Source organism: Microvirga vignae (assembly GCF_001017175.1).
Taxonomy (GTDB): domain Bacteria; phylum Pseudomonadota; class Alphaproteobacteria; order Rhizobiales; family Beijerinckiaceae; genus Microvirga; species Microvirga vignae.
On record NZ_LCYG01000060.1, the window covers coordinates 1 to 115343 of the forward strand.

The window sequence follows — 115343 nt, forward strand, 5'->3', positions numbered from 1 at the left end:
GCTGCCGCCGCCATGGCCCCGCGTCAGGCCCGCACTCGTTGCAGGCATCCCCATCTTGGGAAGCGCTGCGTGTCCAAGACGGGGATCCCCGGCACAAGGCCGGGGATGACGCGGAGGGTTCATCGGCGATGCGAACAGACGGGGGATCCCCGCGACTGATCCCGGGATCAAGTCCGGGCACGGCCATGACGCGAGAGGAGCCCGATTTACGCCATTCAGAACGACATCGGAAGGACAATGCCTAATGCGCTGCCGCTTCCAGCAGGCGGGCAGCCGCAGCACGCGCTTCCTCGGTGATCGTCGCGCCGGCAAGCATACGGGCGATTTCCTCGCGGCGGGGCGCAGCCTCCAATGGAATGACCCGGGTTGCAACACGATCCTCCGCCCCGTTCACGCCTTCCTTGGCGATGAGGAAGTGGCTTTCGGCCCGGGCGGCTACCTGCGGAGCATGCGTCACGGCCATGACCTGGACACCCTTTGCCAGACGCGCAAGACGCTGGCCGATGGCATCCGCCACGGCACCACCGACGCCGGTATCGATTTCGTCGAAAACGAGGGTTGGAGCCGAGCCTTTGTCCGCCAGAATGACCTTGAGAGCCAGCATGAAGCGGGAAAGCTCACCGCCCGACGCCACCTTCATGAGCGGGCCCGGGCGGGTGCCGGGGTTGGTCTGAGCCCAGAACTCCACCCGCTCGAAGCCTGCGGGATCGCGGCTGTCTTCATCGGTCTGGATTTCCGTGATGAAACGGGCGCGTTCCAGCTTCAGGGGCGGCAGCTCGGCCTGCACGGCGGCATCGAGTGCCTGAGCAGCCTTCTTGCGGCCTGCCGACAGTTTCTTCGCGGCAGCAAGGTAAGCCAGGTCTGCTTCCTTCAAAGCGACCTCAAGGCCCGCGAGATGCTCCTCACCCGCATCAATGGCGGCCACATCGCTCTCGAACCGCTGGCGGAGGGCCGCGAGTTCGTCGGCGGGTACGTCATATTTGCGGGCTGCGGCGCGCAGCGCGAAGAGACGCTCCTCGGTCTGTTCCAACTCGCGGGGATCGTATTCGGTGGCGCGGATGGCCTCTTCGAGAGCCGCACGAGCCTCGTCGATGGCGACGAGCGCGGCATCGAGGGCTTTGACGCTGGGCTCCACGAGGGCCGGCGCCTGGGCGCTGCGGCGCTCCAGCTTGCGCACAGCAGCCGAGAGTTCGGGAACAGGCGATGCCTTACCCGCGACAGCCTCATAGGCCTCGTTGAGGTCTTGGGCCACCTTCTCGGATTGCATCATCACGACCCGGCGCTCGGCCAGTGTCTCCTCCTCGCCTCCTTGAGGATTGAGCGTGGTCAGCTCTTCCACGGCGTGGCGCAGGAAATCGACCTCCTTGCGGGCCTTCTCGATACGCCTGCGGTGCTCCTGGAGGGCCGCACGGGCCTCCCGCACCCGGCGCGCAGCCTCCGCCACGGCCTGGACCTCATCGGAGAGGCCGCCGAAGGCGTCGAGAATGGTGCGGTGGCTGACAGGATCGACGAGAGCGCGGTCGTCGTGCTGGCCGTGGATTTCGACCAGGGCCGACCCGATGGCCTTGAGCACCTGAACGCTCACGGGCTGATCGTTGACGAAGGCGCGGGTGCGCCCGTCCGCGACCTGGACGCGGCGCAGGATCAAATCGCCATCCACGTCGATATCCGCCTCGCGAGCGATGCAGCGAGCCGGATGGTCCATCGCGCAATCGAAGACAGCCGTGACCTGCCCTTGAGACTCGCCATGACGGACGAGGCTTCCGTCACCGCGCCCGCCGAGAGCCAGGGCAAAGGCGTCGAGCAGGATGGACTTGCCCGCGCCCGTTTCACCCGTGAGGACAGAGAGCCCCTCATGGAAATGAAGCTCAAGCCTGTCGATGAGGACGATGTCGCGTATCGCCAGCTGGATCAGCATGGAATGTGAGGCTTACCCCGCCCGCTGACCGACCTGGGGAACGCCACGGAACGCCTTGCTGATCCAGGACTGGGAGTCCTCGCGCGGCTCAACACCGCCCTTGGTCAGCAGGGCATAGGCGTCCTTGTACCAAGGACTGTCAGGGAAATTGTGGCCGAGAACAGCGGCAGCAGTCTGCGCCTCGCTGACGATGCCCATAGCCATATAGGCTTCGGTGAGACGCTCAAGCGCCTCTTCCGTGTGGCGAGTCGTCTGGTAACGCGAAACCACGGTACGGAAGCGGTTGATGGCGCCGGAGTAGTTGCGCTTCTGCAGGTAGAAGCGGCCGACCTCCATCTCCTTGCCGGCGAGCTGGTCGCCCGCAACCTGGAGCTTCTTCTTCGCGTCCGCTGCATATTCGGAGCGCGGATAACGCTGGATCAGGTCCTGCAGCGCGGCGATGGCGCGTTCGGAGGCAGCCTGATCACGGGTGATATCCGGAATTTGATCGTAATAGGACGACGCCAGCAGATACTGGGCATAGGCCGCATCCGCGGTGCTCGGATGCTGCTGCAGATAGCGCTTGGAAGCGGTGATCGCCTCCTCGTACAGGCCGCCCTCGTAATTGGCGTAGGCTTCCATGATCAGCCCTTTGCGCGCCCACTCGGAATAGGGATACTGGCGGTCGAGGCTGTTGAACTTCTTGGCCGCGCCTCCGAAATCCCGCTTCTGGATCCGGGCGAGACCGTCGTTGTAGATCTCTTCGGCCGGAACGTCGGCGACGATCTCCGGCTTATAGGTTTCGCTCTTGTCAAAGGGATTGAGCGACGACAGGGAATTGCAGCCGGCGAGCGCCAGACCGCAGGCGCCAACCAGCAGCGCGCGCCCGGCAGCGGTTCTCAAGCTCAAGTAAACCTTCGCGAAAGACATGGCTTCGCGGTCCTCCAAAATCCGTGCTCGGTGATTTTTTAACGATGCACCGAGGTTCTTTAACCTATACGGGGGGCAAGAGCCAACCCCATCCGGGAGGCTTTACCCAGTTGGATAGGGCAAAGCCGCCCGAAACCATGCGGCCAATAGGCGCTCGATGTATCTTTACAAGAAAAGTCTTAATGGATTTCGGGAGCGAAAGCCGTCATTGCCGCGCTGCCGACCTCCGCATAGCCCGTCTCGCGACGCGGAACGGCATCCACGATGGCGTAGTTCGAGCGGCTTGAGAACAGCGCTTCGAGCACGGAGAAGTTCAGGCGGTGGCCTCCGCAATAAGAGCGGTAGGTGCCGAGCAGCGGCAAACCGGCGAGCGACAGATCGCCAACCGCGTCGAGCAGCTTGTGGCGCACGAACTCGTCGCTGTAGCGCAGGCCTTCGGGGTTCATGATGCCGTCATCGCCAATGGCGACCGTGTTCTCGAGAGAGGCTCCGAGGGCAAAGCCAGCACTCCAGAGCTTCTCCACGTCGCGCATGAAGCCGAAGGTGCGGGCGCGGGAAATGTCGCGGCGGAACACGGAAGGCGAAAGGTCCACAGCCTTGCGCTGGCGGCCGATTACCGGAGTGGGGAAATCGATCTCGACGTCCAGGCGGAAGGCGCGCTCGTTCGGGAGAAGCTCGGCGAAAGCCTTGCCCTGGGTCACGCGAACGGGCCTGAGAACCTTGAGATAACGGCGGGTTGCGTTCTGAACGGCAATGCCGACCTGGTCGATCGCATCGATGAAGGGAGCAGAGCTGCCGTCGAGGATCGGCACTTCCGGCCCATCGATCTCGACGAGGACGTTGTCGATGCCGAGGCCCGTCAGAGCAGCCATCAGATGCTCGATGGTGGCCACTGCCCCGCTCTCGCGATCACCGATCACGGTGCAGAGCTCGGTCGCGGTCACCGCGAGGTGACGGGCATCGATGAGACGGTCGAGGCCGCCCGGCAGGCCGGTGCGCAGGAAAGCAATGCCATGGTTCACCTCCGCCGGGTGGAGGATCATCTTCACCTCATCCCCGGAATGGACGCCGATACCTACGAGCGTTACGGCGGCGCGGAGCGTGGTTTGATGGCTTTGCTTCATTATCTTTGAACCTCGAACATGATCGCCGCTTGAAAGAACCGCTGCGCGATGCGTTCGCTGTAAACTACTTCAACGGGCGGGATCGAAATGGAACCGGCCCTTTCGACATGGGCAACATAGTCTCCGGCTTAGGCTAGGCCAAATCACGCTTTTTTACGATCTGTTACAAACTCGGCAATTCTTAAACCTTTGTTAATAAACGGCTTTATGCAAGAAGGCCCCAGCCGCACATGCGGCTGGGGCCTCGCTCTGTAACAGTTCTGACAGGCTCAGTTGGCTTGGCGACGGAGAAAGGCCGGAATCTCCAGCTGATCGTCCTCCATGCCCCTCTGGGCGGGAGCCGGGCGCTGAGCCTGCGGAGCCGGACGACGGGCATACTCGGCATGCACCGGCGACATCTGCTGGCGTGGGGCCTCCTGGCGGGGTGCCTGCTCCACAGGAGCGTGCTGAGGCTCCTCGCGGCGGCCGAAGCCCATGGTGGCCAGACGCTGGATCAGAGACGGCTTATGCTCCTGGACCGGGTCGACCTCGCCACGGCTGGCGCGGATCTGATTCTGAGCCGGGATCGGCAGCTCATCGATTCGCGGCATCCGGGCCGGACGCATGGCGCGTTCGGCCTGCGGCGGAATGAAGGACTCCTGCATCGCCGGCTCTTCATAGACCGGCTGCTGGGGAGCCGGCTCATAAGTCATGGAAGGCTTGGGCTGGGCCGGTGTGAGAACCACGTCGTCCCGGATCACCGGCTGGGGAACCGTTTCCATGGCCTGGGGAGCCACAGCAGCCGGAACCGGGGTCAGGCCGGACGCGGATTCGGTCAGGATCGGAGCCGCCTTCACCGGTTCGGCCTGGGCGGTGGCGCGAAAGGTGGGTGTGGCCTGGGTCTGCGTGGCGCGGGCCCGGGCTTCGGCGCGCAGACGCTCGGCCACCTCGGAGATCCGCTGCTCGGTGGCAGAGAGATCGCCGCCATTCTCCATGACTGCCTGATCGATTCCGGTGGCCACCACGGAGACCCGGATGATGCCTTCCAGGCTCTCGTCGAAGGTGGCGCCCAGGATGATGTTGGCATCCTGATCCACTTCCTCGCGGATGCGGGTGGCTGCTTCGTCGAGTTCGTAGAGGGTGAGATCATTGCCGCCGGTGATCGAGATCAGCAGGCCGCGAGCGCCCTTCATCGACACATCGTCGAGGAGAGGGTTGGCAATGGCCGCCTCGGCGGCGCGGATCGCGCGCTTCTCGCCGGAAGCCTCGCCTGTGCCCATCATGGCCTTGCCCATGCCGCGCATGACGGAGCGCACGTCGGCGAAGTCGAGGTTGATGAGGCCTTCCTTCACCATCAGGTCGGTAATGCAGGCGACGCCCGAGTAGAGAACCTGATCAGCCATCGCGAAGGCGTCCGCGAAAGTGGTCTTCTCGGTGGCGACACGGAAGAGGTTCTGGTTCGGGATGACGATGAGGGTATCGACCGCCTGCTGCAGTTCGGCGATGCCGGCCTCAGCCAGACGCATGCGACGCACACCCTCGAACTGGAACGGCTTCGTGACGACACCGACCGTCAGTATACCGAGTTCGCGGGCAGCGCGAGCCACGACCGGAGCAGCGCCCGTGCCGGTGCCGCCGCCCATGCCGGCGGTGATGAACACCATGTGGGAACCGGCGAGCTGATCGCGGATCTCGTCGATCACCTCTTCAGCGGCAGCGCGGCCGACTTCCGGCTGCGAGCCTGCGCCGAGACCCTCGGTGACCTGAATGCCCATCTGGATCACGCGCGGAGCCTTGGAGGAGGCAAGCGCCTGTGCGTCGGTGTTCGACACCACGAACTCGACGCCCTCCAGACCCGACTCGATCATGTTGTTCACGGCGTTGCCGCCGGCGCCACCGACACCGAAGACAGTGATGTGCGGCTTGAGTTCCCGGATGTCCGGAGTGTGATTGATTGCCATGACCTGTGCCTCTTTGGCCTTTTAACTGACAGCGTTTGGCCGACGCTTACCCTGGTTGACTTGAACTCCCGCGATGACCCGCCGCGTCACCGCGTTACGCATTTAAAAACTATCGCGAATCCATCGGCCCACCCGCGAGAAGTAGCCGTCAGTTCCCGTACTCTGAAACAAGCCGCTCGAGCGCGGCTCGAAATACTCGATGTGCGCCACCTGGGGATAAACCAGGAGGCCGACCACCGCCGAAAAGGCAGGGCCCTTTGCCGCCTCAGGCAGACCCTTGATGCCGAGCGGACGCCCGACACGAACCTGGCCCTGCAGAATGCGGCGTGCCGTTTCCGGCAGCCCGACAAGTTGGCTTGCGCCACCCGTCAGCACGACGCGCCGTCCGGCCTGGGCGGCGAAGCCCGCGCTTTTCAGGCGATCGCGCACGAGTTCGAGGATCTCCTCGACCCGCGGCTTGATGATGCGAACGAGGTGCGACTTCGGCAGATGGTTCGGAACGTCACGTTCGTCCTCATCGACCTGCGGCACCGCGATCATGTCCCGGTCATCCGCGCTTGAGGTGATTGCGGAGCCGTAGAGTGTCTTGAGCCGCTCGGCAGCGGAGACGCGGGTCGTGAGACCGCGCGCGATGTCCATGGTCACGTGATGACCACCGACGGCGATGGCATCCGTGTGCACGAGATGCCCGTTGGAGAAGATGCCCACGCTCGTGGTGCCCGCTCCCATGTCGACGACGGCGCAGCCCATGTCGGCTTCATCATCGACCAGAGCCGAGAGGCCCGAAGCGTAGGGAGAGGCGATCACCGCCTCGACACCAAGGTGGCAGCGCTCGACCGCGAGCATGAGGTTGCGCGCGGCCGCTGCTTCCGTGGTGACCACGTGCAGATCGACACCGAGCTGCTCGCCGATCATGCCGGCGGGATCCACGATGTGATTTTGCGCATCGAGCGAGAAGCCTGTGGGCAGCGCATGCAGAACCGCCCTGCCCCGGCGCAGATCGTAAGAGGATGCCGCATCGAGCACACGGTGAACGTCTCCGTTGCTCACAGCGCCGCGCACGGGTACATGCGCCTCGAAATGCTCGGAGGCGAGACGGCCGCCGGTGAGGCTCACGATCACCGACTGGATCTCGACCTTCGCCATCCGCTCGGCTGCGTGAACAGCCTGGCGGATCGCGCTTTCCGCCGCTTCCAGATCGACAACGACACCACTCTTCAAGCCAGCGGAGCGCTGATGGCCGATGCCGAGGATGCGCGCCACATGGGTGCGGCTGCGCAGGGACTCCACTTCATCGGACGGCTTCAGCTCCGCCACGACGCAGACCACCTTGCTCGTTCCGATGTCGAGGACCGAGAGAATGGCGCTCTTGCGCGCAGACAAAGGCTTGAGACGCGGCGTTAGTCCGTGACCGGAGAGACTCATGTTTCGACCCCCTTGCCGCGCATCGGTTTCTTCTTGAGCGACTCGGCGCGGGCCAGAGCCGCCTCCTCCGTGAGACGAACCACGACGCGATCAGCCATACGCAGATCGATCGCGAGCACGTCTTTTTCCAAAATCTTCTGTTCGTTCTCGAGCTTCACGAGACGGGCCAGCGCATCGGCTGCGCCCTGCTCAGGCAGGCGCACGTCCATGCCGTTGTCCATCTTCAGCGTCCAACGGCGGCCCGACACGAGCGTGCCCGCGCGGATGCGGGCCTTCAGAGGACCAGCAGCTTCGAGAAGCGCCAGATATTCCTTGCTGCGGATATTGGCGTTCTCGCCCACCACGAAGGGCAGATCGACGAAGCGCTCGTCCTGCATCAGGTCGATGACGGTGCCATCGGCGGCAATAATGAACAGCTCGCCGTTGTTCTGCCAGATCGCATAGGGCTCGCGTTCGGTGAGCGTGATCACGAGCTCGTTCGGATAGAGCTTGCGCACAGTGGCGCTCTCGATCATAGGCACATGCTCGAGACGCTCACGCAGCGTGTTCACGTCGAGGAAGACCAGCGACAGCTTGGAATTAAGGCCCGCTGCAGTCAGCACCTCGGTTTCGCGCATCTGCGCGATGCCGGAAATCGTGACCTGCTCGAGACCGAGGCCAAGCGCGCGCGCCAGGGCGTGATGCGGCTGGCCGTTCTCGCGGATGAAAGTGTCGAGATGGCCACCCTGCCAGAGACCGAAGGTCACAACTCCGGAGAAGAAGCCGAGAGTGAGCCAGGTGCCGAGATAACGCGGGATACGCTTCTCGATAGGAACGCCCGCGGACCGCCGCCGGACGCTCTTCGAGGAGCCGAAAACCTTTTTGATTCGGGGAGGCTGCCTGTCAGAGGCAGCGCGCGTCGCAACAACGCCGGCCTGATAGGCCGTCATCGATTGCAGGTAGCGTCCTCCACCATCCATTGCACAAGCTCGCCAAACGAATAGCCCGCGTGGGCTGCCAGTTCTGGCACCAAGCTCGTCTCGGTCATGCCGGGTTGCGTGTTGACCTCCAGGACCACGAGTTCCCCGGTTCCTCCGGGTGTGTCGTCGTACCGTAAGTCGGCGCGGCTGATTCCCCTGCAGCCGAGCGCTTGATGCGCCGTTAACGCCAACTCTTGGACCTTTTGGTAAATATTCGGTTTAATTTCTGCCGGCAGGACGTGAATGGACCCGCCCTTCACATACTTTGCATCGTAGTCGTAGAAGACCCCAGTGGCGGGGCGGATATCGATGACTCCCAGGGCCTTGGCACCCATGACCGCGCAGGTGAGTTCACGACCCGCAACATATGATTCGACAAGGACTTGATCGCCGAACGCCCAGTCTTCCCGAAGCAGTTCCTGAGGCGGGTGAGTGCGGTCTTCACGGACGATGATGACGCCCACTGAGGAGCCCTCGTTCACCGGCTTGACCACATAGGGAGCGGGCAGGACGTGGCTTTTCGCCGCCTCCAATCTGTTAACGACCATACCCTTCGGCACTGGCACGCCGGCGGCGGCCATGATGACCTTGGCCTTGTCCTTCTGCATGGCGAGCGCCGAGGCCAGGACGCCGGAATGGGTATAGGGAATCCTCAACACCTCCAGGAGACCCTGGATGGTGCCGTCCTCGCCGACGCGGCCGTGAAGGGCATTAAACACCACATCCGGCGCAACGGCCTGAAGAACGGTGGCGATATCGGGCTGCACGTCGATGGGAGTGACCTTGTACCCCTGCTCTTCCAATGCCTTGCAGCAGGCCCGGCCAGAGGCCAGGCTCACTTCGCGCTCCGCGGACCAACCGCCGTAGAGAATGGCAACGTGCTTGGCCATGACATGCTCCTCGAGCTGCAACCGGCGTTCAGTGAAGCAGCCGGGCGTTAACAAAGTGATTCGGGGTTACGCGTTACGCGCGACCGACCCGCTTGATTTCCCATTCGAGCTCGATGCCCGACATCTCGCGAACCCGGCGGCGCACTTCCTCACCTAGGGCTTCGATGTCGGCTGCCGAGGCCGAGCCGTGGTTGATGAGGAAGTTGCAGTGCATCTCGGAGACCTGGGCATCCCCGATCCTTAAGCCCCGACATCCGGCGGCGTCGACCAGTTCCCAGGCCTTGCCGCCCGGAGGGTTCTTGAAGGTGGAGCCGCCCGTGCGGGTGTTGACCGGCTGCGTCGAAGAACGCGCCTCGGTGATGGCATTCATCTCCGCCAGAATCTCATCCGGATTGCCGGGACGGCCCTCGAAGAGAGCTTCCGTGAAGATCACATCGTCAGGCACGCTCGAATGGCGATAGGTGAAACCCATCTGCGCATTGGTGAACGTCACGATTTCCCCGGCGCGGGTCAGGCCTTTGGCCTCGACGAGAACATCCATCGTTTCGCCGCCATAGGCACCGCCGTTCATGCGAAGTGCGCCGCCGATGGCGCCTGGAATGCCCCGCAGAAATGAGAGACCGGCGATGCCGGCTTCGGCTGCCGCACGCGCTACCTTCACGTCAGGAGCACCTGCGCCTGCACGCACGCGAAGCCCTGCCTCGACGGAGACTTCCGAGAAGCCCTTTCCTAAACGGATTACGACACCTTCCCAGCCGCCATCGCGGATGAGCAGGTTGGAGCCGAGACCCACGACGAGTACCGGGATCTGCCGATCGAGATGCTGCAGGAAGTAAGCGAGATCGTCCGTATCGACCGGTGTGAACAGCACCTGCGCCGGACCGCCGGTGCGAAACCACGAGAGCGGCGCTGTCGGCGCATTCGCCTCCAGCTTGCCGCGCAGCTCCGGCATCGTGGCCTTCAGGTCGGGAGTGATGTCAGCGAACATCACGCCGCCTTCTCGCCCAGCACTTCGAGTTCACCCGGCAGCGCATAAGCCCACTGCGTGATGTTGCCGGCGCCAAGGCAGATCACGTAGTCGCCCGGCTTCGCCACACCCTTGATGAGACCCGCAAGGTCTTCCGCTTTTTCGAGTGCCATCACGCTACGATGGCCGCGCGCCTTGAGGCCGGAGACGAGGCTGTCGCGATCAGCTCCCGGGATCGGCTGCTCGCCCGCGGCATAAACTGGCGCGACGATCACCGCATCCGCATCGTTGAAGCAGGTGCAGAACTGATCGAACAGGGACGACAAGCGCGAATAGCGGTGCGGCTGCACCACGGCGATCACCTGGCCCTCCGTCGATGCGCGCGCGGCTTTGAGCACCGCGGCGATCTCGATGGGATGGTGGCCGTAATCGTCGAACACGGTGATCCCGTTCCACTCGCCCGTGCGCGTGAAGCGCCGCTTCACGCCGCCAAAGCCTGCGAGCGCCTTGCGGATCGCATCAGGCGAGACACCGAGCTCATGCGCAACGGCGATGGCTGCCGTGGCATTGAGCGCATTGTGCGCGCCGGGCATCGGCAGAACGAGATCTTCGAGTTCGAGACGGAAGCCTGGGCGACGGTCACGGATCATCACGCGGAAGCGGTTCTGACCGCCGCGCGAGTCCACGTCCATCAAGCGGACATCAGCCTGCGGGTTTTCGCCATAAGTGATAATGCGCCGATCCTCAATGCGACCGACGAGGTCCTGCACGGTCGGATGATCGATGCACATCACCGCGAAACCGTAGAACGGGATCGAGTCGATGAAGGAGCGGAAGGCGTCCTTGATCGCATCGTAGGTGCCGAAATGATCGAGGTGCTCGGCATCGATGTTCGTGACGATGGCAACGTCCGCCGGCAGCTTGAGGAAGGTGCCGTCGGATTCGTCCGCCTCCACCACCATCCACTGGCCATCGCCCATGCGGGCATTGGTGCCATAGGCGTTGATGATACCGCCGTTGATCACTGTCGGGTCAAGGCCGCCCGCATCGAGCAGAGTCGCGACGAGCGATGTCGTCGTGGTCTTGCCGTGCGTACCAGCGACTGCGACGCAGGACTTGAAGCGCATGAGCTCAGCGAGCATTTCCGCGCGGCGCACGACGGGCAGGCGTTTCTCGCGGGCGACGATCAGCTCCGGGTTGTCTCGCTTGATCGCGGTGGAAACCACGACGATCTCGGCATTCTCTACGTTCTCGGCCTTGTGACCGATGAAGGTCTTGATGCCTTTGTCGGCGAGGCGCTTGACGTTGTAGTTGTCGGCAGCGTCCGAGCCCTGAACCGTGTAGCCCAGATTATGCATGACTTCGGCGATGCCCGACATGCCGATGCCGCCGATACCGATGAAGTGAATGGGACCTAGCTTCGGCGGCAGTTTCATGAAGGCATTCCGTTCTTGTTAGAAGGTATCAGGTTGAGGACAGCGTGAGCCAGACGCTCGGCCGCATCCGTGATCCTGGCGCTATGTGCAGCGGCAGCGGCTTTGGTCAAGCGGTCAGGCTCTTGAAAATAGGAACGAATCTCGTTCGCCAAGCGCTCAGGGGTGAATTCCGTTTGTGGGCAAACGATGGCAGCGCGGAGATCGCCAAGGGTTTTGGCGTTGGCGGCCTGGTCCTGATCGAGCGAACCCGGCAGTGGCACGAGGATCGAGGGGCGACCGATCACCGCAAGCTCCGCGACTGTCGAGGCACCGGAGCGGGAGATGACGAGATGCGCGTCACCCAGTCGCTTCGGCAGGTCCTTGAAGAAGGGCTCGGCCTCGAACTCCACGCCCAGACGCTGGTAATGCGCGCGCACCCGCTCCAGGTCCTCTCCCCTCGCCTGCTGGGTGATGGTGACGCGAGCGCGCAGTTCCGGCGGCAGCAACTCGATGGCCGGCGGAACGACATCGCTCATCACGCGCGCGCCCTGGCTGCCCCCCACGACGAGGAGGCGCATCTTTCCGCTCGGCTCAAGCGTGGAGTAAGCCTGCTGAGAGGCTTTCAGCACCGCCGGACGGATAGGATTACCAGTCTGGATCACCTGGCCCGGTACATTCTCCGGGATGCCCTTGATATTGGCAAAGCCAGTCGCGATCACCGTGGCGCGACGCGCGAGCAGCCGGTTTGCGCGGCCCATCACGCCATTGGCCTCGTGGATCACCGTCGGCACTTTGAGGAGCGATGCGGCAACGACTGGCGGCACGGTAGGATAGCCGCCGAAGCCGACAACCGCATCCGGCTTCAGTTTGCGAATGGTGCCCATGGCTTTCAGCGTCCCTTGAGCAAGCAGCAGCGCGGCCTTCGCAATCTGCGGTACGGAACGGCCTGAGGGCGTGGCGGACGGGATCTCGATGATCTCGTCCGCCGGGAACGAGCCTGCATAGGCATTCGCGCGCTTGTCGGTGGCAAGCACCACGCGGCAGTCGGAAGCCTTCAGCACGTTGGCGAGGGCTTCCGCTGGGAAGAGATGGCCACCGGTGCCGCCGGCGGTGAGAAGGACGAGAGGCTTATTTTTCACCGCTGCCATTCCTGATTGAACTGCTCCATCATTTCGGCGCGTGGGCGGCGGCGGGTGAGCGCGATGAGGAAGCCCATCCCGAGCGCCAGCGACAGCAGCGAGGAGCCGCCATAGGAGATGAACGGGAGCGTCATGCCCTTGGCGGGCATGAGGTGCACATTCACCATCATGTTGATGGCGGCCTGCAATCCGAACATGAGGACGAGGCCCGTGGCGGCGAGACGGCAGAAGGTGTCCTCGTTTCTCTTGGCGAGCATCAGGCCGCGCAGCACGATGAAGGCGAAGAGCACAAGCAGACCGAGGCACACGATGATGCCGAACTCTTCCGCCGTCACGGCGAAGATGAAGTCGGTATGCGCATCGGGAAGGATGCGCTTCACCGTTCCCTCGCCGGGACCGCGCCCAAGCCAACCGCCGCGCGAGAAGGATTCCATCGCCGTATCCACCTGGAACGTGTCCCCCGAATCCTTGTCGAGGAAGCGCTCGAAACGGGCGCGCACGTGCGGCAGGAATTCGTAGGCCGCGACGATGCCGACAAGACCCGCACCACCAAGGCCCATCACCCAGAACCAGTGCAGGCCCGCGACGAAGAAAAGACCGCACCATACGATGGTGACGAGCATGGTCTGGCCAAAATCGGGCTGCAGGATGAGCGGGATGATCGTAGCCGGCAGGAGCATCAGCGCGAGGAGCGCGCCCGGCATATCCTTGCGCCGCGCACCCTCGGAGAAGGCCCAGGCGGCAAGAACGACGAAAGCCGGCTTCACGAATTCGGAGGGCTGGATACCGAGCGGGCCGATCAGGACCCAGCGATGCGCACCTTTGATCTCAGGCCCGAACTGGAAGGCGAGCCCGATCAACACCATGCCACCGAGATAGACCAGCAGCGCCAGGCGACGGATGTGGCGCAGGGACAGGAACGAGACCGGCAGCATGATGAGAAGCGCCGGAATCAGGAATAGCACCTGACGGTTCACGAAGTGGAAGGTCGAGAGCCCCAGGCGTTCCGCGACGGGCGGGCCGCCCGCCATGAGAAAGACGAGACCTGCGAGCATGAGAATTGCAAGCGCCGCCAGCAGCAGCCGGTCGACGGTCCACCACCAATCGCTGAAAGCCGAGCGTTCCGCGCGCGACACCATCTTCAAGCCCCCTTGGCTTCAACACCCGGCAATGCCCGGACTAGCTCGCGAAAATGATTTCCGCGCACTTCGTAATTCGGAAACTGATCGTAGGATGCGCAGGCAGGCGACAGGAGAACAACCGAGGGTCCATTCATCGCCGCCGCATCGGCTGCCGCCTGCTGAACGGCATTGTCGAGCGTGCCGGAGCGGACATAAGGGACACCGTTCCCAAGCGTCTTTGCGAACTCTTCCGTGGCCGCGCCGATCAGATAGGCCTTGCGGATCTTCGGGAAGTATTCTTTCAGAGGCTCGATGCCGCCTTCCTTCGGCTTGCCGCCGAGAATCCAGAGGATGTTGTCGAAGGACTTGAGTGCCTTCTCCGTGGAGTCGGCGTTGGTGGCCTTGGAGTCGTTGATGAAGAGCGTCGAACGAATACGCCCGACCTCTTCCATGCGGTGAGGAAGACCGGGGAACGTATAAAGACCAGACCTGATCTTCTCGCCGGAGACACCGAGCGCCACGGCGACAGCAACGGCCGCTGCTGCATTCTGGGCATTGTGAGAGCCACGCAGTGAACCGATGCCCGCCAGATCAGCCACAGCGACCGCATCAGACGGAGTGACTTGAACCAGGGTGGTACCGTCAGCAAAGAAACCTTCTGCACCCATTGGCTCGATGGAGATGCGTGTCACTTTCACGCCTTTTGCAGTGCAGGTGTCCGCAATCGCACGGCTCAAACCATCATCAATTCCGATGACCGCCTGCTGGGCCTTCGCCACCAGCCGCTCCTTGATCGCCGCGTAGCTCTCCATCGTCCCATGCCGGTCGATGTGATCCGGCGACAAGTTGAGGTGAACGCCGACCGTGGGCGCTAACGACGGCGCAAGGTCGATCTGGAACGAGGAGCACTCGATCACGTGGATGCGGCTGTCGGAGGGCGGCTCAAGCGAGAGGATCGCGGTTCCGATATTGCCGCCCATCTGCACGTCGCGGCCTGCCTCGCGCAGGATATGCGCAATGAGCGCGGTCGTCGTGGACTTGCCGTTGGTCCCGGTGATGGCGACGAAGGGTGCGTCCGGCGCAATCCTCGCACGCTCGCGGCAGAAGAGCTCGATATCACCGATGATCTCGACGCCCGCCTCGTTCGCTAGCTTTGCCGACCAGTGCGGTTCCGGATGCGTCAGGGGAACGCCGGGCGAGAGGATAAGCGCCGACACTTTCGACCAATCGAGCTGGCGCAGATCGCCCGTCCCGATACCCTTGGCGGCAGCTTCGGTCATCTTTGCGGGATTATCGTCGCAAGCCACGACGTGCGCCCCACCCTCTTTCAAGGCGAGCGCCGTCACGAGGCCCGATCCGCCAAGGCCGAAGAGGGCGACTGTTTTGCCGGAGAAGGTCGTGACGGGCGTCATCAGAATTTACCGCAACTTGAGGGTCGAGAGGCCGACGAGGGCGAGCACCACGGCGATGATCCAGAAGCGGATCACCACCTGAGGCTCGGTCCAGCCCAGCTGCTCGAAGTGATGGTGAATCGGCGCCATCTTGAAGACGCGCTTGCCCGTGAGCTTGAACGAGGCCACCTGGATGATCACGGACATGATCTCCAGCACGAAGAGACCGCCGACGATGGCGAGCACGACCTCGTGCTTCGTTGCCACCGCAATGGTGCCGAGAAGGCCACCGAGTGCGAGCGAACCCGTGTCGCCCATGAAGATCTGCGCCGGAGGCGCATTGAACCAGAGGAAGCCTATGCCGGCGCCAATTAACGCGCCGCAGATCACGGCAAGCTCGCCGGTGCCGGGCACGAAGTGGATCTGCAGGTAATTGGCGAAGACGGCATTACCGGCGAGGTACGCAATAAAGCCAAAGGTGCCTGCCGCGATCATGACCGGCACGATGGCAAGACCATCGAGACCATCCGTGATGTTCACCGCATTGCCTGCGCCGACGATCACGAAGCCCGCGAAGACGATGTAGAACCAACCCAGATTGAAGAGCAGTTCCTTCGAGAACGGCAGCGCCAGTTTGTTCGCAAGACCGGGCGTTGCCATGTAGGAAATGGCAACGCAGGCGACAGCCGCGATGATCGCCTCGATGGCAAGACGCGATTTGCCCGAGAAACCCTTATGCGACTGCTTCGTGACTTTCAGGTAATCGTCGTAAAAGCCGATGGCACCGAAGCCGACGGTCACGAACAGCACGATCCAGACATAATGGTTTTCGAGATTGGCCCAGAGCAGCGTCGAAACCAGCACGCCCGCCATGATCATCAGGCCGCCCATGGTCGGCGTGCCGCGCTTCGTGAGAAGGTGCGATTGCGGTCCATCCTCACGGATCGGCTGCCCCTTGCCCTGGCGTACGCGCAGCAACGAGATGATCGACGGCCCAAACAGGAACACGAAGAGCATGGCTGTCGCCGTCGCGCCCCCGGTGCGGAACGTGATGTAGCGGAAGATATTAAGAGGGCTGAAGTAGGGGCTGAGCTCAGCCAACCAGGTCAACATTCGTGTTTATCCTTTCAGCGCGTTCGCCGTTGGGCTCGCGCCGTAACGTTCTTTCAGAGCCTTGACGACCAAAGCCATCTTCATGCTGAGCGATCCCTTGACGGTCACCGCATCGCCGGGACGGATTGCAGCGCAGACCACATCGATGAGCTCGGCGGAGGTCCCAGCATGCGCCGCAACCTTCGCCTCCGGCAGGCGGTCGACGAGATTCTTCATCAAAGGCCCTGCCGCGAAAACAAGATCGATGTTGTTGGCTTCGATCGCCTCTGCGAGTCCCTCGTGAAGGGCGGGACCCTTCTCGCCCAGCTCCTTCATGTCGCCCAGCACAGCTAGACGCCGAGCTTGGCCGTTAAGTTCCATCGCGCCCAGATTGGCAAGCGCTGCCCGCATGGAGGCTGGATTCGCATTGTAGCTCTCGTCAATGAGCAGCGCCTCGTCTCCGTCGATGGAGAGCATCGTGCGCTCGCCGCGCCCCACGGGGGGCTTCAGATCGGCAAAGGAAACCGCAACCTGCGCCAGATCCACGCCGAGCGCATGGCATGCGGCAAGCACGCTCAAGGAATTGAGGGCGATATGCCGTCCCGCCGTGCCGATCCTGTAGCTCAGAAGCTGGCCGAAGACGCGGGCCTCGACGAGCGACTGGTCGGGTTTTACGACGATCCGCTCGGCGCGGATATCGGCAGCCTCCTGCTCCCCGAAGGAGATTACACGGCCTGCGGCGGACGCGAGCGCGTGCGCCTTCATGCGCTCGAAATATGGGCTGTCGCGGTTGATCACCGCCGTGCCGCCGGGCTCCAGGCCAGAGAAGATCTCGCCCTTGGCATCCGCGATGCCCCAGAGCGAAGGAAAGAATTCGATATGCACCGGCTCGATGGTGGTGATCACGGCCACATGCGGGCGAACCATCGCGGTGAGCGGCAGGATTTCGTGGGCATGGTTCATGCCGATCTCGAACACGCCGAATTCGGTCCCGCGCGGCATACGGGAGAGGGTGAGCGGAACGCCCCAATGGTTGTTGTAGGAGGCGACTGACGCGTGTGTCGCGCCCTGACGGGAGAGCGCAAGGCGCATGGCTTCCTTCGTGCCGGTTTTGCCGACAGATCCCGTGATCGCGACGATCTTCGCATCCGTGCGCTTGCGTGCCGCACGACCCAACTGGCGCATGGCTTCGAGAACGTCAGGCACGACGATGAGCCTGTCGGATGCGAAGGCAGGAGCTTTTTCCTCGGACACGACAGCGCCCGCAGCACCCTTCTCGAGAGCGCCCGGCACGAAATCATGACCGTCATGCACATCGCCCTTGATGGCGAAATAGAGATCGCCGGGCTCCAGCGTGCGCGTGTCGATGGAGGCGCCGGTCGCCTTGTCAAAGCCGCGGCCGATACGGGCGCCGGTGGCGGCTACGATCTCATCCAAGCTCCACAAAGGTGAACTCATCCCTGCCTCTCCGCAATAGCCGCCCGGACCTCGTCATGATCCGAGAACGGCAGGGTCCGGTCGCCGATGATTTGGCCCGTTTCATGGCCTTTGCCGGCCACGACCAGAATATCGCCCGGTTGGAGCTCTTTCACGGCGGTGCGGATGGCCAAAGCCCGGTCTCCGATCTCGCGGGCACCGGGAGCCCCTTTCAACACCTCGGCACGGATCGCGGCTGGGTCTTCGGAGCGAGGATTATCGTCCGTGACGATGACAATATCCGCCTTATCGGCGGCGATGCGGCCCATGAGTGGACGCTTGCCCTTGTCGCGATCTCCGCCGCAACCGACGATGCAGACGAGACGACCTTTGGTGAAGGGGCGCAGGGCATCGAGCACATGGGCCAGTGCATCGGGCTTGTGCGCGTAATCGACGATGCAGATCGCACCATCGACCTCGCCCACCTGCTCGAGCCGGCCCGAGACACCTTTCAGCGTCTTGAAGCCCTCGAAGACTTCGTCCGCCCTGCCCCCGCCTTCCACAGAGAGCACGAGACCGGCGGCGACGAGCGCATTCTCGACCTGGAAGGCACCGAGAAGCGGCAGGGTCGTTTCGAACTCTTTGCCGAACGCTTCAATGGTCAGAGTCTGTCTGAAGCCTTCCGGACGCGCTTCGACGAGACGCAACGTCTCGCCCATGCTTCCGGTGGTCAGCATCGTCAGACCGCGATTGCGCACACCATGCTGGAACACATCCGCGTAAGGCCCATCGGCATTGATGATGGCAGGAGCATCGGCAGGCAGAAGCGTGTCGAACAGGCGCAGCTTCGCGGCGGCATAAGCCTCGGTCGTGTTGTGATAATCGAGGTGGTCGCGACCGAGATTGGTGAAGCCCGCAGCGCTCAGGCGAACACCGTCGAGGCGGCGCTGATCGATTCCGTGGGAAGAGGCCTCCATTGCCAGACGAACCACGCCATCCTTCGCGAGCTTGTCGAGCGTCTGATGCAGAGAGATCGGATCAGGCGTCGTGAGCGAGCCATAGGCCGCGCCATCCGACGTGATCACGCCGAGCGTGCCGAGGCTTGCCGATTTGTAACCGAGCGACGCGAAGAGCTGGCGCGTGAAATCGGCCACGGAGCTCTTGCCGCTTGTGCCTGTGACAGCAACCACCTTCTCCGGCTGCTGCGGATAGAACCGGGATGCTGCGAGCGAGAGAGCCTCCCGCACATCGCGCACGCGAATATACGCTACGTTGGCAGCCAAGGCGGAAGGACGCTCCGCCTCTCCCACGATGGCAACCGCGCCAGCGGTCACTGCCTGCGTCACGAAGCTCATGCCGTCCACCTTCGTGCCTGGCACGGCGAAAAACACGCTGCCGGGCCCGACTCTGCGGCTGTCGGAGGCGATGCCCGTCACAGACAAGTGTGCTTCCGGAAAGCCCTTGGCCTCCGGAAGCAGATCGCTCAATTGAATGGAGTTCGTCATGATTACCGGATGCCCCATGCGTTGAGGCGCGACATGAGTGGGAAAGGCTGTACCGGCGGCTCGAACCGGGGAGGAACTCCCAAGAGCGGCGCGACGCGTTCGATGATGTTTCCTGTCACGGGACCCGCATTCCAGCCGGCGGTCGAGAAGCCGTAGGTGCCCTCGACCGCCTGCGGCTCGTCCATAATGGTCAGGAACACGTATTTCGGCTTGTCCGCAGGGACAACCGCCGTGAACGTAGTGAAGTTCTTGTTCTTGGCATAGCGGCCGTTGATCACCTTCTCCGCCGTGCCGGTCTTGCCGCCGACGAAGAAGCCCGCGATTGACGCCGACCCCGCCGAGCCTTCCGGGGTCGAGGCGTTGAGGCGCATCACATAGCGCATGGCCTCGCTTGTCTCAGGCTTGAGTACCTGCAACGCATTCTGCCGCGCCTCGGCCTCAGTGCGTTTCAAAAAGGTCGGCTTGATCATCACGCCGCCATTGACCAGTGCTCCGACGGCCATGAGTGCTTGGAGCGGCGCGACGGCAAGGCCGTGGCCGAAGGCGATGGTCATGGTGTTGAGCTCGCCCCAGCGGGGCGGAATGATCGGCAAGGCGTTTTCAGGCAGCTCCGTTTCGAGGCGGGACAGCTGGCCCATCTTGCGCAGGAAGGTTTTGTGGCCCTCGACGCCGATGCCGAGCGCCATGCGCGCCGTCCCGATATTGGACGAGTGAACGAACACTTCCGGTGTCGTCAGAATGCGGCGCGTGGGGTGATAGTCGCCGATGGTGAACTTTCCATAGCGCAGACCGGACCGGGCATCGAAGGTCGAGTTGATGTTGTATTTTCCGGAATCGAGCGCCATCGCCACGGTGAGCGCCTTGAAGGTCGAGCCCATCTCGAACACGCCGACATTGATGCGGTTGATCCGGTCCTTGTCGAGCGCGTCCACGGGGTTGTTGGGATCGTAGTCGGGCAGCGAGACAAGGGCGATTACCTCGCCGGTGTTCACGTCCAGGACAGCGCCGGCAGTGGCCTTCGCCTTGAACTTCGCCATGCCCTTCGCAAGCTCGTCACGCAGAGCATGCTGCACGCGCAGATCGAGCGAGAGCTGAACGGGCTTCAGATCGGCGGCGGAGATGTTGAAGCCTGCACCGTTGAGATCCTGCAGGCCCATGCTGTCGATGTATTTCTCGATGCCAGCGATGCCCACGTTGTCCACGTTGGCAAAGCCCAGCACGTGAGCAGCAGCCTCGGCATTCGGATAGACACGCTTGTTCTCAGGCAGGAACCCCACACCCGGAATGCCGAGTCGGTGCACCTCGGCCTGCTGGCGCGGCGTGATCTCGCGCTTGACCCAGACGAAGCCCTTCTTGGTGTTGAGCTTGTTGCGCAGCTCCGTGGCATCGAGATCGGGCAGAACGGCGGTGAGCAACTCCACCGCCTCATCCTTGTCGATGATGTTGCGTGGCTCCGCGAAGACGGAGACCATCTTCACATCGGTGGCGAGGATTTCTCCATTGCGGTCCACGATATCGGGACGAGCTGCGGAGATTTCCGAAGAAGCCGCGCGCCGCACCTCGCTCGTGTTCTCGCTGGTCACGGCGAGCTGAACGAGACGCCCCCCAATCACACTGAACAGACCGACGAAACAGAAGGCGGCCAAGCCCACACGGGACGTGCTCTTGTCGAGACGCAACCGGAACAGCTCTCGCGCATACGAGAGAATGCCTGTCTTGGGTGGAGGGCTCTTAGCCTTCAGTTCGAGTTGAGGCTCGTGCAACACGGGGCTTACCGGTTCGGGGTTCGGGTCGATGGGGTACGGGCTTCGTTGCTCTTGTCCTTCGGCGTTGCCGTCGGTTCGAGCAGGCCAAGCGCTTCGAGTTTGCGGCCGATCTCATCCTCGCGCGTCGGACGGTTCGGCAGATCGGACAGACGCGCCAGTTGCTGGATCTTCAGGGCATGAAGATCGAGATGCTGATCGGCAGCGGCCTGAAGGCGATCCGGGCGGTCGAGATATTGCCACTCAGCCTGCAGCACGGCGATGGCTTCGCGCTCGCGCTGCACCTTGGATTTCAGCTTCGCCACCTGCTCGGCATAGTAGAGCGTGTCGTACTTGATCGAATAGGCATAGCCCGCCGAAGCGATGAGGGCGGAGATCGCGACGAAATGGAGCAGCTTGGTCATCGCCGCCCTCCCCTTTTCTCCGCTGTCTGCGGCAGTTCGGCCAACATGGTGATGGCGCTGAGCGGTTCCTGCGGCGGCTCGCTCGTCCGTGAACCAGCTCGCAGCTTCGCCGAGCGCGCGCGCGGGTTCCGTGCCATTTCCTGCTCGCTCGGACCAACCGGGCCCTTCGTCACCGCCTCGAATGTCGGCTCAGGCGCAGCCATGGTCGGCATGTGGCGTGAGCCGCTCGGCATGCGTCCGGTGCGCGCCGCGAAGAACTGCTTCACGATGCGGTCTTCGAGCGAGTGGAAGGTGACGACCACGAGCCGCCCGCCAGGCTTCAGAATGCGCTCGGCGGCGTGCAGCGCGCGCACCAGTTCACCCAGCTCGTCATTGACCGCGATACGAAGCCCCTGGAACACGCGAGTTGCCGGATGAATGCCGCCCGGCTCCTGACGGATCAGCGAGGCGACAAGATCGGCAAGCTGACGCGTCGTCTGGAATGGCTCCCGACGACGAGCCTCGATAATGGCGCGAGCAACCGCCCGGGCACGGCGCTCCTCGCCGTAATGATAGAAGATGTCGGCGAGCTCGGTCTCGGAGGATTCATTGACGATGTCGGCAGCGCTCGGGCCCTCCTGCTCCATGCGCATGTCGAGCGGGCCATCATTGCGGAACGAGAAACCGCGCTCGGCCTGATCGAGCTGCATGGACGAGACGCCGATATCGAGAACGACACCATCGACGGCTTCGAATCCTTGAGCACGTGCAATCGCGTCGAGATCGCCGAAGCGCCCCGGCACGAGCATGAGGCGCTTCTTGAATTTCGCGGTCAGCGCAGCACCGCCCGCAATCGCATCGGGATCGCGGTCGATGGCAATCACTTTGTTTTGAGGATGAGCATCGAGAATTGCGCGCGTATATCCGCCCGCGCCGAACGTGCCGTCGATGTAGAGACCGCCGCGCTTCACATCGAGCGCATCGCACACCTCCGCCAGGAGCACAGGAACGTGACGGGTCGGTCCGCCAGCGGCTCCGGCTCCTGGGCCGTCGCCGCGTCCCATCATTGCTCCCGCACTCCTGGTGAGGTGTTCTGCACCATACGTGGCTCCACAACCCGGGTTCCCAGCGCCTTCTTCAGGTCTCTGACCTTCGTGCGCGCCTCCTCCAAGTGCGCACGGAAACGCTCGGGCTCCCAAATCTGGAACTTGTGACCGAGTCCGACGAACGTCACGGTATCGCCAATCCCGGCATGTACTTTCACTGAGTCCGTCAGGATGACACGCCCCTCCGGATCGACTTTTAGAATTTCGCTGGTCCCAAACAATGCGGTCGACAGCTGATCCCGTTCGTCCGAATAGGGCGACAGCGTCGACAAGAACGCATCGATCTCGTTCAGAAGCGTGTTGCCACCTGCGTCCAAGGCCTGCGCATCGAGCGCGGGATGAACGTAGAGACCCTCGAACCCATCCCTGGCCAGCACGGCCCGGAAGGATGCGGGGATCGAGACGCGACCCTTCGAATCCAACTTGTTGGTGAAATTGGACACGAAGCGGTTCATTGGCCGCAGCTCGCCAGCTCCCGATTGTCAGCCCCCCGGCAGACCTGGTCGGCCTGCCACCCGCAGCCGGCGAGAACGCCACTTTCAGAAGCAGGATGTTAGCGCTTGTGATGCGCTTAACGTCCCCTTCGGAAGACACCGTCGACGGGATGGTTTGGGATAACATGGGATAATATGGTCGTCAACGGAACGAGGGTGGGACGCATGCCTTGCAGCATGCAGCCCCCATGAGACGTATTTAGGGTTAATGAATCGTAAGCGGACCAAAGGTTTGGTCCGCTTTGTCGCAGTTTGGGGCCTGTGGAAAAGAAGGGGTCAGCCGGCCTGTAAGCCGGGTTCTGTATGGTCCAAGGTCTAACCCTTGAACGTGGCGGCCATTCCTCTGGGACGGCCATTGCTGACCGCCTCAAGCAACCAACCCGGACGACCAGCCTGGAAGCAGGCCTGGCGCGAACGCCTGTCGTCCCTATTCGGTTTTGCTCCTGGTGGGGTTTACCATGCCGTCCGCATTACTGCGTCCGCGGTGCGCTCTTACCGCACCCTTTCACCCTTACCCTGCCAAGCAGGGCGGTTTGCTTTCTGTGGCACTATCCCTGGGGTCGCCCCCGCCGGACGTTATCCGGCACCTTGCTTCCATGGAGCCCGGACTTTCCTCCTCGAGCAAGCTCGAAGCGGCCGCCCGGCCAGCTGACAGAGGGGATGTGGTGCGAAACACAGGCCTGCGTCAAGGCCTTGAGCCTCATTCGGCCGCGGCCGTAAGCATCTTGACCTTCGCACAATAGGCCCGCGAGGCACCGGTCATCGTCGTCGTGCGGAGGCCGAACTGATAACGCAGGATCGCACCGCAGGTGTCCCCGCCAGCCAGCTTGTGGGCGACGGCGAGATATTTCAGGCCGAAACGCAGATTGGTTTCCGGATCGAGCAGGCCAGCGGCATCGCCCTTGTATCCCAAGGAGTGAGCCGTGTGCACATTGATCTGGGTGAGACCCACATTAGGGCCATTGCGAGCACCGGGATTGTAGCGGCTCTCAAGCCGTACCACCGCATCGGCCAGATCGTAGGACAAGCCGTTCTCGGAGGCATAGCGAGCAATCAGAGGCTTCAGAGCATTGGCCTTGACGACATCCGCCCGCTCGGAGCGGGAGCGAACAGGGAGCTCTGCTGGAAGCGAGGCGGTTTCCTCGACATTGGCCTCATGTGCCGCTTCCTGGGCAGTCGCTGCAGGTGTCTCGGTCGCCGCCTTCGCAACAGCAGCGGCGGGAGCTGCAGCAACAGCTTCTCTAACTTTCTTCTTGTTGTCGGTGCTTTTTGCAGCCTTGCCAGACTTCGCAATCTTGGCGGCTCCTGCAGCCTCGGCCGCCTCCTGCTCTTCCTTGAGCGCAGCCTCAGCCGTCCTGTGCTCTTCGATCTGGGCACGCACGAGCTGCTCGGCTTCCTCTGGGGAAATCAGGCTGTTTTCAGCCCTCGCCTGTGACCCGAGGGCAAGTGCAATTGCGCCGAGAATCGCGACCACCAATGTTCTCAGATAATGCTGCCAAGTCATACATAAACTCCAAATGGCACAGGTCGCGGGGCCGCGGTGGGTGGAGCCCAAATAAGGCAAAGTTGTGACTTGGCAGATCGCAATTGTGTTCAATGAATGCTCAAGCTAGACGCTGATTCTTCGTGAAATCGAAGCGCAAAAAGGCGGGGAATAGCCTCCGCGCCTTAACAAAAAATTTTTCTACAGCTCATTGAGGAACAAGGAACTTCTTCCCCGCGTCGGGAGTTGGCGTCAGCGTAAGGTCAAGCTAAGGATGGGCTGGGCAGCCTACAGCCCGCTAGATACAGGGAAGCCTCCATGAAGAAGATCATTACAGCGATTGCCGCGGGTGCTCTCACCCTCTCGATGGCAGCCTGCAACACTCCTGGCGAGCGTGCAGTCGGTGGCGCCGCCGTCGGCGGTCTGGCTGGTGCGGCTATCGGTGGCGCAGCAACCGGTCGTGCAAGCGGCGCTCTCGCCGGCGGTGCCATTGGCGCAGCTGGCGGTGCAATCGTCGGTGCAGCAACGGCTCCTCGCGGCCCGGCCTGCCCATACGGCACGTATCAGGACATGTACGGCAACGTCTATTGCCGCTAGGATAGTCCTTGAATCTGAATTCAGGGGCCGAGATCTTCTCGGCCCCTTTTCTTTTGCCTGAAGTTGAGCGACCACTGTTTCCAAGATGATTCAGTCGATTTGGGGTAAGCTTGGTGGTGCCGGCATCGGCTTGGCGTTCGGAGGGCCGATTGGCGCTCTCCTGGGCGGCGTTGCCGGCCATGTGCTCATTGATCGCGAGGGCGCTCCGTTCGGAAAGCCGCCGCGCGATGTGCTGTTCACTATGGGTCTCGTGGCGCTCGCCGCGAAGATGGCCAAGGCCGATGGCGTGGTCGTCGACGTCGAAGTGAAGGCCTTCGAACAGGTCGTCGATGTGCCCGCCGACGAGCATGAACGCGTGAAGCGCCTGTTCGAGCTTGCGATGCAAACCACGGATGGGTTCGAGGCTTACGCCCGCCAGATTGGCATGGAGTTCAAGGAAGAGCCCGCTCTGTTGGAAGACGTGATCGACGGTCTCTTCCATATCGCCAAGGCCGACGAAGCCGTTCACGACGCCGAATATCTCTACCTTAAGAACGTGGCGGGGATCTTCGCCTTCTCGGAAGCCGAGTTCGAGCGCATCGCCGCCCGCCACGTGAAGCGAGCGGACGATCCTTACCTTATCCTCAAGGCTGACAGGGCCATGAGCGACGAGGAGCTGAAACGGCACTATCGCAAGATGGTCGCCGAGAACCATCCCGACCGGGAGATCGCCCGTGGCCTGCCGCCGGAGGCGGTGAAGATCGCAACCGAGCGCCTGGCCGCGATCAATGCCGCTTGGGAGCGCATCGCCACCGAACGGAACCTCAGGTGAGAGTATGAGCGTGTCCCTTTCCCCCGAAAGCCCTGTTGCCGCGAAGGTGTTTCCTTCACCCAATCACGGGGAGCGGAAAGACGGACAGCGCCCGAACATGCTGATCCTGCACTACACGGGCATGCCGGACGAGGGCGAGGCACTGCAATGGCTGTGCAATCCGGTCTCGCAGGTCTCGGCGCACTATTTCGTCTTCGGCGACGGACGCGTGCTGCAGCTCGTACCGGAGTCTCGCCGCGCCTGGCATGCGGGCATGTCCAATTGGGATGGAGAGACGGATATCAATTCCTGCTCCATCGGGATCGAGATCGCCAACCCCGGGCATCCGGGCGGCCTCCCCCCGTATCCCGATGTGCAGATCGAAAGCGTGATCGCGCTCGCGAAAGACATCGTAAGCCGCTGGCGCATTCCGGTGACCCGCGTGCTCGGCCATTCAGATGTCGCGCCCGGCCGCAAGGTCGATCCCGGCGAGATCTTTCCCTGGAGACGCCTGCACGAGGCCGGCATCGGCCATTGGGTGCCGCCAGCCACTCTCAGCGACGGACGCTTTTTCTCGCGTGGAGATCAGGGCATGCCCATCGAAGCGCTTCAGGCGATGCTCGCCATGTATGGTTATGGCCTGAAGATCAATGGCGTGTTCGACGAAGACACGGAAAAGGTGGTCGCCGCGTTCCAGCGCCATTTCCGTCCCGAGCGCGTGGACGGCGTGGCGGATGCCTCCACCATCACCACTCTGCGCAACCTGATCGCGAAGCGGCCTTCTGCGGCGGCCGCCTAGTGCATCTTGCCGTTCCCGGCCGGAGCGTAGCGGAAAGGGGAGCGAATCCACTCAAATGCGCATCGCCATGGATCTCCTCCCCTCGCCGTCGGCTTGGCCTGAGGATGACAGGGGGGAGTTCTACTCCGCTGCCATCGGCCTGTAGCTTGCCGGATCGTAGTTGAGGATCGGGCTGAGCCAGCGCTCAACCTCCTGCACGCTCATGCCCTTACGCATCGCGTAATCCTCTATCTGATCGCGCTCTACCTTCGCCACGCCGAAATAATAAGCCTCCGGGTGCGCGAGGTAGAGACCCGACACGGAGGAGCCCGGCCACATGGCGTAGGACTCCGTCAGGCTCACGCCGATGCGCCACTCGGCTTCGAGCAGGCTAAACAGCGTCGCCTTCTCGGTGTGATCGGGCTGCGCAGGATAGCCGGGAGCAGGACGGATGCCGCGATATTCCTCGCGAATGAGCTCTTCATTGTTAAGGTTCTCATCCGGCGCATAGGCCCAGAACTCCTTGCGCACGCGCTCATGCATGCGCTCGGCAAAGGCCTCGGCGAGACGATCAGCCAGAGCCTTCACGAGAATGGAGCGATAATCGTCATTCGCACGCTCGAATTTTTCAGCAATCCGCACCTCCTCGATGCCTGAGGTCACGACAAAAGCGCCGATCCAGTCAGGCTTACCGCTCTCGACGGGAGCAATGAAGTCGGAGAGGCACAGGTTCGGCTTGCCGTCGCGTTTCGAGAGCTGCTGTCGCAGGCCATGGAAGGTGGCGAGCGTCTCGCTGCGGCTTTCGCCCGTGTAGAGGCGAATGTCGTCGCCCACCGCATTGGCAGGCCAGAAGCCGATTACGGCCTTCGGATTGAACCAGCGCTCCTCGACAAGTTGCTTGAGCATCGCTTGGGCGTCGTCCCAGAGCTGGCGCGCAGCTGGGCCCTGCTGATCGTCTTCGAGGATGGCCGGGAAACGGCCTTTCAGCTCCCAGGTTTGGAAGAAGGGCGTCCAATCGATATACGGGACAAGCTCGCCGACATCGTAGCTGCGGAACACGCGCGCACCGATGAAGGAGGGCTTGGACGCAGAGTAGGATTCCCAATCAAGCTTCAGCTTGTTGGTGCGCGCCTTTTCGATCGGCAGGCGCTGCTTGTCGGCCTCGGAGCGCGCATGAGCATCGGCGACCCTGCGGTACTCGCTGCGCAGCGTCTCGATGTAAGCCTCACGCGTATCTGGCGAGAGCAGCGACGAGACAACGCCCACCGCGCGGCTTGCATCCGTCACATAGACGGCCTGCCCCTTGTGGTAGTTCGGATGAATTTTCACCGCCGTGTGCACGCGGCTGGTGGTGGCGCCGCCGATGAGGAGTGGAATATCAAAGCCCTCGCGCTCCATCTCGCTCGCCACGTTCACCATCTCGTCCAGTGAAGGTGTGATGAGGCCGGAAAGGCCAATCACATCCACCTTCTCCTTGCGCGCTGTCTCGAGGATCTTCTGCGCAGGGACCATCACGCCGAGATCGATGACTTCGTAATTGTTGCAGGCGAGAACCACGCCGACGATGTTCTTGCCGATATCGTGCACGTCGCCCTTCACGGTTGCCATCAGCACCTTGCCGGCAGCAGAGCGCTCGTCGAGGCCTGATGCCTGCTTGTCCGCCTCCATGAAGGGCATGAGATAGGCCACGGCCTGTTTCATCACGCGGGCGGACTTCACTACTTGCGGCAAGAACATCTTTCCGGCGCCGAAGAGATCGCCGACCACGTTCATGCCTGCCATCAGCGGCCCTTCGATGACGTGAAGCGGACGCTCGGCGGCCTGGCGCGCCTCTTCCGTATCCTGCTCGATGAACTCCGTGATGCCGTTGACGAGCGCATGCTCGATGCGTTTCTCGACGGGCCAGGAGCGCCATTCAAGATCAGCCGCCTTGGAGGCGCCAGCTCCGTCACCCTTGAAGCGGGGTGCCGCCTCCAGCAGACGCTCTGTCGCATCGGGGCGGCGGTTGAGCACCACATCCTCGCACAGCTCGCGCAGCTCGGGATCAATCTCGTCATAGACCGCAAGCTGACCCGCGTTCACGATGCCCATGTCCATGCCAACCTTGATGGCATGGAACAGGAACACCGAATGCATCGCCTCGCGCACCGGCTCGTTGCCGCGGAAGGAAAAGGAGAGATTTGACACGCCGCCCGAGATATGAGCATGCGGCAGCGTCTCACGTATGATGCGTGCCGCCTCGACGAAGGCAACGCCATAGCCGTTGTGCTCCTCAATGCCGGTAGCGACCGCGAACACATTCGGATCGAAGATGATGTCTTCTGGCGGGAAGCCCACCTTCTCGGTGAGGATATTGTAGGCCCGCGTACAGATCTCGACCTTGCGCTCCAGAGTATCAGCCTGCCCCTGCTTGTCGAAAGCCATGACAACCACAGCCGCACCGTAGGACCGACAGATCTTTGCGTGCTCGATGAAGGCCTCCTCGCCCTCCTTCATGGAAATCGAGTTCACGATGGCCTTGCCCTGAAGGCATTTGAGGCCGGCTTCGATCACATGGAACTTGGACGAGTCCACCATTACCGGTACGCGGGCGATATCGGGCTCGGCAGCGACGAGGTTGAGGAATTCCACCATCGCCTTCTCGGAATCGAGCAGGCCCTCGTCCATGTTGACGTCGATCACCTGCGCGCCATTCGCCACCTGATCGCGCGCAACGTCGAGTGCAGCAGCATAATCGCCATTGGTGATGAGCTTGCGGAACTTGGCCGAGCCCGTGACGTTGGTGCGCTCTCCGACGTTCACGAAAGGGATGTCGGAAGTGAGTGTGAACGGCTCGAGGCCCGAGAGGCGCATGAGTGGAGCCATCTTCGGCGCTTGGCGCGGCGCTTTGCCAGCAACGGCCTCGGCAATGGCACGGATATGCGCGGGCGTGGTGCCGCAACAGCCGCCGACCACGTTGACGAGGCCAGCATCCGCGAATTCCGCGATCATGCGAGCCGTGGCCTCGGGGCTCTCGTCATAGAGGCCGAACTCGTTAGGCAAGCCCGCATTGGGATAGGCACAGACGAAGGTGTCGGCGACCTTGCCGATCTCCTGGATATGCGCGCGCATCTCGCGCGCACCGAGTGCACAGTTGAGGCCGATGGAGAACGGCTCCGCATGGCGCACGGAATACCAAAAGGCCGTAGGCGTCTGACCCGAGAGCGTGCGGCCGGAAAGGTCCGTGATCGTTCCCGAAATCATGATCGGGAGTTTCACACCCTTCTCTTCGAAGACCTGATGCGTGGCGACGATGGCCGCTTTGGCGTTCAGCGTATCGAAGATCGTCTCGATGAGGATGATCTCCGCCCCGCCATCGACAAGGCCCCTCACCTGCTCGGCATAAGCATCGCGCACCTGGTCGAAGGTCACGGCACGATAGCCGGGATTGTTTACGTCCGGCGAGATGGAAAGCGTGCGGTTCGTAGGACCAATGGCGCCTGCCACGAAGCGGCGGCGACCATCCTCTCTCTCGACTATCAACGCGGCCTCACGCGCAATCCGTGCACCTTCATAGTTCAACTCATAGACGATCTCCTCCATACCGTAATCGGCCTGGGCGATGGAGGTCCCGGAGAAGGTGTTGGTCTCGACGATGTCGGCGCCCGCGCGGAAGTAATCGAGATGCACGCTGCGCACGGCATCCGGCTGCGTGAGGATCAGGAGATCGTTGTTGCCCTTGACGTCGTGCTTCCAGTCCTTGAACCGCTCACCCCGGAACTCCTCCTCCGAGAAGCGCGAGCGCTGAAGCTCAGTTCCCATGGCGCCGTCGAGCACAAGAATGCGCTTGGAGGCAGCCTCACGCAGCATCTTGAGGACTTCAGCACCGTTGGCGGGACGAGGTTCGGACACGATCATTACAGTCTCTTTCCTTCCGGCCGAATGATCATTCAGCCATCCATGCAGTGCATGGCAAATACAGATGCCCGGCTTAGCCGGGCCTGAAAACTCAAGCCGCCACCTTCACGCTCTGATCTCGCAGGCCAAGCAGATGGCAGATCGCATAGACGAGATCGGCGCGGTTCATGGTGTAGAAGTGGAACTCGTTCACGCCGCGGTCGACGAGGTCGATCACCTGCTCGGCGGCAACGGCAGCGGCGACGAGCTTGCGGGTCTCCACATCGTTGTCGAGTCCCTCGAAGCGGGCCGCGAGCCAATCGGGAATGCTGGCCCCGGTCTTGGCTGCGAAATTCGCTGTCTGCTTGAAGTTCTGCACGGGTACGATGCCAGGCACGATGGGGATATCGATACCGCGCGCGCGAACGCGGTCGAGATAGCGGAAGTAATGATCGTTATCGAAGAAGAACTGGGTAATGGCACGGTCCGCGCCGCAATCCACCTTTGCTTTCAGCACATCGATATCGGAGTCGAGCGAGGCGGCCTCGGGGTGCTTCTCGGGATACGCGGAGACGGACACCTCGAAGTCACCAATGGCCTTGATGCCCGCCACGAGATCGCAAGTCTGCCGATAGCCGCCGGGATGCGGCTCGTATGCGGTGCCGATGCCGGCGAATGGGTCCCCGCGCAGGGCCACGATGTGGCGCACGCCTGCATCCCAATAGGAGCGGATGACGCCATCCACCTCCTCTGTCGTCGCCGCCACGCAGGTCAGGTGCGCGGCAGGCTTGAGATGCGTTTCCGTCACGATGCGCGAGACCGTGGCATGCGTGCGTTCTCGCGTGGAGCCGCCAGCACCGTAGGTCACGGAGACGAATTGCGGATTGAGCGGCGCGAGACGCTGGATGGAGGCCCAGAGCGTCGTTTCCATCTCCGGCGTCTTTGGCGGGAAGAACTCGAAAGACACTTTGATGGGGGAAGAGGCCTGCCTGCTGGGGCGAAGGGTCATGGGCGACATCAGGCAACCTCTTTGCTGGGCTCGGAGAGAGGCCAATCCGTTGCGACACGGCGGTCTTGTCCAAGCCAAAGGGAAACGGTCAATTGGTCATCGCCCCTCTTGGGCGGCGCTATTTCTTTCGTGAGAGTGCAATCAAGACCTGCCTCATCGAGCCAGCCTGCGACCTGCGAAGGCGCGAATCCGAGACGGCGATGAGCCTGCGCTTCGCGCAGGAACTCCAGCTTATGCGGCGCGAAATCCACCACGAGGATGCGCCCGCCGGGAGCCACAAGACGCGCCGCCTCGCGGATCGCACGCGCGGGATCGTCGAGATAGTGCAGCACCTGATGGATGATCACGAGATCGAAGGTGTCGCGCGGGAACGGCGGCGCATAAATATCGCCCTGGCGCAGCTCGATGCCGCGCAGGCCCACCTTTTCGAGATTGGCGCGCGCGACGGAGAGCATCGCATGGCTCGCATCGAGACCGACCGTGCGGCTTGCGCGTGGAGCAAGGAGTTGCAGCATGCGGCCGGTGCCGGTGCCGAGATCAACGAGGTTGCGAATCGGCTTTTGTCCGAGAGCGTCGAGCACCGCAGCTTCAACCACGGCTTCCGGTGCGTGGAGCGAGCGCAGACGATCCCATTCGGGAGCAAGACGCGAGAAGTAAGCCTGGGCTGCCTGAGAGCGCTGGGCGCGCACGGCCTCAAGGCGCGTACGGTCCTCTAACAATTGCGGATCCGAGCGGTCCAGGCTCTCGAGCGTCGGGCGGATGATCTTCAGGGCCGTGCCGCGGTCGGTGAGCCGGAAGAAGGCCCAGGCTCCTTCCCTGTGCCGCTCCACGAGGCCCGCTTCCACGAGCAGTTTCAGGTGACGGGAAATGCGCGGCTGGGACTGGCCCAGAATGTCGGTGAGGTCGGAAACGGAGAGTTCGCCCTCCGCCAGCAGAGCCAGGATGCGCAGGCGCGTCTCTTCGGCGGCTGCCCGCAGGACATCCAGCGTCAAATCCAGAGATGGAGCTTCCTTGTCGGCCATGAGCCAGAACTCGCTCTTACATATAAAGATATATTTATATCTTTTTTGAAGCGAGAGCAAGCAAGAGCTTTAGGCAGCAGTGGAAGCGGCTCTTTTCTTTGGCTCAGCCGTTTTTTGACAAGAAACCCGATCACTCGCGGACAAGACTCTAGACTTTTGACTGCCCGACCTTGGCCTTGTTAGTGGCGACCACAAGGAGGAAGACGGCTCCGGCGACCAACCAAGCCGACAAGGCAATCGACTCCCGGTTGAGAACGGCCGCGATGAGGAGCGTCACAAATGTCTGGAGCAACTGGACTTGGCTGACATGGGCGATGCCGCCAAGCGCCAGCCCGGCATTCCAGGCGAAGAAGCCGAGATACTGGCTCATGAGAGCTACATAGACGAAACCGATCCAGCTCCAGGCCGGGACGGCTGAAGGATCCTTCGGCACGGTCCAGAGCGCCACGGGCACCGTCACCGGCAAGGCTACCACCAGCACCCAGGAAATGACCTCCCACCCAGCCATCCCTTTGCGCACGAGCTTGCCGGAAATCACATAGCCAATCGCAGAGGAGAGTGCCGCCGCGAGGAGGAACAGATCCCCCTGCCCCAGCGAGCCGCCGCCCTCATGCAGGGTGAAGCCGATCACAAGACCCGCACCGGCTGAAGCGGAGAGCCAGAATGCCGGGCTTGGACGCTCACCCGCGATCAGCACGCTGATGGCGGAAGTGGCGAGCGGCAGGATGCCGAGTACGACACCGCCATGGGAAGCCGGCACGGTCTTCATGGCAAGCGCCGTGAAGACCGGGAAACCTCCAACGAGACAGAGCGCCACGAGCGCCATGGTAAGAGCAAGCCGAGGCGTCGGCCACGGCTTGCGCAAGACGAGCAGCGTCACCAACGCGAATAGGCCCGCGAGCGCCGCCCGTCCCGTGGTGACGAAGAGCGGGCTCAAATCCTCGACGGCGATATGGGTGAAGGGCAGCGTGCCGGCGAAAATGCATACGCCAACGAAGCCCAGAAGAAGGCCTAACGTTTCGCGAGACATGGACGGCGCGGCTTAACGGAATGGAGGCTCGTCGAAGCTGCGGAGTTTCCGCGAATGCACGGAAGCTCGCTGACCACGCAGGATATCGACAGCGGCCAAGCCGATCATGAGATGCTCGCTGACTGCACGCTCATAAAAGGCATTGGCTGCCCCCGGCAGCTTGATTTCGCCATGCAGCGGCTTGTCGGATACGCAAAGCAGCGTGCCATAGGGCACGCGCAGGCGATAGCCTTGTGCGGCAATCGTGCCGCTTTCCATGTCCACCGCGATGGCGCGGGAGAGATTGATCTGCCGCCGCTCGTGGCTCCAACGGAGTTCCCAGTTGCGATCATCGTAAGTCACGACCGTGCCGGTGCGCAGGCGGCGCTTCAGCTCCTCGCCGCGCTCGCCCGTGACCTGCACGGCGGCCTCCTGCAAGGCGACCTGGATTTCGGCAAGAGCCGGCACCGGAATTTCCGGCGGCACGGCGCCGTCGAGAATGCGGTCGCGGCGGAGATAGCCGTGAGCAAGTACGTAATCGCCGATCGACTGCGACTGACGGAGTCCGCCGCAATGACCCACCATAAGCCAGCAATGCGGGCGCAGAACCGCAAGATGATCCGTGATGTTCTTGGCGTTCGAGGGGCCGACGCCGATATTGACGAGAGTGACGCCCTGCCCGTCCTTACGCATCAGGTGATAGGCCGGCATCTGGAAGCGGTGCCACGGCGACGAGGCTATCAGTTCCTCCACCACCGCAGCATCCAAGCCGCGCTCAATCGTGACGCCACCCGGCAGCACGAGTTTGCTGTAGGGCCCATTCTCATGCGCCAGCTCCTTGACGGCCCAGCGAATGAACTGGTCCACATAACGATGATAGTTGGTGAGCAGGATCCACGGCTGCACCGAGCGCCAATCACTGCCGGTGTAATGCACGAGACGGCGCAGCGAGTAATCAACGCGCGCGGCATCGAAGAGCGAGAGCGGACGCGGCTCGTTTTCATGGAAGATCCAGGTGCCGTCGGCAATCTCGTCGCCGACCTTGGCGAGGAGCGGCGTCGGAAAATGCTGCGCGAGCTCGGCGGCCGAATGCGCACCGCGCCCCAGTTCATCGCCGCGCTCGAAGATATAGGGATAGGGAATTTCCTGATCGCTGATGCCGACCTCAAGAGTGGCCCCATAATCGCGCACGAGGTAATTCAGCTGCTCCAGCAGGTAGTTCTTGAAGAAAGCCGGTTGCGTGATGGTCGTTGCGTAGACGCCGGGCCCCTGGAACTTCGCATAGGCGCGCTGCTTCACGGGCGGCAGAGAACTCGCCCGGTAATCGAGCCTCAGCTCGGGATAGCGAAAGCGGGAGCGTTCAAGCGGTGTGGGGGGCGTACCCGTCGCGAAGAAATGCTCCAGACAATGGCGCTGCGCTTCGACGGCGCTGTCATGGAGCCGGATCAGCCGCTCGACGGCTTCTTCAGGCGTTGCAACGGGTTGAAAAGCTGTAGTGTGATCGGCTAGCACGTGAACGTCTCTATCTTTTGTCTCGTGCCTCAAGGGTCATACACGCTTTAGGCGACGAACCCAAGCCTTGCGGAGCCCGAAACGAATACTAGACGCAAAAAACACCGAAAGGATCCCGCCCGCGCATCGGACGCTGGCCACCCCTTTCCCATCACGGATGCTGGGATAACTTAAATCCGGGGGCGAATGGGAGGAATACCATGCGTCGTGCAATTGCTCTTGCCCTGTCTCTCAGCTTCATCACTGCCGGCCCCGCTCTCGCCAATCGATGCCCAAGGGACATGGCTGCCATCGATAAGGCCGTGCAGACGGCCCAGCTCTCGTCAGCTGACAGGCGGAAGGTCATGAACCTGCGGCAGAGAGGCGAGGCCGCCCATAAGGCCGGCAATCACGAGGAATCGGAACGGCTTCTCGACGAGGCCAAGAGGATGCTGAAAATCTAGGATCCAGTGCCAGAATGGGAAAAGGGCTCCCGCATGGGAGCCCTGTTCGCCTTGTAATATCCGTTCAGGCTGCCTGGAACGGAGTGGTGCCTTCTTATCGCGTGAACTTCTTGTACTTGATCCGGTGCGGGATCGTGGAATCCGTGCCGAGGCGGCGCTTCTTGTCCTCCTCGTAATCCGCGAAATTGCCCTCGAACCATTCCACGTGGCTGTCGCCCTCGAAGGCCAGGATGTGGGTGGCGATGCGGTCGAGGAACCAGCGATCGTGCGAGATGATGACGGCGCAGCCGGCATAATCCTCCAGCGCCTCTTCGAGCGCGCGCAGGGTATCCACGTCGAGGTCGTTGGTCGGCTCGTCGAGCAGCAGCACGTTGGAACCCGACTTCAGGATCTTGGCGAGGTGCACGCGGTTGCGCTCGCCGCCCGAGAGCACGCCCACCTTCTTCTGCTGATCGCCGCCCTTGAAGTTGAAGGCCGAGCAATAGGCGCGGGCATTGATCTCGCGCTTGCCGAGATAGAGCACCTCGTTGCCGCCCGAGATTTCCTCGTAGAGCGTCTTGTTGGCGTCGAGCGAGTCACGGCTCTGGTCCACATAGCCGAGCTTCACGCTCTCCCCGATGGTGATAGCACCCTCGTCCGGCTGCTCCTGGCCCGTGATCATGCGGAACAGGGTCGTCTTACCGGCGCCGTTCGGGCCGATGATACCGACGATGCCCCCCGGCGGCAGCTTGAAGGACAGCCCGTCGATGAGGAGCTTGTCACCGAACGCCTTCTTGAGGTTGTCGAACTCGATGACGTTGTTGCCTAAGCGCTCGGCGATCGGAATGATGATCTGAGCCGTCGTCGGGCCCTTCTCGTTGGCCTTGGCCACGAGTTCCTCATAGCGCTGGATACGCGCCTTCGACTTGGCCTGCCGGGCCTTCGGCGAAGCGGACACCCACTCGCGCTCGCGCTCGATCGTGCGCTGGCGAGTCTCTTCCTCACGGCCCTCCTGCTCGAGGCGCTTCTGCTTCTGCTCGAGCCACGACGAGTAGTTGCCTTCATAGGGAATGCCGCGGCCACGGTCGAGCTCGAGAATCCAGCCCGTCACGTTGTCCAGGAAGTAGCGGTCGTGGGTGACGATGAGGATCGCGCCCGGATAATTGCGCAGATGGCCCTCGAGCCAGGCGGTCGTCTCGGCATCCAGGTGGTTGGTCGGCTCGTCGAGGAGCAGCAGTTCCGGCTGCTCCAGCAGCAGCTTGCAGAGCGCCACGCGACGGCGCTCACCGCCCGAGAGCTTGTCCACCGACCAGTCGTCCGGCGGGCAGCGAAGCGCGTCCATGGCCTGATCGACCTGGGAATCGAGATCCCAGAGGCCCTTGGCCTCGATCTCGTCCTGGAGACGGGTCATCTCGTCCGCCGTCTCCTCCGAATAGTTCATGGCGATCTCGTTGTAGCGGTCGAGCAGCGCCTTCTTGGCGGCCACGCCCTCCATCACGTTCTCGCGAACAGTCTTGCTCGGGTCGAGCTGAGGCTCCTGCGGCAGGTAGCCGACGCGGGCGCCCTCGGCCACCCAGGCCTCGCCGGTCCAATCCGTGTCGATGCCGGCCATGATGCGCAAAAGGGTCGACTTACCGGCGCCGTTGACGCCGAGCACACCGATCTTGGCGTCGGGGTAGAAGGACAGATGAATGTTGTCCAAGACCTTCTTGCCGCCCGAATAGGTCTTGGAGAGGCCACGCATATGGTAGATGAACTGACGGGACACGGGTAAAGCCCTGCTGATAAGTCGGTTGAAGGGGGTTGGCCGTCAGTTAGCAGGGGCAGCCTGCCGGGGCAAGGCGGGGGAGTGACGCTGCCTTACTTCCCTCTCCCCTGCGGGAAGAGTTGAGGGGGCGCACGGTCTGGGCGCTGGGCTCGGCCCATCGAATCTCCGTCCGTCCGAGTCTTTGCCTGTCATGCCCGGCCGGAGCGCAGCGGAGGGAAAGGGCATCCACGATCAGGCACAGCGCTATCGATCCTCTTCCCGGTCCTTTCGGACCGCCAGCGATGACATGGATGCAGGATGTCAAAGAGCAAGCGGGAGCATCCTCGGGGCTTGCGAGCCTTCCGAGGGTGAGGGATCGAGGGGGCGCGAGGAGCGGTCCGGCTCGATGGCTGAGGTGGGAGAGGAACCCGACGGCTCCTCGCACGGCTTGTTGAGGCGGACAGGCGGGCGCTGGCTCAGCGACCGCCGCAGGCGGACCCTGCCCGTCTGAGCAGCCGGCGTGCGACCAGCCGGGAGCCCGCGCCGCAGCCTGGGCCTCCCGTCGCGCAGATCTGCGGCGGATCTGCTCACGGGACCGACCCCGCAGTCACGACGCCTCGCGAGCGCGCCCCTCGGCAGGACAGCCTGACCATGGCCCAGCTTAGGAACATTGTCAAGAACAAAGTGGGAACTATCCTCCGCGATTAGGAGCACCCTCCGCCGTCATGCCCGGGCTTGTGCCGGGGATCCACGGCTTCGAACCACTGCGGTTCCGAAGACTCCGAAGACGTGGATGGCCGCAACAGGTGCGGCCATGACGGTAATTCCATGACAGGGGAAAACAGCAGGGTGGGATGTCAGGCTATGGCGCTGACCCTTCCCGACAAGCCTCGGGGTGTCGCTCCTCATCAGAGCCCGAATGGATAAGTCTCCGGCATGCCTTTCCCATGGGCATGGGTGAGCGGCGTGACGGCCCTGGTGTCCTCGAACCAGACGAAAGCATCGAACTGCTCGGCCATGACGGCTTCGAAATAATGGCTGTAGAGTTCCGTCTCCGGCCGGTAGACCACCCCGATCGCCCGTTCGAGGCGCGGGCGAGACAGAGCATCCTTCAGTTCGTCGAGGAGGTTTTCCCGCCAATCGGCGAGGAAGCACTTGATGCCTGTATCGCGGAAAATGCGCTCATGGCTGTCGGGCCGGGCCGGTAGCACCTTCTTCACCTGCATGGGCTCGTCCCAATCGTCGGCGGCGGCCACCGTGCCGCGATCCGTACCGAAGCCGATGAGCACGGCCTCCCCACGATAGGCCTTGCGGCAAAGCTCCCCAATGTTGAACTCGCCCTGCCAGCCCATGGCGGTGGCTGCGGCATTGCCGATATGGGAGTTGTGCGCCCAGATCACGGCCTTGGCATTGTTCCGGCGTGCGAGCAGGCTCTGGAGCGTGTCGAACATATGCCGGTCGCGCAGGTTCCAGGACTCCGTCGCGCCCTCGTACATGATGCGGTAATAGTGCTCAGCCGCGTGGACGATCTTGGCGTTCTGCACCGCGTCGAAGAACTGCTCGCCGCCATGGGACTCCAGATAGTCAATGCGCTTGTCGAGAATGTCCTGCAGTTGGCGTAGCAGTTTCTCATCACAGGGCTTCTTCTGGCCGGTGATAACCGCGCGACCGTAACGCGCCGGATCCGATTGCCAGGGGCTCAGGCAGCCATAGCGCCCCCTCGCCTCCTTGGCGGCTTCCGGATCGACCCTGTCCAGATAATCGAGCACCGAGCGGATCGATGAGTTGAGGCTGTAGACATCGAGCCCACGGAACTCCGCGCGGTCGTCCTCGGGGCGTTCCTTGTTGTAGTCACGCATCCAGTTGACGAAATCCGCCACCTCTTCGTTGCGCCACATCCACGTGGGAAAGCGCTCGAAAGCGACATCGTCCGTATCGGGAACATGCCGATGGCGCACGTAAGCATCGATGCGCGCCGCATCCGGCCAGTCGGCTTCCACGGCCACAATGTTGAAGCCATGATGCTCGATGAGCCGCCGCGTGATGGCCGCGCGGGCCCGGTAGAATTCGGAGGTGCCATGGGTCGCCTCGCCGAGCAGCACGATCTTGGCGTCCGCGAACCGATCGAACATGGCGCCAAAGACGTCCTGATCGCTCAACGGAGGCAGGGGCTCGCCATACTCTCGTACGACGCCGACGGCCTCCTTGACCGATGTTTCATTCTCATTTTGCTTCCAGGAAAATCGTGCCATCGTCGCACCTTAAGGAAGGGAGGAGATTTCTCCACTAACGACCGCTCCGGTCTCCTGTTCCGGCAGGCTCAGACGGCAGTTTCCATCATGATGGCAAAGGCTTGCTCAGCGGCGATCACTGTCGCCATCTGCACGGTGTGAGCGAAGCGGTAAGCCTCGCCGTAGATGGTCTCGTCGGGAAACTCGGTGATCAGCGTGAGCGGCGTGGGATGGCGCTCCTGCGCCGTCAGCAGGCAGGGCACATCGTTGATCATCTCATAGGGCGCTGCGCCGGAATGAACGGCGCAGAGCTCAAGCTGACGACGCGTGAAATCGGCCAGCCCTGGAACGGCCGACAAGCCTCGCGTAACCGCTTCGATCAAGGTTCGTGCCGTCACCTCCCAGGACGGGTGATAGCGCAGGATGAGGAGGAAGCCTTTCGGAAGCGCCCATCGTTCGAAGCCGCGCGGCAGATAGCCCGTGAAGGGCCGCGTCCATTCATGGGCCGGGTAGCCGTGAAGATTGATGTGGAGCTGGGCGCCCGACAACTCCAGCGCCCTTCGCCGCGCACCGATCTCATAGACCGGCTCTTCCGGTCCATGTTCCAGATCGTTCCCGAGAGAGGTGTAACGCGCTGCATGGTGCATGTGACGCGGGTTGTTCTCGCAGAGCCGCCCATGCAGGGCGTATCCATCCGGGTTCTCGACCGGGATGAAGGCGATGTTGGACCCTGGATTAGCGAGGAGCCGCCGCACCGCCCTGAAGGCGCCGACGGGACCGGAGGTCTCGTTGGCATGCTGCCCGCTCGTGATGAGAACGGCGGGACGCGTGCCAGGCCGATAGAGGCCACGCACAGGCCGCCCCTCACGTGAGGTCGATCCAAAGACCTCGCCCGGCAAAGCAGCGAGCTCCTGCCCGATTTGGACGAGCCCCGGAGCAGCATCTGCTGTTTCGAGCTCCTGCCTGGGCCTTGCGTCGTCCTGCGGAGGCATGAAAGCCCGTAAGGCCACGCGCACATGAGGATCGCCCCTGCCTGCTTGGACATCCGGCACGATCTGCCCCGGCATCAGACCGCGGTCGTCGAGCGGCCTGCCCGATTGATGGTGAAACCATTCGAGAACGGAGAAATAGAGTTCCTCGTGCAATGCCTCTCGCGTGCTCATCACCTCATCGCCACGGCCCAACGCTCGCTCAATGCCTGGGATCGTGACATCGATGGCAATCGTTTCCGCATAAGGCTCCTGCAGCGGCCAGTCATGCGTCATCAGAGTAAACATCACCGCATGAAAGACCTGCTCGATCTCCGTTTCCAACGGCCCATTCCTGCCTGGTGCTCCATCGAGCAACGCCGGTGCTTTGAGCCAGCCCGTGCATGCGAGGTCTGCTTGCCCCAGATGGTTCGAGCGGAGCCGGTTTGGCGCGAATACCGCATGCTCGATCACACGGCCGTCCCGATATTCGCATCGCACCTTGTAGGTGAGGTCCGCATCACCCTTCTCGAACGCGACCTCTACTCCATCCAGCAAAGCCGGCAGCGGATAGGCTTCCGATAGAAAGCGGATGGGATCGGCACTCTCATGCACCGGATAGCGAATGGTGACGTGCCCAAGATCGCTGGTGTCGATCTCCTCGAGGAAGGCATGAACGAGAGGCTTGTAGGCGCTGCGGATGCGCGCCTTGACCCCCGCTTCCAAAAGCCGCTCCTCGGCCCGGCGGCGAGGTTCTTCGTCCTCGAAGAGCCACACCTCGATCGTGTCACCGTGGTAATCGCCCTTGCTCCATTCTCGGACGAGGCGGCCGAGCGTGCGTTCGAAGCGCTGGTCGAGGAGAACCGTCATCCCATCAATCCGCTCACGCTGCTCCCCGCAGCGCTTCCGCCTCAAGCGCTACCCAATGACCGGGCTCCACTTCCCGCATGCGATGGATGAGCGGTTCCTGCCCCACGGGCCGCACCGGGCTCGGAATCTCGCCTTCGATACGCGGCGGAATGCGGGAACGGAGCGGGTCGGCGATCGGAACTGCGGAGAGGAGCTTGCGGGTATAGGAGTGCTGCGGGTTCTCGAAGATCGCCTGGCGAGTGCCCAGCTCGACGATCTGGCCGAGATACATCACGGCGACACGATGGCTGATCTTTTCGACCACGGCCATGTCATGCGTGATGAAGAGATAGGACAGCCTCCTCCTCTCCTGCAGCTCCATGAGCAGATTGACGATCTGCGCCTGGATCGACACGTCGAGCGCCGAGACGGATTCATCTGCGATGATGAGCCGTGGGTCACTCGCAAGCGCCCGCGCGATGCACACGCGCTGGCGCTGGCCGCCGGAAAACTCGTGCGGATAGCGCCTGGCGTGCTGCGGCTGGAGTCCGACCTGCCCCAGCAGTTCATGCACACGATGCTCGATCGCCTTGCGATCCTTGATGAGGCCGTGCACCACGATGGGTTCAGCGATGCTGTAGCCCACCGTATGGCGCGGATCGAGGGAGGCGAAGGGATCCTGGAAGATATATTGGATGTCCTGCCGCAAACGGCGGCGCTCCGCATGGCTCATGGAGGCCATGTCGCGCCCATCGAAGCGCACCGTGCCGCTCGTCGGCTCGACGAGCTGCTGGAGCGTGCGGCCGATGGTGGATTTGCCGGAACCGGATTCGCCCACCAGCGCCAGGGTCTCGCCGGGGTAGATTTCGAAGCTCACCTCCTCCACCGCATGGACGCGATGTGTCACGCGGCCGAAGAAGGACTTACCGACATCGAAACGCGTGGTGAGCTTTTCGACCTGAAGCAGAGGCTTCGTGTAATCGGCGGTCTTCTGCTCGTGCACTCCGCCAATTTCTTTTGGTGCGCCGCCATCCAGCACCATGACGGGCATGCGCCTCGGATAGGGCAGCCCCTTGAAGCTGCCGAGACGCGGCACGGCGGACAGAAGGGCGCGGGTATAGGGATGCTGCGGCGAAGCGAAGATCTCGCGCACGGGCGCCTGCTCCACCTTCTCACCCTTCCACATCACCACCACCTCGTCCGCCATCTCGGCCACCACGCCCATGTCATGGGTGATGAAGATGACAGCTGTGCCCATCTCCTGCTGCAGGTCGCGAATGATGTTGAGGATCTGCGCCTGGATCGTCACATCCAGCGCCGTGGTGGGCTCGTCCGCGATGAGGAGCTTCGGGTTGCAGGCCAGAGCCATCGCGATCATCACGCGCTGGCGCATGCCCCCCGAGAGCTGGTGCGGATAGCGCTCCAACAGCCTGTCCGCATCCGGCAGGCGCACCTTCTGGAGCAGCTCTTTGGCCCTTAAATGTGCCTCGCGCGCGGTCAGTCCCTCGTGCAGGAAGAGGGCCTCTTCGATCTGGTTGCCGATGGTGAAGACCGGGTTGAGCGAGGTCATCGGCTCCTGAAAGATCATGGCGATGTCGTTGCCGCGGATCGCCCGGAGCTGATCGTCGGAGGCCTTCACCAGATCGATGGCCTTCCCCTTATCATGACGCAGCAGAACCTCTCCGCTGACGATCCGCCCGCCGGAATAATCGGTGAGCCGCATGATCGCCAGCGACGTGACGGATTTTCCCGATCCGGATTCACCCACGACGGCCAGCGTCTTTCCCGGCTGAACATCGAAGCTCACGTTCCTGACCGCCCGAAAGGCTCCCGGCCCCTTTCCGAACTCCACGGAAAGATTGCGGACGGAGAGCAGCGGCTGCAACGAATGGGAAAAGGTGTGATCCGGCATCAATGAACCCATGAAAGAGGCACCGGCCCTGTCGGGCCGGCGCTGAATTTCGTCTTCTGTCAGGCGACCCACTCGCCGCCGCGCATCAGCGGTTCGGCCTTACCGTCGTGGGTGATGCCATCCACGTCCACCTGGTCGGAGCCGATCATCCAGTCGATATGGATGAGACTCTTGTTGGCGCCGCGCGAGGCCAGTTCCTCCTCGCTCATGCTGCCGCCCTCGCGGATGCACTTGCTGTAGGCCTGGCCCAGCGCGATGTGGCTCGAGGCGTTCTCGTCGAACAGCGTGTTGAAGAAGAGAAGCCCGCTCTGCGAGATCGGTGACGAGAACGGCACGAGCGCCACCTCGCCGAGACGGCGCGCGCCCTCATCCGTGTCCAGCACTTTGTTCAGCACGGCTTCGCCCGTGCGAGCCTTCGCTTCCACGATGCGACCGCTCTCGAATTTTACCTGGATGTCCTGGATCAGCGTGCCATTATAGGAAAGCGGCTTCGTGCTGGTGACATATCCGTCCACGCGGTCCTTGTGCGGCGTGGTGAAGACTTCTTCGGTCGGGATGTTGGCGTTGCAGACGATGCCGTTCTTCGCCTTGGTCGAACCGCCATTCCACTCGTGCCCGTCAGCCAGACCGACGCGCAGATCCGTGCCGGGACCCCTAAAATGCAGCGCGGCATAGTTCTTCCCGTTCAGCAGGCGCGTGCGCGCCTGGAGGCCAGCGTTGTGCCTCTCCCAGGCCGCAATCGGGTCCGGCGTATCGACGCGGGAGGCGGAGAAGATCGCGCTCCAGAGCTTGGCGACCGCCACATCCTCCGGATCGTTCGGGAACACGGTCTTCGCCCAGGACGGCGTTGCGGCGGACACGATGGTCCAGTTGGTGTCGAAGCCTGCGATCAGGTTGAGGGCTGGCATATAGGCCTTGGAGCGGGCGCGATTGGCGCGGGAGACCTTTTCCGGATCCTCCTTCGCAAGCAGCGACGGATCCTCGCCGACGATGGCAAGCCGTGCCGCGCCGTTCTTATAGGCAGCCGCCATGCCCTCGTAGAGCCAAGCGGAGGCCGCATCGAAGCTCTCGTCGCGGCCATGGCGGAAGCGCATGAGAGTCGCTTCCTCATCCGAGAAGATCGTGGTGACGAGCGTGGCACCCGCCCTGTAGGCATGCTCCGTGATGCGACGCACCAGGGGCACGGCATCGAGCGGGGCCGTCATGATGACCTCCTGACCGGGTTTCAGCCCAAGGCCCACCCGCACGGCGACCTCGGCGAGGCGGTCGAGGAGCCTGGCATGGGCTTCGGCGTCGGATGGCTTTCGGAATTGCTCGTTCATGATGTCATCTCTCGAAAGGCAAAGATTAAAGGAAGGCTACACGCCTGAAGGGCAGGCGCAACCTCCTTGGCTGCAACTCACATATTCCCGGGCATCGCCGAGCCAAGGGCTTCCCGGTCGAAAGCGATGCTCTTGATGAGGGCGTGGACCGGTAAACCCGGCTTAAGACCGAGTCGCTCCACGGACTTTCGGGTCACGCTCGCGACAAGGCTGTCGCCGCCGCAATCCAGGGTCACATCGACGCTGGCGCCAAACGACTCCTCAATCGCCGAAATGACGCCGGCCAGGACATTGAGAGCGCTGAGCCTCTCAGGTGGATCGAGGGAGAGAATAATGTCTCTGGCGCGAAGGCGTACGCGCACGGACGCACCGACGGGAAGGTCGAGGCGGGAGACTGTGAGCGTCCCCGCAGCAGCCTGCAGAACGGTCAGCCCATAAGCCTCCTCGTGTCGAAGCACGCGGGCTTCGACCAAGGCACCTGTTTCAGCCGGGCCGGTGCGAGGAAAGAGCCTCGCGTGTTTCAAGATATCGGAAGCGGACCCAAAGGCAGTCACCTGCCCATCGTTCAGAACCACGATGAAGGTGGCAAGCCGTGCGATTTCCGGAACGGAATGGCTCACGAGAACCATCGGCACATTTCCTTCGTCCCGCAGCCGCTCGATATAGGGATAGATCTCGGCCTTCCTGTCCTCGTCGAGGGAGGCCAATGGCTCGTCCAGCAATAGCAAATGCGGATCGGAGAGAAGCGCGCGCCCGATGGCGACGCGCTGCCTCTCGCCCCCTGACAAGGTCGAGGGCCAGCGGCTCAGCAAATGCCCGATCCCCAGAAGCCCCACGATTGCATCAAAATCGGCAATCTGCTCGCGCCTTGGCGTGAACCAGCGCCCGAACAGAAGATTTCGGCGCACGTTCAGATGCGGGAAAAGGCGCGCCTCCTGAAAGACGTACCCGATCCTCCGCCTGTGCCTCGGTACGAAGATACCTTGCTGCGTATCGACGAGAACACGCCCTTTCACACAAACGCGTCCCGCGCTTGGGCGAATGAGACCACCGATGATGTTGACGAGCGTCGTCTTGCCGGAACCGGAGGGGCCGAACAGAGCCGTCAGCCTCCCTTCCGACCTGAAGCGCGCATCGAGCCGGAAATCGCCCTGCTCATGATGAAGATCGACATCGATGATCATCAAGCGAGAAACCTCCGCCGGACACGGCGCGCCATCCATTCAGAGATCCAGAGCGCCGCTATGGAGATAGCGACGGACACGAGCGTCAAGCGCAATGCACCGCCCTCACCTCCGGGAACCTGCGTGAAGGTGTAGATGGCGGATGGAATGGTCTGCGTCTCGCCTGGAATGTTGGACACAAAAGTGATGGTAGCGCCGAACTCCCCCATCGCCTTCGCGAAGGACAGAACCATGCCGGCGATGATGCCGGGCAGGATCAGCGGCAGAGTGACGAAAAGAAACACCCAGGCAGGATGCGCGCCCAACGTGCCTGCCGCGTCTTCGAGCTTACGATCCACCGTCTCGAGCGACAGACGAATGGCGCGCACGAGCAGGGGAAAGCCCATGATGGCACAGGCGAGAGCCGCGCCCGTCCAGCGGAAGGACAGCACGATGCCGAATTGCTCAGCGAGAACAGAGCCGATAGGGCCACGCCGCCCGAATCCGAGGAGAAGGGCATAGCCGACGACAACAGGCGGAAGAACCAGCGGCAGATGAACAAGAACATCGAGCACCTGCCACCCCCAAAAGCGCCCGCGCTCCAACGCATAGGCGACAGCAATGCCAGGAAGAAGACTTGCCGTCATTGCGACGAGCGCGACCTTGAGGCTCAGGCGGACCGCTGTCCATTCCTCAGGAGAAAGCCAGTCCATCACGAGCCTGAACCCGGTGTTGCCATGAAATTGAAACCCTGCCTCTCGAAGAAGGGTTTGGCTTGTGAGGATTGTAGAAAGTTCAGGAAGGACGCTGCATCCGGATTGGCAGCATCCTTCGTCAGTGCTGCCGGATAAACGATGGGCGGATGGGTGCTCTCAGGAAAAGCCGCAACGATCTCTACGTTCGGATCGGACAGGGCGTCGGTCTTGTAGACAATGCCGAGAGGCGCCTCGCCGCGTGACACGAGAAGAAGCGCAGCGCGCACGTTCTCCGTCTGCGCAATCTTGTCCTTCACGGCGCCCCAAACACCGAGCTTTTCGAGGGCCGCCTTGCCATACTTGCCGGCCGGAACAGCTTCCACCTGTCCCATGGCGAGACGACCATCGCCGAGCGCAGACGCGAGATCGAAACCGGGCTGGAGAGAAACCTGCACGCTCGCGCCTTTTGGTGCAATGAGAACGAGGCTGTTGCCGAGCAGGTTCGTGCGCGTCTCGGGCCGGATCAGGTTCTTCGAGGCCGCATAATCCATCCAGTCGAAATCGGCGGAGAAAAAGATATCCGCAGGCGCTCCCGCTTCGATCTGCTTGGCGAGCGCGTTGCTTGCGGCATAGGAGATCACGAGCGCCTTGCCGGTCTCTCGCTTCCAGGCTGCAACTGCATCGTCGAGAGCGTTCTTGAGGCTCGCGGCGGCAAAGACTACAACGTCCTTGGCCTGTGCGGGGGTCATGAAGCATGCAAGAGCAAGCCCGAAGACCAGCGCCTTGAACGCGCCCCGCCCGGATCGTGCCGTCTGCATAGCCTGCTCCTCAAGCCCTCTTGATCCCGGCATCCTAGCGAACCGGGCTGCGGCTTCAAGCGGGGCGACGCCGGGGTTCGGCTCTCCTCCCCAGGGAGCGGACGAGGCGGTAGCCGAGCAGCACGATCACGATGGCCGCGTAGATCATGGGCTCCGGCGGCCAGGACTTGACCACGAGGATGAAGTGCAAAGCCGCACCAATGGCTGCGAGATAGACGAGGCGGTGTAGCCGTGCCCAGGCCTGCCCGCCCATGCGCCGGATCGCGGCATTGGTGGAGGTGAGCGCCAGCGGCACGAGAATGACGAAGGTCGCCATGCCGATGGTGATGTAGGGCCGCTTCACGATATCGGCCCAGATCGCTGCAAAATCCAATCCCTGGTCGAGTACCGTATAGGTTACGAGGTGCAGGAACGCGTAGTAGAAGACGAGAAGCCCGAGGGCACGGCGATAGCGCAGAAGGTTGATGGAAAAGAGCTGGCGCAAAGGCGTGACCGCAAGCGTTGCGATGAGAAAGCGAAACGCCCAGAGACCCAGCGCCTGCTCCAGATAGCGCATCGGGTCTGCGCCGAGCTGATCGGTGATGCCCGCATAGAAGAGCCACACCGCCGGAACGAAGCCGACGATGTAGACAAGAATCTTTGGCACCTGAGGCAGCGCAAAGCCCTTCTTCGCGCCTTGAACGGCAGCTCGATCCGCCATCAATAGTATTTCCGCAAATCCATGCCGTTATAAAGGCTCGCCACCTGCTCGGCATAGCCGTTGAACATGAGCGTGGGGCGCCTTTTCGTGAACAACCCGCCCTCCCCAATCCGCCGCTCGGTCGCCTGGCTCCAGCGCGGATGGTCCACGTTCGGGTTCACGTTGGCGTAGAAGCCGTACTCGTTGGGTGCCTGCTTGTTCCAGGCGGTCTGCGGCTGCCTCTCCACGAAGCTGATGCGTGTGATCGACTTGATGCCCTTGAAACCGTATTTCCACGGCACGACAAGGCGGATCGGCGCGCCGTTCTGGTTCGGCAGCGTCTCGCCGTAGAGGCCGACCGCCAGGATCGTGAGCGGGTGCATGGCCTCGTCCAGCCGCAGGCCCTCCCGATAGGGCCAGTCGAGCACGGGGAAGACGGAGCGAAGGCCGGACATCTCGTCGGGACGATTGGCCGTCTCGAACGCGACATACTTCGCGCTGCCGAGCGGCTCCACGCGCTTGATGAGATTGGCCAGAGGGAAACCGACCCAAGGGATCACCATGGACCATCCCTCGACGCAGCGCATGCGGTAGATGCGCTCCTCGAGGGTCGAGGACTTGATGAGATCCTCGATGCCGATCTCCTGAGGCCTTGACACCAGCCCGTCGACCTTCACCGTCCAGGGAGAGGTCTTGAGCTTTCCCGCATTCTTTGCCGGGTCGCTCTTGTCGACGCCGAACTCGTAAAAGTTGTTGTAGCTCGTCACGTCCTCACGGCTCGTGAGCTTCTCATCCGTGGAGAAAGGACTCTTGGCGGCCGACAACGGCGCAGCCTCCAATCCTTCCGGTAGGGCAGCCGCCAGGGCAAGCCCGGCGGCACCGGCCATCCATTGCCGCCGGTTGAGATAGACCTCCCGAGGCGTGATCTCGGAGGGAAGGATATCGGAAGAACGACGGATAAACACGGCGAAACCTCGTTTAAAGCCCATATGATAGGGGTACACCCGAGAACGCCAGCCGTGCTTTCACGTTTCCGTGTAGAGCCTCACGCCGTGGCGATACGCGTGCCATGCTCGTCAAAGAGGTGAGCATGATGAGGGACCGGCTTCAGGGCCACGGCCTCACCCGGTTTCAACGCACAGCGCTCCCGCAGCACGACCGTGAGACTGCCTCCCTCGGCCTTCACGAGCAGCGTGGTGTCGGACCCTGTCGGCTCCACCACGGAAACAGTGGCCGGAATGGAATCCGGGGTTCCAGCCGGTGCAATCTGAAGATGCTCGGGCCGGATGCCATAGGTGATTTCGGATCCCAGGCCGACAGGTGGCTTGACCTCCAACGGCAGGACTGCGCCGCTCGGGAGCACGAACCCGCCCGGACCGAAGCGCCCGTCGATGAAGTTCATGGCGGGAGAGCCGATGAAGCCTGCCACGAAGCGGTTGGCCGGACGGTCGTAGAGCTCCAGCGGCGCGCCGATCTGCTCCACCACGCCATCGTGCATCACCACGATCTTGTCGGCCATGGTCATGGCCTCGATCTGGTCGTGCGTGACATAGATCGTCGTGGTCTTCAGGCGCTGGTGCAGCTCCTTGATCTCGGCGCGCATCTGAACGCGCAGCTTGGCGTCGAGATTGGAGAGCGGCTCGTCGAACAGGAAGACCTGCGGATCGCGCACGATGGCGCGGCCCATGGCGACGCGCTGGCGCTGGCCGCCGGAAAGCTGGCGCGGATAACGATCGAGAAGCGGGGTGAGGCCGAGCGAGTTTGCGGCCTCCGTCACGCGCTTCTTCTGCTCAGCCTGCGGCACGCCCTTGAGCTTGAGCGAGAACGCCATGTTCTCCGCAACCGTCATATGCGGGTAGAGCGCATAGGACTGGAACACCATCGCGATGTCGCGGTCTTTCGGCGGCACGTCGTTGACGACGCGAGGACCGATACGGATGTCGCCGCTGGTGATGTCCTCCAATCCCGCGATCATGCGCAGCAGCGTCGACTTTCCGCAGCCCGATGGTCCGACGAGAATGACGAACTCGCCATCCTGGATGTCGATGTCGACACCTTTGATGATCGAGACGGTGCCGAAGGACTTTCGGACATCATGGATCGATACATTGGCCATTCTGTTCTCCCTCAGGCGGTTCAGGCTTGCGCGGCCCGGACGAATTTCTTGGTGATCTCGCGCGGATTGGTGATGGCCGTTCCCACCACCACCGCATGGGCGCCGCGCTTGAAAGCTTCCGCGACGAGCTCGGGCGTATCGAAACGGCCCTCGGCGACGATCGGCACCGGGAGAGCGGCGATCAGGGCCTCCAGCAGCTCCAGATCGGGCCCCTCCCCTCTGCGCATGGTCGTCTCTTCCGTGTAGCCGGAAAGCGTCGTCGCCACATAGGTGGCGCCGTAAGCGTACGCTGCCTTGGCCTCGTCCAGCGTGGCGATATCGGCAAAGACTTCCTTCGTCAGCTCATTGCGGATGCGAGCGATTAGGCGCTCAACCGGATCGCCGTCGCGAGGACGTGGGGTAGCATCGATGCCGATGATGTCTGCGCCCGCTTTCGCAATCTGCTCGGCATTCTCGAAGCCGGGCGTGATGTAGACCGAGAAGCGCTCGTCCCACACTTTCGAGATGCCGATGATCGGGAGAGCGGTCACAGCACGGATCGCCGCGACATCCTCCACCCCATTGGCGCGAATGCCCTGCGCGCCGCCCGCCTCCGCCGCGCGGGCCATGGCCGACATGTAGACGGATCCGTGCAGCGGGTTGTCCGCGCGGGCCTGGCATGAAACGACGAGGGCGCCTTTCGGGATCAGCATGCTACTTCACCGCTCCCGCCGTCATGCCCTGGATGAACTGGCGCGACAGGGCGATGTAGAGAAGCGTGATCGGCGCCGCCGCAATGGTGAGGCCCGCAAACAGCATGCCCCAATCGGTGGTATACTCCCCCATGAAGGTGGTGAGGCCCTGCGGCAGCGTCTTGTAGGAGTCGGTCTGGATGAACACGAGCGGGAAGAAGAAGTCGTTCCAGATCGGTACGGCGTTCTGAATGGCCGCAATTGCCATGGGCGGGCGCGCCAGCGGCAGCATGACGGACCACATGATGCGCGGCTCCGAAGCGCCATCGATGCGGGCCGCATCCTCCAGCTCAGCCGGAAGGGAGCGCAGGAAGCCCGCCATGATGAAGACGGCAGAGGGCAAGCCGATGGCCGTATAGGTGACGATGAGGCTCCAGCGGCTGTCGAGTAGGTTGAGATCCCGCAACAGGATGAAGAGCGGGATCACCGCGAGCTTCAACGGCAGCATCAACCCCGCCAGGAAGAAGAGCAGGATGAAGGTGTTGGTGCGCGATTCATACCGCGCCACCGCATAGCCCGCCATGGTGCCGAGCACGAGGATCAGCAGGATCGAGATGCCGGTCACGATAATCGAGTTGACGAAATAGGTCGGCATCGAGGTTTCGCCGAGCACCTTGGCGAAGTTATGCACCTGGGTGAAATCGGGCAGCGCGAAGGGGTGCTCGAAGATCTCGCCCGTCGTCTTGAAGGCGGAGAGCACCATCACCACGACCGGATAGAGCATGACGAACGAGTTCGCGATCAGGATCACCTGCGCCAGGAAGGCGAAGGAGACGGGCTGCCGCGAAGAGGAAGAAGCAGGGGAAGATTTGGCCATGGCGATCAAAACTGGATCTCCCGACGGCGCAGCCACAAGGTCAGCATGGACGCGAAGACGACGATGAAGAGAAAGATGAGGGTGGCGAGCGCCGAGCCCAGACCGAAATTCTGGATGCTGGCGCTCTGGTTGCCGAAGGCGGTGCGGTAGAAGACGAGACCCAGCACATCTGTCGAACCGAAGGGTGAACCGTCGAGGCCTACCATCACATAAGGAATCTCGAACCAGTTGAACGCGCCGATGAAGAGCAGCGTGAAGAGAATGGTGGTGCTGGGCGCCACCAGCGGCCACACGATATTCTTCAGCAACTGCCATTCGGTGGTGCCGTCAAGCCGCGCCGCCTCGATGATCTCGGAGGGAATGCGCTGCATGCCGGCGAGATAGACGAGCGTCGGGAAGCCAACGAAGTGCCAGGCATTGGCGAGGATGAGTGCACCAAGCGCGGTCGAGGAATCGCCGAGCCAGGGCTTCGCCCATGAATCGAGGCCGATCGAATAGATCGCCTGATTGATGATGCCGAAATTCGGATTGAGGAAGAGCTTCCAGAGGAAGCCTACGATGATCGTCGACAGAACCACCGGCACGAACACCGCCACCCGGTGGAAGCGGAAGCCGAAGGGCTCCTTGTAGAGCAGCCAGGCGAGGAAAAAGCCGCCGCCGTTCTGGATGATCATGAGCGCCACGAGTGCATAGACATTGTGCAGGAAGGCATTCCACACGGTCGGCGCCATGGTGGCACCGAGGAGCACCTCCTTGAAATTCGCCAATCCCACGAACTCGCCGCGCGCCAACCCGCGCCATTCATAGAAGGCGTAAGCGAAGGCTGAGAGGATCGGATAGACCACGAACAGCGACATGAACACGACCGGCGGGACGACGAGAAACGCCACCCAGCTGCGATGCTTCAACGTGCGGGCCTGTTTGGGCGAGACGGGCATGGGACGAGCTTTCGGAGAAGAGCGGCGGATGAACCCCATCCGCCGCCCTCATGTCAGAGACTTACTTCTGGAACGGCTTGTAGTAGGTCGCGATGCCCTTGTTGATCTCGGCAGCCGCCTGCTCAGGCGTCTGCTGGCCGGCGAGCATCTTCTGCACGTTCGACTGCAGCAGCACCGATCCGCTCGGCTCCTGATAGCGGAAGCGCACGAGCATCAGGTAGGACATGGAATTCTCGGCGAGCTTCGCCACTTCCTGCGTGATCGGGTCCTCGATCTTGATGCCCTTGATCGGCGACAGGTTCTTCAGGGTGTTGGTGAAGGCCGTGCCGTATTCCGGCGTCGCGAGGAAGCGCACGAACTTGAGCGCTGCGTCCTTCTTCTCGCTCTTCGCGTTCACCGCATAGCCGCCGTCATAATAGGTCGCGATCAGCGCCTGGTCGCCAGCCTTCAGCACAGGGGCCGGGAACACGCCGAGATCGAGCGTGGGGTTCTGGTTCTTGAAATTGGCGACCTCATAGGAACCACCCGCGAACATGGCCGCGCGGCCCGCCACGAAGAGCTGCTGCGAGGACGGATAATCGACGCCGGTGAAGTTCGGCGAGAAGTACTGGCTGATGTCCTTCAGCTTGGCGAGAGCGTTGACGAAGCGAGGATCGGTGAAGTTCGCCTTGCCGGAGATGATGTCTTCCTCGAACTGCTTGCCGAGCATGGAGGACAAAAGACCGCCGACGATGGTCTCGTTCTGCCAGGCGGTGGCAGTGCCGTTGGCAAACGGCGTGATGTTCTTGGACTTCAGGGTCTGAGCGAGCGTCATCAGCTCATCCCAGGTCTTCGGCGGGTTCACGCCGTTATCCTTGAAGATCTTCTTGTTGTAGACGACGAGCTGAGCCTGCATGGCGAAAGGCACGGCATAGATCTTGCCGTCGGCACGCAGCGTCTCGGCGGCGAGCGCCGGTTCCGGGAAGTTCACCAGCTCCGGCACGTTCTGCTTGTCGAGGGCGAGCAGGTAGCCGGGAGTCGCGATGGTCTCCAGGTTGCCGTAGGCGCGAACCTGGATCACGTCCGGCCCGCGGCCGGCGGCGAGCGCCGTGGAGAGAATGGTCTGGTAGTTCTCGGGCGCATAGGTCTCGAACTTGATCGAGATGTTCGGCTCCTTGGCCTGGAACTTCTTGATGGTGTCCTGGTAGAAGGCCTTGTCCTCCTGGCGCCAGCTCCAGAAGGTCAGCTCGGTCTGCTGAGCCATGGCGGCGGTGCCTGAGAACAGGAAGCTGCCGGCGGCAGCGCCCATCAGAATGCGTCGGGTCAGTTTCATTGTCGGCTCCCTCATTGTTGAAGTCCTGGAGCATCGGACCCAAAAGTGGGAACCACTTCTGGGGTTGATCCGATGCCCCTTTCTTGAAGAGCGCATCGTGCGGAAAACCGGATCCACTTTTCCGCACGATGCGCTAACCGCTTGTCTCGGCTGCGATCACGAGCACTGTCGCATCATCATGCGTTTTCACACGCGGATAATCCCCCGACCGGAGATCGCCGCGCTCCAACGCCCGCAATTCCTCGATCAACTCCTCTCCCCTGCCCTCGGCCAGAGCGGCGTGAAGGGAGCGATCCGTATAAGCTGAAAAGACATCCACGAGGCGCATGAAGCCGTCGGTCGCGAGCACGATCACCTCGCCCACCTGGATCTGAGCCTCGAACCGCAGCTCACGCCCGACCCAGGGCAAGGATGGGCTCACAACCCAATAGCCGTCCGGCTGATTGAGCTTGGTGCGGTTCTCCAGGATCTGACGCCTCACCGCCTCCGGCATCTGACCCAGCTCGTGGCCTCCGGCCTCCAGAGCGGCGAGCGTCTTCCGCTCGAAGGGCTTTGCCCGCTCGTCCGTCCAGCGCACGATGCCGTGCTCTCTCGGCACGAGAGCCACCACGTCCCCAAGGAAGAAGCCCTTGACCATCAGCTTTCCGGCTTCGGCCTCGCGAGCCTGAATCAAGCCCAGGCATGCCGAAGGGGTATGATGAACATGGTGGCCGGGAAGATGGGCAGTGACAGCCTCGAACCTGCGCTGAACCTCGGATTCGAGCCGCCTCAGGCCCTCTGCCCCAAGGCAATCCTCGCTCGCCAGCCTCTCAAGGGTTTCGCCGATGACGCCCGCGAGCCATGCGGCATCGCTGCCGCCCTTCGTCAGCTGCTCCGTCGAAAGACCCGTGGCACCATCGATGACCCAAGCCGAATGGCCGTGCAGGCCCAGCCCGTCCTCATTGATACGGGAGCCGCTTAAGGATTGCCGGTACAACGACCGGAAAAGGGGTTTAGGGCCAGTCAGGGTCACCCCTAACTGGTCTCATATTGGTCGTTCCGTGTCCATACTGGTCTTAAGGGCTGTTCACATCCCGTAGGGTTAGAGGGGCAACCCGGTGTAGTTCTCGGCCAGGGATTTGGACGCGGCCTCGGACGAGACGAGATAATCGAACTCCGTCCGCTGCATCCGGCGGCCGAAGGCATCGGTCTCAGGGAAAGTGTGGAGAATCGAGGTCATCCACCAGGAAAACCGCTCCGCCTTCCAGACCCGGGCCAGCACCCGGGCCGAATAGCCGTCGATTCCGGCGGAGGAACGCCCCTGATAGAACTCGGTCAGCGCCTCGGCCAGGGCTCCGACGTCGCTGGCGGCGAGGTTCAGCCCCTTGGCTCCGGTAGGCGGCACGATATGAGCGGCATCGCCCGCCAGGAACAGTCGACCGAAGCGGAGAGGCTCGACCACGAAGCTGCGCAACGGCGCGACGGACCTCTCGATGGAGGGACCGGTGACAAGCCTTTCCGCCGTTTCCTCGTCCACACGCCGACGCAGTTCATCCCAGAACCGGTCGTCGGACCAGTCTTCGACCTTCTCGCCGGACGGCACCTGGACATAGTAGCGGCTTCGGGTGGGAGAGCGCATGGAGCAGAGGGCGAAGCCCCGCGCGTGGTGGGCATAGATCAGTTCGTCCGCCACAGGCGGGCGATCGACCAGCACACCGAGCCAGCCGAAGGGATAGACGCGCTCATACGTCGTCAGCGCCCCCGCCGGAACGCTGGCGCGGCACACGCCGTGAAAGCCGTCGCATCCGGCAATGAACTCACAGGCGATTTCCTGCGAGACGCCGTCCTTGGCGAAACGGACTTTCGGCTTGTCCGTGTCGAAGTCGTGGATCGTGACGTCATCGGCCTCGTAGATGGAGACCGCCCCGGACGCATCGCGCGCATGCATGAGATCGCGCGTCACTTCCGTCTGGCCATAGACCGTGACTGTCCGCCCGATCAGTTCGCGGAAGTTGAAGCGGTGCTTGTCGCCATCGAAGCAGAACTCCACGCCGTCATGCACCAGGCCCTCGGCATGCATGCGGTCGCTGACGCCTGCCTTTTCCAGAAGCTCGACGGTGCCCTGCTCCAGCACGCCGGCCCGGATACGGCCGAGCACGTAGTCCCGACTGCGCCGCTCGACGATGATCGTCTCAATTCCCGTTTTATGCAGGAGTTGCCCGAGCAAGAGCCCTGCGGGGCCTGCGCCGATGACCGCGACCTTGGTGCGCATTGTCGTTCCCTCCTGCGGCGCCGTATGCAGCGCCTCTTGTTCGTTTTTGGTCATCCCCCGTCCCTCAGACCGTGCATCTCAGGAAGCGAACCGCAGCTTGGCTTACGGCGTTCACCTGCAAAGGAGATGGCACGATGGCTGAAGGAGAGCGGAAAAATCCCGGCGATGAAGATGCACCCGGCACCCCGCAAACGGGTGAAAACATCTGTCCTACCTGCAGCGGCTCCGGCCAGTTGAACCAGAGGCCTTGTCCTGATTGCGGCGGAAGCGGCAGAGTGACAGTCATCGTCGGCGATGCCTAATGCTGAGCGTTTGCTGACGACGAAAAGCTCATGCTGCTGGCGAGCGCCCGCGCCTTGTTCAAGCCCGCGGCTGTCGCCATCACCATCTGAGGCAGCACGAGCCATTCCAAGGTCCACGCGGCGCCCGACCGCTCGTTCTCATGCACGAGCGCCTGATGCAGCGTGCCGAGCAGGCCCGCATTGTAGCGCGCCAAGGTGACGAGCAGTTCGGCCTGCACCGGATTGGACTTGTGCGGCATGGCGGAAGACCCGCCGCCGGAGGCGAGGCGCACTTCGCCGACCTCGTTCTGGGCCATCAAGGCCACATCCTGCCCGGTCTTGCCGAGGGTTCCCGACAGAAGCGAGAGAAAGGCCGCGAACTCGCCGATCCGGTCGCGTTGCGAGTGCCAGGACGGTCCATAGCCAAGACCTAAAATCTCAGCCATGGCATCGGCAACTGCATCGCCATGATCCTTCATCTCGCCGCGCGTTCCGATGGGACCGCCGAGCTGAACCACGAGAAGGCGCGGCGCGAGATTATCGAGACTCTCGGCGTGTCGTTCCAGCGGTTGCAGCCAAGTGTCGATCTTGTCCCCAGCGGTGAAAGGCAGCGCCCGCTGCATGCGCGTATGAGCCATCAGCTTCACCGCACCATCACGCGCACGCAAGTTGCGGAGGGCCGAGACCAGTGCAGTGATACGGTTTCCGAAAATCTCGGTGATGCTTTTCAGTCGAACAACGAGCGCCGTGTCGATGATATCCTGGCTGGTCGCACCAAAATGGACGGCCTTGGCGTGGGGCTCTCCGACAGCCGCCCGGAGCTGCTTGACGAGTTCAGGAACGACAACCCCATCCTGAGCAAGTCCCTCCGCCAGTTTCGGCCAGTCAGGACGGAACGAATGGCAGACTTGCGTGATCCTCTGCGCGGCGTCCTCATCGATCAATCCGACTTGAGCCTGAGCCCTCGCGAGTGCGGCCTCGACTTCGAGCATCGCCGAGAGTTCGGCCCCATTGGAAAAGATAGCCTCCACGGCCTCATCGCCAACGAGAGCTTGCAGAAACGGATGGGAAAACGCCTGCATGGCGGGCTCCTCGTTGATCAGACAACCTCAAGGGCAATCGCGATGCCCTGCCCCACGCCGACGCACATGGTCGCGAGCGCATGCCTCTTAGCTCTGAGCTTCAGCTCCAGCGCTGCCGTGCCGGCAATGCGAGCGCCCGACATGCCGAGCGGATGGCCGAGCGCAATCGCACCGCCATTCGGATTGACGTGCTCTGCATTCTCCGGAATCCCGAGCTCGCGCAGCACCGCAATGCCTTGGCTGGCGAAGGCTTCGTTCAGTTCCACCACATCGAAGTCCGTGGGCTTCAGCCCAAGGCGGGCGCACAGCTTGCGCGTGGCCGGCACCGGGCCGATGCCCATGATCCGTGGCGGCACGCCTGCTGCGGCTCCGCCGACCACCCGGGCAATCGGCTCAAGGCCATATTTCCGCACGGCCTCCTCCGACGCGATGACGAGCGCCGCCGCGCCATCGTTCACGCCGGAGGCATTGCCAGCCGTGACCGTGCCGTCCTTGCGGAACGGAGTCGGCAGCTTGGCGAGCTGTTCCAGGGTGGTATCGCCGCGCGGATGCTCGTCCTTGTCCACCACCACCGGGTCGCCCTTGCGGCGCGGGATCGTCACCGGCGCGATCTCCTGCGCGAAGCGTCCCTTCTCCTGCGCGGCGGCCGCCTTCTGCTGCGACCGCAGGGCAAAGGAATCCTGATCCGCGCGCGAGACGCGATAATCCTCGGCCACGTTCTCGCCGGTCTCCGGCATCGAGTCGACACCGTATTGTTGCTTCATCAGCGGGTTGATGAAGCGCCAGCCGATAGTGGTGTCGTAGATCTCGGCGGCGCGGGAGAAAGCCGACTCCGCCTTTGGCATGACGAAGGGGGCGCGCGACATGGATTCGACCCCGCCCGCAATCATCAGATCCGCCTCGCCGGATTTGATGGCCCGTGCGGCGGTGATCACCGCATCCATCCCTGATCCACAGAGACGGTTGATCGTGGTTCCGGGAACGGAACCGGGCAGGCCTGCCAGCAGCAGCGCCATGCGGGCGACATTGCGGTTGTCCTCGCCCGCTTGGTTGGCGCAGCCAAAGATCACGTCATCGACGGCCTCGAAGTCGATCTTCGCGTAACGCTCCATCAGGTTCTTGAGCGGCACGGCGGCGAGATCGTCGGCACGGACGCTCGACAGAGCACCGCCGTAGCGGCCGATGGGGGTGCGCACATAAGCGCAGATATATGCTTCACGCATGACTAGCTTCCCTTCTTGCCGCCATGGGCTCGTTCGGTTCGTGCCTGGAGCTCGCGCAAGGTGGTGAGCTCGAGCTCAGTGGGCGGCGGCGTCTCTTCGAGCCGCTCGGAAAAGCGCACCTTCCAGCCGCAGGTTTCCTGCACCTGTTCCCGTGTCACGCCTGGATGCATCGACACCACGGTGAATTCCTTGGTCTCCGGATCGGGCTTCCAGAGCGCGAGATCGGTGATCAGGAGCGTCGGCCCCTTGGTGGTGATGCCGAGACGCTGGCGATGGTCGCCGCCCTCGCCGTGGCCGAAGGAGGTGTAGAAATCGATTGTCTCCACCATGCCGCGCGTGGCCTGCTTCATGGTGATGAACACTTGCCTGCAGGAGCTCGCGATCTCCGGCGCGCCGCCGCCGCCCGGCAGGCGTACCTTGGGCTTGTGATAGTCACCGATCACGGTGGTGTTGATATTGCCGAAGCGGTCGAGTTGGGCAGCACCGAGGAAGCCGATGGAGATGCGCCCACCCTGCAGCCAGTAGCGGAACATTTCGGGCACCGAGACGGTGGTGAGCGCCGTCTCGCACAGCTCGCCGTCACCAATGGACAACGGCAGCACATTCGGCGCGGTGCCGATGGTGCCGCTTTCATAGATCAGAGTGATGTCAGGCGCATGGGTGAGACGGGCCACGTTGCAGGCCGCCGACGGAGCGCCAATGCCGACGAAGCACACATCGTCGTTGGACAGAGCGCGTGCCGCCGCAATCGTCATCATCTCATTCGGCATGAAATCGGAGATCGTCGTCATGCTCACAGCCCTTTCACGCGCTCGGCAAAGGCTTCGGGGCCTGCCTCGAGAACATTCTTCCTCATCCATGTCGTGAAGAGATCGCGATCGGCGGACACCTTGTCCCATTCGAGATAGGCCGCATTGTCACGTTCGTAGTAACCATGGGTATAGGACGGGTGCGCTCCTCCCGGCACATGCACGACGGATGTGATCGTCCAATGAGGCAGCACGCAGAGATTCGGATGCAGATCGTCGAAGTCGTCCACGATCTCCTCCACTGTCACCACGGCGCGCTTGGAGGCCAGCACTACCTCCTTCTGCACGCCGATGATGCCCTCGACCAGCACATCGCCGCGCCTGCTCGCCTTCTGCGCATGGATGAAAGCGACATCGGGACGATGCGCGGGCACTGCGGCGAGCTCTTCGCCGGTAAACGGACAAGCGATGGTACGGATCTCAGGGTTCACGTCTTTGAGGCCTGCGCCGCGGTAACCGCGGAAAATCGCGCAAGGCAGCCCGGCGGCTCCCGCTTCATAGGCATTCGCCATGGCTGCGTGACTGTGTTCCACCGTCTCGATGGAACGCGGCCAGCCGTTCTCGATGGCGTCGCGCATGCGGCGCAGCAGACCGACGCCCGGGTTTCCGGCATAGGAGAAGACAACCTTCTTCACGAGGCCCATGCCGATCATCTGGTCATAGATGATGTCCGGCGTCATGCGAATCAGCGTGAGATCCTTGCGCCCCTGGCGGATCGCCTCATGGGCGGCCGCATGAGGAATGAGATGCGTGAACCCCTCGAAAGCGACGATATCCCCGTCCTTGAGGTTGTCCCTGACAGCGTCATGAAGGCTTTGAAACTTGGCCATGCTGCTCACAATCAGATATCGAAAAACACGGTTTCCTTCTCACCCTGCAAATGGATGTCGAAGGTATAGGCAGGCACATCGTTCTCCTCGCTGCGCGAGGCAATGAGAGTCGGCACCCTCACCTTATGTTCGATGCGCGCCAGCACGGGACATTCCGCATTGGCCTTCTCCTCATCACCGAAATACATGCGGGTATGGAGGCCGATATTGATGCCGCGCGCGACGATCCAGAATGTGATGTGCGGCGCCATGAGACGACCGTCCTTGTAGGGCACGCGGCCCGGCTTGATCGTCTCGAACTTGTATTCGCCCGTCGTGCCGTCCGTCGGCTGGCGCCCCCATCCGGTGAAATGCGGGTCGGCCTTGCCGCGCTTTTCCTGCGGGCTGTTATAGAGCCCTTCCGCATCCGCCTGCCAGATCTCGATGAGCGCATCCTTCAGCGGTGTCCCGCTGCCGTCGAAGACACGACCCTTGACGACAATGCGCTCTCCTTTCGTCTCAGGTTCCACGAGAACGAGACCGAGATCCTCGTTCCACACGCCGGTGATTTCGACCCAGTTCGGCGTGGCGCCGATATGGACGTAAGGCCCCGCCGTCTGAGAGGGAGACTCCTTCAACCTGTCGAGTTTCTGAACCATCAGTTCCCCTCCATGCGGTTTTCGAACATGGTCGAGCGACGGCCGCGCAGGACGATGTCGAACTTATAGGCCAGAGCATCCATGGGCAGCGTGCTCTCGCGGTCGAGCGCCGCGATCAGCTGTTCGACGGCCCGCCTGTCCGGAATCGTCGAGACGATGGGGCATTGCCAGATCATCGGATCGCCCTCGAAATACATCTGCGTGATGAGACGCTGCGCGAAGGCGTGGCCGAAGATCGAAAAATGGATGTGGGCTGGCCGCCAATCGTTGACGCCGTTCGGCCACGGATAGGCGCCGGGCTTGATGGTGCGAAACCAATAGCGCCCTTCCTCGTCCGTGATCGCGCGTCCGCAGCCGCCGAAATTGGGATCGAGGGGCGCAAGATAGGTTTCTTTCTTGTGGCGATAGCGCCCGCCTGCATTGGCTTGCCAGAACTCCACCAGAGCGCCGGGCACGGGACGGGCGTTTTCGTCCAATACGCGGCCATAGACGATGATGCGCTGGCCGATCGGGTCTCCGGTCTTGGCATAGTTGCGGATCAGATCGTTATCGAGCGGGCCGGGTTTATGGTGACCGAACACCGGTCCCGTCATCTCCGAGATCGTGTTGTCGAGCGAGAGCAGCGGATATTGTGGGGAGCGTAGGATGGAGGTCTTATATTGAGGCGTGAAAGCCGGCGGGTGCCAGCTCCTGTCCCGTTGGTAGAATGATCCGTCGTCCGACATGCCTGCTCTCCCTGCAGAAGCCGTTATTGTTGTGCTTTAGGCCTTTTCCATTTCCTCATAAGCTCTCTTGACGATCTTGAAGGCGTGATTGGCGGCAGGAACGCCTGCATAGACCGCCACATGCAAGAGAGCTTCGCGAATATCATCCTTGGTCGCGCCGGTGTTGCGCGTGGCGCGCACATGCATGGCGACCTCCTCGTCCTGCCCCAGCGCCGCCAGCAGCGCGATGGTGACGATGGAGCGCTCGCGCTTGGTGAAATGGGGCCGCGCCCACACCGAGCCCCAGGCGCCTTCCGTGATGAAGGTTTGAAAATCCGCGTCAAACTCGGTCATCTGAGCGCCGGCACGGTCTACATGCGCATCGCCGAGAACCTGGCGGCGGACTGCCATGCCCGCCTTGTAGCGTTCACTGTGAGAATCGTCAGACAAGACCTGCCTCCTGAAGATGCTGTTGGATCAACCGGGTCAGAACCTCCGGCTTCTCGATACAGGGAATGTGCCCACACCCGTCGACCAGCTCGAAGCGCGCGCCGGGAATGAGGCTTGCGGTGCCCTGCACCACATCGGCTGGCGTGGAGCCATCCTGATCGCCCGCGACACAGAGGGCTGGAGCCTCGATCCTGCCTGCATCGGGCGTCAGATCGGCATCGCGGATGGCCGCGCAGGTTCCGGCATAGCCGGGGGCGGGCATGCGAACCAGCATGTTGCGCCAGCCGGCGACGTCGTCCCTGCGCGTCTCACGAAAAGCGGGCGTGAACCAGCGTTGAAGAACATTCTCGACGACGGGCTCGATGCCACCCTTTTCGACGGCGGAGATCCGCTCGGCCCACAGCTCCGGCGTGCCGATCTTCGCCGCCGTGCAGCATAGTACCAACGCCTTCACCCTTTGAGGCGCTCGTACAGCCGCACGTTGCGCAATCATGCCGCCGACGGAGAGGCCGACCAGGGCTGCGCCATCGATCCCGAGGTGATCGAGTAGCGCGAAGAGATCGTCCGTGTGATCATCCATCGTATAGGGAGCAGGCGGCGCTTCCGAGAGGCCGTGTCCGCGCTTGTCATAAAGAACGACGCGGAAACGATCCGTGAAAGCAGGCGCGACTTCCTGCCAGATGCGAAAATCGCTGCCGAGCGAGTTGTTGAAAACGAGCGCTGGCCCGTCAGTCCGTCCGATGACCTGATGGTGAAGAACGATGCCGTTTGCGCGAATGAATGCCATGCCCCACCTCAATGCAGCGAGCCGACGCCGATGTAATGTTCGACCAAGCCATGATCGGCCCGCAGAGCCTCGCTCGTGCCTTGCCAGACGATGCGGCCGCGCTCCAGGATCAGCACGGACTCGGCGAAATCGAGCGCGCTCTCGAGGCGCTGCTCCACGAGCAGGATCGTCATCTCGCCGCTGGAGGCCAGGCGCGTGAAGGCTGCCATCAGCTCCTCGCAGATCACCGGCGCCAAACCTTCGAGCGGTTCGTCGAGGAGCAGCACGGAGGGACGCCCCAGGATCGTGCGGGCCGTGGAGAGCATCTGCTGCTCGCCGCCGGACAATTGCCAGCCGAGATTGTTCCGGCGCTCGAAGAGACGCGGGAACATGTCGTAGGCCTCCTGGATGACGCTGCGCGGGCGATCCTTGATGCCGACGATCAGGTTCTCCTCCACGGTCAGCGAGCGGAAGATGTCGCGCGTTTGCGGCACGAGACCGATACCCTGTCTGGCGCGTTCAGAGCTTTTCAAGAACGACAGATCCTTGCCACCGACCAGGATCTCCCCGCCATAGCGGCGGTTCATGCCCATGAGCGTCGAGAGCAAGGTCGTTTTGCCCATGCCATTGCGGCCGAGGATCGACAGGCGCGCACCGGGCGGCACGGAGAAAGACACGTCCTCCAGCACGATTGTCGGGCCATAGCCCGCGCTCAGGTTTTTGACGTCAAGCGACGCTGCGGGCATTGGCATAATTCCCTAGGTAAGCTTCGCGCACCTTCGGATCGGCAGCGACCTCCGACGGCAACCCTTCGAAAATGATCTCGCCAGCCGCCAGCACCACCACGCGCTTGGCGAAGCGGAACACCAGATCCATGTCGTGCTCGATCATGAGCACGGCGAGGCTCGGCGGAAGGCGCTCCAGCGCCTGCTCGATGCGCGGCGTGTCGATGGAGGGAACGCCGGCCGCAGGCTCGTCGAGCAGGAGCACTTTCGGCCTGAGGGCGAGCGCAATGGCGATTTCCAGAAGGCGCTGCTGGCCATAGGCGATTTCGCCCACTTTCCGGCGCCCGACCTCGAGCAAGCCGAGGGTGCCCAGAATATCATGCACCTCGTCCGCGACAGTGGAATTGCCGCGGAAGCGGCTCAGGATCCGCGAGGCCTTTCCCTCCCGTTGCAGCACGGTGAGAGTGACATGCTCCTCGGGCGTCAGTTCCGAGAAGAGCCGCGTGACCTGAAAGGTCCGCACCAGCCCCTTTCGCACACGCTGCACGGCTCCGATTTGCGTCACGTCCTCCCCGTTGAGGATGACGCGTCCGGCGCTGGGCATGAGCTGGCCTGTGACCAGGTTGACGAAAGTGGTCTTGCCGGCACCGTTCGGGCCGATGAGAGCCAGGCGCTCGCCCGCCAGCATCGAGAGGGAGATGTTACGGCTCACTGCCAGGCCGCCGAAGGATTTCGACAGGTCCTCGACGCGGAAGAGATCGCTCATGCCTTCCCTCCCCTCGATCCGGAGACCTTTTCGACCAGACTGCTCAAGCCTCCGGGAGCAGCCAGCACGACGGCGATCAGCAGCGCACCCACCATCGTCATCCAGTGGAACGGGTTGATGGCGGAGACCACATGCTCGAAACCCATGAAGATCACGGTGCCGATCAGCGCGCCATAGAGTGTGCCAAGGCCACCGAGAACCAGCATGACGAGCGCATTGGCCGAGAGCTCGAAGCTGACGCTGTCGAGGCCGACAACCTGCGTTGAGATGGCGGCAAGAGCCCCGCCCATGCCGGCCACCGCCCCTGAGATCGCGAACATCTTCAGGAGCACCGGGAACACGAAAGCTCCCATGGCGCGGATCCGCACCGGATCCTGCTTGATGCCGCGGCACAGCATGCCGAAGGGCGACGCCACGATGAACTTCAACGCGACGAAGACAATGAGCAGAAGGGCAAGGCCCATGATATAGGCCGTCTTGCCCCACAGATCGAATTCGAAGATTCCGAAGAGCGGACTCACCATCAGCCCCGCCAATCCATCGCTGCCGCCCGTAATTGCAGAGGCTTTGTTCGCGGCTTCATGGAAGAGCTGCACGATGGCGATGGAGAGGACGAGCTGCGCGAGCCCGTGGGCTCGGAGCATGATCGTACCCATGACGAGCCCGGCCGCCGCGCCTGCTGCCGCGCCGATGGCAAGCAGCGTCATCGGTTCCGTGACACCGTTCACGCAGGCAATGCCTGCCGCATAAGCGCCAGCGCCGAACAATGCCGCCTGTCCTAGGGTGGCCACGCCGCAATAGCCGACGATCAGATCGATCGACAGCACCAGAAGCGCAACCGCGATGATCCGGGTGAGAAGTGCGAGATTGTCGGGAAACAGCCAATAGCCTGCCGCCCCGAGAGCGATGATCGACACGATCCCGATCACGTCGCGCCACCACAGGCTCTTCGCTCTGGGAGCTGCCGATACCGTTCCAGCCTGAGCCGTGAGCTGCATGTTACTGAGCCCTTCCCAGGAAGCCGCGCGGGAACAGGCAGACGATGAGGATCACCGCGGCATAGAAGAAGAAATTGCCGAATTCAGGCATGAGATAACGCCCTGTCGTATCGACCAGTCCCAGCACGAGGCACGCAATGACGGCCCCAAGGATGGAGCCCGCCCCGCCGACCGAGACGACGACGAGGAACATCACCATGTAGCGCAGGGCGTAATAAGGCTCGATCGGCAGGAACTCCGCGCCGACCACGCCACCGAGCGCGGCAAGGCCGATGGCGATGGCAAAGCTGACGGCGTAAACGACTTGCGTGCGGACGCCGAGAGCGTCGCTCATGGCGGCATTATCCACCGTCGCCCGCAGCTTGATGCCGAAGCTCGTGCGCTCGATGAGATACCACAGGCCGCCGGCGACGACCGCGCCGCAGGCGATCACGAAGAGGCGATGCGCGGCAATGGTGCGAAAGCCTATGTCCACCGGCTGGCTCAGGGCCTGAGGCAGAGGAATGGTCTTCAGGGTCGGGCCGAAGAAATAATTGGTGATGCCGATCACACAGAAGGTGATGCCGATCGTCATCAGCACCTGGGTCAATTCAGGGCTGCCATAGATCCGCCGATAGAGAAAACGCTCCAGCGGAATGGAGATGATGATGGTGCCGACGATAGCGAGAAAGATCGCAACCGCATAGCCAAGTCCGAGATCCCGTGCGGCGTAGGATGCGATATAGCCCGCGATCATCGCGAACGCGCCATGGGCGAGATTGACGACCCGCATCAGGCCCATCGTGAGCGACAGGCCGATGCAGATGATGAACAACACCATGCCGAAGGCCAAGGCGTCGGTCGCAATGCTTAAGACAGTCTGCATCTATCGTGTTCCGCTCGCTCGCCGCGATGGCTTGAAGAGGGAGGCGATGGACGCAATCGGCTGGCGACTGCATCCATCTCAAACTTTCACCGCCTTACTGCGTGGCGAGACCGGGATCCTTCTGGTCGGGGAAGGTCTGGATTTCCTTGTTGAAGTATTTTCCGTCGGAGCCCTTCGCGACCTCGCGCAGATAGATGTTCTGCGTGATGTGGCGCGTCTCGGGCTCGATGCGCACCGGTCCGCGCGGGCTGGTCCAGGACAGGCCCTTCACGGCATCGACCGCCTTCTTGGCATCCTGCTTGCCATCGGTGGCTTCGATCATCTTGTAGATGACATGCATGCCGTCATAAGCACCGACCGACGGGAAGGAGAGCTGGTCCGCCGAGCCGATGGCCTTGGTGGCCGCCTCGACGAACTTCTTGTTCTCCGGGCTGTCATGGGCCACCGCATAATGGAAGCTGGTCTTCAGGCCCTCGGCCGCTTCGCCGAGCGCCGGCAGGTCGGATTCCTGGGTGAGGTCACCCGGCGCGTAGAATTTGATGCCCGCCTTCTTCAAGCCCGTCTCGTTGAACGCCTTCACGAAGCCCAGGGTGGGCGGACCGGATGGCAGGAAGGCGAACACACCGGCAGCTCCAGAATCGCGCACGCGCTGCATGATCGGGCTGAAATCGGCGGTGTTCATCGGCATGCGGATAGCTTCGACCACTTGGCCGCCGGCTGCCTCGAAAGCCTTCTTGAAGGCATTCTCCGCATCGATGCCCGGGCCGTAATCGCTGACCACGGTAATGACCTTCCTGACCCCTTCATCGACAGCCACCTTGCCGAGAGGAGTCGTCGTCTGCGCGGTCGTGAACGACGTGCGGACCACGAGCGGCGAGGTATTCATGATGGCAGAGGTCGCCGCATTGAAGATGACGAGCGGCGTGTTGGCCTGTGCGAGCAAGGGCGTGATCGCCATGGCGTCAGGCGTGAAGTAGACGCCGCCGAGATACTGCACCTTCTCCTTCACCACCAGTTCCTGCGCCAGGGCGCGGGATTGCGCAGGGTTTGCGGCCGGAAGGTCGCGATAGATGACTTCGACATCATGGCCCTTCACAGATTTTCCGTTCAGCGCCATGTAGGCTTCGACACCCGCCTGGAAGTTCTTGCCCTGCAGCGCGAACGGACCCGAGAACGGGCCGATGATGCCGACCTTGATGGTCTCGGCGTATGCGGAGACGGAGCTCATCAGCAATGCGCCGATAGCCGCACCCAGAATTTTCTTGCCTGCTGTCATCCTCGTTTCCTTCCCTCTGAGCCGCGGATCTCTTTGGGTGGATCGCGGTCCCTTGGCTATGGCGCTATCAACTTGTGCGCATCGCGAACATTGATTACCATATCGAACATCAAGGACGATTCAGGGGCACGGTGTCAAGTCCACATGAGTCGAACACCCTCTTTGGAGAGCAGCATGGCTCAGGAGATCGACAGCCAGGGCGGCGAGGACCGCGACTTTGTCGCGAGTCTTGAGAAAGGCCTTCTGGTCATCGAAGCCTTCGATGCCAGCAGGCCCCGCCTGACTCTGTCCGATGTGGCCAAGATCACGGGCATCACCCGCGCGGCTGCCCGCCGATATCTTCGCACCCTCACCCGGCTCAACTATGCGGATTTCGATGGGCGCTATTTCTCCTTGAGCCCGCGCATCCTCAGGCTTGGCTATGCCTATCTCTCCTCCACGGCGCTTGCCACACGTCTGCAGCCCTTCCTAGAGCGGATCTCGGAGGAGACTGGCGAGTCGAGCTCCGCGGCCGTTCTGGATGGCGATGATATCGTCTACATCGCCCGCTCGGCGACACGCCGCATCATGTCCATCGGCTTAGGCGTGGGCAGCCGCCTGCCCGCCTATTGCACGTCGCTGGGACGGGCGATCCTGGCCAGTCAGCCCCCTGAGATCATCGAGGCCTATCTCAAGCGGGTGCGTCTGGAGCCTCGAACCCCGAAAACCATCACGGATAAGGATGAATTCCGCGATATCCTGGAGGCGACACGACAGCAAGGCTATGCCTTCGTCGATGAGGAACTGGAATTCGGCCTTCGCTCCATCGCCGTGCCGCTGGTCCAGAAGAACGGCCAAGTCACCATCGCCCTCAACATCAGCGCACAGGCCGCGCGCGTGCCGGCCTCCGAGATGGAGGAGCGCTTCCTGCCATCCCTGCGATCCGCCAGCGAGGCCCTGCACTATACGCTGTAGGGCTCTTGAAGCGAAGCCGAATTGATCGAAATGCCCAGATGCGCGTTAGGCAAGGAGACCAAGCTTGCGCGACGAAGGACATGCCATGGTTACCCTGGAGATTGCCGGCAAGGCGGTTGCCGTGACCAATGCCGATCAGGAGCAGGCCCAGGAACTCTTTTTGAGCGAGAGCTTTAAAGATGACTTGAAGTCGTTTAAGAGCGAGGGCCGCTTCCTTTGGGACGGCTCAGCTGCCTTGACAACCAGACCCGCATCCGAGGACGAAATCGATGCGTTTTATGAGGTTCTGGACGAAGAGGATGAGGACGAGGTCGAAGACGACGAAGACTCTGACGGCATCAACATCGATGTCGTTTTCCTGGTGTCCATCGACGAAATAGACGACGGCGCCACCTCTGGCTGATCACATTTATCGGAGCCTTTGAGCTCCCTCGAACCGGTTCAGCCCCATTCCCATGCCTTTTCCCAAGACCAATCCCAGCCTCGAACGTGCCCTTGGCGACCGTGGTTATAACGACCCTACCCCTGTCCAGGCCGCCGTTCTTGAGCAGGATGCCCTCGACCGCGATCTTCTCGTGTCCGCCCAGACCGGCTCCGGCAAGACGGTAGCCTATGGCTTGGCCATGGCTTCCACCCTGCTTGGCGATGCGGAGCGCTTCGGTGCGCCGCGCGAGCCGCTGGCGCTCATCATTGCGCCGACCCGTGAGCTGGCCCTTCAGGTCCATCGCGAACTGATCTGGCTCTATGGCCCGGCCGGCGCACGTGTTGCGTCGTGCGTCGGCGGCATGGATGTGCGCCGCGAACAGCGGGCTCTGGAAGATGGCTGCCACATCGTTGTCGGTACGCCGGGCCGCCTGCGCGATCACCTGGAGCGCGGACGCCTCGATACATCGAAGATGAAAGTCGTGGTGCTCGACGAAGCGGACGAGATGCTCGATCTCGGCTTCCGCGAGGATCTCGAGTTCATCCTCGACGCCACGCCCGAGGAGCGCCGCACGCTGCTCTTCTCCGCCACCTTGCCGAAGAACATCGTGACGCTGGCGCGCCGCTATCAACGCGATGCGCACCGCATTGACACACTGGTCGAGAATGAGCCGCACGGTGACATCGAGTATCGCGCCATCCGCTGCGCGCCGAACGAGACGGAGCTCGCCACCGTGAACATGCTGCGCTTCTATGAAAGCCGCGGAGCGATGGTGTTCTGCCATACCCGTGAGGCAGTGCGCCACCTGCATGCGAGCCTCGTAGAGCGCGGCTTCGCAGCGGTTGCTCTCTCGGGTGAACTCAGCCAGAGTGAACGCAGCCATGCTCTTCAGGCCCTGCGCGATGGACGCGCCCGCGTGTGCGTTGCCACCGACGTTGCCGCTCGCGGTATCGACCTGCCCGACCTCGGACTGGTCATTCACGTAGACTTGCCGAACGATCACGAAACGCTCCTGCACCGCAGCGGCCGTACAGGCCGCGCCGGTCGCAAGGGCGTGTGCGTGATGCTCGTGCCCTATACGCGCCGCCGCAAGGCCGAGCGCCTCATCGACATGGCCGGCATCGACGTGGCTTGGGCCGGCCCTCCTTCAGCTGACGACATCCGCACGCTCGACCGCGAGCGCCTGATGCAGGATCCCATCTTCTCCGAAGAGACGACGGAAGAAGATCTTGCCATGGCTCGCGTCTTGCTCGCGCAGAAATCGGCCGAGGAGATCGCCAATGCCCTGGCGCGCTTCCATCGTTCACGCCTGCCCGCACCTGAAGAGGTTTTCGATCCCGGCGAAGATCGTGGACCGCGTCAGCGCAAGGACAAGCGCGAACGCCAGGAAGAGCGCGGACGCGGTGGAAGGGAATGGGGTCGCGGCGCTTCAGAAGATGGCGCTTACGGCGCGTCGGAAGACATGGTGTGGTTCCGCATGAGCGTGGGGCGCCGCAACAATGCCGACCCCCGTTGGCTTCTGCCCATCATCTGCCGTCTCGGCCATGTGACGAAGAAGGAGATCGGCTCGATCAAGATCTTCGACAGGGAGTCGAAATTCCAGATCGCCAAGTCCCACGCGCCGAAATTCGCCGCCGCTGTGCGCAAGGCCAATGACGAGGACATCCGGATCGAGCCCGCCGATGCGCCGCATGGAAAATCCTGGGATGCGCCCAAGCACAAGGGTCCGAAGGAGAGAAGCGAATTTTCCGAGCGTAAGGGACCGCGAGAAGGCAAGCGTGCGCATGAATCCAAACCGCCTCGCGAGCATAACGGCGCGAAGGAGCGAAAAGGCACAAAGGACCACAAGCACCCCAACGAGAAGAAGCGCGCTTCCGGTAAGCGCCGCTAGGAACGCAAACGGGCCGGAGAGCATAAGCACTCCGGCCTGACGTTTCGTCGATGCTGACGCATTCAGGACTCGTTCGCGGCAGGTTGTTTAAGGTCCTTAATCGCGGCCCCGCCAGCGGCACGGGCATCGACGGCAGGCCAGGGTCCTTCTACCCGGCTCCTCTTCTGCCTGCTTCCAGCACAAGCAGCCTTGATCCTCGCCAAATATGGCCAAGCTGTCCGATAATCCGGATCTCGGGGAGCAATTTTCCTTTCGTTTCAGCGATGTAACACAATCCACTCTCCAGGCGGAGAGCAGACAAGGCCTGAGGATTTCAGTAGGGTCTTCCCAACAACACCGTAGGGGCAAACACAATGAAACCTGACATGGACCTGATCGGCGCGCTCACCAGCTTCTCGGTGGGCACGCTCGATGGCCGCGACGCGATGATGGTGATCGAGATGGCCACCTCGCCGGAGGAGTACGAGCGCGGCGTGCGCCGGCAGCTGCCGGTGGCGATGACGCCCGAGCATGCGCGCGAGCTTGGCGAGGCGCTGCTCCTGGCCGCCAAGGCTGCGCTGATGGGCGACACTCCCTCTTACGCCGTCAACTGAAGCACCAGCCTCTTCTCCAAGCTCCACCGCGGGACGCCAGTTGACGTTCCGTCATGGCTTTGCGGCAACAATCCTATGCAGATTGGAATATTTTGCTGCAGCGCAAAATATCTTTTTTGCATCGCAACAAGAGCTTCTGTAAGGCGTTATCTGATAGGTAACCTGAAGGATAAACCTGATGCAGCGCCTGGGAAGCATGATCCACCAACTGGCTCGCTACCGGAGACAATGGGAAGGATCGATGAAGGCCGCGGCCGCGAGCGCAGCCTCGCTGGAGCCTTCCCCGACGGCTCCGAGCCGACTGACGGAAACGCAAGATTTCGGTCCGAACCCGGGCAATCTGCGCATGTTCACCTATGCGCCACCGGAGCTCGACGCCCTCCCTGCCCTCGTGGTGGTTCTTCACGGCTGCACACAGAGCGCTGCGGGCTATGATTACGGCTCCGGATGGTCGGTTCTGGCCGAGCGCTACGGCTTTGTCGTGCTCTTCCCCGAACAGCAGGATGCCAATAACCCGAAACGCTGCTTCAACTGGTTCCAACCTGGGGACATCGAACGCGACCGGGGGGAAGCCGCCTCGATCCGTCAGATGGTGGAGCGTGCCATTCGCGATCACGGCGTTGATCGTGACCGTATTTACGCGACCGGACTTTCGGCAGGCGGCGCCATGACGGCGACCATGCTGGCCACTTACCCGGAAGTCTTCGCTGGGGGGGCCATCATCGCAGGCCTTCCCTATCGATGCGCCACGAGTGTCTCGGAAGCCTTCGAGTGCATGTTCCAAGGGCAGACACGCCCTGCCCAGGAATGGGGCGATCTGGTACGCCGGGCCTCTCCGCATCGCGGGCCCTGGCCCAAGGTGTCCGTCTGGCATGGCAGCGCCGATGCCACCGTGAAGCCCCTCAATGCAGGCGAGATCATCAAGCAATGGACGAATGTCCATGGCCTTTCGAGGGCTCCCAGCAGGAACGAAACCGTGGATGGTTATCCGCGTCGCGTCTGGACGAACGATGCCGGAGAGGACGTGGTCGAGGAATACGTCATCACCGGCATGGCCCATGGTACGCCGCTCGCCACGGGCGATGGCGAGAACAATTACGGCGTTGCAGGCCCGTTCCTGCTAGAAGCCGGGATCTCGTCGAGCTATCACGTCGCGCAGTTTTGGGGCCTTACCGGGCGCGGCGTATCGAAGAAGCCTGCAAGCACCACGTCGAGAACCATTCCAACCGAAAAGACCTTGCCATCAACCCCTGCTTCGCAGGAGCGCAGGAAGCAAGCGCCTACCTCCATCCCGGACGTCGGTGCTGTCATTGCAAAGGCGCTGAAGGCTGCCGGCCTCATGCACTGAAGGCGCTCACGGATCTTTCCGGACGCTGAGATCGTCTTCGCTTTTCTTCTCGCCAGTCACGCAATTCATGCGAGACTGAGCCGGAAGGACCTGTGGAGACCGATCCTCACGTCTGGCAATCTCGCGCATGATCTTGGTGCGAATGACCATGGCGAATTGCTCCGGGTCGTGCAGAGGGATCATGAAGGCCCCGACGCCGCCGATCACGCATTCCCGATAGTACATGTCCAGCCCGACCATCTCGGGGCTGTTCGAGGCTCGCCCGAACATGATCGGCAGGCCATTGATCGTGATGCCTTCCGCGATCGCCTCATCCCGCGCGAGTTCAACCTTGCGCCCGTCATTGTTGGGACCATCCCCCGAGATGTCGATGACGCGGCGTGACGAGATTCTGCCGATATCCGTGAACAGATCGCGGCTGAAGTCGATCACCCCGGAGATCGATGTCATGCCTGCCTGGCGAATCGGCTTGCTGGCGAGATGATTGGAGAAGGCCTTCGCTTTTTCCGGACCATCGATGACTGTCCAGGGAACGAGCACCACCTGATCCTTGGCTCCAGACCACTCGACATAAGTTACCGCGATCCGCCCCGCTGCGCCGTTCTGGATGGCCTCATGGACAAGCGACGATCGAAAGGCTGCTACAAAACCAGCGCGTTGCAGGCTTTGTTCCTCCGCCTCCATCGAGGAGGACACGTCAACAGCGATGACAAGAGCCAAATCAAGCGGAGGCTCAGCGGAGGCAGGTGCTCCATCGAGAAAGCCGCCAGCGAGAATAAGGCACGCGAGAGTACACCAGAAACGACGAAGCATGATGACCTCCGCCTCTGCCCTCGGTCAGTTGACCAACGCCCAAGTTGCTCCTCTCTCAACGCACTAAGCTGGACTTTGATACGCTGGGCCGCGAATAAAAATTCCACCTCTCCACCCATCGAATCGAAGAAATCATCTGCCGAAAGGATGGTTTGGGAGAGCCTCAGGGACGAACTTGTCCTTTAAAGGGCAGTGGGGCTCATGGGGCATGGCAAGTTGCCGTCGAGATCTCGACGAAGAGGACACTGCTATCATGATGGCGTTCGCGCTGTGCCGTGACTTCACAATTGCGCAGGGTCGGAGCCTGACCGGCGATTTTCCTTTCGTTTCAGCGATGTAACACAATCCACTCTCCAGGCGGAGAGCAGACAAGGCCTGAGGATTTCAGTAGGGTCTTCCCAACAACACCGTAGGGGCAAACACAATGAAACCTGACATGGACCTGATCGGCGCGCTCACCAGCTTCTCGGTGGGCACGCTCGATGGCCGCGACGCGATGATGGTGATCGAGATGGCCACCTCGCCGGAGGAGTACGAGCGCGGCGTGCGCCGGCAGCTGCCGGTGGCGATGACGCCCGAGCATGCGCGCGAGCTTGGCGAGGCGCTGCTCCTGGCCGCCAAGGCTGCGCTGATGGGCGACACTCCCTCTTACGCCGTCAACTGAAGCGTCGGATTGGTCCCAAAGGCGGAGACCGGTTCGATGCGGATATCCTCAAGAAGCGCATCGTCTGATGCGAACCGAAGGTCCGCGCCAGCGAGAAACCAAGTTCACTTTCCGTACGATGCGGCAAGGCGTCGGAGCTCTTCTCACCGGCATGCACGATAAGCGCCCATGTCGAAATGGAAGTGATCGTGATGGGCCTCGTTGTAATCGGGGCTGAGTACGACGTCGAAGAACCCGCAGGCGCCATCTCGGACATCCCGCAGAAAAGCCGCGCGGCGGGGATCACTTCCCGTCCAGTCGGCTCTCACCGTGATCTGCTGTCCGTCCGCCAGCACGAAGCCGGCAAGATCAATAGCATTGGCGGTCGCATGTTCGCTGCGCCGACCTTCAGCGCGGTGGTTGATGTTGCGACAGGCGTAAGTGCCGAAGTGGACGACGCGCGCCACATCCTGCCTAAGATGTCTGCGAGCAGACGGCCCGACGACGTGGCGGTCAAAGAGCGCCCAGGCGACTGCCAGAGGACATGAAGCCGTAAAGTTCCCGCTTAAGGCGCGCGAAGCCTCCGTCACCTCGACCGCATTGGACAAGCCACAGCCATCCCTGTCCTCACGATCCGAAACGGGTCTGTAGGAAACATCCGACTCTGCCAGCACTCCAAGGCATTGCGGCCCGCTCCTCTCGAGACGCGAGAGCTTTATCCGCGTCAGCCAATTCACCTCGTCCGCCACCCGCAAGGGCGCGAACGGATTGAGATGTCTCGGAACGACGATTATTCCGCCCCAGACCAGTCCCGCCAGGATCGCAAGCCCGAGTGCAGCAGAGAGGGCGAGCCGGCCCAGAATGGTCGGGAGAAGTCTTGCACGCCGACGGGTTGGAAGAGGTTCGTCCTGCACACCACGGATTTAGGGCAGATTGTGCAGGGAGCGAGTCTTCTGACCTCTCTGTTGGTGCGGCCTAAGCAATCGAGGTCTGTCCTCAAAATGAAGTTCAGAACCTCAATTGAGGAGCTCCATGATGAGTTGAGCCGGCTGTGGGCGACCCAGACCGTAACCCTGGCCTTCCTGGCATCCGAGTTCCTGGAGCACGCGGATCTGATCCGGTGTCTCCAGCCCCTCGGCGATCAAGCGAATTCCAAGGCTTCGACCCAGGGCGACAATAGCCTGCACGATGGCCATCGCCTCCACATCGTCCGGAACGCCGAGGACGAAAGAACGATCGATCTTGATGGCATCGATAGGGAATTTCCGCAGATAGCTGAGCGCGGAGTAGCCGGTCCCAAAATCATCGAGAGCAAAGCCAATTCCGGAAGACTTCAACTCGTCGATGGCGCTGCGGACCGCACCGCACTCCTGAACGAAGAGCGACTCGGTAAGCTCAAGCATCAGCCGATCCGCTCGCAAGCCCGTATCAGCCAGAACCTTCGTGACAGACGCGACGAAATTGCCACGTGTGAATTGGACTGGCGACACATTGACTGAAAGCTTAATAGGCTGAGGCCAGCGAGCGGCCTCGCGGCATGCCTCGTACAATACCCACTCGCCAAGCGCTTCCATCATGCCGACTTCCTCGGCAATGGGGATAAACTCGTTGGGTGGCACCATTCCGCGCTCCGGATGAGGCCAGCGCAGAAGCGCCTCAACACCAATGAGCTTTCGACTGCCGAGGTCGAATTGCGGCTGGTAGACCACTTGGAATTCCTGTCGCGCCAGGGCGTCCCAAAGCTCCATCTCCAGCTTTTGTCTGGTCCGCAGTTCCGCTTCCATCGAAGATTCGTAGAAGCAATGAAGCCCGCGTCCAGCCTTCTTTGCCCGGTAGAGCGCCGCATCCGCCCGTTTCAGGATGACATCGGGACCGCTTGCCGTTTCATCAATCGCTGCAATGCCGACGCTGACGCCAATCGTCAGACGATTGCCATTGATTTCGTAAGGATCGCCGATTTGTTCGATCAGTCGCCGCGCGAGAGTTTGGAGATCCTCCTTCGCAATCGGCTCACGCCAGAGCACGGCAAACTCGTCTCCGCCGAAGCGTGCAAAAACATGCGGAGGCGGAACAAGTTCGAGCCCACGACGACCAGCGGCCTGCAGCAAGAGGTCCCCAGTTCCATGCCCGAAGGTATCGTTGACCGTCTTGAAGCGATCGAGATCGAAGTACAGAACAGCTCCGGAAGACGCTCCTGCAGTTTTTTCTTTCAATACTTCATGCAGGCTCTCCGTGAAGTGGTTGCGATTGGGTAGTCCGGTCAGCGTGTCATAGTGAGCGAGATATGCCAGACGCTGCTCGGCACGCCTGCGTTCGGTGATATCACGGAAGCTCAGACAAACGAAGAAGCGGCCCGCAGGTCTGCCACCGGTCGTGTCTACGTTCTCATGGAGACGCGAGGGAGTGACGACATATTCGAGCACCCGCTCGTCGGTGCCGCCATCCTGCAGGTGCAGCTGACGCGGCGCAGATCCGCGCCATTCTCCCTGGGCGCAGTCCGAGATGGCGTTTCTCATCGCCAGCAACATTTCAGCCGGTGCTAGTTCTTTGACAGGAAGTCCGATCCAGTTCCGGCGGTGTCCCGGTTTAAGAATCTGTGCGGCGGAGCGGCTGATCGACTGGATGGCTCCTTCGTCATCGACCACGATGATGCCGTCGAAATTGTCTGAAACGACTTGGTCGAGCACAATCTTCAGATTCTGACGCTCCGTGTTTGAAAGAACGAGGAGAATACGACGCAGGTCAATCTCCCGTCCGACCGTAACCGCCATGAAGCCTAGAACAGCGACATGCCAAGCTGAGGTATCGAGCGCAACCGTGTGCAAGACCTGCAGGGCGCCGGCGCAGATTTCCACCAGAGCGGCACAGCCGATCAGGGTCAGGAGAACGTGGTGCCATTTGGAGCCTCTTGCCGCCCAAACCAGAACCGCCAGCACGATCAAGCCGACGACTGCGATCCTTTGCTCCGTTTCATCAAGCGCCCGTCCCTGCGCGATCGTCTCCGCACTGATGGCCTGGAGAAGCGAACCGGAGATCAGACCATAATGTGGCACCTGGAAGACGTCGCGCAGCTCGATCGCACCAGCGCCGACGATCACTTTCTTTCCCCTCAAGCGCTGAGCCTCGATACGCCCTTGCAGAAGATCGATGACCGAGATGCGGTCAATCTCACTTGCCGAAATGCTGAAGTCGATGATGAATGAACCAGTGTTCGGGGAGACGCCTCCGTAGAGCGTGGCAAGCGACGGCAGAAGCTTCCCATCGATCATGGCACCATAGGGATAGCGCCGAACATGCCCGTCGGGATCCAGCTCTATATTGACGGTAGCAAGCCAGGCGTGGTCCCGAAAGCGGACGAGCGGCTGACTGGCGATGGTGCGGCCATCTTGGATGTCCGACGACCCAGGCTGGGTGAACGTGGCGAGGATAACCGAGCTTTTCGCACTTCGCAGAGCGGCTTCGAGAGCGCCGTCATCCGCCTCGTTCGACCGCGCGCTGAAATCGATGTCGAATGCAATTTCGGAAGACTCAAGACGATCGATGGACCGGATCAGGTCGGCATGAATGCGCCTGGGCCACGGCCATTCACCGATTTCGGCAATGCTCTTGGCATCGATCTCCACCAGCACGATCCCGCCGGTTGGATCCCGGTGAGCGGCAGCAAAGCGGAGTTCCGTCAGCCCATCCTTCAGCGGCTTGAGGACGCCTCCATTGTGAAGCAAGCCTGCAAAGAGAACGATGAAACTGATGACGATTGCGTGTCGGAACACGTGTCCCTCACAAGGGAAAGAGAATAAGCCCTGAGCGCCGGCAACCTGACGCGTTGTGGGATACCTTAATGTTTTCCTTTGCCCTCGGAGGAGCCGCCTCCCCCACCGTTGTCTGAGCCTGCGTCGCTCCTGCCGCCGCTATTGCCATTGTCGCTGCCCTTGCCGTTACCGCCTGCATTGCTGCCGCTGCTGCCGCTGCTGCCGCTTCCACCAGCGCCGTTGCCGTTGTTACCGCCATTGCCGGAACCGCCTGCGTTGCCGCCGCCATTATCTGCGCCTTTGCCGCCGCCGTTCCCGTTGCCGCCTGCATTGCCGCCTGAACCGCTGGATCCGGAACTGCCCTTGCCGCCACTGTTGCCGACGCCCGTGCCGTCAGAATTGTTCGAGGGATTGCCTGTGCCGGATTTGCTGCCGGATTTGCCCTTCGTTCCGGTGTCCTCATCATCAGAGTTCTGGGACCGTCCCCTCCTGACCTCTGGAGTATCGCTTGCCCCAGTCACTCGAAGACCGCGCCCTTCCGGCCCACCGACAATGGCTTTCTGACCGGGGCCGACATCTGCTGATGCACCAGTCTTCAGATCGGAAACCTCCACCAATCCACGCGCAACCTGCACGTCCGCGCCGCCCCTGGACACGGAGACCGTGAAGTGCGTTCCTTTCACGACAGCTGCCAGAAGCGGGGTTTTCACCGAGAAATGCCTGACGTTGCGTTTCTCAACCTCAAGTTCGATCCGCCCCACCTGCTGCCGGATCGTCGTGCTCGTGCCGAAGAACGTGTAGGATTGCGGCGTGATCACCGTATTGGGGCTCACCAGAATGCTCTCAGCTCCCCGCTCCAATTGAGCGCGGGCATTGTGGCTCGTCGAGAAAGTCGCCCCATCCGGAACCGTCATTCCGGTCGTCGCTCTGGCAACCGGTGCATTCGGGTTAGAGATCCACGCCTCGCCCGAGACCTTAACAATCACCCAATCCTCCGCCAGTGCGGGAGCCGCACTCAAGAGCAGAAGAAGGGGAAAGATGAACGGGCGGCGCAGCGGGATCAGCATCATGACAGGGGCGGCAATCGTTATGGATAGAATAAAGGCAATATCTTTGACCCGATAATCAACAATATAACATACAGCTCTTCCTGTCGATTCGGAATCCCGCCGATTGCGAGCGCCTCGGAATGCGTTCTCGCTCACGCATCTCGCGCCGCTACGATACCTACATGCCCAAAGGTAAGTAAGAGGATAAAACTAAATTACAGGAAGCCTACAAAATACGCCGTGCATGCCGCCGCATCACTGCTGGTTCTCGAGATTTCAGCGTCGGAGCGAAATAAAAGCCGGTCGGTTCGGTAACGTCGGTGAACGGAGCGGCGCTGGAATGGAGAGATACGACAGGAGGGAGGATTCGCAGAGTCAGCCGGCCTGAGCGATGCCGCGGCAGTGAAAGCCGATCACGCGCGGAGCTCCGCCCAGATAGTATTCCTCCATATCCTGGATGGAAAAACCGGCTTGCTGGAGCAGTTTTGCGACTGGGCGCGTGAGATTGCAGCCAACCGCCAGTGAGCGCCAGATCGGATTGAGTCGATACTGCCAGCGCGCCACGTCCTCCTCCGGCGACAGCCCATGCTCGAGGAAGAGCACCCTGCCCTCGGGCTTGAGAACGCGCCGGATCTCCTTGAGCGCCTGCTCGGGATCGTCGACCGAACACAGCGTATAGGTGATCACGGCCGTATCGATGGATACATCCCTCAGGGGCAGCGCCTCGGCTGGAGCACGGACGATCTCAAGAGGAACCGGGCTGTTGCGATGCCGCGTTTCACCGAGGTGAAGGAAGGCATCGTTCGGATCGACCCCGATGACCTTCGTCACGTTCAAGGGATTGTAGAACTGTAGGTTCAGACCCGGTCCCATGCCGATTTCGAGCACCACACCGCATGCGAGAGGGATGACCCGCTCCCGTTCCGCCGCGATGTCATCCATCGCGCAAAGGCAGCTGACGATTTTGGGTCCGATATAGCGAGAATACAGGCTCATCTTCGTTCTTTCGCGAGAAGGCGCGTCTGGAAAGGGTCGCGAGCATTAACGCCCTGCGCCGCGCCAGCCGTGATAGACGTCGAAGGGTTCGAGCCCGATGTCCTGCAGCATGCGCTCATCGAGCTGCCGGCGATCCCGCTCATGGGCAGCGGCCTCTTTCATCAGCGCAACGAAATAGCGGATGGATTCGGTGGTACTCGCAATGACGGCTCGCGCAATCCAACCTGACTGCGAGATCATCGAACCGTTCAGTGAAGCAGTGTTCTGCATCATGGCATGCCTCCCAGCACTTTTGATGCTAGACTGGACCAGATCGAGGTCCGACCCTTGACGCTAAGGGCAGGCATTCCCGGCCATTATCGTCACGATGGATGATGCGCGGCTCGGAGCCCCTCTTCTGTGACCTTGATCACATTGCACTCGATGCCCCGTCATCCTTGAAGAAGGGCCTCTCCATGGCTGGACCGCACAACCTGGCGCTTCTGCTCAAGGCCAATCCCTTCTTCGCAGGTCTTGGTGACGACGCCATCGAAGCCGTCGCGGTGCTGTGCGTGTCGCGGCACCTCGATCCAGGAGAGACGCTTTTTCTCAAAGGGGATCCGGGCGATGCGCTCTATGCCGTGCGTCGCGGGCAAATCCGCATCGCGACGGGGAGCTCTTCCGGCAGACGTCTGACGCTCAATCTCCTCGGTCCGGGCGATGTTTTCGGCGAGGTTGCCCTTCTTGACGGCCGCCCGCGAACCGCCGATGCGGTGGCGGTGGAGCCGACGGAGCTCTATACAGTCCTTCGGCGCGACTTCTTCGACCTTCTCGAAAGGCGCCCCTCCGTCGCGATCCGGATCATCGAACTCTTGTGCGAGCGCATTCGCTGGATGAGCGAGCAAATGGAGGAACGTGCGCTGCTGCCGCTGGAAACCCGGCTTGCCCATCGTCTCGTTGCGCTCAGCGAAGATTACGGCTGCGAGCTGCATGTCAGCCAGGAGGAGCTCGCCGTTTTCGTCGGTGCAAGCCGTGAAAGCGTGAACCGGCAGCTTCAGGATTGGCGCCGTCGCGGCTGGGTGGAGTTGAGCCGTAACCGCATTCGCGTGCTCCATCCGTCCTATCTGTATCGTTCGCATGAGAGCGACGGGGATCTTGCGGCGCGAGATCCCGTGTGATCCGCATCACAGAACGGAACGCCTTCTTCATTCAAAATCCTAGCATGGTTTTGAGGGGAGAAGAACCATGGCCTTGTATCGATCGAACCTGCCGCAACTCTCCGGCGGAGACTTCCTCACCGATGGCGGCCTGGAAACAACCCTGGTCTTTCATCACGGCATCGATCTGCCCTGCTTTGCGGCCTTTCCTCTCATCATGAACGAGGACGGACGCGAGACGCTGAGAGCCTACTTCAAACCCTATCTCGAAACCGCCCAGGAACGGAACATCGGCTTCATCCTCGACACGGTCACATGGCGCACCAATGCCGATTGGGGCGAGAAGCTCGGCTATTCGGCAGAAGCTCTCGCCGATGTTCAGCGCAGATCCGTGGCCTTCGCCTGCGAACTGCGCGAGGCCTACGCCACGGACCGTACGCCTGTCGTCATCAATGGTGTCCTGGGCCCCCGCGGCGACGGATACAAGGCCGAGAACCGCATGAGCCCGAGGGAAGCAGAGCGTTACCACGCGCCTCAGATCGAGGTCTTTCACGACACGCAGGCCGATATGGCGAGTGCGATAACGCTGGCCTATCCGGAAGAGGCCATCGGAATCGTGCGGACTGCACAGAGCCGTGACCTTCCTGTGGTCATCTCCTTTACGCTGGAAACAGATGGCCGCCTGCCGTCCGGAGACACGCTGCAGGAGGCGATCGAACGAGTGGACGCGGCCACCGGTTCGGGTCCGATCTACTACATGATCAACTGTGCGCACCCGACGCATTTCGAAAGCACCGTGGCGACAGGGGATACGTGGCTTAAGCGGATCAAAGGCATCAGGGCTAATGCCTCCGCCCTGAGCCATGCCGAACTCGATGCAGCCACCGAGTTGGATGCGGGCGATCCGCTTGTGCTCGGGCGTCACTATCAATCGCTGCGCCAGAGGATGACGCAGCTTTGTGTCTTGGGAGGATGCTGCGGAACGGACCACCGCCACATCGTTGCCATTTGCGAGGCCTGCAATCCGCGCTCCGGGCTCGCCTAAAGCCATGCACGAAAACTGCGAAAGGTTTCGTAAGTCCTGATGATCCGTTCAGCTCCGATACCGATCAAGAAGCGCTATATCAAAACTACCCCTTAAGGGGTGTGATCACGCAAAAGAGTTGGGAGCAGCGGTTTCGGGGCATAGTATGGTTCGAGAAGCGAAACTCACAAGCAAGGCATAAGCCCGCGGCACAATGTGAGAAGGACAAGTGTCCGCCAACGGCAGTCGAACGTTCACACGATCGGATTATGCCATGTCACGACGTTTCGAGCATGCAGGATTTCGGATGTGGAGAGCAGCGCTCGTCCGCATCCTTGTCTGCGCCTTGGCTGTTCTTCCTGCAACCGAAGGCGCTCAAGCGCAGGAAGCGTCGAAGAAGGTGCTGCACATCGATTCCTACCACGCAGGCAACGAGTGGAACGACCGGATCGTGGCGGCTCTCCGGGAGACGCTGACGGGCAAGGATATCGAGCTGCGCGTGTTTCACATGGACACGAAGCGACGCCCGTCCGACAGCGACATCCGGGCCTCTGCCCTGGAGGCCAAGCGTATCATCGACGAGTTCAAGCCCGATGTCATCACGACCAGTGACGACCCCGCCGCGCAGCACCTCGTCCAGCCCTATATGCGTGATTCCTCGATCCCGGTCGTCTTCTGCGGCTTGAACTGGGACGCCTCCACCTATGGCCTGCCCTTCCGCAATACCACGGGCATGGTCGAGGTCTCGCCGATCCCGCAGATCGTGCGGCTGCTGCGAAAGCACGCGCGGGGGCCGAAGCTCGGCTTTCTGTCCGAGGATACGCAGGTCAAGCGCAAGGAGCTTGCCTATCACGAGCGGCTTTTCGGGATCACCTACGACAAGACTTACTTCGTAAGAACGCATGCGGCCTGGAAGGAGGCCTTCCTGCAGGCCCAGAAGGAAGTCGACATGCTGATGATCCTCGGCGTCGGAGCCCTGCCCGATTGGAACCTCGCCGACGCCACCCGCCTTGCGGAGGAGAAGAGCGAAATCCCGAGCGGGACGGATTTCGAGTGGCTCACCGCCGTCAGCCTCATCGGAGTGGTGAAGAGCCCGCAGGAACAGGGACGCTGGGTGGGCCAGGCAACGCTTCGCATTCTCGAAGGCGTTCAGCCCAGCGACATTCCTCTTTCATATAATCGCGAAGGCGAGCTGTTTTTTAACGACAGGATTGCCCGAAAGCTTGGCATCAAGGATTTCCCTCCCCTCGCCAGAGCCGTCCGATGACAAGCCTTGAGCATGTTGAACCTCGAAAGATTACAAGCCCAAAGCGTTCCCTCACCCTGCTGACGCTCCGCAAGATCGCGATCCGCATCAGCCTCGTCGTCGCGGCCGCCACCATCATGAGCTACTGGCACGTGAAGACGGGCTTCGAGCACCAGGCCGTTGAGAACCTTGAGCGGTATGTCGAACAGAGGCGCGTCCGGGAAAGCGCGATCTTCGACCTCGCCAGCAGCAATATTCGGACATTCTCGGATGCCTATCTGCGCGAGATCAGCCAGATGGACCCGCAAGGAGCGGAGCAGCGCTTTGCAAGCCTGTTCGAGCAGCATCCCGACGGAACCACGCGGCTGACGGAGAATGTCTTCAAGACCTATGGCGTCACGGGCTTCATCGGCAAGCACGTGATGATCGAGCGCGATCTCAAGCGCCGGCTTGTCGTCGCCTTCGATCTGATCACGCAGTTCGGCCCAGCCTGGAAGAGCCAGTTCGCCAACCTCTATGTCATGACGCCGGAAGGCGCCGTCATCATGTACTGGCCCGATCAGCCCTGGGCTTTGCGGGCGGGAGATTGGGAGATTTCGGGCAAGCTGAATCTACTCTCTGCCAAGAAGGACGACGTGCTCATCGCAAGCACCGGCGCGATCGCCGACTCGGTCAAGGAGCGCTGGTCCGAACTCTATTTCGATTACGGTATCAACGACTGGCTCGTATCGGTCACCCGCCCGGCTCTCCTGGACGGACGTCCGGCCATCCAAATCGGCCAGGATATTCTCGTTCATGACCTGATCGGCCGCGCTGTCAGCACGGATCTGGGCGGCACCTATAACATCCTCTTCTCCGAGGAAGGACGGATCATCGCCCATCCCCGCTTCATGGATGCCATCCAGGCACGCAGCGGCTCTTTGCCGATTTCCGAAACCGGAGACGCCAAACTCGAGGAAATTCACCGATTGACACTGGAGCGTTCGCCACAGCAGACCGTCATTCGTGACCAAAACGACAATCAGGTGATTGCCGTCACGAAGCTCAGCGGTCCTGCATGGACCCTTGCGACGGTCTATCCTCTGGATCTTGCATCCGAGAGCGCGTGGCAGACGGCTCGCCTCATTCTCCTGATGGGTGCCCTGGCGCTGGTTCTCGAAATCGCCATTCTCAGTTCGACGCTCAGGAGCCAGATTGCCGTTCCTTTGCGCCTCCTGGTGCGCGCCACGAGCTCCGTCGCCAAGGGAGAGTTCAAGACGCATCTCAATCTTCGCCGCGATGATGAGATCGGCGAGCTGGCGGACGCCTTCACCACGATGGCCCGGCAGATCGATGCCCGCGAGACGGCGCTTAACGAGCGCAGCGCGAGCCTCGTCAAGCTCAATGATGAACTGGCCCACGAGCTTGCAGAGCGTGAAAGGGCCGAGCGGGAGCTGGCGCGCCACCGAGAGCTCAATGCCCTCCTCGATACCATCGATTACGGCATACTGTTCTTGAGCCCCGACCTGAAGATCCGCCTCGCCAACCGGGCCTACAAGGAAATGTGGGCCGTGCCCGAGGCGCAGATCGCCAAGGGCACGCCAATCCGCAACGTGATTGCCCATCACAGCCAGGCGCTGGGCATCGAACACGAGTACGAAGACGCCTTCATCGAGCGTAACATGGAGGACATCCGATGCTGCGACCAGGCTCCTATCGAGATCCACTCCCCGAACAACCGTGTGCTGCGCTATCATTGCGTCGCCCTGCCGGATGGCGGGCGCATGCTCACCTATGTGGACATCACCGAGCAGAAGCGGGCCCTCGATGCCATCGCGCTCGCTGAGCAGCGCCAGCGGCGCCTTCTGGAGCTGGCGCCCTTCCCGCTGGTGGTGACCCGGATGTCCGATGGGCGGATTCTGTACGCCAATGCTCGCACCGCAGAGGCCATCGGCCTCAAACCCGAGGAGTTGCGGGGAACGCCCGCGCCGAACTATTACGCAAACCCTGCCGATCGCGAGCGGATCCTCAAGATTCTATCGCAGGAAGGCCGCGTTCAGGACGTGGAAGTTCTCCTTCAGCGCCACGACGGAAAGCAATTCTGGGCCCTGGTGAACGCGAGCTTCGCCGACTATGAATCCGCCCCTGCCCTGCTGTTCGCCTTCAACGACATCACCGAGCTGAAACAGAGAGAAGCGCAGCTCAAGCAGGCCAAGAAGGAAACCGAAGCGGCGCTACGCGACCTCAACGCCGTTCTCGACACCATTCAATACGGCATCCTGTTTCTCGACCCCGATTTCCGCATTCGCCTCGCTAACCGGGCCTATCGCGAGATCTGGGAGATGCCCACGAGCTATTATGAAAAGCCTCGCTCCCTGGAAGAGGACATGGAAAAGAGCCGGACACTCGGCAGCTACGATGTCTCGGATGAGGAATGGGGGGCCTACAAGGCACGACGCATCGGCGAGATCAGAAGCGGTTCTCCCGTCACGACCGAGATGCGCCTGAAGAACGGACGCGTTCTTCAGTACCGCATCATTGCGTTGCCCGATGGCGGGCGCATGCTCACCTATTTCGACATCACCGATATGAAGCGGTTCGAGGATGTCCTGCGCCGCCATCTGGCCGCCATGGAAGCGGCCATGGACGGCATGGCGATCCTTGATGCGGACTATCACTACCAATACCTCAACGAAGCTCATGTGAAGATCTTCGGCTATGATCGCCCGGAGGAGCTTATCGGGAAGAGCTGGAAGCAGCTCTACACGGACGAGGAGCGCGCATATTTGGAGGCTGTGGCCTTCCCCAAGGTCTTCCAGGACGGTCACTGGAACGGCGAGGCCGTGGGCCTGAAGCGCGACGGCACGCTCTTCCCGCAGGACGTCTCGCTTACCATCATCCAGGATGGCGGGCTGATCTGCGTGGTGCGCGATATCACTGAGCGCCACGCTCGTGACGAAGCCTTGCGTCAGGCCAAGGAGCACGCGGAGGAAGCAAGCCAAGCCAAGTCCCGATTCCTGGCGAACGTGAGCCATGAGCTGCGCACGCCGCTCAATGCCGTTCTTGGCTATACCGAGCTTCTCATCGACGGGCTCTACGGTAATCTTCCCGACAAGGCGCACGGCGTGCTCACGCGCGTGCAGGTGAATGGCCGCCATCTTCTCGCTCTCATCAACGATATCCTCGATCTCTCGAAGATCGAGGCCGGAGAGCTTCTGATCGCCGCAGAGCCCTATTCGATTTCCGATCTCGTCCACGCCGCCGTCACCACGGCGGAGCCGCTCGCCAAGGCGAAGGGACTTTCCCTTCGCGTTTCGGTTCCGGAGGGACTTCCCTGTGGCAGCGGTGACGAGCGCCGTCTGACCCAGGTGCTCGTCAACCTCGTCGGCAACGCCATCAAGTTCACGGATCAAGGCTCCGTCGATGTCTCGGCCGAGGTGGTGAGCGGACGCCTGAAGATTGCCATCAAGGACACTGGCATCGGCATCGCGCCGAAGGATCAGAAACTCATCTTCGAGGCCTTCCAACAAGGTTCCAATGCTGTGAATGGCGGCACCGGAACAGGACTCGGCCTCGCCATCTCGAAGCGCATCGTGCAGATGCACGGCGGCACGATCCATGTTTACTCAGCCGTGGGACAAGGTTCCACCTTCACCATCGACCTCCCGCTGGAGACCCGCCCTGTGACGGAGGCTGCCTGATGAGCAAGCGGATCCTGATCGTCGAGGACACGGAGGACAATCGACGGATCCTGCGCGATCTTTTGACCAATGCGGGGTTTGAAATCTGCGAGGCGCATGATGGCCAGGCGGCGATCACGGCTGCGGCGGAATTCAGGCCCGATCTGATCCTGATGGATATCCAATTGCCGATTCTCGACGGATATGAGGCGATCCGGCATATCAAGGCCAATCCATCGATCCAGCCGCCTCCGATCATTGCCGTGACGTCCTATGCGCTTTCGGGAGACGAGGAGAAGGCCTGGGCTGCCGGATGCGACGGTTATATCGCGAAACCCTTCAGCCCGCGCCAAATCCTCGCGAAGGTGCGCGAGCTTCTGGAATGACGGGCCATGCGCGATCGCCCTCTCATCCTAGTCGTCGACGATATCGAGGAAAACATCGAGATCGTCCGTGTGCGCTTGGAGGCGCGGGGGTATGAAATCGAGACGGCCAGCAATGGACGCGAGGCGATCGAGAAAGCGGATCGACTGCGCCCCGACCTGATCCTGCTCGATATCATGATGCCGGATATGGACGGCATCGAAGTCACGCAACAGCTCAAGGGCAACGAAGCCCTTCGCGCCATCCCCATCATTCTGCTGACGGCGAAATCCAGCATCAAGGACGTGGTGGCAGGCCTCGACGCCGGAGGTGACGATTATCTCACCAAACCTTTCGAGCCTGCGACGCTCGTTGCGCGGGTGCGTTCGCTGCTGCGGATCAAAACCCTCTACGACACTGTCCAGGCACAGGCTTCAGAGCTTGCAGCCCTGAACCAGCATCTGGAAGAGCGTGTCGAACAGCAGGTGCACGAGCTCGAACGGTTACGCGATCTTAGGCGCTTCCTGCCGCCTCAGATCGCGGACATGATCGCCTCGAAGGGGGGCCAAGCCGAAATCCTTCAGCATCACCGCCGGGAGATTGTGGTGCTCTTCTGCGACCTGCGCGGCTTCACGAGCTTTGCCGAGATTGCTGCGCCCGAGGAGGTCATGGATCTTCTGAATGCGTATCACTCGACACTCGGACCGCTGATCCACGAGGCTGCGGGAACGCTCGAGCGATTTACAGGCGACGGCATGATGATCTTCTTCAACGATCCCATTCCCTGCCCCGATCCTGCCGCTCGCGCCGTGAAGCTTGCGATCGCCATGCGCGACCATATTCAGATGCTGTCGCGTGACTGGCAGCTGCGTGGATACACCATCGGTTTCGGCATCGGCATCGCGCAAGGCTATGCGACCATGGGCCGGATCGGCTTCGAAGGCCGGTTCGATTACGCCGCCATCGGTACCGTGACGAATGTGGCCGCGCGCCTGTGCTCGGAAGCGCGCGACGGCCAGATCCTGGTCACGCAGCGCGTCGCCACAGAGGCGGAGAACCTGGCGGCCTCAATCTCTCTTGGCGACTTCAATCTGAAGGGCCTGAGCCGCCCGATTCCGATTTACAATATCGAGGGGCTCAGACCTGAAAGCGCGGGCACCTAGCGTATCGTGCTTCAAAAGTGGACTCGGTTTTCACTGACGTGGCCCTTCGGGCCACCGGCGCGGACCTCCGGTTCCGCCCCGAACGATGCGCTCCCTGAGGAAGGAAGCATCGGACCCAAAAGGCAAGTCCACTTTTTTCGTCCGATGTTCTAGCCCGTCTTCACCATCACGTGGCGTACGGCGGTGTAATCCTCCAGCGCGTACATGCTCATATCCTTGCCGTAGCCGGATTGCTTCAGGCCGCCATGGGGCATCTCGTTGACCAGCATGAAATGGCAGTTCACCCATGTGCAGCCATATTGCAGGCGCGAGGCCGTGCTCATGGCCTTCGACACGTCCCTGGACCACACGGACGAGGCGAGGCCGTAATCGGAATCGTTCGCCCAAGCGACGGCCTGATCCACATCGTCGAAGCGCGTCACGGAGACAACAGGGCCAAACACCTCACGGCGAACGATCTCGTCTTCCTGGAGGGCTCCGGCAATGACCGTGGGCTCGTAGAAGAAGCCGCCACCGCTCCCCTCCTTGCCACCGGCTGTGATCTCGATGTGCTTGAGATCCGCAGCACGTTCCACGAACGAGGCTACGCGCGAGCGCTGGCGCGGCGAGATGAGCGGTCCGAGATCATTCTCATCATCATTCTCGAGGCCAAGCCGAAGCCCCGACACGGCGGAGGAGAGATCCGCGACGAAACGGTCGTAGATCTTCGAGCCCGCATAGATGCGGCAGGCTGCCGTGCAATCCTGACCCGCATTGTAGTAGCCGAAGACCCTGATGCCCTCGACGACCTCTGCAAGATCGGCATCGTCGAACACGATGACCGGCGCCTTGCCGCCGAGCTCCAGATGCGTGCGCTTCACCGAGTTCGCAGCGGCGGTGAGAACCTTCTTGCCCGTGGCGATGTCGCCGGTGAGCGAGATCATCGAGACCTTCGGATGGGAGATGAGCGCCTGGCCGACCGTTTCGCCACGTCCTACCACTACGTTGACGACGCCTTGAGGGAGGACATCGGCGATGACCTTAGCGAGCTTCAGCGTCGTCAGCGGCGTCTGCTCGGAGGGTTTGATCACCACCGTATTGCCGCCAGCCAGAGCCGGAGCGAGCTTCCACGCCGCCATCATCAGCGGATAATTCCACGGCGCGATGGAGGCCACGACACCAATCGGATCGCGCCGGATCATGGAGGTATGGCCCGGCAGATATTCCCCGGCGACTGCGCCCTGCATGGTGCGCACCGCGCCCGCGAAGAAGCGGAAGCAATCGACGACTGCCGGGATTTCATCACGCAGCACGAGATAACGCGGCTTGCCGCAATTGAGCGCTTCGAGGCTCGCGAAAGACTCCGCTTCCGCCTCGATGCGATCGGCGAGCTTCAGCAGAAATCCTGAGCGCTCGGCAGGCGTGGTGCGTGACCAGAAGACGAAGGCGGCTTCCGCCGCCGAAACCGCTTCGTGGATCTGCTCGGATGAGGCTTCTGGCAATTTCAGGATCGTTTCACCGGTGCGGGGATTGAGGATCGTCTCGGCGTCTTCAGATCCTGCCTCGAAGCGCCCGCTGATCAGCATTTCGATATCCGATGGTTTCAAAAGATTGCCTGTATCCATGATGTCCTCCTCACATTATTCGGATCGGTTTGTCCGTCACGCGCGGCTGGATGCGCCTGCCTCCTCACGGGTCAGGTAGTAGGCCGCGAGAATAGGCAGGAAGGTCAGGGCGATCACAATGACGGCAACGACGTTGGTGACGGGCCGCTGACGCGGCCTGACGAGTTCGTTGAGCATCCAGATCGGCAGCGTCGATTGCTGTCCTGCGGTGAAGGTGGTGACGATCACCTCGTCGAAGGACAGGGCGAAGGCGAGCATTGCGCCTGCGAGCAGCGCCGTGCTTAAGTTAGGCAAGATCACATAGCGGAAGGTCTGAAAGCTGTCGGCGCCGAGATCGTAGGACGCCTCTATGATGGAGGGCGACATGCGCCGCAGGCGCGCCACCGCATTGTTGTGCACCACCACCACGCAGAAGGTGGCATGCCCCACCACGATGGTCCAGAACGAGAAAGGCAGATCCATCAGGTTGAAGGCGGAGCGCAACGCAATTCCGGTGATGATGCCGGGCAGCGCGATGGGCAGGATGATGAGAAGCGAGATGACCTCGCGTCCGAAGAACTTGGTCCGCGCCAACGCACCGGCGGCAAGCGTGCCCAGTACCAGCGCGATAAGAGTGGCAACTGTCGCCACCTGAAACGAAAGCGTGAGCGCGTTCCAGACGTCAGGGCGCGACCAGGCAACGCCGAACCATTTCAGCGTCAGCCCCGGCGGCGGGAACTGATAGCTGCGCTCCTCCGTGGTGAAGGCATAGAGGATCACGAACGCGAGCGGCGCGTGCAGGAAGAGAAGCCCGACGGCGGCGCTGATCTTCAAGCCGAAGGAAGCCTTAGAACGCATCGAATGCCCCCAGTCGTTTCGCCGCGAGAAGATAGACCGCCATCACCATGATCGGCACGACTGCGAAAGCCGCTGCGAGCGGGATGTTGCCCGCCGTGCCCTGCAACACATAGACCGCTTGGCCCAACAACAGCGTCGAGGGGCCGATGATCTGCGGCAGGATGTAATCGCCGAGCGTCAATGAGAAGGTGAAGATGGAGCCCGCCGCCACGCCTGGCATGGCGAGAGGCAGAACCACCGTGCAAAATGTCTGGTTCGGCGATGCGCCGAGATCTGCCGACGCCTCGACGAGGCTGCCGGGCACGCGCTCCAGCGCTGCCTGGATCGGCAGGATCATGAAAGGCAGCCAGAGATAGATGAAGACGAGGAATTGGCCGATATAGCTGACGGATAAGGACGGGCCGCCAATCAGTGGGGCGCTCAACAAGCCGTCGATCATAGGCATCGCGCCGATCCGATCCGCCGCCCATGCCACCGCCCCTTCCTTCGCGAGAAGCAGCTTCCAGGCATAAACCTTCACGAGATAGCTCGACCAGAGCGGCATCATGATCGCGAGATAGAAGGCAGCCTTCATGCGCCCATAGGCATAGCGCGCTGCGTAATAGGCGACAGGAAAGGCAAGGATCGCGGAGGCCAGCGTCACTGCGGCGGCCATCACCACAGTACGAAGTATGACATCGAGATTGGCTGGCTGCAGCAACTCGGCATAGGTTTTCAGCGTGAACTCACGAACGATGGTTCCCGAAAACTCATCGATGGAGAAGAAACTCTGTAAAAGCAGCGCGATCAGGCTGCCCACATAAACGATGCCCAGCCACAGAAGCGGCGGCACGAGCAGCAAGGTGAGCAGAAGGCCTTGGCGCCTGAAGAGCGCATCGGAGAAGCGGCGCGACAGGCTCTCGCGCGGGATCGGCAGATCGAGGACGCCAGCCGTCACCGTTCATCCTCCATCGCGTGCATGGCGTAAGGCGACCAGAACAGGCGGCTCGGCTCACCGGGCCTCAAGTCGCGCACGTCCGACGCAGGCACAAGAGCGCAGAGGCGCACGCCTTCGCAATCCACGATCACGCGCCGCATCGCACCCTGGTATTGCACTTCGATGCATGTTCCGTCCGCATGAAGGCGGCCCGGCTCGACTGTATATCCGGCGGGACGAACGGCAATCGCTTCAGGCCGGAGGCTCACGAGTCTCGAGGGGCCACCGAAGCGCGCAGCCACGTCAGGCCCGAGCACGTTGGAGCCGCCGACGAACTCGGCGACGAAGCGCGCTTGAGGCCGCTCATAGATCTCTTCCGGCGTGCCCACCTGCACGATGCGTCCCGCATTGAACACGGCCACGCGGTCGCTCATGGAGAGCGCCTCTCCCTGATCATGCGTGACGAAGATGAAGGTGAGGCCGAGGCTGCGCTGCAACGCTTTCAGCTCCACCTGCATTTCCTCTCTCAACTTCAGATCGAGCGCGCCGAGCGGCTCGTCGAGCAGCAGCACCTTGGGACGGTTGACCAGGGCGCGCGCAAGCGCAACGCGCTGGCGCTGGCCGCCGGAAAGCTGCTGCGGACGACGCGCCTCGAAGCCGACGAGTTTTACGAGCGCGAGTGCCTCACGTCCGAGCCTCTCCCGTTCCGCGCGCCCCATGCCGCGGATGCGCAGGCCGTAAGTCACGTTGTCGAGGACATTCAGATGCGGAAACAGCGCATAATCCTGAAATACCGTGTTCACCGCGCGGCGATAAGGCGGAACACCGGCAACGGGCTCACCGAAGATGCTGATCGTACCCGCATCGGGTTGCTCGAAGCCGGCGATCAGGCGAAGGCACGTGGTCTTGCCCGAGCCGGAGGGACCCAGCATCGAGAAGAACTCGCCGGCACGGATATCGAAATCGAGCCCGTCGACGGCGCGCACGGCGCCGAAGTGGCGGGCGACATCTTGGAAGCGCACGGCACAGCCGTGAGCAGGCGCGAGGGACTGAGCCGCGACGGTGTCTTGCGGACGCGTGTGAACGGACATGAGAGGCGCTCCGGAGGTCAAGCGATCAGGCCTCCTGTTCTGTCGAAGGGAGGCGCTCTTAAAGCTCAAGCGCCTCCGCCTCAGGGCATCAACGTCCGCCGAGGATGGCGATGTAATCCGTCACCCAGCGATAATATGGGACGCAGCCTTCGGACTGGGTTGCACATTTTGCAACCGGCGTGCGCCAGAACTTGATCTTCTCGAAATTGCCCATGCCGTTGACCTCGCAGCCTTCGGCTCCGAGAAGCTCGTTGCCCTTGCAGGCGGCGGGAACGGAGGGCACGGAGCCGAACCAGGAGGCGAGATCGCCCTGCACCTTCGGGCTCAAGGAATGCTCGAGCCACATGTAGGCGCAGTTCGGATGCGGCGCGTCCACATGCATCATCGTGGTATCGGCCCAACCGGTCGCGCCCTCTTCCGGAACGGTGCTGGCGATGGGCTTGCTCTGGCTCTGCAGGAGGTTCACCTGGAACGGCCAGGAGGAGGAAGCAACCACGCCTTCATTGGTGAAGTCGTCCACCTGCACCATGGCATCGTGCCAATAGCGCTGCACGAGCGCACGCTGCTTGCGCAGCAGGTCGAGCGCCGCCTTGTACTGCTTCTCGGTGAGTTCATAAGGATCCTTGATGCCAAGATCCGGCTGATGCCTCATCAGGTAGAGCGCCGCATCGGCAATGTAGATCGGCCCGTCGAAAGCCTGAACGCGGCCCTTGTTGGACTTGCCGTCGGGGAGCGTCGTCTCCTCGAACACCACGTTCCAGCTCTTGGGTGCTTCCTTGAACACGTTGGTGTTGTACATCAAGACGTTCGAGCCCCATTGATAAGGCACGCCGTAATGCACATTGTCCACCGTGTGCCAGGGCGCGTTCTGCAGACGCTGGTCAACGGTGTTCCAACTTGGGACGAGGCTCGTGTCGATCGGCTGCACGCGCTTGCCGGAAATGAGCCTCAGACTCGCATCGCCCGATGCGGTGACGAGGTCGAAGCCGCCCTCGTTCATGAGAGCCACCATCTCGTCCGAGGTGCCGGCAGTCTTCACGTTCACCTTGCAGCCGGTCTTCTGCTCGAAACTCGTGACCCAATCGTACTTCTTGTCGGTTTCGCCCCGCTCGATATAGCCGGGCCACGCGATGATATCGACAGAACCCTCGGCCTTGCCGAGTTGTTTGACCTGCGCGGCGGCAGGCATGGCGCCAATCGACGCCGCCAAGCAGAGTCCAGCGGTCTTGAAGACGATGCGACGCATGATGCGCCTCCCCTTCCCTCTAACCCTATTTGAAAGCAGGCGGGCCCAATCGGCTTGAGCCTTCTTACCCTTGCAAAAAGAGTGTCCCAAGTCGCCAAGCTGCGCCACTTCAATCGAGAGAATTCGGTTATCGGAATTTCCGATAGGTCAGGCGCGCTGTCGGTGGGTCCTATAGGTCTGCACGACGGAGAGGAACTGGGAGGCTGCGGGCGACAGGCGTGAACCGCGCCGCCACACCACACCCACGGACACCGCCGGTAGATCCTCCTGGATGCGCCGCGCCTCAATCTTGTCGCCTTCGAGGGACCAGGGGCGATAGGTGAGATCGGGCAGGACAGCGAGGCCTGCGCCTGTTGCCACGAGGCTCCGCACCGCCTCCACCGAGCGCGTGCGGAAGGCCGTGGGCGGGCGGATGCCGAACTGCTGCCAGGCGTGCTTGGGCGCCTCGTCAATCTCATCGATGGCGAGCAGGATCTGCGGCTCTTCGGCGAGATTCCGCAGGCTGACCTCCGCCTCCTGAGCGAACCGGTGTCCGAGCGGAAGCCAGAGGCGATAGCGGGAGGCCTCCACGATCTCGGCTTCAAGCGAGAGCAACGTCGGTCGCGGCGGCAGCACCATGACGGCAATATCGAGCTCACCGCCGATCAGGAGATGTTCGAGATAATCGCGCCCATCCTCCACGACGCTGACTTCGAGAAGCGGAAAGGCGCGCCGGAACCGGGCGAGCAGATCGGCGAGAATGTAGCTCGCCACCAGCGGCGTGACACCCAGATTGAGACGCCCTTCGGAGGGCGCGGCACCTTCACTGAGGGCGCGCCGCGCATTGGACACCTCCGCGAGGATCTTCTCCGCGTGGCGCAGGAACTGATACCCCTTCAGAGTCAGGCTCATGCCGTGGGTGGAGCGCTCCACCAGCTTGAAGCCGAGATCCTGCTCGAGCTCCTGCACGGCTTCGGTAATCGTGGATTGCGAGATCGACAGATGGCGCGCCGCCCCGGAAATGGATCCCGTTTCCGCGATGGCGACGAAATAGCGAACCTGGCGGAGAGAGAAGGCCATCGGAGGCTCAAGGGCTATGGTTTTGACCGCGCTCCATTCTTGCTCGTCCCCGCCCTTTTGAAAAGCCACGCTCCAGAGGCCTGCGAGGTGCGTGAGGACATGACCGTTTTCGGATCAATTCCTTGGTTCTTTAAGGCGAACGATTCCATATTCAACCCGGCTCGCAACACAACGCGCATCCCAGTAATCCAGGATTTTTCTTAATCTGCCGAGACTGTCCACACGGGAGCATGCCCATTACACCATATTTTTGTTCGTTAAACAGAACTTTTCCGTTGACAAGGACGAACAGCAGCGCTTGTCTCCTGCGCATAAGACGCGATCCAAGGAGAGAACGATGCTTCATGGGCATCACATTGCGCTGGCCGCCGTGATTGGCGCCTTGTCCACGGGATCCCTGCTCGCCTCGGCACGGGCGGCAGAGGCAATTTCCGATGATGTGGTCAAGATCGGTGTGCTGAACGATCAATCTGGCATCTATGCGGACATGGCAGGCTCCGGCTCGACCATCGCCGCCCGCATGGCAATCGAGGATTTCGGCGGCAAGGTGCTTGGAAAGCCCATCGAGGTCGTCGCTGGCGACCACCAGAACAAGCCGGATGTCGGATCCGCCGTCACGAACCGCTGGATCGACGAGGAGAAGGTGGACACGATCGTCGATCTCCCGACATCCTCGGTCATGCTGGCCGTTCAGGAGATCGGGCGGCAGAAAAACCGGCTGGTCATCGCCTCGACCGGCGGCTCATCGGACTTCACGGGCAAATTCTGCTCCCCTGTCGGCATTCACTGGACCTATGACACCTATGGCCTCGCCGTCGGCACAGGGCAGCCTTTGGCAAGCCGCGGCCCCTGGTTCTTCCTGACGGCGGATTACGCCTTCGGCCATGCCCTGGAACGGGATACCGCCCAAGCCGTCACCAAGGCGGGCGGCAAGGTCGTCGGAAATGTGAGGCACCCGCAAGGCAATCACGACTTCTCCTCGTTCCTCCTCCAGGCGCAGAGCTCGGGAGCGAAGATCGTCGGCATCGCCAATTCCGGCGCCGACACGGTGAATGCGATCAAGCAGGCGCACGAGTTCGGTCTCACGGATTCCGGCGTGCAACTCGCAGGCCTCTACATGCACATCACCGACGTGCATGCGATCGGCCTGAAGCAGGCTCAAGGCCTGCTGATGACCCAGGCCTTCTACTGGGACCTGAATGACGAGACCCGCGCCTGGTCGAAGCGCTTCTACGAGCGCCACAAGGCCATGCCGACGATGGGACAGGCCGGTGTCTACTCGTCGATCATCCATTACCTGAAAGCCATCGAGGCTGCGGGCACGGACGAGGCGCAGGCGGTTGCGAAGAAGATGAAGGAGCTGCCGGTCAACGACTTCTTCGCCAAGAACGGCAAGGTGCGCGAGGATGGCCGCATGGTGCACGACCTCTACGTCTTCGAGGTGAAGAAGCCCGAAGAAGCCCGCGAGCCCTGGGACTACCTGAAGCTGGTTCGCACCATCCCCGGAGACCAGGCCTTCCGCCCCCTGTCAGAGAGCGAGTGCCCACTCGTCAAGGCCGGACATTAACGACACCGGACAGGGCCGCCGGACAGGCGGCCCTGCTGCTTTAGAGCATTTTCCGGCGAAGTGGATCCGGTTCGCCGTCAGAAAATGCGGCAGAGCAACGAAGAGAGCCGATTCCAGGCAAGTGGAAGCGGCTCTAGGCTACCGCCTTATTGCTAAGGGATGCTCGCCGCGAACAACCGAGACGGGTGCGCGCGCATTTGATAGGCTCCAGCCCAACAGAACCATCCGACCGGGCTCGCAGCTCTCAAGGATCTTCATAAGCAGACATCAGGGGAACGCCCGTGGCTTCGACTGTTTACGACACGGACCTCGATAAGAATCCCGCAAACTACCAGCCGCTGACGCCGCTGACGTTTCTGGAGCGCGCCGCAAGCGTTCACCCGGACCGGACGGCCATCATTCATGGCTCCTTGAGGCGTAATTATCGCGACTTCTATGCCCGCTCCCGTCGCCTCGCCTCGGCGCTCACCCGGCACGGTATCGGTCGCGGCGATACGGTATCAGCGGTGCTTCCCAATGTGCCCGCGATGCTCGAATGCCATTACGGCGTGCCGATGGCTGGCGCCGTGCTCAACACGCTCAATACCCGCCTCGACGCCAAGATCATCGCCTTCTCTCTCGAGCACAGTGGCGCGAAGGTTCTCATCACGGACCGTGAGTTCTCAGCAACCGTGAAGGCGGCCCTCGAACTCTCGTCCGTCAAGCCGCTCGTCATCGACTACGACGACCCGGAATTCGCCGGTTCAGGCGAGCGCTTGAGCGATCTTGAATACGAGGACTTCCTGGCCGAGGGAGATCCGGAATTCGCCTGGAGCCTGCCGGGCGATGAATGGGATGCGATCACCCTGAACTATACGTCCGGTACGACGGGAGATCCCAAGGGCGTCGTCTATCACCATCGCGGCGCGTATTTGCTGGCGATGGGGAACATCATCACCGGCGGAATGGGACAGCACCCGGTCTATCTGTGGACGCTTCCCATGTTCCACTGCAACGGCTGGTGCTTTCCCTGGTCGCTCTCGATCGTCGCCGGCACCCATGTGTGCCTGCGTGCCGTTCGCGCGAAGCCCATGTACGATGCCCTAGCGGATTATAAGGTTACCCATCTCTGCGGTGCGCCCATCGTCATGTCGACGCTGCTGAACGCACCTGCAGCCGAAAAGCGCAAGTTCCCGCAAACGGTCCGCTTCATGACGGCGGCCGCTCCCCCGCCGGAGGCCGTGCTGGCGGCCATGAAGGAAGCGGGCTTCGACGTCACGCATCTCTACGGACTGACGGAAGTCTATGGTCCCGCCGTCGTCAACGAGTGGCATGAGGATTGGGACAAGCTGTCGCCAGCGGAATATGCCGCGAAGAAAGCGCGCCAGGGTGTGCGTTATCCCGTTCTGGAAGCGCTCGACGTGCTCGACCCAGACACGATGCAGCCCGTGCCTGCCGACGGAAAGACGCTCGGCGAGGTCATGTTCCGCGGCAATGTCGTCATGAAAGGCTACCTGAAGAACCCGAGCGCGACCGAGGAGGCCTTCGCGGGCGGCTGGTTTCATTCGGGCGATCTCGGCGTGAAATATCCCGACGGCTATATCCAGCTGAAGGACCGCTCGAAGGACATCATCATCTCCGGCGGCGAGAACATCTCCTCCATCGAGGTGGAGGATGCAATCTACAAGCATCCTGCGGTTCAGACAGTTGCCGTCGTCGCGATGCCGGACGAGAAATGGGGCGAGACCCCTTGCGCCTTCGTGGAGCTGAAGCCCGATCAATCCGTGACGGCGGAGGAGATCATCGCCTGGTGCAAGCAGCACCTCGCCTCGTTCAAATGCCCGCGCACGGTGATCTTCACCGAGTTGCCGAAGACTTCAACCGGCAAGATCCAGAAATTCCAGCTGCGTGAGATGGCGCGCGCCCATGCAAGTTAGGCGTGAAGGGTGTGGCCTCAGAGGATGAGCATCGGAGTGATCCCCAAAGTGCAAGTCCACTTTTCTCGTCCGATGCTCTAGCGCCCCTTCCACACGGGCTTGCGTTTTTCGATGAAAGCATCGATGCCTTCCGCAGCATCCTCGGCCATCATGTTGCAGGCCATCACTTGGCCTGCATAGGCATAGGCGTCTTCGAGGCTCATGCTGCGCTGGCGGCCGAACATGGCCTTTCCGGTGCGGATCGCCACGGGGCTCTTGGAGCAGATCGCGGATGTCAGCTCGGCCACGGCCGCATCGAACTCGGAATCTGGCGCCACACGGTTGATCAAGCCGCAGGACAGCGCCTCGGCTGCCGAAATGAAGCGTCCCGTCACGAGCATCTCGAAAGCCTGCTTCGGCGCGACATTGCGCGACAGGGCCACCGCCGGCGTGGAGCAGAAAAGGCCGACATTGATGCCGGAGACGGCAAAGGTGGCACTCTCGGCCGCAACCGCGAGATCGCAGGACGCGACCAGCTGGCATCCCGCAGCCGTCGCCATGCCATGCACGCGGGCGATCACCGGAACCGGCAGGTTCACGATGCTCTGCATGACCCGGCCGCACCGCTGGAACAGATCCTCGTAGTATTCCTGGCGCGGATTGGAGCGCATCTGCTTGAGGTCGTGTCCCGCGCAGAAGGCCTTGCCTGCGGCAGCAATCACCACGCAGCGCACACTCTCATCGACGGCAAGCTCATCCAGGCTTTGCTGCAGCGCCTGAAGCATCTCCTCCGACAGCGCATTGTACTGGCCGGGCCGGTTCAGGGTCAGGGTCGCGACCCCTTCCCGATCCTCGCGGATCAGAATGGGCTCTTCAGGGATATTCTGCTGCGCACTCATGATTGTCTCTCCTGGCTCCGAATTTAAGCACGTTGTCCGCCTGAGCCAAGCCGAATAAGCTGAGGTCAAACAAGTCGCTCGGCCTATGCTACACCGCGGCGACATAGCAGGAAGGGAACCCCCATGAGCAAGGCGCCAATCAGCCGCTTCCCAACGCCGGAGATCGCCGATCTGCCGGAGGATATCCGGGCGCGCATCCTGGCCGTGCAGGAAAAGTCTGGCTTCGTCCCGAACGTCTTCCTGGTCCTTGCCCGGCGCCCCGACGAGTTTCGCGCCTTCTTCGCCTATCACGATGCTCTCATGGACAAACCGGGGAACCTCACCAAGGCCGAGCGTGAGATGATCGTGGTGGCGACGAGCAATGCCAACCAGTGCCAGTATTGCGTCGTCGCCCACGGGGCGATCCTGCGCATTCGGGCCAAAGATCCGCTGATTGCGGATCAGGTTGCGGTCAATTATCGGAAAGCCGACATCATGGATCGGCAGAAGGCCATGCTCGATTTCGCCATGAAGGTGGCTTTCGAGGCCTATGCGGTTGACGATGCCGACCTCGAAGCGTTGAGCGCTCAAGGATTCAGCGAGGACGACGCCTGGGACATCGCCGCCATCGCCGCCTTCTTCGGCATGTCGAACCGCCTCGCCAACGTCGCCAACATGCGCCCCAACGACGAGTTCTACATGATGGGCAGGACTTGAGCGGTCACGCCCCTCTCACATTCGTCCATTCTCTTGGCTCGTCGCATCCATGAGCACCTTGATGCTCTCCAGAGAGTTCGCGACAGCGATGGCCGTGTCCCATTCCTCGAGGCGGTAGCGGTGCGTGACGATGCCCTTTGAGGTCACCAGACCCCGCGACAGCAGATTGATGGCAATGGGATAGCAATAAGGCGCAAGGTGAGCGCCACGGATATCGAGCTCCTTGCGGTCGCCGATGATCGACCAGTCGACCGTCGTCGGCGCTCCGAAGACCGAGAACTCCACAAAACGACCGAGCTTGCGAATGAGATTGAGGCCTTGCTCGACACCGCTCGGTGAACCCGTCGCCTCGATATAGACATCGCACCCATATCCATCGGTCAGAGACCGCACGACAGTCAATGCATCCTGCTCGCGAGGATTGATGACGACATCCGCCCCGAAGGTCTTCGCGAGCTGCAGCCGCTCGTCGACCATGTCGATGGCGATGAGCAGTTTCGGTGTCTTGAGCTTCGTCACCTGAACCATCATGAGGCCGATCGGCCCGGCGCCGGCAATCACCACCACGTCGTCGAGCTGGATGTCGCCGCGATTGACCGTGTGAATGGCGCAGGCCAGAGGCTCGATGATCGCGGCATCGTTCGCGGAGATCCCCTCGTCGATCTTGTGCACGCGCGCCGTGCGTGGAATGCGCATGTACTCCGCCATCCCGCCATCGGCCACCACGCGCTGGAAGCCGAAGATGTTATGGACCTCGCACATCCAATACTGCCCCGACCGGCAGAACCGGCATTGATCGCAAGGGACGATCTGTTCTGCGATCACGCGCTCACCGATGCCGACGCCGAAATGCTCTGCTGCTCCCGGCCCCAGCTCATCGACCACACCATAGAATTCATGCCCTGGGATCACCGGCGGCTTCACGTAGGGATTGTCTCCACCCCAGAACATTTTCGCGCCCGACCAGCATTTGCAATCGCTCGCACAAATGCCGCAAGCCGCGATACGAAGGACCATCTCGCGCTCCTCCGGCACCGGCCGGTCCACCTGCTGGACGCGGTAATCCTCGGGGCCATGGCAGACGATCGCCGTCATCTTCCTGTTGGACTGCTCCCGCAGTCCGACTGGAGTATCCCCTTCATTCAATGCCATCTTTGGGTCTCCTGCCTTCCGTATGAATGCTGCTCACGACACTGAATCCGCAAAAGTCGATTTCAGGTCGGAATACAAGCGGCGATACAAGGCACGTCGGGGCTCGAGCGACTCCATCAACGCAGCTTCCGGTTCGATGACATGAGAAACCGGCGGCGGAGGACAGGCCTCGTCGAGGCTCGCTCCCGCGGCAGCGATCATCGCCAACCGGGCTGCGCCCAACGCCGGCCCCACCTCGCCTCCCCGATGATAGGTGAGAGGCCGCTGAAGTGCGGCTGCCAGAATCCGCCCCCACAGTTTCGAGCGTGCTCCACCGCCGATGACGGAAAGACCGCCGATCGTCCCGCCACGGGCTTGCAAAGCGTCCAGTCCATCCGCCAGCGCGAAAGCCACCCCTTCAAGCGCGGCCCGGCCCAGATCCGCCCGCGTCGTCGTACCATCGAGTCCGAAGATGACGCCCGCAGCAGTGGGGTCATTGTGAGGCGTCCGTTCGCCGCTTAGATACGGCAGAAAGACGAGGCGGCTTTGGGTCGGAAGACCTGCCGCTTCCGTCTCAGTGAGAAGCGACGCTTCGTCGGCGGCACCCGCAAGGCGGGCGGCAAACGACAGGGTGGCCGCCGCGGACAAGATCACCGCCATCCGGTGCCACATGCCTGGAATGCAGTGACAGAACGCATGAACCGCCCGCTCCGGGTCCTTCTTCAAGGTCGCGTCGGCAACGAAGATCACACCTGATGTGCCGAGCGACACGAAAGCCATTCCAGGATCGACGACACCGATGCCGGCGGCTCCCGCCGCGTTGTCGCCGCCGCCTCCCGCGACCGGAATACCGGGACGGAGTCCGAGTGCCGCAGCCGCTTCGACAGAGAGAACACCTGACACTTCGGTGCCCTCGACGAGACGCGGCATATGCCGCTCGCTGAGGCCCGTCGCTTCGAGCATCGCCGGCGACCATTGCCGCTTGCCGACATCGAGCCAGAGAGTGCCGGCCGCGTCGGACATGTCGCTGACTGCTTCCCCCGTCAGCTTCAGGCGGATCCAGTCTTTCGGAAGCAGCACCCGCGCCGTGCGCGCGAAGATGTCCGGTTCGTTCTTCACCACCCAGATGAGCTTCGGCGCGGTGAATCCGGGCATTGCCAGATTGCCGGTGATCTCCCGGCTTGCCGGCTCACGCTGTTCGAGTTCCCTGCACTCCGCTCCGGCACGCCCGTCGTTCCACAGAATCGCGGGACGAAGAACCTGATCGTTGGAATCGAGCAGAACAGCGCCGTGCATCTGTCCGGACAGGCCAATGCCTGCCACGGCATCGAGGGATCGGCGACTTTCCAGGTGTCTGACGGCGGCCTGCGTCGCATCCCACCATCGTTCAGGATCCTGTTCCGACCAGAGCGGCCGTGGCCGCGACAATGTGAGCGGCACCGCCGCTTCGTCGACAAGCGTGCCCGCCTCATCGATGAGGATGACCTTGACGCTGGAGGTGCCTAAATCAATTCCCATATACATCGGCGACTGTCTCCGTCAGATCACCCTTGACTTTAGGCGCTCGCACTAGGCGAAATTGCCACCCAGGTAGCGCTGCAGCGTGACGCGCGTGCCATCCCGCCAAAGAGAATTGAGCGCGGTTTCGAACCGTGAACGGAACTGGGGTGCCTCGGCGAGGTCGCCAAAGATATCGCGTAAGGCAAGGAAGGCCCCCGGATCATCCTTCGCCGCGAGAGCGGCAGGTGTCAGTCGTGCGGCGTTCGGGTCGTTGAGTGCAATCGGCTCACCCGCATCGGTGGTTCCCACGCAGTAGCGGCACCAGAGGGCCGATTCCAGGGCAAGCCCCGTCACGTCAGCTCCTGCCTTCAGCCGTTCATGGGTCGAGGGCAGGATGAATTTCGGTTGCCGGTTCGATCCGTCCTGCGCCAGACGGGGAATCGTGTCGCCGACATCGGGATTGGCGAAGCGGCTGGCGATGAGCTGGTAGTATTCGGCCAGATCGACGCCGGGGACCGACGGCACATGGGGAATGATCTCTTCCGTCTCCAGCTTGTCGAGGAATCCGCGCACGAGAGGATCCGCCATGGCATCATGGACGAAGTGGATTCCGAGCAAGCCCGCAGGATAGGCGATCGCCGCATGTCCGCCGTTGAGAATGCGCAGCTTCATCAGCTCGAACGCGGCGACATGAGGCGTGAAGGTTACGCCCACCTCCTCCAGCACCGGCCGACCCGTGGGGAAATGGTCTTCGAGCACCCACTGCCGGAAAGGCTCGCAGAAGACAGGCCAGTTGTCCTCGATGCCGAACCGCTCCTCGAGAATGGCGCGCTCCCGGTCGGTCGTGGCCGGGGTGATGCGGTCGACCATGCTGTTGGGGAACGCCACCTCCTCGCGCACGAAAGTCGCGAGCGAAGGATCGATCAGATCGGCAAGGCCTGCAACCGCATCCATGGTCACCCGACCGTTGTGAGGAATGTTGTCGCACGACATAATCGTGAAAGGAGCGATATTCCGCTCGCGGCGTCGCTTCAGAGCAGCCACCAGAACTCCGAACACACCCTTGGGCGCATCGACATGCGAGGCGTCGTAGCGGATTTCCGGATGTTCCGGATTGAAAGCGCCGGTCGCCGGATCGATGCAATAGCCGCCCTCGGTGACGGTCAGCGACACGATCCTGATGGATGGATGGTCAAGCGCATCGACGATGGCCCGGCTGTCCTCCCCGACGGGCACAAAACCGATCATGGAACCGGTGACGCGGGCACGGTTGGCTCCCGGTTCCAACTCGACCACTGTGGTGAGCCAATCCTGTGGCTCGAGAGCATGCCGCATCGCGGCATCGCCCGCGCGCACGCCCGCGCCGATGATCGCCCAGTCCAGATCCCTGCCGTTGTTGAACAGGTCATCCAGGTAGACCGCCTGATGGGCGCGATGAAAGTTCCCGACGCCGATGTGGAGAAGCCCCGCGCGCAACGCCTCCCGCGCATAGCGCGGCCGGGCAACCGCTTCGGGAAGAGAGGCAAGACGAGCGAGGGAGAGAGGTTGAGCCATCTGACCTGAACCTATCGTTTAACCTTCGGATATCAGCACGCGGGACCCAGATCAGTTGATCATGAAGCCACCATCGACCGGCATCGCAAGACCATTCAGCATCGCGGCGCGGTCACTCAACAGGTAGAGGATGACCTCCGCGACATCGTCAGGATCGGCGAATCGCCCGAGCGGAATGCGCGAGAGCATGCGCCCTGCCTTGTCGGGATCGCTCCAGGCCTTTGTCGCCATCGGCGTGAGGGTGACCGTCGGGTTGATGGCATTCACCCGTATCTTGTGACGTCCGAGCTCGTTCGCCATCACGCGCGTCAGAGCATCGAGCGCACCCTTCGAGGCGCAATAGGCGGCATGATCGGCAAAACCGATGAAGGATGAGATCGACGAGACATTCACGATCGACCCGGGCAGCCCGCGCGCGACCCGATCCCGTGCGTATTCCTGGGCCACGATCATGGGGGCACGGGTATTGACCGCATAGATCCAGTCGAACGTCTCCGTCGTCACTTCGAGAAAAGGATCGAGCGCCGTCGTTCCGGCGCAGTTCACCAGGTAGTCGACCGGCAGGGCGGCTCGTGCCGCCTCTCGCGTCGCCACTGCATCAGCGAGATCGACGACGATGGACCGGCAGCCGATCTCGCCCTCCAGGCTGTCCAGATCCTCCTTCGTGCGGGTCATCGCAACGACTTTGGCCCCGCGCTCGGTCAGGAGCCTGGCCGTTGCCCGGCCGATGCCCTTGCCAGCTCCCGTCACAAGAACGCTCTTGCCTTCGAATTCCATGGATCCGTTCCTCACCAGCACGTAAACCGCCATCGACGACCGCGACAGAAACGGCCCTGCCTCAAGCTAATCTCTGCCCGGTGTCCTTATCGAACAGATGCGCCTTCTCGGGATCAAGCCGGATATCGAGCCGCTCGCCCGGATGCACCGAAAAGCGTTCCCGGAAGACGCCCACCAGCGGGTTCGTGCCGAGCTTCATGAAGGCTTGCGTCTCCGACCCTGTCGGTTCGATCACCGAGACGTTTGCCGTGTGGCCGCCCCCGCCCAGGGTGATGTGCTCCGGGCGGATGCCGTAGACGATCCTTTGCTCGTCCCTGAGCTGTGCCGGAGCAATAGATACCGGAAGAGCAATGCCGTCATGCGTCTTCACAACCGGCTGGCCATTGACGACCGAAACCTGCCCGTCGATGAAGTTCATGGCGGGAGAGCCGATGAAGCCTGCCACGAAGCGGTTGGCCGGACGGTCGTAGAGCTCCAGCGGCGCGCCGATCTGCTCCACCACGCCATCGTGCATCACCACGATCTTGTCGGCCATGGTCATGGCCTCGATCTGGTCGTGCGTGACATAGATCGTCGTGGTCTTGAGGCGCTGGTGCAGCTCCTTGATCTCCACACGCATCTGAACGCGCAGCTTGGCGTCGAGATTCGAGAGCGGCTCGTCGAACAGGAAGACCTGCGGATCGCGCACGATGGCGCGGCCCATGGCGACGCGCTGGCGCTGGCCGCCCGAGAGCTGGCGCGGATAACGATTGAGCAGTTTCTCAAGGTCGAGAATAGCCGCCGCACGCTTGACCTTCGTATCGATCTCCGACGCAGGCCGTCCTTTCAGCCTGAGGGAGAAGCTCATGTTGTCGTAGACGGTCATATGCGGATAGAGCGCGTAGTTCTGAAAGACCATCGCAATATCCCGGTCCTTCGGCGGCTTATCGTTCACAACCCTTCCGCCGATCCGGACATCACCGGAAGAAATCTCTTCCAATCCCGCAACCATGCGCAGCAGGGTCGACTTTCCGCAGCCTGAAGGGCCGACGAGAATGACGAACTCGCCGTCATTGATATCCACGGAAACCCCATGGATCACCTCGGCAGATCCATAACGTTTCCTGACATTGCTGATGGAGACTGGCGCCATGTTTTTTCCTCGTCAGGCTTGATCTTGCATATCGATCTGGATTTTCACTTCCCCTCTCGGGGCCGAGGCTGCGTACTCGAACGCCTCGATGCTCCTGGAGAAGGGAAAGGTGCGGGTAATCAGAGGGCTCACGTCGATAGAGCCCGATGACAGCATGGCGATGCAGCGCGGAAAGACATGGGCGTAACGGAACACGTGCTCGACACGCGCTTCCTTCACCTGGGCCTTGGCCACGTCATAAGCGATGGGCTCCAGCGGAATGCCGACATAGACGACGCAGCCGCCCGGGCAGAGCGGATCGAAGACATCGGCTGCGGCCTTCTCGTTGCCGGAGCACTCGAAGACGATATCGGCCCCCCACCCATCCGTTTCCGCGCGTGCTGCCTCCGCGAGATCGCGGCTGCGCACGTTGACAGGGGTGACCGGCCCTAGTTTCGCCGCGATGGCCAGCTTGTCGTCATCGACATCGCTGACGATGGCACGGGCGCAGCCGGCGGCAAGCGCCGCGAGAACCGTGACCAGACCAATCGGCCCCGCGCCGATGACGACAGCGATGTCGCCGGGTTTGACCCGAGCCTTGATCGCGGCATGCACACCGACGGCCAAGGGCTCGACCATGGCCGCTGCCTCAAACGATACGTTATCGGGCAGCTTGAAGGTGAAATCAGCCGGATGGACGACGCTGGGCCTGAGAACGCCGTGGATCGGAGGCGTCGCCCAGAACCGGACCGCGGGATCGAGGTTGTACAAACCGAGCCTCGTTGCACGGCTCGTCGGGTCAGGAATTCCCGGCTCCATGCAGACACGATCGCCGACCTTGAACTCGTGGACGGCAGAGCCGACTTCGGTGACGACACCTGCTGCCTCATGTCCGAGGACCATCGGCTCCCGAACAACGAACGGCCCGATGGCGCCATGCGTGTAGTAATGAACGTCGCTGCCGCAGACACCCACGACCTTCAGCTGAATGCGGACATCACGCGGTCCCAACTCCTCTTCGACGATGTGATCACGAAGGGCGAGCTTTCCCTTTTCCTCAAGAACGAGCGCTTTCATCGAAGGTCCTCCTACCCGCGCATGACAATGATGACCCCAACGATCAGCGACAGAACCGTCGCCACCATGAGGGGAAGATCGGCCTCGAGGAAGCGCATCCAGAACAAGTGCAAGGCAACGAACAGGAGGACCGCAATGAAGACCCGATCAAAGGCATTTGTCTCAATCGGAAGAAAGCCACGGCGCTCCGCAACAGGTCTATCGGTGTCGTCACTCATGCATCACTCCTTGACAGCGCCGAAGGTAAGGCCGGCCACGATGTGACGCTGCGCGAGACCAAGCACGAGAAGAGCCGGCACGAGGGTCAACATCGCAGTCGCAGCCATTCTTCCCCAGTTCGTGCCGGTGACGGTCACGAACTCGGCAAGGCCCGTCGTGATGGTGCGCGCATGCACGCTGGTCAGCGTTGCCGCGAACAGGTACTCGTTCCATGCGAAAACCCAGGTGAGAATTCCGGTCACTGCCAGACCAGGTTTCGCCAGAGGCAGAATGACCTTTGTCAAGACCTGCCACGTATTGGCTCCGTCCACGAAGGCGGCCTCGTCGAGCTCTTTCGGAATTCCGTCGATCACCCCTCTCAGGGTCCAGATCGCGAAGGGGAGATTGAAGACGCAGTACAGAAGGATCAGGCCGATCTTCGTGTCGAACAGCTTCACGTCGGCCACGACGAAGACCTGCGTGTAGAGAAGAAACAGCGGAAGAAGGAACACCGCCGGAGGCGCCATGCGGTTCGTGATGGTCCAGAAAAAGAGATTCTCCTTTCCCGGCAACTTGTATCGGGACAGAGCATAGGTCGCGAGCAGCGCCAGGGTGGTAACGAGCAAAGCGTTCGCCGTGGCGACCACGACGGAATTGAACATATACCGCTGGAAGGCCGAATCGGCCAGCGTGCTCGTGTAGTTCTCCGTGAAGAAGCTCGAAATGACGAAGCTCGGGCTTCCGAACAGCTGAACGCGGCTCTTCGCGGAGACTGCGAACATCCAGTAGATCGGGAGCAGCGTGATAAGGCTCGACAGCGTCCAGAACAGAATGGACCCGAGCGATGCAGAAGCTCTCTTGCGAAACCGGCGCATCATTCCGCCCTCTTCAAATCGCGCCGTGCCACCAGACCTGCATAGAGCATCCAGCACATGACGATCGTGAGATAGAGTGTAATCAGCGACATCGCCGACCCGTAGCCGTAGTCGGTCTTCGGAAAGACGACACGCCAGATGTGAAGACCGATGTAACGCGTGGCCGCGCCCGGGCCGCCGCCGGTCAGCATCCAGACCTCATCCACGGTGCGCAGCGCATCCATCATGCGAATGAACACGGTGGCGAGAATGGCCGGCTTCAGCAGCGGCAGGGTGATATGCCAGAAGATCTGGAAGCGGTTCGCGCCGTCGATCTGGGCCTGCTCGAAAGGCTCCTTCGGCAGGGACGACAGTGCGGCAAGCAGCGTCAGCGTGACGAGCGGCGTCCAGTGCCACACATCCATGACGACCGTCGTGAAGAAGGCCTGATCGATATACCGGCTGATGTTGAACTCATACCCGAGCCACCGGTTCAGGTAATAGGGCAACGGTCCGAGGCCGGGCACCGTCAGAAGGCGCCATGTGGCACCGACGGCAATCGGGGCGATCACGAGCGGCAGCGTATGGATGGTGCGAAAGAAACCTTTGCCCGGGAAGTCCTTCATGAAGAGTTGAGCGAGGAAATAGCCGAGCACGATCTCGCTGAGGACCGCGAAGAAGGCAAACTTGAGCGTCAGCCAGAGCGAGTACAGAAACTGATCGTCAAAAACGAGGCGCCTGAAGTTCTCGGCCCAGGCAAATTGCATATCGGGGTTGGCTGCAAAGCTGTTCCAGTTCATGAACCCGATGACGAGAACATAGAGGAACGGAATGACCCCGAAGACGAACAAAATGGGGAGGGTCGGCGTGAGCAACAGCCATCCCACCGAATTCGCACGCATCCTGATGCTCCTGCCTTCCGGTCGTGCAAACTCGACCGGAGAATTTGGGATTTGACGGCCACCGCACAAAAAGCACGGTGGCCTTGATAGCCCAAAAGGGAGGGCGCATTACTTGCGGTAGCCGAGGTTCTTCAATTCGGCGTCGGCTGCCGCGGCGGCCTTGTCGAGCGCCTCGTCAGGCTTCAGCTCTCCTGTGATCGCCTGGTAGATGAAGGGAGCGATCGCCTCGCGGACCTGGTTGTGGAACGGGAAAGGAGGCGCGCCCCGGAAGAGCGGCCCCTTCTCGCGCATCAAGGTGTAGTAGCCGTCGACCTTCTTGTCCTGCGCCTGCACCTTCGGATCCTCGTAGGTCGCCTTGTGCGTGATGCGCGATCCGGCAAGCGCCCAATCCGTCTGGACGGAGTCTTGGCCGATGTATTGCAGCCAGAGAAGAGCGGCTTTCTTGTTCTTCGACGAATGCGGGATGCCGAAGGCGCCACCGTCATAGTAGCCGATATATCCTGCACCAGAGGTGGCCTGCTCAATGATGCCAGGCTCCACAGGCGGGAGCGCAACGCCGACCTTGCCGACCACGTTCGACTTCTTGTCGTCGGTCGCAATCCAGGCTGCATTCTCGCCATAAACCAGCCCTTGTGCTGCTCGGCCTGCTGCGAAGGTTGCAGCAACCTCGTCCCACGTGCTGGATGTCGATTCCGGCGGCGCGTAAGCAAGATTCCCGATCCACCAGGTCAGAGCGGCCTTGGCCTCAGGGCTGTTCATGCGCCCGCCATTCGCAACCGAAGCGCCATAGGCCTTGGTGTCGATACCCCAGTTATAGACGCCATAGGTGGGGAAGATGCTTTCGACCACCTCATAGACGGCTGCGGGATGGCCGGAGGCGGCCTGAACGGTGGTTCCAAAGATCTCCTGGCCGTTCGCCTTGCCCCATTCGGTGAAGAATTGGGCGATCTGACGATACTCTTTGTGATCCTTGGCCGGCGCGAGATCCGCGCCGTACTTGGCTTTGTAGGCTTCCTTGATCTTGGGGTCGTCGAACAGGTCTTTGCGGTATAGATAGACCTTGATGAAGGCCTCCATCGGGACACCGAACAGGTCGCCCTTGTCGTTCTTGAAGTTGTCGATGAAGCTCGTGAACTTCGTCGGGTCGAAGGTCGGCGACTTGAGGTTGGGATTCTCGTTCAGCGCTTGCGTGACATCGACCAGGAAGTTGCGGGCGAGATAGCTGTAGATGATGTCCTGCTCGATATAGACGAAGTCATAGATGCCGGTATTGGCCTCCATGTCCTTGATCGCCTTGTCATACATCTGATCCCAGGACGTCGCCTCGAACTCGACCTTGATGCCGGTTGCCTTCGTGAAGGCAGGACCCAGCACATCCTTGGCATAGTTGGACGGCGGCGTACTCTCGGAGATGCCTCGAATGGTCGTGCCCTCCAATCCCTTCGCCGCATCCGACCAGAAATCGGCGAATGCCGGCGTCGTGCTTGAGAGCAAAGCTGCCGTGAGTGTCGAGGCTATCAGGCTTTTGAAGTGGTACATCGCGTTTTCCCTCCCGAACTCCTTCTCAAGGAAGACCAGCGGTCGTTGCCCTCGAGATCAAAGATGCGACGCCCCTGCTTGGGGGCGAGCCGTATTGTTTTGTCAGGCAAGGCGAGCAAATCAGAACATGTTCTTCTGACTTTACCTCCCGGAAGTCGCACGCATATCCCGCGCGGCCTCTGGTGAAAATCTATTAAGCGCCAGTGAATGCTTCCACGCCTCTGCTCATCGGGATCTGTACTTTTTTGTCCGGAGAGGCGTTCGATCCGTATCTGGCGGGCATAAAAATGCTTTCCTGGATCGAGGCCGGAGCAGGCGTTGTGCATCGACGCGCCGTTCGCCGGTACGCGGATGGAGTTTGATCGCAGAACTTCACGAACTGACGGTTGAAGTTCGCGATATTGTTGAAGCCGACATCGAAGCAGATCTCGGTCACGGATCGATCCGTGTGGGCGAGCAGCGTGCAGGCCGAATAGATGCGCGTCTGGTTGACGTATTTCGCAAAGGTATGGCCCGTCTGTTTTTTGAAGAAGCGGGAGAAGGCGCTCGACTCCATGCCGCAGAGCTGAGCAATGGTCGTCAGGTGGATATCGGAGAAATAGTTATTGTGGATGTAGTTGATTGCGCGCTCCGCCTTCTCTGACGGGCGCGACGGTATGGTTGCGGCGGGGGCGCGGTGAGAGAGCGTTTTCCGCTCGGAAGGGATCCTGGCCAGTGTCGCCAGGAGCTCCAGGAACAGAATCATGCGCTGGGCGCCTTGAGCGCGGCCGATCTGCCGGAGCAGAGAAGCCCCCTTTCGTGCCGTATCCCCCGAAAACAACAGGCCGAATGCGGCCTCCGACAGAAATCGCTGCACCTCCTCGAACTCGGGAAAGTTCGTGCAGATGCGGTCGGCACATTCGGGGCTGAACTGAATCAGCATGTCCCGATCGGGAATGATCAGGTTGCCAGTGTCGCTCAACCAGTTGTGGGGCAGATTCGGGCCTGTCAGGACAAGACAGTCGGGCTCGAAGGGACCGACATAATCGCCGATCATCATCGTGCCCGAGGAATTCTGGATCAGGTGGAGCTCATACTCCACGTGGTAATGCCACTTCGCCAAGTGGTGAGGATAGTCGTGAACGTTCCATCGGAACGATGCGGATGGCGGAAAGACAATAACCTCATACACGGGGACTGATTTGCGTTCCATTCTCGCCGCCCTCCATAGGTACAGCAGGTCGTTTCCTCTTAAAATCCGCTCGTTGGCGGTTATCGTTCCGCGTCTCCTTTGACGGATCCACGGTTGTCAGCTTGAGCCGAATACGCAGGCTGGGTACAGGCTTTCGAATCTAGTGTTAGTTCTAGGATAAGGTTTCGTAGTGTCGATCCTCGGCAGGCTGACGACTGGGGTTTGCGACGAACTCAGCCGCACGATGCCCAAGCATCAATGCTGCCGCATTGGTGTTCGCGGACGGGATGAACGGTATAGCGGAGCAGTCGATCACGCGCAGGGCATCGACACCGCGAAGGCGCATTCGGTTGTCGAGCACGGCCATCGGGTCGTCATCGGGACCCATTCGGGCAGTACCAGAAGGGTGGTAATTGGTTTTGACGGTCTTCCCGCAATACTGAATGAGAGCCTCATCGCTTTCGACGTCGGCTCCCGGCAGCAGCTCCTGCGCAATCTTCGGGCCGATCGGTTTTGTCGCCAGCAGTTTCCGCGCATGTCGGAGTGAGGCCAGCGTCAGGCGCAGATCGTCAGGATGGCCGAAGAAATTAGCATCGACGACGGGCTTATCCGCGGGATTTGAAGAGCGTAGCCGGACGCTTCCTCGCGCTTTAGGTCGCAACAGGCACGAGGTCAGCGTCACGCCATAGGTCGGCTTGGCGCTCGATATATCGCGGTCGAGATAAACGATGGGGGCGCAATACAGTTGAATGGTCGGACGCTCGCCGCCATCCGGATCGTAGAACAGGCAGGATTCGATCCCGGTCGTCGTGACCGGCCCGGTGCCGAACAGAATATACTGAAGGCCGTTGCGCACCATGCGCCAGCCTTTGTCCTGACCGAAATATCCGCTCGGCCGCGTGGTGGACGCGATTAGCGGCACCTCATGATGATCCTGCAGATTGGCCCCTACTCCGGGCAGGTCGACAACCACTCGAACACCATGCTCTCTGAGATGGTCGGCCGGACCGAGGCCCGACAACATGAGCAGCTTCGCGGTGTTGTACGTTCCGGCCGCAACCAGCACTTCGCGCTCAGCATAGGCGCGCACCATATTGCCGTTGAGGCTGTATTCCACGCCGACGGCGCGACCTGCCTCGATCAGGATTGTCATCACGAGAGCATCGGTCACAATGGTCAGGCGCGGATCGGCCATGACCTGAGACAGGAACGCCGACACGGCATCGCAGCGCACCATCTTCCCGTTGGCCCCACGACCCATCGTATGCTGCATCACGCCGACGCCGGCCTGGCGTTCGCCGTTGAAGTCCGGGTTATAGGGATGGCCCAGCCCCTGTGCCGCAAGGATGTAATCCTCGGTCATGTCGCACAGGCTGCCTGGATCGGAGACCAGCAGGTCTCCGTCTATGCCATGATAGGCATTGTTGAATTTGGAATTCCGCTCCAGCGCTTTGAAGTGAGGCAGCACATCGGCGTATGACCAGCCGGAACCCTCTCCGAGATAGGCTTCCCACCCGTCGTAGTCCTCCCGCTGACCGCGCATGTAGACCATCGCGTTCACGGCGCTGCCACCGCCGAGAACCTTGGCCTGAGGCACGATGGGCGCCCGTCCACCGAGCCGGTTCTGGGGCAGGGTCTGATGCATCTCGAGGAAGTCGTCCCGGGCGAGATATTTCATGTAACCCGCCGGCATGCGCATGATGGAGGCCGCCCTTGCCGGTCCTCGCTCGATCAGAAGCACGCGACAGCCGAAGTCGCGAACGAGCCGCGTGGCCGCCACGCATCCGGAGGAGCCTCCGCCCGCGATGATGAAATCGTAGCCCGGTGTTGGACCTGAAGCCGCCATGAGGTGCCGACCCGCCTTCTTCGTCAACGAAGGATGTGATCAGAAGCCTACGATGCCGATCTATTGCCGACTACAGCCATAACTGCACCCGACCTGTACTTTTTTGATCGCAATGCGAAATTAAAGTATGGGTCAAAGGCAAGCTGGGTCAGCATCTCAGCATCATTGACGGGCCCCTCATGGAGTGCAGGCGTGTCCCACTACCTCGGCATCGATATCGGCACTTCGGCGGTCAAGGCAATCGTCGTCGATGAGCGTCAGCTCGCCATAGCCGAAACGGAAATCCCTCTTGCGATCTCCCGCCTGAGCGATTTCTGGTCCGAGCAGGACCCTGAAGGATGGTGGCAAGCGGTTCAAGCCGCCATCTCGCACCTGCGCAGCCGGGCTCCAGGAGCCTTCGCGGACATCAAGGGGGTCGGACTTTCAGGACAGATGCACGGCGCCGTACTGCTCGGTGAAAATGATCGCCCCCTGCGCCCGGCCATCCTCTGGAACGACGGCCGCTCGTTCCGGGAGGCGGAGGAGCTTGAAAGGAAGTACCCGGACCTTTCGCGAGCACTGGGTGTGCTCCCGATGCCCGGCCTCACGGCTCCGAAGCTCCTCTGGCTCCAGCGGCATGAGCCGGAGACCTTTCGGGCAGCCCGAAAGGTTCTTCTGCCGAAGGACTACATCCGGCTGAAACTGACGGGCCGCCTCGCAACCGACATGTCGGATGCAGCGGGCACCTGGTGGCTGGACGAGGCCGCGCGATCATGGTCTGACGAGGCACTCGCGGCGACAGGACTGGATCGCTCCCACATGCCCGCATTGCTCGAGGGATCGAACCCTTCCGGCAGCTTGCGCCCGGAACTGGCGAAGGAATGGGGCTTGAGGGGCGAGATCGTCGTTGCAGGTGGCGCGGGCGATGTGGCAGCGGGCGCAGTCGGGCTGGGAGCGATTGAGGACGGAGCGGCCTTCATCTCCCTTGGGACATCCGGGCAACTCTTCGTCACGACGAGGGCGTTCAGCCCCGCGCCAGAGGCCCTGGTGCATTCCTTCTGCCATGCACTTCCTGATCGCTGGTTCCAGATGGCGGCGATGCTCAATGGAGCGAGCTGCCTCGCCTGGGCGGCGGGGCTGCTCAAGGCGGATATCGCTGACCTTCTGCGGCGGACCGAAGACGTCTACCGCAAGCCATCCTCCCTGCTCTTCCTGCCCTATCTCGCAGGAGAGCGCACGCCCCACAACGACGCTTATGCGCGCGGCGTCTTCTTCGGACTTTCCCCCGAGACGCAACGGACGGATCTGGTGCAGGCCGTTCTGGAAGGTGTCGCTTTCAGTTTCGCCGATGCCAAGACATGCCTCGAGCACGCAGGCACGCAACTCTCTTACGCAGGCCTGATCGGCGGCGGATCCCGCAGTGTCT

The 115343-nt window shown here is 61.9% G+C and carries 100 protein-coding genes and 1 other RNA gene (1 of these 101 running past the window's edge); 20 read left to right on the forward strand and 81 right to left on the reverse strand.

Going from position 1 to position 115343, the window contains the following annotated elements:
* Positions 1 to 241: 241 nt before the first annotated feature.
* The 21 genes from recN to AA309_RS32370 all read right to left on the reverse strand — a co-directional run bounded on the left by recN (position 242) and on the right by AA309_RS32370 (position 24461).
* Complete coding sequence (recN, locus tag AA309_RS21650) at positions 242 to 1918, reverse strand: DNA repair protein RecN (protein WP_047191109.1); 1677 nt, start codon at positions 1916 to 1918, stop codon at positions 242 to 244.
* A 12-nt stretch (positions 1919 to 1930) separates the two neighbouring features.
* Entirely contained in the window at positions 1931 to 2827 is an 897-nt protein-coding gene (locus AA309_RS21655) for an outer membrane protein assembly factor BamD (RefSeq protein WP_047191110.1), read from the reverse strand.
* A 179-nt stretch (positions 2828 to 3006) separates the two neighbouring features.
* Positions 3007 to 3951: a UDP-3-O-acyl-N-acetylglucosamine deacetylase gene (lpxC, locus tag AA309_RS21660; protein ID WP_047191111.1), complete on the reverse strand. Its 945-nt coding sequence runs from the start codon at positions 3949 to 3951 to the stop codon at positions 3007 to 3009.
* Between the two features lie 269 nt (positions 3952 to 4220).
* Positions 4221 to 5891: a cell division protein FtsZ gene (gene ftsZ, locus AA309_RS21665; protein WP_047191112.1), complete on the reverse strand. Its 1671-nt coding sequence runs from the start codon at positions 5889 to 5891 to the stop codon at positions 4221 to 4223.
* Positions 5892 to 5993: 102 nt separating this feature from the next.
* Positions 5994 to 7316 carry a cell division protein FtsA gene (gene ftsA / locus AA309_RS21670; protein WP_047191113.1) on the reverse strand — a complete coding sequence of 441 codons (1323 nt, stop codon included), beginning with the start codon at positions 7314 to 7316 and terminating at the stop codon, positions 5994 to 5996.
* Complete coding sequence (locus tag AA309_RS21675) at positions 7313 to 8275, reverse strand: cell division protein FtsQ/DivIB (RefSeq protein ID WP_047191114.1); 963 nt, start codon at positions 8273 to 8275, stop codon at positions 7313 to 7315. Before AA309_RS21675 ends, ftsA begins: the two co-directional genes overlap by 4 nt.
* Positions 8242 to 9165, reverse strand: coding sequence for a D-alanine--D-alanine ligase (locus AA309_RS21680; protein ID WP_047191115.1), 924 nt, complete (start codon positions 9163 to 9165; stop codon positions 8242 to 8244). Before AA309_RS21680 ends, AA309_RS21675 begins: the two co-directional genes overlap by 34 nt.
* A gap of 73 nt (positions 9166 to 9238) precedes the next feature.
* Complete coding sequence (murB, locus tag AA309_RS21685) at positions 9239 to 10156, reverse strand: UDP-N-acetylmuramate dehydrogenase (protein ID WP_047191116.1); 918 nt, start codon at positions 10154 to 10156, stop codon at positions 9239 to 9241.
* Positions 10153 to 11568: a UDP-N-acetylmuramate--L-alanine ligase gene (murC, locus tag AA309_RS21690; RefSeq protein ID WP_047191117.1), complete on the reverse strand. Its 1416-nt coding sequence runs from the start codon at positions 11566 to 11568 to the stop codon at positions 10153 to 10155. Before murC ends, murB begins: the two co-directional genes overlap by 4 nt.
* Complete coding sequence (gene murG / locus AA309_RS21695) at positions 11565 to 12686, reverse strand: undecaprenyldiphospho-muramoylpentapeptide beta-N-acetylglucosaminyltransferase (protein ID WP_244470442.1); 1122 nt, start codon at positions 12684 to 12686, stop codon at positions 11565 to 11567. The genes murC and murG overlap by 4 nt, the downstream gene beginning before the upstream one ends.
* Positions 12683 to 13825, reverse strand: coding sequence for an FtsW/RodA/SpoVE family cell cycle protein (locus AA309_RS21700; protein WP_047191119.1), 1143 nt, complete (start codon positions 13823 to 13825; stop codon positions 12683 to 12685). Before AA309_RS21700 ends, murG begins: the two co-directional genes overlap by 4 nt.
* A 2-nt stretch (positions 13826 to 13827) precedes the next feature.
* Positions 13828 to 15219, reverse strand: a complete 1392-nt coding sequence (gene murD, locus AA309_RS21705) for a UDP-N-acetylmuramoyl-L-alanine--D-glutamate ligase (protein ID WP_047191120.1) — start codon at positions 15217 to 15219, stop codon at positions 13828 to 13830.
* Between the two features lie 6 nt (positions 15220 to 15225).
* The gene (mraY, locus tag AA309_RS21710) at positions 15226 to 16311 is read right to left on the reverse strand and encodes a phospho-N-acetylmuramoyl-pentapeptide-transferase (RefSeq protein WP_047191121.1); all 1086 of its coding nucleotides are present in this window, start codon (positions 16309 to 16311) and stop codon (positions 15226 to 15228) included.
* A gap of 6 nt (positions 16312 to 16317) precedes the next feature.
* The gene (locus tag AA309_RS21715; RefSeq protein ID WP_047191122.1) at positions 16318 to 17748 is read right to left on the reverse strand and encodes a UDP-N-acetylmuramoylalanyl-D-glutamyl-2,6-diaminopimelate--D-alanyl-D-alanine ligase; all 1431 of its coding nucleotides are present in this window, start codon (positions 17746 to 17748) and stop codon (positions 16318 to 16320) included.
* The gene (locus AA309_RS21720; RefSeq protein ID WP_047191123.1) at positions 17745 to 19211 is read right to left on the reverse strand and encodes a UDP-N-acetylmuramoyl-L-alanyl-D-glutamate--2,6-diaminopimelate ligase; all 1467 of its coding nucleotides are present in this window, start codon (positions 19209 to 19211) and stop codon (positions 17745 to 17747) included. Before AA309_RS21720 ends, AA309_RS21715 begins: the two co-directional genes overlap by 4 nt.
* A 2-nt stretch (positions 19212 to 19213) precedes the next feature.
* Entirely contained in the window at positions 19214 to 20977 is a 1764-nt protein-coding gene (locus AA309_RS21725; RefSeq protein WP_150117680.1) for a peptidoglycan D,D-transpeptidase FtsI family protein, read from the reverse strand.
* A 5-nt stretch (positions 20978 to 20982) separates the two neighbouring features.
* On the reverse strand, positions 20983 to 21378 hold the full coding sequence (ftsL, locus tag AA309_RS21730; RefSeq protein WP_047191124.1) for a cell division protein FtsL: 396 nt from the start codon (positions 21376 to 21378) through the stop codon (positions 20983 to 20985).
* Positions 21375 to 22424 carry a 16S rRNA (cytosine(1402)-N(4))-methyltransferase RsmH gene (gene rsmH / locus AA309_RS21735; protein ID WP_047191125.1) on the reverse strand — a complete coding sequence of 350 codons (1050 nt, stop codon included), beginning with the start codon at positions 22422 to 22424 and terminating at the stop codon, positions 21375 to 21377. Before rsmH ends, ftsL begins: the two co-directional genes overlap by 4 nt.
* Positions 22421 to 22918: a division/cell wall cluster transcriptional repressor MraZ gene (gene mraZ, locus AA309_RS21740; RefSeq protein WP_047191126.1), complete on the reverse strand. Its 498-nt coding sequence runs from the start codon at positions 22916 to 22918 to the stop codon at positions 22421 to 22423. Before mraZ ends, rsmH begins: the two co-directional genes overlap by 4 nt.
* Before the next feature lie 311 nt (positions 22919 to 23229).
* Positions 23230 to 23609: RNase P RNA component class A (gene rnpB, locus AA309_RS32380), an RNA gene on the reverse strand.
* A gap of 48 nt (positions 23610 to 23657) precedes the next feature.
* Positions 23658 to 24461: a lytic transglycosylase domain-containing protein gene (locus tag AA309_RS32370; protein WP_052954921.1), complete on the reverse strand. Its 804-nt coding sequence runs from the start codon at positions 24459 to 24461 to the stop codon at positions 23658 to 23660.
* A 297-nt stretch (positions 24462 to 24758) separates the two neighbouring features.
* On the opposite strand from AA309_RS32370, the gene AA309_RS21750 reads away from it, so the two are divergent.
* The 3 genes from AA309_RS21750 (at position 24759) to AA309_RS21760 (ending at position 26626) form a co-directional block, all read left to right on the forward strand.
* Entirely contained in the window at positions 24759 to 25037 is a 279-nt protein-coding gene (locus AA309_RS21750) for a glycine zipper domain-containing protein (RefSeq protein WP_047191127.1), read from the forward strand.
* An 85-nt stretch (positions 25038 to 25122) separates the two neighbouring features.
* Positions 25123 to 25848 (forward strand): TerB family tellurite resistance protein, encoded by a 726-nt coding sequence (locus tag AA309_RS21755; protein ID WP_047191128.1) that lies wholly within the window; start codon positions 25123 to 25125, stop codon positions 25846 to 25848.
* 4 nt (positions 25849 to 25852) lie between these two features.
* Complete coding sequence (locus AA309_RS21760; RefSeq protein WP_047191129.1) at positions 25853 to 26626, forward strand: N-acetylmuramoyl-L-alanine amidase; 774 nt, start codon at positions 25853 to 25855, stop codon at positions 26624 to 26626.
* A 120-nt stretch (positions 26627 to 26746) separates the two neighbouring features.
* Here AA309_RS21760 and metH read toward each other — a convergent pair whose 3' ends face one another.
* The 5 genes from metH to AA309_RS21785 all read right to left on the reverse strand — a co-directional run bounded on the left by metH (position 26747) and on the right by AA309_RS21785 (position 35033).
* Positions 26747 to 30502: a methionine synthase gene (gene metH / locus AA309_RS21765; RefSeq protein ID WP_425286898.1), complete on the reverse strand. Its 3756-nt coding sequence runs from the start codon at positions 30500 to 30502 to the stop codon at positions 26747 to 26749.
* 91 nt (positions 30503 to 30593) lie between these two features.
* Positions 30594 to 31499 (reverse strand): methylenetetrahydrofolate reductase [NAD(P)H], encoded by a 906-nt coding sequence (gene metF, locus AA309_RS21770; RefSeq protein WP_047191130.1) that lies wholly within the window; start codon positions 31497 to 31499, stop codon positions 30594 to 30596.
* The gene (locus AA309_RS21775; protein WP_047191131.1) at positions 31499 to 32512 is read right to left on the reverse strand and encodes an ArsR/SmtB family transcription factor; all 1014 of its coding nucleotides are present in this window, start codon (positions 32510 to 32512) and stop codon (positions 31499 to 31501) included. Before AA309_RS21775 ends, metF begins: the two co-directional genes overlap by 1 nt.
* A 148-nt stretch (positions 32513 to 32660) precedes the next feature.
* Entirely contained in the window at positions 32661 to 33542 is an 882-nt protein-coding gene (locus AA309_RS21780) for a DMT family transporter (RefSeq protein WP_047191132.1), read from the reverse strand.
* Positions 33543 to 33554: 12 nt separating this feature from the next.
* On the reverse strand, positions 33555 to 35033 hold the full coding sequence (locus AA309_RS21785; RefSeq protein ID WP_047191133.1) for an AMP nucleosidase: 1479 nt from the start codon (positions 35031 to 35033) through the stop codon (positions 33555 to 33557).
* Positions 35034 to 35233: 200 nt separating this feature from the next.
* Here AA309_RS21785 and AA309_RS21790 point away from each other — a divergent pair, with 200 nt between their 5' ends.
* Positions 35234 to 35476 (forward strand): hypothetical protein, encoded by a 243-nt coding sequence (locus tag AA309_RS21790; RefSeq protein ID WP_047191134.1) that lies wholly within the window; start codon positions 35234 to 35236, stop codon positions 35474 to 35476.
* Positions 35477 to 35570: 94 nt separating this feature from the next.
* Here AA309_RS21790 and ettA read toward each other — a convergent pair whose 3' ends face one another.
* The 30 genes from ettA to AA309_RS21940 all read right to left on the reverse strand — a co-directional run bounded on the left by ettA (position 35571) and on the right by AA309_RS21940 (position 67417).
* Entirely contained in the window at positions 35571 to 37223 is a 1653-nt protein-coding gene (gene ettA / locus AA309_RS21795) for an energy-dependent translational throttle protein EttA (RefSeq protein ID WP_047191135.1), read from the reverse strand.
* Positions 37224 to 38110: 887 nt separating this feature from the next.
* Positions 38111 to 39454: an erythromycin esterase family protein gene (locus AA309_RS21800; RefSeq protein ID WP_047191136.1), complete on the reverse strand. Its 1344-nt coding sequence runs from the start codon at positions 39452 to 39454 to the stop codon at positions 38111 to 38113.
* 68 nt (positions 39455 to 39522) lie between these two features.
* Positions 39523 to 41271: a M14 family zinc carboxypeptidase gene (locus AA309_RS21805; RefSeq protein WP_047191137.1), complete on the reverse strand. Its 1749-nt coding sequence runs from the start codon at positions 41269 to 41271 to the stop codon at positions 39523 to 39525.
* 13 nt (positions 41272 to 41284) lie between these two features.
* Positions 41285 to 43162, reverse strand: coding sequence for an ABC transporter ATP-binding protein (locus tag AA309_RS21810; protein ID WP_047191198.1), 1878 nt, complete (start codon positions 43160 to 43162; stop codon positions 41285 to 41287).
* 59 nt (positions 43163 to 43221) lie between these two features.
* A complete protein-coding gene (locus tag AA309_RS21815) occupies positions 43222 to 44484 on the reverse strand; it encodes an aminopeptidase (RefSeq protein ID WP_047191138.1) in 1263 nt (420 codons plus the stop codon).
* Positions 44485 to 44561: 77 nt separating this feature from the next.
* Complete coding sequence (gene modC / locus AA309_RS21820) at positions 44562 to 45668, reverse strand: molybdenum ABC transporter ATP-binding protein (protein WP_047191139.1); 1107 nt, start codon at positions 45666 to 45668, stop codon at positions 44562 to 44564.
* The gene (modB, locus tag AA309_RS21825; protein ID WP_047191140.1) at positions 45668 to 46360 is read right to left on the reverse strand and encodes a molybdate ABC transporter permease subunit; all 693 of its coding nucleotides are present in this window, start codon (positions 46358 to 46360) and stop codon (positions 45668 to 45670) included. Before modB ends, modC begins: the two co-directional genes overlap by 1 nt.
* Complete coding sequence (gene modA / locus AA309_RS21830; RefSeq protein WP_047191141.1) at positions 46360 to 47160, reverse strand: molybdate ABC transporter substrate-binding protein; 801 nt, start codon at positions 47158 to 47160, stop codon at positions 46360 to 46362. Before modA ends, modB begins: the two co-directional genes overlap by 1 nt.
* A 55-nt stretch (positions 47161 to 47215) precedes the next feature.
* Positions 47216 to 47860: a protein-methionine-sulfoxide reductase heme-binding subunit MsrQ gene (gene msrQ, locus AA309_RS21835; RefSeq protein WP_047191142.1), complete on the reverse strand. Its 645-nt coding sequence runs from the start codon at positions 47858 to 47860 to the stop codon at positions 47216 to 47218.
* Positions 47860 to 48804 carry a protein-methionine-sulfoxide reductase catalytic subunit MsrP gene (msrP, locus tag AA309_RS21840; protein WP_244470443.1) on the reverse strand — a complete coding sequence of 315 codons (945 nt, stop codon included), beginning with the start codon at positions 48802 to 48804 and terminating at the stop codon, positions 47860 to 47862. Before msrP ends, msrQ begins: the two co-directional genes overlap by 1 nt.
* Before the next feature lie 80 nt (positions 48805 to 48884).
* Positions 48885 to 49955 carry an ABC transporter ATP-binding protein gene (locus tag AA309_RS21845; RefSeq protein ID WP_047191144.1) on the reverse strand — a complete coding sequence of 357 codons (1071 nt, stop codon included), beginning with the start codon at positions 49953 to 49955 and terminating at the stop codon, positions 48885 to 48887.
* A 20-nt stretch (positions 49956 to 49975) separates the two neighbouring features.
* Positions 49976 to 50647, reverse strand: a complete 672-nt coding sequence (locus AA309_RS21850) for an N-acetylmannosamine-6-phosphate 2-epimerase (protein ID WP_047191145.1) — start codon at positions 50645 to 50647, stop codon at positions 49976 to 49978.
* 1 nt (position 50648) lies between these two features.
* The gene (locus tag AA309_RS21855; protein WP_047191199.1) at positions 50649 to 51503 is read right to left on the reverse strand and encodes a carbohydrate ABC transporter permease; all 855 of its coding nucleotides are present in this window, start codon (positions 51501 to 51503) and stop codon (positions 50649 to 50651) included.
* A 5-nt stretch (positions 51504 to 51508) separates the two neighbouring features.
* Positions 51509 to 52480, reverse strand: a complete 972-nt coding sequence (locus tag AA309_RS21860; RefSeq protein WP_244470444.1) for a carbohydrate ABC transporter permease — start codon at positions 52478 to 52480, stop codon at positions 51509 to 51511.
* Between the two features lie 22 nt (positions 52481 to 52502).
* On the reverse strand, positions 52503 to 53753 hold the full coding sequence (locus tag AA309_RS21865) for an extracellular solute-binding protein (protein ID WP_084731494.1): 1251 nt from the start codon (positions 53751 to 53753) through the stop codon (positions 52503 to 52505).
* Positions 53754 to 53886: 133 nt separating this feature from the next.
* Positions 53887 to 54765, reverse strand: a complete 879-nt coding sequence (locus tag AA309_RS21870) for a hypothetical protein (protein WP_047191146.1) — start codon at positions 54763 to 54765, stop codon at positions 53887 to 53889.
* A gap of 69 nt (positions 54766 to 54834) precedes the next feature.
* The gene (gene pobA / locus AA309_RS21875) at positions 54835 to 56004 is read right to left on the reverse strand and encodes a 4-hydroxybenzoate 3-monooxygenase (RefSeq protein WP_047191202.1); all 1170 of its coding nucleotides are present in this window, start codon (positions 56002 to 56004) and stop codon (positions 54835 to 54837) included.
* A gap of 298 nt (positions 56005 to 56302) precedes the next feature.
* Positions 56303 to 57367, reverse strand: coding sequence for a 3-carboxy-cis,cis-muconate cycloisomerase (locus tag AA309_RS21880; RefSeq protein WP_047191147.1), 1065 nt, complete (start codon positions 57365 to 57367; stop codon positions 56303 to 56305).
* A gap of 17 nt (positions 57368 to 57384) precedes the next feature.
* A complete protein-coding gene (gene pcaF, locus AA309_RS21885; protein ID WP_047191148.1) occupies positions 57385 to 58590 on the reverse strand; it encodes a 3-oxoadipyl-CoA thiolase in 1206 nt (401 codons plus the stop codon).
* A gap of 2 nt (positions 58591 to 58592) precedes the next feature.
* Positions 58593 to 59381 (reverse strand): CoA-transferase subunit beta, encoded by a 789-nt coding sequence (locus AA309_RS21890; protein WP_047191149.1) that lies wholly within the window; start codon positions 59379 to 59381, stop codon positions 58593 to 58595.
* Between the two features lie 2 nt (positions 59382 to 59383).
* Positions 59384 to 60229 carry a CoA transferase subunit A gene (locus AA309_RS21895; protein WP_047191150.1) on the reverse strand — a complete coding sequence of 282 codons (846 nt, stop codon included), beginning with the start codon at positions 60227 to 60229 and terminating at the stop codon, positions 59384 to 59386.
* Between the two features lie 11 nt (positions 60230 to 60240).
* A complete protein-coding gene (gene pcaG / locus AA309_RS21900) occupies positions 60241 to 60867 on the reverse strand; it encodes a protocatechuate 3,4-dioxygenase subunit alpha (protein WP_047191151.1) in 627 nt (208 codons plus the stop codon).
* A complete protein-coding gene (pcaH, locus tag AA309_RS21905; RefSeq protein WP_047191152.1) occupies positions 60867 to 61592 on the reverse strand; it encodes a protocatechuate 3,4-dioxygenase subunit beta in 726 nt (241 codons plus the stop codon). The genes pcaG and pcaH overlap by 1 nt, the downstream gene beginning before the upstream one ends.
* Before the next feature lie 36 nt (positions 61593 to 61628).
* A complete protein-coding gene (pcaC, locus tag AA309_RS21910; RefSeq protein WP_244470446.1) occupies positions 61629 to 61982 on the reverse strand; it encodes a 4-carboxymuconolactone decarboxylase in 354 nt (117 codons plus the stop codon).
* A gap of 31 nt (positions 61983 to 62013) precedes the next feature.
* On the reverse strand, positions 62014 to 62808 hold the full coding sequence (gene pcaD, locus AA309_RS21915; RefSeq protein WP_047191154.1) for a 3-oxoadipate enol-lactonase: 795 nt from the start codon (positions 62806 to 62808) through the stop codon (positions 62014 to 62016).
* Between the two features lie 8 nt (positions 62809 to 62816).
* Complete coding sequence (locus AA309_RS21920; protein WP_047191155.1) at positions 62817 to 63533, reverse strand: ABC transporter ATP-binding protein; 717 nt, start codon at positions 63531 to 63533, stop codon at positions 62817 to 62819.
* Positions 63514 to 64278 (reverse strand): ABC transporter ATP-binding protein, encoded by a 765-nt coding sequence (locus AA309_RS21925; RefSeq protein WP_047191156.1) that lies wholly within the window; start codon positions 64276 to 64278, stop codon positions 63514 to 63516. The genes AA309_RS21920 and AA309_RS21925 overlap by 20 nt, the downstream gene beginning before the upstream one ends.
* Entirely contained in the window at positions 64275 to 65276 is a 1002-nt protein-coding gene (locus AA309_RS21930; protein ID WP_047191157.1) for a branched-chain amino acid ABC transporter permease, read from the reverse strand. The genes AA309_RS21925 and AA309_RS21930 overlap by 4 nt, the downstream gene beginning before the upstream one ends.
* A 1-nt stretch (position 65277) precedes the next feature.
* The gene (locus tag AA309_RS21935) at positions 65278 to 66141 is read right to left on the reverse strand and encodes a branched-chain amino acid ABC transporter permease (protein ID WP_047191158.1); all 864 of its coding nucleotides are present in this window, start codon (positions 66139 to 66141) and stop codon (positions 65278 to 65280) included.
* Positions 66142 to 66235: 94 nt separating this feature from the next.
* Positions 66236 to 67417: an ABC transporter substrate-binding protein gene (locus tag AA309_RS21940; RefSeq protein ID WP_047191159.1), complete on the reverse strand. Its 1182-nt coding sequence runs from the start codon at positions 67415 to 67417 to the stop codon at positions 66236 to 66238.
* A gap of 174 nt (positions 67418 to 67591) precedes the next feature.
* Here AA309_RS21940 and AA309_RS21945 point away from each other — a divergent pair, with 174 nt between their 5' ends.
* From AA309_RS21945 to AA309_RS21965, 5 genes are all read left to right on the forward strand, one after another.
* Positions 67592 to 68371, forward strand: coding sequence for an IclR family transcriptional regulator (locus AA309_RS21945; protein ID WP_047191160.1), 780 nt, complete (start codon positions 67592 to 67594; stop codon positions 68369 to 68371).
* A gap of 64 nt (positions 68372 to 68435) precedes the next feature.
* On the forward strand, positions 68436 to 68774 hold the full coding sequence (locus tag AA309_RS21950; RefSeq protein WP_052954922.1) for a hypothetical protein: 339 nt from the start codon (positions 68436 to 68438) through the stop codon (positions 68772 to 68774).
* Between the two features lie 52 nt (positions 68775 to 68826).
* A complete protein-coding gene (locus AA309_RS21955; protein WP_047191161.1) occupies positions 68827 to 70686 on the forward strand; it encodes a DEAD/DEAH box helicase in 1860 nt (619 codons plus the stop codon).
* Positions 70687 to 71051: 365 nt separating this feature from the next.
* Positions 71052 to 71279 carry a hypothetical protein gene (locus tag AA309_RS21960; protein WP_047191162.1) on the forward strand — a complete coding sequence of 76 codons (228 nt, stop codon included), beginning with the start codon at positions 71052 to 71054 and terminating at the stop codon, positions 71277 to 71279.
* A 178-nt stretch (positions 71280 to 71457) separates the two neighbouring features.
* Complete coding sequence (locus tag AA309_RS21965; RefSeq protein WP_052954923.1) at positions 71458 to 72627, forward strand: extracellular catalytic domain type 1 short-chain-length polyhydroxyalkanoate depolymerase; 1170 nt, start codon at positions 71458 to 71460, stop codon at positions 72625 to 72627.
* A gap of 6 nt (positions 72628 to 72633) precedes the next feature.
* Here the strand turns inward: AA309_RS21965 and AA309_RS21970 are convergent, their stop codons facing one another.
* Positions 72634 to 73440: a DUF1194 domain-containing protein gene (locus AA309_RS21970; RefSeq protein ID WP_047191163.1), complete on the reverse strand. Its 807-nt coding sequence runs from the start codon at positions 73438 to 73440 to the stop codon at positions 72634 to 72636.
* A 436-nt stretch (positions 73441 to 73876) separates the two neighbouring features.
* Here AA309_RS21970 and AA309_RS21975 point away from each other — a divergent pair, with 436 nt between their 5' ends.
* On the forward strand, positions 73877 to 74104 hold the full coding sequence (locus tag AA309_RS21975) for a hypothetical protein (RefSeq protein WP_047191162.1): 228 nt from the start codon (positions 73877 to 73879) through the stop codon (positions 74102 to 74104).
* Between the two features lie 143 nt (positions 74105 to 74247).
* On the opposite strand, the gene AA309_RS33385 is transcribed toward AA309_RS21975, so the two are convergent.
* The 5 genes from AA309_RS33385 to AA309_RS22000 all read right to left on the reverse strand — a co-directional run bounded on the left by AA309_RS33385 (position 74248) and on the right by AA309_RS22000 (position 80150).
* Positions 74248 to 74997: an extensin-like domain-containing protein gene (locus AA309_RS33385; protein ID WP_200902027.1), complete on the reverse strand. Its 750-nt coding sequence runs from the start codon at positions 74995 to 74997 to the stop codon at positions 74248 to 74250.
* A gap of 102 nt (positions 74998 to 75099) precedes the next feature.
* Positions 75100 to 77853: an EAL domain-containing protein gene (locus AA309_RS21985; protein ID WP_047191165.1), complete on the reverse strand. Its 2754-nt coding sequence runs from the start codon at positions 77851 to 77853 to the stop codon at positions 75100 to 75102.
* Between the two features lie 65 nt (positions 77854 to 77918).
* Complete coding sequence (locus AA309_RS21990; RefSeq protein ID WP_052954924.1) at positions 77919 to 78902, reverse strand: FecR domain-containing protein; 984 nt, start codon at positions 78900 to 78902, stop codon at positions 77919 to 77921.
* A 354-nt stretch (positions 78903 to 79256) separates the two neighbouring features.
* Positions 79257 to 79877, reverse strand: a complete 621-nt coding sequence (locus AA309_RS21995; protein ID WP_047191166.1) for a class I SAM-dependent methyltransferase — start codon at positions 79875 to 79877, stop codon at positions 79257 to 79259.
* A 45-nt stretch (positions 79878 to 79922) separates the two neighbouring features.
* On the reverse strand, positions 79923 to 80150 hold the full coding sequence (locus tag AA309_RS22000; RefSeq protein ID WP_047191167.1) for a hypothetical protein: 228 nt from the start codon (positions 80148 to 80150) through the stop codon (positions 79923 to 79925).
* A 182-nt stretch (positions 80151 to 80332) separates the two neighbouring features.
* On the opposite strand from AA309_RS22000, the gene AA309_RS22005 reads away from it, so the two are divergent.
* From AA309_RS22005 to AA309_RS22030, 6 genes are all read left to right on the forward strand, one after another.
* Positions 80333 to 81034 carry a Crp/Fnr family transcriptional regulator gene (locus AA309_RS22005; protein ID WP_047191206.1) on the forward strand — a complete coding sequence of 234 codons (702 nt, stop codon included), beginning with the start codon at positions 80333 to 80335 and terminating at the stop codon, positions 81032 to 81034.
* 67 nt (positions 81035 to 81101) lie between these two features.
* The gene (locus AA309_RS22010; RefSeq protein ID WP_047191168.1) at positions 81102 to 82058 is read left to right on the forward strand and encodes a homocysteine S-methyltransferase family protein; all 957 of its coding nucleotides are present in this window, start codon (positions 81102 to 81104) and stop codon (positions 82056 to 82058) included.
* Between the two features lie 253 nt (positions 82059 to 82311).
* Complete coding sequence (locus tag AA309_RS22015) at positions 82312 to 83304, forward strand: ABC transporter substrate-binding protein (protein ID WP_150117681.1); 993 nt, start codon at positions 82312 to 82314, stop codon at positions 83302 to 83304.
* Positions 83301 to 86963 (forward strand): PAS-domain containing protein, encoded by a 3663-nt coding sequence (locus tag AA309_RS22020; RefSeq protein WP_047191170.1) that lies wholly within the window; start codon positions 83301 to 83303, stop codon positions 86961 to 86963. The genes AA309_RS22015 and AA309_RS22020 overlap by 4 nt, the downstream gene beginning before the upstream one ends.
* Positions 86963 to 87328 carry a response regulator gene (locus AA309_RS22025; RefSeq protein ID WP_047191171.1) on the forward strand — a complete coding sequence of 122 codons (366 nt, stop codon included), beginning with the start codon at positions 86963 to 86965 and terminating at the stop codon, positions 87326 to 87328. The genes AA309_RS22020 and AA309_RS22025 overlap by 1 nt, the downstream gene beginning before the upstream one ends.
* A 6-nt stretch (positions 87329 to 87334) precedes the next feature.
* Positions 87335 to 88468, forward strand: coding sequence for an adenylate/guanylate cyclase domain-containing protein (locus AA309_RS22030; protein WP_047191172.1), 1134 nt, complete (start codon positions 87335 to 87337; stop codon positions 88466 to 88468).
* Positions 88469 to 88617: 149 nt separating this feature from the next.
* Here the strand turns inward: AA309_RS22030 and AA309_RS22035 are convergent, their stop codons facing one another.
* From AA309_RS22035 to AA309_RS22060, 6 genes are all read right to left on the reverse strand, one after another.
* The gene (locus tag AA309_RS22035) at positions 88618 to 90072 is read right to left on the reverse strand and encodes a gamma-aminobutyraldehyde dehydrogenase (RefSeq protein ID WP_047191173.1); all 1455 of its coding nucleotides are present in this window, start codon (positions 90070 to 90072) and stop codon (positions 88618 to 88620) included.
* A gap of 36 nt (positions 90073 to 90108) precedes the next feature.
* On the reverse strand, positions 90109 to 90909 hold the full coding sequence (locus AA309_RS22040; protein WP_047191174.1) for an ABC transporter permease: 801 nt from the start codon (positions 90907 to 90909) through the stop codon (positions 90109 to 90111).
* Positions 90899 to 91846, reverse strand: coding sequence for an ABC transporter permease (locus AA309_RS22045; RefSeq protein ID WP_047191175.1), 948 nt, complete (start codon positions 91844 to 91846; stop codon positions 90899 to 90901). The genes AA309_RS22040 and AA309_RS22045 overlap by 11 nt, the downstream gene beginning before the upstream one ends.
* A complete protein-coding gene (locus tag AA309_RS22050) occupies positions 91843 to 92916 on the reverse strand; it encodes an ABC transporter ATP-binding protein (protein ID WP_084731498.1) in 1074 nt (357 codons plus the stop codon). The genes AA309_RS22045 and AA309_RS22050 overlap by 4 nt, the downstream gene beginning before the upstream one ends.
* 88 nt (positions 92917 to 93004) lie before the next feature.
* Positions 93005 to 94105: an ABC transporter substrate-binding protein gene (locus AA309_RS22055; RefSeq protein ID WP_047191208.1), complete on the reverse strand. Its 1101-nt coding sequence runs from the start codon at positions 94103 to 94105 to the stop codon at positions 93005 to 93007.
* Between the two features lie 204 nt (positions 94106 to 94309).
* A complete protein-coding gene (locus tag AA309_RS22060; RefSeq protein ID WP_047191176.1) occupies positions 94310 to 95221 on the reverse strand; it encodes a LysR family transcriptional regulator in 912 nt (303 codons plus the stop codon).
* A 337-nt stretch (positions 95222 to 95558) separates the two neighbouring features.
* Between AA309_RS22060 and AA309_RS22065 the strand changes: the two genes are divergently transcribed.
* Together AA309_RS22065 and AA309_RS22070 are read left to right on the forward strand one after the other, a co-directional pair.
* Complete coding sequence (locus AA309_RS22065; RefSeq protein WP_047191177.1) at positions 95559 to 96788, forward strand: ABC transporter substrate-binding protein; 1230 nt, start codon at positions 95559 to 95561, stop codon at positions 96786 to 96788.
* A gap of 281 nt (positions 96789 to 97069) precedes the next feature.
* Positions 97070 to 98704, forward strand: coding sequence for an acyl-CoA synthetase (locus AA309_RS22070; RefSeq protein WP_047191178.1), 1635 nt, complete (start codon positions 97070 to 97072; stop codon positions 98702 to 98704).
* Positions 98705 to 98781: 77 nt separating this feature from the next.
* On the opposite strand, the gene AA309_RS22075 is transcribed toward AA309_RS22070, so the two are convergent.
* The gene (locus AA309_RS22075; RefSeq protein ID WP_047191179.1) at positions 98782 to 99582 is read right to left on the reverse strand and encodes an enoyl-CoA hydratase; all 801 of its coding nucleotides are present in this window, start codon (positions 99580 to 99582) and stop codon (positions 98782 to 98784) included.
* Between the two features lie 123 nt (positions 99583 to 99705).
* Between AA309_RS22075 and AA309_RS22080 the strand changes: the two genes are divergently transcribed.
* Positions 99706 to 100278 carry a peroxidase-related enzyme gene (locus AA309_RS22080; protein WP_047191180.1) on the forward strand — a complete coding sequence of 191 codons (573 nt, stop codon included), beginning with the start codon at positions 99706 to 99708 and terminating at the stop codon, positions 100276 to 100278.
* A gap of 15 nt (positions 100279 to 100293) precedes the next feature.
* On the opposite strand, the gene AA309_RS22085 is transcribed toward AA309_RS22080, so the two are convergent.
* The 12 genes from AA309_RS22085 to AA309_RS22140 all read right to left on the reverse strand — a co-directional run bounded on the left by AA309_RS22085 (position 100294) and on the right by AA309_RS22140 (position 113938).
* Positions 100294 to 101430: an alcohol dehydrogenase catalytic domain-containing protein gene (locus AA309_RS22085; protein WP_047191181.1), complete on the reverse strand. Its 1137-nt coding sequence runs from the start codon at positions 101428 to 101430 to the stop codon at positions 100294 to 100296.
* 33 nt (positions 101431 to 101463) lie between these two features.
* Positions 101464 to 102933 (reverse strand): xylulokinase, encoded by a 1470-nt coding sequence (xylB, locus tag AA309_RS22090; RefSeq protein ID WP_047191182.1) that lies wholly within the window; start codon positions 102931 to 102933, stop codon positions 101464 to 101466.
* 45 nt (positions 102934 to 102978) lie between these two features.
* Complete coding sequence (locus AA309_RS22095) at positions 102979 to 104463, reverse strand: mannitol dehydrogenase family protein (RefSeq protein WP_047191183.1); 1485 nt, start codon at positions 104461 to 104463, stop codon at positions 102979 to 102981.
* Between the two features lie 51 nt (positions 104464 to 104514).
* Complete coding sequence (locus AA309_RS22100; protein WP_047191209.1) at positions 104515 to 105240, reverse strand: SDR family oxidoreductase; 726 nt, start codon at positions 105238 to 105240, stop codon at positions 104515 to 104517.
* A gap of 61 nt (positions 105241 to 105301) precedes the next feature.
* Complete coding sequence (locus AA309_RS22105; protein ID WP_047191184.1) at positions 105302 to 106372, reverse strand: ABC transporter ATP-binding protein; 1071 nt, start codon at positions 106370 to 106372, stop codon at positions 105302 to 105304.
* Between the two features lie 12 nt (positions 106373 to 106384).
* Complete coding sequence (locus AA309_RS22110; protein ID WP_047191185.1) at positions 106385 to 107428, reverse strand: NAD(P)-dependent alcohol dehydrogenase; 1044 nt, start codon at positions 107426 to 107428, stop codon at positions 106385 to 106387.
* An 11-nt stretch (positions 107429 to 107439) separates the two neighbouring features.
* On the reverse strand, positions 107440 to 107646 hold the full coding sequence (locus tag AA309_RS22115) for a DUF2160 family membrane protein (protein WP_047191186.1): 207 nt from the start codon (positions 107644 to 107646) through the stop codon (positions 107440 to 107442).
* 3 nt (positions 107647 to 107649) lie between these two features.
* On the reverse strand, positions 107650 to 108501 hold the full coding sequence (locus AA309_RS22120; protein ID WP_047191210.1) for a carbohydrate ABC transporter permease: 852 nt from the start codon (positions 108499 to 108501) through the stop codon (positions 107650 to 107652).
* On the reverse strand, positions 108501 to 109382 hold the full coding sequence (locus tag AA309_RS22125) for a carbohydrate ABC transporter permease (RefSeq protein ID WP_047191187.1): 882 nt from the start codon (positions 109380 to 109382) through the stop codon (positions 108501 to 108503). Before AA309_RS22125 ends, AA309_RS22120 begins: the two co-directional genes overlap by 1 nt.
* Before the next feature lie 108 nt (positions 109383 to 109490).
* Entirely contained in the window at positions 109491 to 110921 is a 1431-nt protein-coding gene (locus AA309_RS22130; protein ID WP_047191188.1) for an ABC transporter substrate-binding protein, read from the reverse strand.
* 193 nt (positions 110922 to 111114) lie between these two features.
* Positions 111115 to 112113 carry an AraC family transcriptional regulator gene (locus AA309_RS22135; RefSeq protein ID WP_084731502.1) on the reverse strand — a complete coding sequence of 333 codons (999 nt, stop codon included), beginning with the start codon at positions 112111 to 112113 and terminating at the stop codon, positions 111115 to 111117.
* Positions 112114 to 112264: 151 nt separating this feature from the next.
* Positions 112265 to 113938 (reverse strand): GMC family oxidoreductase, encoded by a 1674-nt coding sequence (locus AA309_RS22140; protein WP_047191189.1) that lies wholly within the window; start codon positions 113936 to 113938, stop codon positions 112265 to 112267.
* A gap of 192 nt (positions 113939 to 114130) precedes the next feature.
* On the opposite strand from AA309_RS22140, the gene xylB (AA309_RS22145) reads away from it, so the two are divergent.
* Positions 114131 to 115343 carry the 5' portion of a xylulokinase gene (gene xylB, locus AA309_RS22145; RefSeq protein WP_047191190.1) on the forward strand. 272 nt of this gene lie beyond the right edge of the window, so only the first 1213 of its 1485 coding nucleotides appear in the window; the start codon lies at positions 114131 to 114133; its stop codon lies off the right edge, out of view.

Bases quoted from the DNA above. Each gene is read 5' to 3' on its own strand.
- AA309_RS21960 (WP_047191162.1), top strand. From the start codon at position 71,052: ATGGACCTGATCGGCGCGCTCACCAGCTTCTCGGTGGGCACGCTCGAT.
- AA309_RS21845 (WP_047191144.1), bottom strand. From the start codon at position 49,955: ATGGCCAATGTATCGATCCATGATGTCCGAAAGTCCTTCGGCACCGTC.
- AA309_RS22115 (WP_047191186.1), bottom strand. From the start codon at position 107,646: ATGAGTGACGACACCGATAGACCTGTTGCGGAGCGCCGTGGCTTTCTT.
- AA309_RS21675 (WP_047191114.1), bottom strand. From the start codon at position 8,275: ATGGATGGTGGAGGACGCTACCTGCAATCGATGACGGCCTATCAGGCC.
- pcaH (WP_047191152.1), bottom strand. From the start codon at position 61,592: ATGTCGGACGACGGATCATTCTACCAACGGGACAGGAGCTGGCACCCG.
- AA309_RS22050 (WP_084731498.1), bottom strand. From the start codon at position 92,916: ATGTCCGTTCACACGCGTCCGCAAGACACCGTCGCGGCTCAGTCCCTC.
- AA309_RS21780 (WP_047191132.1), bottom strand. From the start codon at position 33,542: ATGTCTCGCGAAACGTTAGGCCTTCTTCTGGGCTTCGTTGGCGTATGC.
- AA309_RS22015 (WP_150117681.1), top strand. From the start codon at position 82,312: ATGTCACGACGTTTCGAGCATGCAGGATTTCGGATGTGGAGAGCAGCG.
- pcaC (WP_244470446.1), bottom strand. From the start codon at position 61,982: ATGGCAGTCCGCCGCCAGGTTCTCGGCGATGCGCATGTAGACCGTGCC.
- AA309_RS21720 (WP_047191123.1), bottom strand. From the start codon at position 19,211: ATGACGAACTCCATTCAATTGAGCGATCTGCTTCCGGAGGCCAAGGGC.
- AA309_RS22075 (WP_047191179.1), bottom strand. From the start codon at position 99,582: ATGAGTGCGCAGCAGAATATCCCTGAAGAGCCCATTCTGATCCGCGAG.
- ftsA (WP_047191113.1), bottom strand. From the start codon at position 7,316: ATGAGTCTCTCCGGTCACGGACTAACGCCGCGTCTCAAGCCTTTGTCT.
- modA (WP_047191141.1), bottom strand. From the start codon at position 47,160: ATGCAGACGGCACGATCCGGGCGGGGCGCGTTCAAGGCGCTGGTCTTC.
- AA309_RS22005 (WP_047191206.1), top strand. From the start codon at position 80,333: ATGGCTGGACCGCACAACCTGGCGCTTCTGCTCAAGGCCAATCCCTTC.
- AA309_RS22125 (WP_047191187.1), bottom strand. From the start codon at position 109,382: ATGCGTGCGAATTCGGTGGGATGGCTGTTGCTCACGCCGACCCTCCCC.
- AA309_RS21990 (WP_052954924.1), bottom strand. From the start codon at position 78,902: ATGATGCTGATCCCGCTGCGCCGCCCGTTCATCTTTCCCCTTCTTCTG.
- AA309_RS21790 (WP_047191134.1), top strand. From the start codon at position 35,234: ATGCGTCGTGCAATTGCTCTTGCCCTGTCTCTCAGCTTCATCACTGCC.
- AA309_RS21810 (WP_047191198.1), bottom strand. From the start codon at position 43,162: ATGCCGGATCACACCTTTTCCCATTCGTTGCAGCCGCTGCTCTCCGTC.
- AA309_RS22105 (WP_047191184.1), bottom strand. From the start codon at position 106,372: ATGGCGCCAGTCTCCATCAGCAATGTCAGGAAACGTTATGGATCTGCC.
- xylB (WP_047191182.1), bottom strand. From the start codon at position 102,933: ATGTATATGGGAATTGATTTAGGCACCTCCAGCGTCAAGGTCATCCTC.
- murC (WP_047191117.1), bottom strand. From the start codon at position 11,568: ATGAAACTGCCGCCGAAGCTAGGTCCCATTCACTTCATCGGTATCGGC.
- AA309_RS21895 (WP_047191150.1), bottom strand. From the start codon at position 60,229: ATGGCCAAGTTTCAAAGCCTTCATGACGCTGTCAGGGACAACCTCAAG.
- AA309_RS21715 (WP_047191122.1), bottom strand. From the start codon at position 17,748: ATGAGTTCACCTTTGTGGAGCTTGGATGAGATCGTAGCCGCCACCGGC.
- mraZ (WP_047191126.1), bottom strand. From the start codon at position 22,918: ATGAACCGCTTCGTGTCCAATTTCACCAACAAGTTGGATTCGAAGGGT.
- AA309_RS21860 (WP_244470444.1), bottom strand. From the start codon at position 52,480: ATGGGGTTCATCCGCCGCTCTTCTCCGAAAGCTCGTCCCATGCCCGTC.
- recN (WP_047191109.1), bottom strand. From the start codon at position 1,918: ATGCTGATCCAGCTGGCGATACGCGACATCGTCCTCATCGACAGGCTT.
- AA309_RS22040 (WP_047191174.1), bottom strand. From the start codon at position 90,909: ATGCGTTCTAAGGCTTCCTTCGGCTTGAAGATCAGCGCCGCCGTCGGG.
- AA309_RS22025 (WP_047191171.1), top strand. From the start codon at position 86,963: ATGAGCAAGCGGATCCTGATCGTCGAGGACACGGAGGACAATCGACGG.
- AA309_RS21680 (WP_047191115.1), bottom strand. From the start codon at position 9,165: ATGGCCAAGCACGTTGCCATTCTCTACGGCGGTTGGTCCGCGGAGCGC.
- rsmH (WP_047191125.1), bottom strand. From the start codon at position 22,424: ATGATGGGACGCGGCGACGGCCCAGGAGCCGGAGCCGCTGGCGGACCG.
- AA309_RS21805 (WP_047191137.1), bottom strand. From the start codon at position 41,271: ATGACGGTTCTCCTCGACCAGCGCTTCGAACGCACGCTCGGCCGCCTC.
- msrQ (WP_047191142.1), bottom strand. From the start codon at position 47,860: ATGGCGGATCGAGCTGCCGTTCAAGGCGCGAAGAAGGGCTTTGCGCTG.
- AA309_RS21855 (WP_047191199.1), bottom strand. From the start codon at position 51,503: ATGGCCAAATCTTCCCCTGCTTCTTCCTCTTCGCGGCAGCCCGTCTCC.
- metF (WP_047191130.1), bottom strand. From the start codon at position 31,499: ATGTCGCCCATGACCCTTCGCCCCAGCAGGCAGGCCTCTTCCCCCATC.
- AA309_RS22035 (WP_047191173.1), bottom strand. From the start codon at position 90,072: ATGGATACAGGCAATCTTTTGAAACCATCGGATATCGAAATGCTGATC.
- AA309_RS21975 (WP_047191162.1), top strand. From the start codon at position 73,877: ATGGACCTGATCGGCGCGCTCACCAGCTTCTCGGTGGGCACGCTCGAT.
- ftsL (WP_047191124.1), bottom strand. From the start codon at position 21,378: ATGACCAAGCTGCTCCATTTCGTCGCGATCTCCGCCCTCATCGCTTCG.
- pobA (WP_047191202.1), bottom strand. From the start codon at position 56,004: ATGCGCACCAAGGTCGCGGTCATCGGCGCAGGCCCCGCAGGGCTCTTG.
- AA309_RS21995 (WP_047191166.1), bottom strand. From the start codon at position 79,877: ATGAGCCTGTATTCTCGCTATATCGGACCCAAAATCGTCAGCTGCCTT.
- AA309_RS22110 (WP_047191185.1), bottom strand. From the start codon at position 107,428: ATGAAAGCGCTCGTTCTTGAGGAAAAGGGAAAGCTCGCCCTTCGTGAT.
- AA309_RS22010 (WP_047191168.1), top strand. From the start codon at position 81,102: ATGGCCTTGTATCGATCGAACCTGCCGCAACTCTCCGGCGGAGACTTC.
- AA309_RS21955 (WP_047191161.1), top strand. From the start codon at position 68,827: ATGCCTTTTCCCAAGACCAATCCCAGCCTCGAACGTGCCCTTGGCGAC.
- pcaF (WP_047191148.1), bottom strand. From the start codon at position 58,590: ATGCGTGAAGCATATATCTGCGCTTATGTGCGCACCCCCATCGGCCGC.
- AA309_RS21940 (WP_047191159.1), bottom strand. From the start codon at position 67,417: ATGACAGCAGGCAAGAAAATTCTGGGTGCGGCTATCGGCGCATTGCTG.
- AA309_RS22120 (WP_047191210.1), bottom strand. From the start codon at position 108,501: ATGCGCCGGTTTCGCAAGAGAGCTTCTGCATCGCTCGGGTCCATTCTG.
- AA309_RS21775 (WP_047191131.1), bottom strand. From the start codon at position 32,512: ATGGCCGACAAGGAAGCTCCATCTCTGGATTTGACGCTGGATGTCCTG.
- AA309_RS32370 (WP_052954921.1), bottom strand. From the start codon at position 24,461: ATGACTTGGCAGCATTATCTGAGAACATTGGTGGTCGCGATTCTCGGC.
- ftsZ (WP_047191112.1), bottom strand. From the start codon at position 5,891: ATGGCAATCAATCACACTCCGGACATCCGGGAACTCAAGCCGCACATC.
- AA309_RS22060 (WP_047191176.1), bottom strand. From the start codon at position 95,221: ATGGCCTTCTCTCTCCGCCAGGTTCGCTATTTCGTCGCCATCGCGGAA.
- AA309_RS21880 (WP_047191147.1), bottom strand. From the start codon at position 57,367: ATGCAGGCGTTTTCCCATCCGTTTCTGCAAGCTCTCGTTGGCGATGAG.
- AA309_RS21970 (WP_047191163.1), bottom strand. From the start codon at position 73,440: ATGCTTCGTCGTTTCTGGTGTACTCTCGCGTGCCTTATTCTCGCTGGC.
- AA309_RS22085 (WP_047191181.1), bottom strand. From the start codon at position 101,430: ATGGCATTGAATGAAGGGGATACTCCAGTCGGACTGCGGGAGCAGTCC.
- AA309_RS22095 (WP_047191183.1), bottom strand. From the start codon at position 104,463: ATGGCTCAACCTCTCTCCCTCGCTCGTCTTGCCTCTCTTCCCGAAGCG.
- AA309_RS21850 (WP_047191145.1), bottom strand. From the start codon at position 50,647: ATGCTGATCCCGAAAGGCGCCCTCGTCGTTTCATGCCAGGCCCGCGCG.
- AA309_RS22080 (WP_047191180.1), top strand. From the start codon at position 99,706: ATGAGCAAGGCGCCAATCAGCCGCTTCCCAACGCCGGAGATCGCCGAT.
- AA309_RS21930 (WP_047191157.1), bottom strand. From the start codon at position 65,276: ATGCAGCTCACGGCTCAGGCTGGAACGGTATCGGCAGCTCCCAGAGCG.
- mraY (WP_047191121.1), bottom strand. From the start codon at position 16,311: ATGTTGACCTGGTTGGCTGAGCTCAGCCCCTACTTCAGCCCTCTTAAT.
- AA309_RS21945 (WP_047191160.1), top strand. From the start codon at position 67,592: ATGGCTCAGGAGATCGACAGCCAGGGCGGCGAGGACCGCGACTTTGTC.
- AA309_RS21925 (WP_047191156.1), bottom strand. From the start codon at position 64,278: ATGAGCGATCTCTTCCGCGTCGAGGACCTGTCGAAATCCTTCGGCGGC.
- AA309_RS21890 (WP_047191149.1), bottom strand. From the start codon at position 59,381: ATGACGACGATCTCCGATTTCATGCCGAATGAGATGATGACGATTGCG.
- modB (WP_047191140.1), bottom strand. From the start codon at position 46,360: ATGGACTGGCTTTCTCCTGAGGAATGGACAGCGGTCCGCCTGAGCCTC.
- lpxC (WP_047191111.1), bottom strand. From the start codon at position 3,951: ATGAAGCAAAGCCATCAAACCACGCTCCGCGCCGCCGTAACGCTCGTA.
- AA309_RS21755 (WP_047191128.1), top strand. From the start codon at position 25,123: ATGATTCAGTCGATTTGGGGTAAGCTTGGTGGTGCCGGCATCGGCTTG.
- AA309_RS22100 (WP_047191209.1), bottom strand. From the start codon at position 105,240: ATGGAATTCGAAGGCAAGAGCGTTCTTGTGACGGGAGCTGGCAAGGGC.
- AA309_RS22020 (WP_047191170.1), top strand. From the start codon at position 83,301: ATGACAAGCCTTGAGCATGTTGAACCTCGAAAGATTACAAGCCCAAAG.
- murD (WP_047191120.1), bottom strand. From the start codon at position 15,219: ATGACGCCCGTCACGACCTTCTCCGGCAAAACAGTCGCCCTCTTCGGC.
- AA309_RS21760 (WP_047191129.1), top strand. From the start codon at position 25,853: ATGAGCGTGTCCCTTTCCCCCGAAAGCCCTGTTGCCGCGAAGGTGTTT.
- AA309_RS21655 (WP_047191110.1), bottom strand. From the start codon at position 2,827: ATGTCTTTCGCGAAGGTTTACTTGAGCTTGAGAACCGCTGCCGGGCGC.
- AA309_RS21965 (WP_052954923.1), top strand. From the start codon at position 71,458: ATGCAGCGCCTGGGAAGCATGATCCACCAACTGGCTCGCTACCGGAGA.
- AA309_RS22135 (WP_084731502.1), bottom strand. From the start codon at position 112,113: ATGGAACGCAAATCAGTCCCCGTGTATGAGGTTATTGTCTTTCCGCCA.
- AA309_RS22055 (WP_047191208.1), bottom strand. From the start codon at position 94,105: ATGCCTGCCGCCGCGCAGGTCAAACAACTCGGCAAGGCCGAGGGTTCT.
- AA309_RS22030 (WP_047191172.1), top strand. From the start codon at position 87,335: ATGCGCGATCGCCCTCTCATCCTAGTCGTCGACGATATCGAGGAAAAC.
- modC (WP_047191139.1), bottom strand. From the start codon at position 45,668: ATGATCATCGATGTCGATCTTCATCATGAGCAGGGCGATTTCCGGCTC.
- metH (WP_425286898.1), bottom strand. From the start codon at position 30,502: ATGATCGTGTCCGAACCTCGTCCCGCCAACGGTGCTGAAGTCCTCAAG.
- AA309_RS21750 (WP_047191127.1), top strand. From the start codon at position 24,759: ATGAAGAAGATCATTACAGCGATTGCCGCGGGTGCTCTCACCCTCTCG.
- AA309_RS21935 (WP_047191158.1), bottom strand. From the start codon at position 66,141: ATGCAGACTGTCTTAAGCATTGCGACCGACGCCTTGGCCTTCGGCATG.
- AA309_RS22000 (WP_047191167.1), bottom strand. From the start codon at position 80,150: ATGATGCAGAACACTGCTTCACTGAACGGTTCGATGATCTCGCAGTCA.
- AA309_RS21700 (WP_047191119.1), bottom strand. From the start codon at position 13,825: ATGGTGTCGCGCGCGGAACGCTCGGCTTTCAGCGATTGGTGGTGGACC.
- pcaD (WP_047191154.1), bottom strand. From the start codon at position 62,808: ATGGCATTCATTCGCGCAAACGGCATCGTTCTTCACCATCAGGTCATC.
- AA309_RS21815 (WP_047191138.1), bottom strand. From the start codon at position 44,484: ATGAACGAGCAATTCCGAAAGCCATCCGACGCCGAAGCCCATGCCAGG.
- AA309_RS22140 (WP_047191189.1), bottom strand. From the start codon at position 113,938: ATGGCGGCTTCAGGTCCAACACCGGGCTACGATTTCATCATCGCGGGC.
- AA309_RS21865 (WP_084731494.1), bottom strand. From the start codon at position 53,753: ATGAAACTGACCCGACGCATTCTGATGGGCGCTGCCGCCGGCAGCTTC.
- AA309_RS22130 (WP_047191188.1), bottom strand. From the start codon at position 110,921: ATGTACCACTTCAAAAGCCTGATAGCCTCGACACTCACGGCAGCTTTG.
- AA309_RS21920 (WP_047191155.1), bottom strand. From the start codon at position 63,533: ATGCCCGCAGCGTCGCTTGACGTCAAAAACCTGAGCGCGGGCTATGGC.
- pcaG (WP_047191151.1), bottom strand. From the start codon at position 60,867: ATGGTTCAGAAACTCGACAGGTTGAAGGAGTCTCCCTCTCAGACGGCG.
- AA309_RS22065 (WP_047191177.1), top strand. From the start codon at position 95,559: ATGCTTCATGGGCATCACATTGCGCTGGCCGCCGTGATTGGCGCCTTG.
- AA309_RS21800 (WP_047191136.1), bottom strand. From the start codon at position 39,454: ATGGCACGATTTTCCTGGAAGCAAAATGAGAATGAAACATCGGTCAAG.